Origin of the sequence: Enterobacter sp. 118C5, assembly GCF_034107645.1 — a bacterium.
GTDB classification, from domain to species: Bacteria; Pseudomonadota; Gammaproteobacteria; order Enterobacterales; family Enterobacteriaceae; genus Enterobacter; species Enterobacter nematophilus.
On the sequence record NZ_JAWNEU010000005.1, the window covers coordinates 115344 to 230686 of the forward strand.

Sequence of the window (115343 nt, forward strand, 5' to 3'; positions counted from 1 at the left end):
CAGAGCCTGATCGATATTACCCCGCAGCGCGTTCTCGAAGAGCTCAACGAACTGCTGTTGAGCGAAGAAGGATAACGGATGCGGGTACTGATCGTTAAAACCTCCTCAATGGGCGATGTGCTGCATACTCTACCGTCGCTGACGGACGCCATGCGGGCCATTCCCGGCATCCGTTTTGACTGGGTAGTAGAAGAAGGCTTCGCGCAGATCCCCACCTGGCATGAAGCGGTTGACCATGTGATCCCGGTCGCGATTCGCCGCTGGCGCAAAGCGTGGTTCTCCGCGCCGATTAAAGCCGAGCGTAAAGCCTTCCGTGAAACGGTGCAGGCGCAGCGCTACGACGCAATCATCGACGCCCAGGGGCTGGTGAAAAGCGCCGCGCTGGTCACGCGTCTGGCGCATGGCGTAAAGCACGGCATGGACTGGCACACCGCCCGCGAACCGCTGGCGAGCCTGTTCTATAACCGCCGCCACCACATCGCAAAGCAGCAACACGCCGTAGAACGCACCCGCGAGCTGTTTGCGAAAAGCCTCGGCTATGCGAAACCGGAAGCGCAGGGCGACTACGCCATTGCGCAGCACTTTTTGCGCAATACAGATCCCTGTGCTCAGCCTTATCTTGTCTTCCTGCATGCCACAACGCGTGACGATAAGCACTGGCCGGAAACGCACTGGCGAAGGCTGATTGAACTAATGCAACCCTCCGGTATCCATATTAAACTCCCTTGGGGCGCTGAGCATGAGCGGCAGCGTGCGGAGCGTCTGGCAGCAGGCTTTACCCACGTTGAGGTTTTACCCAAACTCACGCTGGCGCAGGTTGCCGCAGAGCTGGCAGGTGCTAACGCCGTCGTTTCCGTGGATACGGGTTTAAGCCATTTAACCGCGGCGCTGGATCGTCCAAATATCACCCTTTTTGGCCCGACCGATCCCGGCCTGATCGGGGGCTATGGCAAAAACCAGCATCAGATGGCCAGCCCGACTCAGCAAACGAAGGATATCAGCGCAGATGAGATTTTTTCATTTTTACAGGGCAGCCGTTGGCTTTCCAACAGGGATATTTAACCCATGAGTTATGTATTTCTGCTGATTTTACTCTTTCCGGTGAAGCTTCTCCGGAAGCTGTTCCGCAAAGAGACAGGGAAAAACCTGGTCATTCAGACAGCCAAAATCGGCGATTTTGTTAATGCAACGCCTCTACTGGCCTGGCTGCAGAAAAGCGACGTGCTCATCAGCCGCAGCGTGGGTGCGCTGGCGAAGCATGACGAGACGATCGAAGAGATTTTTTTTATCGAGCAGCATAAGCGTAACCTGTGGCGAAAGCTTCGATTTGCCTGCAGGATCATGAACCGCTATGACAACGTCTATCTCCTGCAGCCTAACAGCGTGAATCTCTTTTTCGCCTCCGTTTGTAACGCCAAAAACAAACAATTTTTAAGCACTTACACGCGCAGGTGGTATCACGGGATTTTCTATCTCACCGCCGACGGTACCGTTGAGCACGGCAAAAAAACGCTATCAGTGACCAATTACCTGAAGCTGGCCGACCGTTCGTTGACGTGGCAGGACTCTCCCAAGCACGCCACAAAGCCCCTGTTTAAACCCGCGACTTACCCGGCAATCCTTGATAAACCCGGCGCGATCCGCATTGGCATTAGCGTGGCCGCGGGGAATAAAGCAAAAACCGTTCCGCCGGTCATCTGGAAGCAAATTGCCGATCGTCTCGCCGACCTGCCCTGCGAGTTTTATGTCTTTGGCGCACCGAATGAACAGTCGTGGATGGATGACATCACCCGCGCTTACGGTGAACTGCCCAACTTTATTAATCTGATTGGTAAGTTCTCGCTTGAAGAGCTTCCGTGGGCCATTTCTAAAATGGACTGCTATATCGCATCCGACTCCGGAAATGTCTACATCGCCGATGCAGTGGGAGTGCCGGTCGTCTTACTGTTCGGTCCGTGCTGTCACTATGAGCAGCGCCCGCTTGGCAACGTGCTGCTGATTGGCAACGATGACAATATTTGCTCGTATGTTTTTGAAACTCGTTATTATTTCTCACAAGGCCGGGAAGAACTCTTCGCGGTAACAGATGAATCGCTGGACGAACTCAAACATTTCATTTGCGAACTGCTAACAGCAAATTCTGCCTTTGATGCTCAAGGAAACTAATTACTATGGCTTTTCTCAGCATCATTATTGCCGCACATAATGCCGAAAACACGCTTCACGCCACGCTGGAAAGTCTGCAAAACGCGATCGAGAATACAGGCGATGATGTAGAAGTTATTATCGTTAACGACAGTTCCAATGATTCCACACAGGATATTATTGAGGCGTGGTTGCCAAAGCTTCCGCATGCGCAATCCCAATACGTTGAGTATCGTAACGTAGGACATGTTCGAAACGGTGCGGTCTCTCTCGCATCAGGCGAATACATTACGATGCTGGATAGCGATGACCTGTTGAAACCAGGCAGCATCCGGGACGCCGTCGCATTCCTGAAAGCAGAGCGGCCTGATATGCTGCTGACGCGCCTGCTGGAAATACGGGACATGCGGAAAATCACCTCCGACTGGCAGGGATTCACGCCTGCCATATTGTCGCAAAGCGATGCAATAAAGCGTTTCCTACAGCACAAAGATTTTCAGGCGCATCTCATCGGGCAATTCGTACACCGCAGGCTGTACGCAACTAACCCGATTCCTTCTATGGTCTGCTATGAAGATTTCGCGGTATTTCCCGGCATGCTGATGCAATCGAGTAAAATATTCTTTCAGCGTCAGGGACACTATTATTACATCAAACGCAGCGACAGTTTGTCGAGCCGTCTTGACGCCAGTAAAATCGCTACGCTGGTTGAATGCACATTACAGATGGAAAATACATTCCCGCAATCATTTAAGCATCTTATTAATTGCCACTGGTTTGATATCTACAGTAATCACCGACAATATCTGACCGACCCCCAGCTCAAACTGGTTAAGCAGCGGGTAAATGCACTTTATTCTTTCTCTTTTTTCTTCTCCAGAGATGTACGTTTCAGCTACAAAAAAAGGGTCATTGAGGCATTATGGAAAAAGTAAAACTGCGGCTCTATCAGTTGACGCTGATTTTGAGCCTCATTTCGTTTGCACTGGCGCTACTGAGCTCAGGAAAACAACGCGAATTTTTCTATATTGCGGTTTATGCCAGCATTATCGGCTTAGCTTGCGAATATAAAAAAATTACCCTGCGCCCCTTTTCAATCGCGCTTCCTATATTGCTGATAGGGCTGCTCAATTTTGTTTGGTATATGGTGTATGAATATCACAGCGAAGGTTTAAATGCTTACAGCGATTATCTGGGCGCCAGTAAGAAACTGATTTTAGCGAGCATTCTCGTTTTCTATCTTGACCGGTTTAAAACTTATGTCGATAAAAGCACTTTCCAGAAGTACTTCCTGTACGCGGCAGGTGCGGGGGTTGTCCTCGCCACGGGATATGGCTTGTGGCAGGCGACGCAGGGTGTAGATCGTGTTGAGATGGCCATAAATCGCGCCACCGTGTCTGCCTATGTTTACTCTGTACTGTCACTGGCGCTGGTATACAGCCTTTATCTTCAAAAAAACAGAACATTATATGTAGTCGCGGGTCTTACCATCTTAATATCTTACTTCGTTATTCTTTTAACGGGGACTCGTGCTGCAATGGGATTATATTTGCTCCTTGCGATTGTACTCACGCTCTACCACTTCAGAAGAATTCACCTAAAATCAACGCTGATTTTTTTATGTGTTGTGGCGGGCATTTTTATCGTTAGCTACAAGCCGTTGATCTCGCCAAAGATAACTCAAACGCACATGGAACTGGAAAGCTACCAGCAGGGGCATGACGCGACGTCGCTCGGCGCGCGTTTTTCCATGTGGACAATTGGTATTCAGAACGGACTTGCACACCCGCTGGGGCAGTCAGTCGAAGACCGCGAAGTGTGGACACAGCAGTATGTAAAAAATGGGCATCCGCATCTCGCGGCCGCGCTAGAGTTTATCAGGGTGCACTTACACAATGAGTTTATTGAAAAATACTCCCTGCAGGGGATCCCGGGCCTGGCAATATTACTCTTTTTCTTCGTCTCGATGATCGCGTACGCGCTGAAGAACAGAAATGGCCTGCTGCTGACGACCATGCTTCTTTTATTACTTTATGGCCTGACGGACGTCATACTATTGAGTTCAGAAGCCTTAATCTTCTTTGTTACCGTGTTTGCCCTGAGCACACCGTTCTCGCAAACCAGACAACGTTAATAAGCGATAATGCCCGCCATGCGGGCATTATTTTTTCTTGTACTGATAAAACTCCGCCAGCGTCATCCCAACCGTCTTGTCGGATAACCAGCTAAAGAGCACTTCCAGATCCTGATACAACCCTTCGATCGCCGCCTCATCTTTAAACGTAGGACTTCCACCCGGCATAAATTCCGAGGAATGCAGCATAAACTCCACGTAATCCTGCCCCTGCGACAGGCATTGCTGCGCCACCTGAATCATCTGCGAGGCATTGCCACCGGTCGGTCGTAGCCAGTTCACGGAGGGCGAACGATATTTACCGCGAAGCCGATCGTATCCCTGTTTGATCGTATTCAGCCAGGCCGGATGTTTATACTGAATGCTCATCGGCACTTCGAGTAAGGGGCTATTGCCCGCCCGGGAAATAGTATCTAAATCCATAAAATAGGCATGGTCGGGGAAATGCTGATAATCCGTTCCGCCATTCCCCTGCGGGGCGCCTTTCGCGTTGCGCCAGTTCACGCGCGGCGTCACGGAGCAATCAACCTGGTAGCCCAGCTCAACGAGCAATTTTGCATAGCGGCTATCAAATGCCCAGCGACCGGCGCGGTGGCTCAGCATTTTGGTCTGGAATGTCTCTTCCAGCAGGCGGGTCATGAACAGCACTTTCTCACGCATCACCTCGTCTGAAAATTCAATCAGATACGGCTGCCATCGCCAGTCATCTCCCGTGAGATCGTGCTCAGGGGGGCTATTCCATGCGTGAAGGTGCATTCCCACCTCCCCCTGTCCGCGAGCAATCACGTCCCTGGCGAATTCAATGAAAACGGGCTCGATTGCCATCTCATAGTTTGTCAGCCATACGGGCTTAAACCCAAAACGCTCACAAAGGGCCTGGAACCGGGCCAGGTAGCGCGCGTTTTCCGTTTTAATGACGCGGTGATTCTGCCAGAGATTATCGCCCTCAGTATCAATCGTGATGATAAACGCTGGTTTTTTCATAATGAGTCCGCATGACAGGGAAGTTAGCGCTATGTTACGCACTCTCCAAAGCCTGAGTAAACCCTTCCTGGGAAATTCCTGAGATTATGGAGAAAGAGTGCAAGTCGCTACCAGGTCTATTAGAATTGCCAACAGTACAACGCCGATAAGATGATGATGAATAACTTACCTGACACGCCTGATTTGCGCATTTTACTGATCAAACTCCGCCATCATGGCGATATGTTATTGACCACTCCCGTCATTGATTCGTTACGTCAAAAATGGCCACACGCGCAAATTGACGTGCTGTTGTATGAAGAAACGCGCGATATGCTCGCCGCACATCCGGCAATTGGCACCATTTATGGCATCGATCGTAAATGGAAGCAGCTGGGCACGCTAAAGCATCTCCAAAAGGAGTGGCAGCTGCTCTGCGCGTTACGAAAGCAACATTATCATCTGGTGATTAATCTTGCCGATCAGTGGCGTAGCGCTATCGTCACCCGCTTCACCGGTGCGCCGGTTCGCCTCGGATTCGCCTTTAACAAACGCAACAATCCATTCTGGCGTTTCTGTCATAGCGATTTAGTCTCTGTTGCAAATCACAAATCCCTGCACACCGTCGAACAAAATCTCTCCATTCTGTCGCCATTACAGGTCGCGCCTGAGCCAGCTGTTACCATGGCCTACAGCGCAGAAGACTGGCACCACGCCCGCCAGCAGCTGGTGCAAAAAGGAGTGAGCGATAACTACATCGTCATTCAGCCAACGTCACGCTGGTTCTTCAAATGCTGGGATGAGAGCAAAATGGCGGAAACTATCACCGCGCTGCAGCAGGATGGGCATACCGTCGTCCTCACGGCCGGGCCGGATAAAAAAGAGCTGGCGATGATCGATCGCATTCTCGGCGCCTCACCGAAGACGGGAGTCGTCTCGCTGGCGGGCCAGCTCACGTTGCGTCAGCTGGCCTCACTCATCGATCACGCGTGTCTTTTTATTGGCGTTGACTCCGTTCCGATGCATATGGCCGCCGCGCTGCAGACGCCATGCGTGGCGCTGTTTGGCCCTTCCAAACTGACGTTTTGGTCTCCATGGCAGGTCAACGGGGAAGTTATCTGGGCTGGCGACTACGGTCCCCTTCCCGATCCCGACGCTATTGATACCAAAACGAAAGAACGCTATCTCGACGCCATTCCTGTTGATGCTGTCGTCTCCGCTGCAAGGAGATATCTGTCATGAAACACCATCGTCTGGCGATTGTTCGCCAAAAGTATCGCCCTGATGGCGGGGCGGAGCGCTTCGTTTCACGTGCTCTCACCGCGCTGAGCAACCAGAATCTTGAACTCAACGTCATTACGCGTGAATGGCAGGGCGAAAAGCAGGACGACTGGCATATCCATATTTGCGACCCGCGCAAATGGGGCCGCATCAGCCGCGAGCGTGGTTTTGCCCATGCCGCCCGGGCGCTGTGGCAACAGCAGCAATTTGATATTGTGCAAAGCCACGAGCGTATTCCGGGCTGTGATATCTACCGCGCAGGCGATGGCGTCCATCGCCGCTGGCTGCTGCAGCGTGCGCGCATTCTGCCCGCCTGGCGCGCGCAGATGCTGATGGTCGATCGCTATCACCGCTACGTGATGCGCGCCGAGCGTGAAATGTATGAGGCGCCAGAGCTGAAAGCGGTTATCTGTAATGCGGAGATGATTAAACGCGAAATCGTTGAAGACTTTGATATTGACGCAAAAAAAATACATGTGATTTATAATTCAATTGATTCCAGCCGCTTCGTTCCGGCCCAGGAAGCACAGCGTGCCGCGCTGCGTCAGCAATTTGGTTTGCCAGCCGATGCCGTGGTGTTCTGTTTTGTAGGATCGGGATTTGAACGAAAAGGATTGGCCAGCGCCATACGCGCTATCGCAGGAACTTCAGCCTGGCTGATTGTGGTTGGACAGGATAAAGCAGAACATCGTTATCGTGACCTCGCCCGTTCATTAGGCTGCGAAGGGCAAATCCGTTTCCTGGGGATGCAGAAAGAAACGCTGCCTTTTTATCAGCTATCCGATGGTTTACTGTTGCCAACGCTGTATGATCCCTTTCCAAACGTCATTCTTGAAGCGATGGCCTGCGGCTTGCCCGTCATTACTTCAGAGAGCTGCGGAGGCGCTGAATTTATTCAGCAAGGCCAGAACGGATTTTATTGTGACGCCTTAGATATCAGCACATTGAAGGAGGCAATTGCAGCCACCCCTTCTCTGGGAAAAAATAACACGATGGGGCAGGCGGCACGTGAACGGGTAAAAGACGCCACCCCCGAAAAACTGTCAAGTCAGCTTATTTCGCTTTATCAAAAATTACTGGATTAAAAATGCGCATCCTAATGATTATTGATGGTTTACCCGGTGGGGGAGCTGAAAAAACAGTTCTTACACTTTCCAGCGGATTAACGGAAATGGGGCATCAGGTCTCCCTTTTCTCTCTGCGGAAAGTGTGTGATTACGCCATCCCGGAAGGCATTGATTATCAGGTGGTTCAGGATACCTGCAAAAAACCGTGGCGCAAGCTGACGGAGATCCCACGCCGGGCCCGCCTGCTGGATCGGGCAATTGAGCGGGCTGAGCGCAGCGGAAAATTTGACGTTGTGTTCTCTCATCTGCACAAAACGGACCGCATTGTGGCGCACTGCCGCGCGCTGGAACGCGATAAGGTCTGGTTCTGCGTGCATGGCATGTTCTCGTTCTCTTATCTTCGCCATCGCAGCGGGCTTTCGCGCTGGTTTAAACATCTTAAAATTCGTCATACCTACGAAAACCGAAACGTTGTCGCCGTCTCAGGCGCCGTGTTGAAAGATCTTTCCGAGACGCTGGCTCTCAAACTCCGGCGTAAAGCGGTTATCCACAATCCTTTTGATATCCCTGAAATTCAGCGTCTGGCGGATGCCCCCTTCGAGATGCAAGGGAAGGATTACATCATCCACGTCGGCCGCTTCCATGAACACAAACGCCACGACCGCCTTTTGCGCGCGTTCGCGCAGAGCCAGCTTGACACTACGCTTGTCATGATGGGCAATGGCTCCGAAGCCAAAATTCAAAAGCTCAAACAGCTTGCCCGCGACTTGGGTATTGAAAACAAAACGGTTTTCCGTCCCTTCGACTCCAACCCTTACCCCTGGATAAAAGGGGCACGCCTCTTAGTGTTAAGTTCTGACTGCGAAGGTTTTGGTAATGTGCTGGTGGAATCCATTATCTGCCAGACGCCACCGGTCAGTACCAATTGTCCGGGTGGCCCCGCAGAAATCCTCACCGGCGACTTAGCGCGCGGGCTGGCAGAGCTAAATGACGCGTCACTGGCAAAAACCCTGGTAGATATTTATACCGCCCCGCCGGTCGTTGGCGATGCAACGATTGCGTCGTTCGGTATCAATGCCATTTGCCAGCAGTACATTGCTTTGGTCGACAATCAAAAATAATCAGGTTTCTTATGCAAAATTCAGCGCCATTATTAAGCGTGGTGGTTGCCGTTTATAACGGCGAAGCTTTTCTGGATCAGTTCTTTACCTGCCTTGTGAATCAACGCATCGACAGCATGGAAGTCATCATTGTCAATGACGGCTCGACCGATCGCTCAATGCAGATCGTCGAAAGCTGGCGTGAAAAACTGCCGCAGATGCAGGTGATTGAACAGCAAAACCAGGGCGTTTCCATCGCGCGGAATACCGGCCTGGCCGTTGCAACCGGTCAGTATCTCTCTTTCCCGGATATTGATGACGTCTTCAAACCTGGCATGTACCAGCGTCTGCTGGATATGGCCGTTACGCAGGATCTGGACGTCGCCACCTGCAACGGCAACTACGTCTGGGAAAATGATAAGAAACCGTCTCGTCCTATCTTCCCTGAGGATAAACTCGCCTCGACGGGCGTCATGACGGGCCCGGCATGGCTAAAGATGGCGCTGGATTCACGTAAGTTCCTGCACGTGACCTGGCTTAATATCTATCGCCACGATTTTATTCGTAAACACAGTTTCCATTTCGAACCCGGCCTGCGTCATCAGGATATCCCGTGGACCACCGAGGTGTTGCTTGCCGCAGAGCGCGTTCAGTACACCAGCGAACGCTTTTATGACTATTACATTCACTCTGCCTCGGTATCACATACGCCGGATAACGACGACACGCTGATTCGCTCCGCGCGCCACTACATGAAAATCCTGCAGATGCTTGATGCCATTAACCAGCGTTATCCGGATAAAGTGAAAAATATCCCCGCCTGCCACTGGCAAATCGCCAAAGAGGGGCTCGGGATCATTCATACCTTCGACAACATGAAGGATGAGACGAAGAAAACAATGATTATCAAAGAATTCTTCGACACCGGGATCTGGAAGCTTATCTGGAAAAGTGCCAAAAGCCCGCGTTTGCGCTGGCGCCTGGGCCGACGCTACTTCCGTTTAAAACGGTATCTGGCATAAGAGATAGCTTTACCTGGCTTAAATGCTTAGAATTTGCCCGCCGAAACTAAAAAGACGGATAATCGCTTGGAATTGTTGTATACCGCCCTGCTCTATATCATTCAGCCACTGGTGTGGCTGAGACTGTTGCTTCGTAGCCGTAAAGCGCCTGCGTATCGTAAACGCTGGGCTGAACGCTATGGTTTTTGCCGCAATAAAGTCGCCCCGGACGGTATTTTGCTGCATTCCGTTTCTGTCGGTGAAACGCTGGCGGCGATCCCGCTGGTTCGCGCTCTGCGCCACCGCTACCCGTCTCTGCCGATTACCGTTACTACCATGACGCCAACCGGCTCGGAGCGCGCGTTATCCGCGTTTGGCAAAGACGTTCATCACGTCTACCTCCCATACGATCTGCCCTGCGCTATGAATCGTTTCCTGAATACCGTTCGCCCGAAGCTGGTGATCGTGATGGAAACCGAGCTGTGGCCGAACATGATTTCCGCGCTGCATGCCCGTAAAATTCCGCTGGTGATCGCCAACGCGCGCCTGTCTGAGCGCTCGGCGAAAGGCTACGGCAAGCTGGGCAAATTTATGCGCCGCCTGCTGAGCAAAATCACGCTGATTGCCGCGCAGAATGAAGAAGACGCGGCGCGCTTTATCTCTCTGGGCCTGAAGCGCAACCAGCTTGCCGTGACCGGTAGCCTGAAATTCGATATTTCCGTTACCCCTGAACTGGCCGCTCGCGCCATCACGCTGCGCCGCCAGTGGGCTCCGCGTCGGCAGGTCTGGATCGCGACCAGTACTCACGAGGGCGAAGAGGCGATTATCCTGCAGGCGCACCGCAAGCTGCTGGAAACCTTCCCGGACCTATTGCTGATTCTGGTGCCTCGTCACCCTGAACGCTTTAAAGACGCCCGCGAAATGGTGCAGAAAGGCGGCTTCAGCTTCACCCTGCGCAGCAGCGGAGAGATCCCTTCCGGCAGTACCCAGGTGGTGATTGGCGATACGATGGGCGAACTGATGTTGCTCTACGGCATTGCTGATCTCGCCTTTGTTGGCGGCAGCCTGGTGGAGCGCGGAGGCCATAACCCGCTGGAGCCGGCAGCCCACGCCATTCCTGTGCTGATGGGTCCACATACGTTTAACTTCAAAGATATCTGCGCTAAATTGCAGCAGGCCGATGGTTTAATTACCGTGACCGATGCGGACTCGGTCGTCAAAGAAGTATCGACCCTGCTGACGGACGAAGATTACCGCCTGTGGTACGGTCGCCACGCCGTCGAAGTGCTGCACCAGAATCAGGGCGCACTCACCCGTTTGCTGCAGCTTCTGCAACCTTATCTGCCTCAGCGGAGCCACTAATGTCTACGCGTCTGTCGGTCGTCATGATCGCCAAAAACGCCGCCGACCTGCTTCCGGATTGCCTGGCCTCCGTCGCCTGGGCTGACGAAATTGTTATTCTCGACTCCGGAAGCACGGACAACACGGTGGACATCGCCCGGGCTGCGGGCGCAAAAGTTTTTACCGATACTGACTGGCAAGGCTATGGCATCCAGCGCCAGCGCGCGCAGGGGTATGCCACCGGTGATTATGTGCTGATGCTCGATACCGACGAACGCATCACGCCGGAGCTTCAGCAGGCTATTCAGGCGGTGCTTTCCTCACCCCAGCCAGGCGCCGTATACAGCATCGCGCGTCGCAACTACTTCCTTGGCCGCTTCATGCGCCACAGCGGCTGGTATCCAGATCGCGTAATGCGCCTCTACGAGCGCGAGCGCTATCAGTACAACGACAACCTTGTCCATGAGTCACTGGCCTGCGACGGCGCCAAGGTCATCCCCCTGACGGGTGATTTGCTGCATCTGACCTGCCGTGATTTCGCCAGCTTCCAGCAAAAGCAGCTCAACTATGCCACCGCATGGGCGCAGGAGCGTCACCAGAGGGGCAAGAAGGCTTCGCTGACGGGAATCTTCACCCACACGCTGGGCGCGTTTCTGAAAACGCTGCTGCTGCGCGGTGGCGTGCTGGATGGTAAGCAGGGCTGGTTACTGGCGGTAGTGAATGCCCAGTATACTTTCAACAAATACACCGAGCTGTGGGCGCTCTGCCGCGGCTACTCAGAGAAAACGTGAGCCATGAGCACAAAAGCGATTTATCCGGGTACCTTCGATCCGATCACTAACGGTCATCTTGACATCATTACCCGTGCGGCGGGCATGTTCGACAAGGTGATCCTGGCGATTGCCGCCAGCCCAAGCAAAAAGCCGATGTTTGATCTCAACGAGCGCGTGCAGCTTGCCACTGACGCCATTTCTCACCTGCCGAATGTTGAAGTCGTCGGGTTCAGCGACCTGATGGCCAATTTCGCCCGCGCCCAGCAGGCCAATATTCTGATTCGCGGCCTGCGCGCGGTGGCAGACTTCGAGTATGAGATGCAGCTGGCGCATATGAACCGCCACCTGATGCCGGAGCTGGAAAGCGTATTCCTGATGCCGTCAAAAGAGTGGTCGTTTATCTCGTCCACACTGGTGAAAGAGGTGGCGCGCCATCACGGGGACGTTACCCATTTCCTGCCGGATAACGTCCACCTGGCGCTGATGGAAAAGCTAAAGTAGCGCTATTTCTGACAGTGGCGGCAGTAGAACGTGGCGCGCTGGGCGTGCTTTGCGGCAACGATCGGCGTCCCGCATACCCGGCATGGCTCACCTTTACGGCCATACACCTGCAGCTCCTGGGCAAAATAGCCCGGTTTACCGTCGCTTTGCAGGAAGTCTTTCAGCGTGGTCCCGCCCTGCTCAATCGAGCGCAGCAGCACGGCTTTAATGACCCGAACCAGCAGCTCACACTCCTGCGCGGACAGCGACGAAGCCAGCCGATCGGGATGGATCCCGGCCGCGAACAGCGATTCGCTGGCGTAAATATTCCCCACGCCGACCACCAGCTTGTTATCCATCAGCCAGGGCTTGATCGGGGTCTTTTTCTTCGCGCACTTCTCTTTCAGGTAGTCCGCGTTAAACGCGTCTGAAAGCGGCTCAGGGCCCAGATGCGCCAGCACGTTGTGACCTTCCAGCTCCTTTGTCCACAGCCACGCGCCAAAGCGCCTTGGATCGGTGTAGCGCAGCACTTTGCCGTTGCTCATTACCAGATCAACATGGTCGTGCTTTTCCGCAGGCAGTTCTTCGGTCAGGATGCGCAGGCTCCCGGACATTCCCAGATGGATAATAATCCAGCCGTCAGGCAGCTCCAGCAGCAGGTATTTCGCGCGGCGCTGCACGCTAAGGACGGGTTTGTCGCTTAACGCGTGGATCTCATCGGACACCGGCCAGCGCAGTCGTCCATTGCGAACGACAGCATGAAGAATAGTCGCGCCGACCAGATGGGGCTCAATGCCGCGACGGCTGGTCTCTACCTCAGGTAATTCAGGCATGGTTCCTCCGTTGAGATGCAGAATGCAAAAAACCCCGCAGTTGCGGGGTTTTTCAATACAAGGAGGCTAAAATTATTTGATTTTAGCTTCTTTGTACAGTACGTGCTGGCGTACAACTGGATCGAATTTTTTCAGTTCCAGTTTTTCCGGCTTAGTACGTTTGTTCTTCGTGGTGGTGTAGAAGTGACCTGTACCAGCAGAAGAAACCAGCTTGATTTTCTCGCGAATACCTTTAGCCATGATTTATTTCCTCTTTAAGTACTTAGTACTTTTCGCCACGGGCACGCAGTTCAGACAGAACTGTATCGATGCCTTTCTTATCGATTACACGCATACCTTTAGCAGATACACGCAGGGTGACAAAACGCTTCTCGCTCTCAACCCAGAAACGGTGAGAGTGCAGGTTCGGCAGGAAACGGCGTTTAGTCGCGTTCAGTGCGTGGGAACGGTTGTTACCGGTCACCGGACGCTTGCCAGTAACTTGGCAGACTCGGGACATGTCTATTCTCCAAAAATCAAATTAGCTCGAGCTTCGTATGGGGTATCGGCGCCTCGTCAGGCTTTACAGCCCGGTCATCGCGTAGTTCTAAGTGAACTCTCGATTGCCAGGCCCAAATGCCAAACCCGAGATTCTCAAAGGTGGCGTAGTATACGCTGACTCGGCGGTGTGCTCAAGTCCCGAACAGACAAAGATCCCGATGGATCGCGAGAAATAGCCTAAATCCAGCCATGTTCTGCAAAAGAAATGTACTCTCCGCGGCCAATTATCAGATGGTCCAGCACACGAATGTCCATGAATTGACAGCATTTGATAATGCGTTCGGTGATTTCTTTGTCAGCTCTGCTCGGTTCTGCACAGCCAGAGGGGTGATTATGCGCGAGGATCACGCCCGCTGCATTCACTTTTATCGCTTCACGCACAATTTCACGCGGATGTACCTCAACGTGGCTCAGTGTACCCGAAAACAGGCGGCTGTGCTTCAGTACCCGGTTCCTGTTGTCGAGAAAGATCACCATAAAGATCTCCCGCTCCAGACCGGATAGCTGGCTTTGCAAAAATTCACGGGTCATGTCAGGGGTAAGGATCGGATCTTGCTCCTCCATCTGCACGTTATAAAATCGCCGGGCAAGTTCAGCAATACCCCGTAACTGGGCATACTTCGCGACGCCAATGCCTTCTACGTGCGTAAATTCCTCCAGTTCGGCTGTCAGCAGACCATGTAGTGAACCAAAATGGTCTATCAGATTTCTCGCCAGCGTAAATACCGTTTTTCCCTTCGTACCTGTACGTAAAAAGAGCGCCAGCAGTTCGTCGTCTTTTAATAACGTGACGCCATGACGCAGCAATTTTTCGCGTGGTAGCAGCAGTTCAGTCTCTTCCATGCCCGGCCTCCTTCTGTTTGCCATTATGCTGCCACAGGCAAATCCGGGGCTCGACGCTGAGGTTTCGTTCTTGCGTAGCGCCTCGCAAAGTGAATAAAGGACTTCATCACCCCCTATATGGGATTGTGATAAAATGCCCGCTCTCTGGTGAAACCCAACAGGAAAGAATCATGATGAGCCTGGCCGGTAAAAAAATCGTTCTTGGCGTGAGCGGCGGCATTGCTGCCTATAAAGCGCCGGAGCTGGTGCGTCGTCTGCGCGAGCGCGGGGCGGACGTGCGGGTAGCGATAACCGAAGGCGGTAAAGCCTTTATCACCCCTCTGAGCCTGCAGGCGGTTTCAGGATACCCGGTATCTGACAGCCTGCTCGACCCGGCCGCCGAAGCCGCGATGGGGCATATTGAGCTTGGTAAATGGGCCGATCTGGTGATTCTTGCCCCTGCCACGGCAGATTTAATTGCCCGCGTGGCGGCCGGTATGGCGAACGATCTGGTTTCGACCATTTGCCTCGCGACGCCTGCGCCCGTCGCCGTTGTGCCCGCCATGAACCAGCAGATGTACCGCAATGCCGCGACTCAGCATAATCTGGAGACGCTGGCCTCGCGCGGCCTGCTTATCTGGGGCCCGGACAGCGGCAGCCAGGCCTGCGGCGACGTTGGCCCAGGGCGTATGCTCGACCCGTTGACGATTGTCGATATGGCCGCCGCCCATTTCTCGCCTGTCAACGACCTGCAACATCTCAACATCATGATTACCGCGGGCCCGACGCGCGAGCCGCTGGATCCGGTGCGCTACATCACCAACCACAGCTCCGGCAAAATGGGCTTTGCAATTGCTGCCGCAGCGGCAAAACGCGGTGCTAACGTCACGCTGGTCAGCGGCCCGGTCTCGCTACCTACGCCACCTTTTGTGCAGCGCATTAATGTCACCACCGCGCTGGAGATGGAAGCCGCCGTGCAGGCTCATGCGCAACGCCAGCAGATTTTTATCGGCTGTGCAGCCGTGGCAGACTATCGTGCCGAGACCATCGCCGAGTCTAAAATCAAAAAGCAAGGCGATGAATTAACACTGAAAATGGTGAAAAACCCGGACATTGTTGCCGGTGTCGCCGCATTAAAAAGCCATCGTCCTTACGTTGTTGGATTTGCCGCAGAAACGAATAATGTGGAAGAATATGCCCGGCAAAAACGTACCCGCAAAAACCTCGATTTAATTTGCGCGAACGACGTATCGCTGGCCACGCAAGGATTTAATAGCGACAGCAACGCACTGCACCTTTTCTGGCAGGATGGAGATAAAATCTTACCGCTTGAGCGCAAGGAACTCCTGGGCCAACAATTACTGGACGAGATCGTTACCCGTTATGATGAAAAAAATCGACGTTAAGATTCTGGACCCGCGTGTTGGCGAGCAATTCCCGCTGCCAACCTATGCCACCTCCGGCTCTGCCGGACTTGACCTGCGCGCCTGTCTCGATGACGCCGTAGAACTGGCGCCCGGTGCCACCACCCTGATCCCGACGGGCCTGGCGATCCACATTGCTGACCCGTCTCTGGCGGCAGTCATCCTGCCGCGCTCTGGTCTGGGCCATAAGCACGGCGTTGTGCTGGGTAACCTGGTCGGCCTGATCGACTCCGATTACCAGGGTCAGCTGATGGTGTCCGTCTGGAACCGTGGCCAGGATAGCTTCACCATTGAACCGGGCGAGCGTATCGCGCAGATGGTTTTTGTACCGGTGGTACAGGCAGAATTTAACCTGGTGGCAGACTTTGATGCCACCGACCGTGGCGAAGGCGGCTTCGGCCATTCCGGGCGCAAATAACCGCCCGACACACACGTATCTCGCAGCGCCATAACGCAATAACAAACCGCAAACGTCAGTTTGCGGTCGCTGTGTGGATGCCAGCCTGGCAAGTGCTTATTTTTCAGGGGTATTTTGTAACATGGCAGAAAAACAAACCGCGAAAAGGAATCGTCGCGAAGAAATACTTCAATCTCTGGCTCTGATGCTTGAATCCAGCGATGGCAGTCAACGCATCACCACCGCCAAACTGGCCGCCTCTGTGGGCGTGTCTGAGGCGGCGCTGTATCGTCATTTCCCCAGCAAAACAAAAATGTTCGACAGCCTGATCGAGTTTATTGAAGACAGTCTGATTACGCGCATTAACCTGATTCTGAAGGACGAAAAAGACACCACCGCGCGTCTGCGTCTGATTGTGCTGCTAATTCTGGGCTTTGGGGAACGCAATCCGGGTTTAACCCGTATCCTGACCGGCCACGCGCTGATGTTTGAGCAGGACAGGCTGCAGGGCCGCATCAATCAGCTTTTCGAGCGTATTGAAGCACAGCTGCGCCAGGTGCTGCGCGAGAAGAAAATGCGTGAAGGCGAAGGATACAATACGGATGAGACATTGCTGGCAAGCCAGATCCTGGCGTTTTGTGAAGGCATGCTCTCCCGCTTTGTGCGCAGCGAATTTAAATACCGACCAACGGACGATTTTGACGCCCGCTGGCCGTTAGTGGCAGCGCAGCTGCAGTAGCACCGCAGGCCCGGTAAGCGTCGCGCCGCCGGGCAATTCAATTACACGCCAAACTCTTCGCGATACGCCCGAACCGCCGCCAGATGATCCGCCATCTCTGGCTTCTCTTCCAGATACGCAATCAGGTCTTTCAGGGTGATGATAGAGGTCACTTTGCAGCTGTAATCACGCTCTACTTCCTGGATAGCAGAGATATCGCCGCGACCACGCTCCTGACGATCCAGAGAAATCAGCACGCCAGCCAGCGTCGCACCGTTGGCCTGGATAATCTCCATAGATTCACGGATCGCGGTGCCTGCGGTAATCACGTCGTCGACCAGCATCACGCGGCCCTGCAGCGCGCTGCCCACAAGATTACCGCCTTCGCCGTGGGTTTTGGCCTCTTTGCGGTTAAAGCAGTACGGCACGTCACGGTCATGGTGTTCTGCCAGCGCGACTGCAGTGGTCGTCGCAATTGGAATGCCTTTGTAGGCCGGGCCAAACAGCAGGTCAAAATCAATTCCGGAATCCACCAGCGCTTCGGCATAGAAACGGCCTAACAGTGCCAGATCGCGCCCGGTATTAAACAGCCCGGCGTTGAAGAAATAGGGGCTCTTACGCCCGGATTTCAGCGTAAATTCGCCAAACTTAAGTACCTGTTTATTAATCGCAAACTCAATAAACTGGCGCTGATACGATTTCATGGATTCGCTCCTTTGGTTTTTTCTGTCTTACAGGCAAAAAAAAGGCGACTCACTGGTCGCCTTTAAAATCAATTTTCTAACGCCGCTTTTTGCGTCGTTACAATGGATTCGATTCCCCCTCGGGCCAACGCCAGCAGGGAGAGAAGTTCTTCGTGAGTGAACGGCTCGCCTTCCGCCGTGCCCTGCACTTCAATGATGCGGCCATCTTCGGTCATCACCACGTTCATGTCGGTCTCGGCGGCGGAATCTTCAACGTATTCCAGATCGCAAAGCGCTTCACCGTTAACGATCCCCACGGAAACCGCCGCGACCATCCCTTTCATAGGGTTGGTTTTCAGCTTACCGACTGCAACCAGCTTGTTCAGGGCATCGGCCAGCGCCACGCAGGCACCGGTAATGGACGCGGTACGCGTGCCGCCATCTGCCTGAATCACGTCGCAGTCCAGAGTAATCGTGAATTCACCGAGAGTTTTCAGGTCAACGGCGGCGCGCAGCGCACGCGCGATAAGACGCTGAATTTCCATAGTACGGCCACCCTGCTTACCCTTTGCCGCTTCACGGGCGTTACGGGTATGGGTCGCGCGCGGCAGCATGCCGTACTCGGCGGTGATCCAGCCCTGGCCCTGACCTTTCAGAAAGCGCGGAACGCCCTCTTCGATGGACGCGGTGCACAGCACTTTGGTGTCACCAAACTCAACCAGCACGGAGCCTTCAGCGTGTTTTGTATAGTTACGGGTCAGGGTGACGGGACGCACCTGATTGGCGCTACGACCTGATGGACGCATGATGGATTCTCCGGCTTGAAACGAATGTGGCTGCGCATTATACGGATAAAGGACGCTTATTCCTATCCTGAGAAGCCCCCGAAAGCTATAATCCCCCCATCTCTCCTTTAAAAACGGGAATGTCTATGATCCGCAGTATGACCGCCTACGCCCGGCGTGAAATCAAGGGTAGCTGGGGTAGCGCTACCTGGGAAATGCGTTCGGTAAACCAGCGCTATCTGGAAACATATTTCCGTATGCCGGAACAGTTCCGCAGCCTTGAACCTGTGGTGCGCGAGCGTATCCGTACGCGTCTGACCCGCGGGAAAGTGGAATGCAACCTGCGCTTTGAGCCAGATGCCAGCGCGCAGGGCGAACTGATCCTCAACGAAAAGCTGGCGAAACAGCTTGTGAATGCGGCGAACTGGGTCAAAATGCAGAGCGATGAAGGCGAAATCAACCCGGTTGATATTCTGCGCTGGCCTGGGGTCATGGCCGCCGGTGAGCAGGATCTGGATGCCATTGCCGCTGAAATCCTGGCAGCCCTCGACGGCACGCTGGACGATTTTATCGTTGCCCGCGAAACCGAAGGCCAGGCGCTGAAAGCGATGATTGAGCAGCGTCTTGAAGGCGTCAGCGCTGAAGTAGCCAAAGTCCGCACCCACATGCCGGAAGTGCTGCAATGGCAGCGCGAGCGTCTGGTCGCCAAGCTGGAAGAAGCGGAAGTTCAGCTGGAAAACACCCGTCTGGAACAAGAGCTGGTGCTGATGGCGCAGCGCGTTGACGTGGCCGAAGAGCTGGATCGTCTGGAAGCGCACGTGAAAGAGACCTATAACATCCTGAAGAAGAAGGAAGCTGTAGGCCGCCGCCTGGACTTTATGATGCAGGAGTTCAACCGCGAGTCGAACACTCTGGCGTCTAAGTCTATCAATGCTGAAGTGACCAACTCAGCGATTGAACTTAAGGTTCTGATTGAGCAGATGCGCGAGCAGATCCAGAATATTGAGTAATCGCTTTTTGGGTGGTGTCGGCTGACGCCACCCATTATTATTTCTAATCCGAATTTCCCTCTCTTTTCTAATTCACCAGCCAAGTATCAAAGATATTCAACGTGTATTGATTAAATTTTATAGGTGAAATCCCATCACCTTAGAAAATCTCAATCGTGATCTTGCGCACAAATCGCTAACCTTTCCGCGTTCACACCGGAGGGTATATGCTGCTTCACATTCTTTATCTCATTGGTATCACCGCAGAAGCCATGACTGGCGCTCTCGCCGCCGGGCGTCGCCGGATGGACACCTTCGGCGTGATCATTATTGCCACTGCAACCGCGCTGGGCGGTGGTTCCGTGCGCGACATCCTGCTTGGCCATTACCCGCTCGGCTGGGTGAAGCATCCTGAGTATGTGATTATCGTCGCAACGGCTGCCGTATTAACCACCATAGTGGCACCCGTTATGCCTCATCTTCGCCGTCTGTTCCTGGTGCTTGATGCGCTGGGGCTGATCGTCTTTTCCATCATCGGCGCGCAAATCGCGCTCGATATGGGGGAAGGCCCGGTTATCGCCACCATTGCTGCCGTGGTAACGGGCGTTTTCGGCGGCGTGCTGCGCGATATGTTCTGCAAACGCATTCCCTTGGTCTTCCAAAAAGAGCTGTACGCCGGCATCTCCTTCGCCGCAGCGGTACTCTACATTGCCCTGCAGCATTACGTTTCAAACCACGACGTGGTGGTCATCTCCACGCTGCTGTTTGGCTTTACGGCCCGCATGCTGGCGCTGCGTCTGAAGCTCGGGCTGCCCGTCTTTCACTACAAGCACGGCGCTCACTAATCTCAGAATCCGTTGATGTGCTGCCGGGCAAGCCACCTGACCAGCACATCAATCTCTGGCGCGTGCAGCCAGCTAACGATTTGCCGCGCCTTCTCCTCTCCCGTCCCCGGTAAGGTCTGCCATGCCTTTGCGCTACGTTCGCTCATCTTCTGCCAGGACACCTCCCCCAACGCCTTCAGCGACGCCTGCGGTAGCGGAACACCCAGCGCCATAATCCAGCGGGTAAAAGGCTGCTCACGCACCTGATTAAAGCGATGCCAGAGCGCTAGCCCGCGCGCTGCGGAGAACCCCGGCGTCGACTGCAGCTGCTCCTGCGTTAACAGCAGCCACGAAAAGAGATGTTCAAAATGATGCGCCTGCCAGAGCATCCGCCAGCCTGACTCACCTAACCCTTCAATGTTGAATACCTGCTTAGAACTGAGCCACGTCAGCCGGGCAAAAAACTGTTCCATACACTCCTGCGAGGCATAAAAGCAGCTCAGGGAGTGATAACGCGAGGCCGGAGGCTCTGGTTTTTGTCTGTCCGCTCCTCGCCAGACCACCTTATCAAACCGGGGGATACCCTGCCCGGCCAGGCTGACCAGGATCTGATCGCCCGGGGCAATATCCAGCCTCTGCCAGCGCCCAACCGACCCCAGGCTCACTCGCTGCACCTGTTTATCGTCCAGCTGCACAGGCTCAAGTGCCGCCACGACAGAAATTTTGCCCGTGCGCCCCACGGAAAAACGAATATCCCTGATCTCTGCGACCTGCGCCGCAGGCGAATATTTCCATGCGATGACCCAGTTGCCTTCGCCGGGCAGCCAACCCTCCCCTGAAGGAGACTCCGCAGACCGAACCACTATGCCATCCGTGGCAAAGGGTAATGCCGTGTTTTGCCAGGCCAAACGCTGCTTTTCAACAGCATCAATAGTTTGTACGGGTAGCGTATAGCGTGCCGTCAGGGAAAAGCCTGCGCTGGACAGCTCAGAAAGCCTGTTTTCCATTCCCTTCGGTCCATCCGGCCAGGCCCAGATAAATATTCCAGTCTGGCTCAGAAGCCCGTTGTCCTTTTGTCGCATCATCGCACCCGCGACTTTTGCGCGTGCATTCATTCCACCCATCTGCCGCTGGACGTGGTTTTCGCGTAGCCAGAAAAGCTCCCCCTGTAAGACGCTATTTGCCAGCGCGCCAGATACCTCCTTAGGCACGGACGGGATCAAACGCACGCGGGCCGTCCAGTCCTCGCCTTTTAGCCCATTACCACGGCTAATGGCCCGCGCTAGCTTTCCGTTGCGATACACCAGCGTCACCGCCACGCCGTCGACTTTTGGCTGCATCCAGAGGTTTTTTCGACCGTGCATCCAGTGACCCAGCGCTTCTTTGCTGGCTGCTTTACGTACCCCCGTATGGGCAACAGGATGTTTTACGTTTCCCTCCAGCGCAGGAAGGGTGCTCTCAACAAAATCGTTGCCAAAACAACGCTGCCACTGGTTTAAACGTCCGTTGAGCTGGTCATACACTTCATCACTGACCTCGCTCACCCCCTGCTTCCAGTAAGCCTCATCCCAGCGTTTGATTTGTGCGCTTAATGACGCAATCTCTTTTTCCGCTTTTGCCTGTGACCACACCGGACACACCGCCGCCCCGTAACCACACCACAACAGCATTAACCCGCTTATCCATCGCCACATCGCTACCCCTCCTTTGCAATGCAGGAGATATAACCTGGCGTGAGAAACGACGCTAATAGCAACCTTTCACGCTGCGAGGCGCTATCCAGCGTTAATTTTTATTGCTGCAAACCGCAGGTAAAACCTGAAAACGGTACGCAAAATTCAATAATCCAGGGTAAAAAGTGTGACAAAGGCTACGTCACACTGCGGCGACGTGTATAATAAGCCCGTATGTAGGACTTCTTCGTTAACACATACAAAAGACTCTCATGGCTCAAGGCACGCTTTATATTGTTTCTGCCCCTAGTGGCGCGGGTAAATCCAGCCTTATTCAGGCACTGTTAAAAACCCAACCGTTGTACGACACACAGGTTTCTGTTTCTCACACCACGCGAGCGCCGCGCCCGGGTGAAGTGCACGGTGAACACTATTTCTTTGTGGATCACGACGAGTTCAGAGCAATGATCGGCAGAGACGCGTTTCTTGAACACGCTGAAGTGTTCGGTAACTACTACGGCACCTCGCGTGAAACCATTGAGCAGGTACTGGCGACGGGCGTGAATGTGTTCCTCGACATCGACTGGCAGGGCGCACAGCAAATTCGCAAGAAAATGCCTGACTCGCGCAGTATCTTTATTTTACCGCCGTCGAAAGATGAGCTGGATCGCCGCCTGCGTGGCCGCGGTCAGGACAGTGAAGAAGTCATCGCAAAGCGTATGGAACAGGCAGTTGCAGAAATGAGCCATTACGCGGAATATGATTACCTTATTGTGAATGATGATTTTGATGCCGCGCTGAGCGATCTCAAAACCATTCTTCGCGCAGAACGACTGCGTATGAGCCGCCAGAAGCAGCGACATGACGCATTAATCACCAAACTGTTGGCAGACTGAACCCACTTTCAGTATCATGCCCAGTCATTTCTTCACCTGTGGAGCATTTTAAGTATGGCACGCGTAACTGTTCAGGACGCTGTAGAGAAAATTGGTAACCGTTTTGACCTGGTGCTGGTCGCCGCGCGTCGCGCTCGTCAGATGCAGGTAGGCGGTAAAGATCCGCTGGTACCGGAAGAAAACGATAAAACCACCGTTATTGCACTTCGCGAAATCGAAGAAGGTCTGATCAACAACCAGATCCTCGACGTGCGTGAGCGCCAGGAGCAGCAAGAGCAGGAAGCCGCAGAACTGCAGGCCGTAACCGCCATTGCTGAAGGTCGTCGTTAATTAAACCTGCGGGTCGCCCTTGTATCTGTTTGAAAGCCTGAATCAACTGATTCAAACCTACCTGCCTGAAGACCAGATTAAGCGTCTTCAGCAGGCGTATCTCGTTGCACGTGACGCTCACGAGGGCCAGACACGTTCAAGCGGTGAACCCTACATCACGCACCCGGTTGCGGTAGCCTGTATTCTGGCCGAGATGAAACTCGACTACGAAACGCTGATGGCCGCCCTGCTGCACGACGTGATCGAAGATACCCCTGCCACCTACCAGGATATGGAACAGCTGTTTGGCAAAAGCGTTGCCGAGCTGGTGGAAGGGGTCTCTAAGCTTGATAAGCTGAAATTCCGCGATAAGAAAGAGGCGCAAGCCGAAAACTTCCGCAAGATGATTATGGCGATGGTGCAGGATATCCGCGTCATTCTCATCAAACTCGCTGACCGTACCCATAATATGCGCACGCTGGGCTCACTTCGCCCGGATAAACGTCGCCGCATTGCCCGTGAAACCCTCGAAATTTACAGTCCGCTGGCGCACCGTTTAGGTATCCACCACATTAAAACCGAGCTGGAAGAGCTGGGCTTTGAAGCGTTGTACCCGAACCGCTATCGCGTGATTAAAGAGGTGGTGAAAGCCGCACGCGGTAACCGTAAAGAGATGATTCAAAAGATCCTCTCTGAAATTGAAGGGCGTTTGCAGGAAGCGGGAATCCCGTGCCGCGTCAGCGGTCGCGAAAAACATCTGTACTCCATCTACTGCAAAATGGTGCTCAAAGAGCAGCGTTTTCACTCGATCATGGATATTTACGCGTTCCGCGTGATCGTCCATGACTCGGACACCTGTTATCGCGTGCTGGGGCAGATGCATAGCCTCTACAAACCGCGTCCGGGGCGCATGAAAGATTACATCGCCATTCCGAAAGCGAACGGCTATCAATCATTGCATACCTCGATGATCGGTCCGCACGGCGTGCCTGTTGAAGTGCAGATCCGCACCGAAGACATGGACCAGATGGCAGAGATGGGTGTAGCCGCACACTGGGCTTACAAAGAGCACGGTGGAGAAAGCAGCACGACCGCACAAATCCGCGCCCAGCGCTGGATGCAGAGCCTGCTGGAGCTTCAGCAGAGTGCGGGTAGCTCGTTCGAATTTATCGAGAGCGTTAAATCCGATCTCTTCCCGGATGAGATTTACGTTTTCACCCCAGAAGGCCGCATTGTCGAACTGCCTGCGGGCGCAACGCCGGTCGACTTCGCTTACGCCGTGCATACCGATATCGGGCACGCCTGCGTGGGCGCACGCGTCGACAGACAGCCTTATCCGCTGTCACAGCCGCTCTCCAGCGGCCAGACGGTCGAAATTATTACCGCACCGGGCGCACGTCCGAACGCGGCCTGGCTGAACTTTGTCGTGAGCTCCAAAGCGCGCGCCAAAATTCGTCAGCTGTTGAAAAACCTCAAGCGCGATGACTCCGTCAGCCTGGGGCGTCGTCTGCTCAACCACGCGCTGGGCGGCAGCCGCAAGCTGGCTGAGATCCCACCGGAGCATATCCAGCGTGAACTCGACCGTATGAAGCTCACGTCTCTGGACGATCTGCTGGCGGAAATTGGTCTGGGTAACGCGATGAGCGTTGTAGTAGCGAAAAACCTACAGCAGGGTGAAGCGACGCCTTCTGCTCCAGGCGCATCCGGCCATGCCCATCTGCCGATCAAAGGCGCGGACGGGGTGCTGATCACCTTCGCAAAATGTTGCCGTCCAATTCCTGGCGACCCGATTATTGCGCACGTCAGCCCGGGCAAAGGGCTGGTTATCCACCATGAATCCTGTCGTAACATTCGCGGCTACCAGAAAGAAGCCGAGAAGTTTATGGCGGTCGAGTGGGATAAAGAGACAGCGCAGGAGTTTATCACCGAAATTAAGGTGGATATGTTCAACCACCAGGGTGCCCTGGCGAACCTGACGGCAGCAATCAACACGGCCTCGTCCAACATTCAGAGCCTGAATACGGAAGAAAAAGACGGCCGCGTCTATAGCGCCTTTATTCGTCTGACCGCTCGTGACCGCGTGCATCTGGCGAACATTATGCGCAAGATCCGCGTCATGCCGGACGTGATTAAAGTCACCCGAAACCGAAACTAGGTTTATGAATTCACAACGTTATGCCCGTATCTGCGAAATGCTCGCCAGACGTCAGCCTGACCTGACGGTCTGCATGGAGCAGGTGCATAAACCTCATAACGTCTCTGCCATCGTCCGTACCGCAGATGCCGTCGGCGTGCATGAAGTGCACTCCGTCTGGCCGGGTCACCGGATGCGAACCATGGTCTCTGCTGCCGCAGGCAGTAACAGTTGGGTATCCGTCAAATCTCACCAGACGATTGGCGATGCCGTATCGCATCTGAAAGGACGCGGGATGCAGATCCTGGCGACAAACCTGTCCGTTAAGGCCGTGGATTTCCGCGAGATCGACTACACCCGCCCGACCTGCATTTTGATGGGTCAGGAGAAAACCGGGATCTCCCAGGAAGCGCTGGATCTGGCGGATCGGGACATCATCATTCCGATGATCGGCATGGTCCAGTCCCTTAACGTCTCCGTGGCGTCCGCGCTCATTCTGTATGAAGCGCAGCGCCAGCGTCAGAATGCCGGGATGTACGAGCGCAGCAACAGCATGCTGCCGGAAGAGGAACAGCAGCGCCTGCTGTTTGAAGGAGGTTATCCGGTGCTGGCACGCGTTGCGAAGCAGAAAAAATTGCCTTACCCCCACGTCAACGCGCAGGGCGAGATTGAAGCCGATGCCGAGTGGTGGGCCACCATGCAATACGCCGGGTAACCGATGAAAGGCCGCCTGCTGGATGCTATCCCGCTCAACAGCCTGACGGGCGTGGGCGCGGCGCAAAGCAATAAGCTGGCAAAAATTGGCCTGCACACCGTGCAGGATCTCCTGCTTCACCTTCCCCTGCGTTACGAAGACCGCACCCAGCTCTACAAGATTGGCGATCTGCTTCCCGCCATTTACGCCACCGTTGAAGGCGAAGTCCTGAACTGCAATATCACTTTCGGCGGACGCCGGATGATGACCTGTCAGATCAGCGACGGCACCGGCATCCTCACCATGCGTTTTTTCAACTTCAGCGCGGCGATGAAAAACAGCCTGGCGACGGGCCGCAGGGTGCTGGCCTATGGCGAAGCCAAGCGCGGGAAATACGGCGCGGAGATGATCCACCCGGAGTACCGCGTGCAGGGCGATCTCAGCACGCCGGAGCTGCAGGAGACGCTCACGCCGGTTTACCCGACGACCGAAGGCATTAAGCAGGCGACGCTGCGTAAGCTCACCGATCAGGCCCTTGAACTGCTCGATACTTGCGCCATTACCGAGCTGCTGCCGCCAGAACTGGCTCAAGGGATGATGAGCCTGCCAGAAGCGCTGCGCACCCTGCACCGCCCGCCGCCAACGCTGCTGCTCAGCGATTTAGAAAGCGGCAAACATCCCGCCCAACGGCGTCTTATCCTTGAGGAATTACTGGCGCATAACCTGAGCATGCTGGCGCTTCGCGCCGGCGCACAGCGTTTCCACGCTCAGCCGTTAAGCCCGAATGATGTGCTCAAAGATAAGCTGCTGGCCTCTCTGCCCTTTAAGCCCACCGGCGCGCAGACGCGCGTCACCGCCGAGATTGAACGCGATATGGCGCTCGACGTGCCGATGATGCGCCTGGTGCAGGGCGACGTAGGCTCCGGTAAAACGCTGGTTGCCGCCCTGGCCGCGTTACGCGCCATCGCCCACGGCAAACAGGTCGCCCTGATGGCGCCGACAGAACTGCTGGCCGAGCAGCACGCCAATAATTTCCGCGCCTGGTTCGCGCCGCTCGGGATTGAGGTGGGCTGGCTTGCCGGGAAGCAAAAAGGCAAAGCGCGACTTGCGCAGCAGGAAGCCATCGCCAGCGGCCAGGTGCAGATGATTGTCGGCACGCACGCTATCTTCCAGGAGCAGGTGCAGTTTAACGGCCTTGCGCTGGTGATTATCGACGAACAGCACCGCTTTGGCGTGCATCAGCGTCTGGCGCTGTGGGAAAAAGGGCTGCAGCAGGGCTTCCACCCGCATCAGCTGATCATGACCGCCACGCCGATCCCGCGTACCCTGGCGATGACCGCCTATGCCGATCTGGATACCTCCACCATCGACGAGCTGCCGCCGGGCCGAACGCCGGTGACGACGGTTGCGATACCGGATACGCGCCGCAGCGATATCATCGACCGCGTGCGCAACGCCTGTACCCATGAAGGGCGCCAGGCCTACTGGGTCTGTACCCTGATTGAAGAGTCTGAGCTGCTGGAAGCGCAGGCCGCCGAAGCGACGTGGGAAGAGCTCAAGCTGGCGCTGCCCGAGCTGAAGGTTGGCCTGGTTCACGGCCGCATGAAGCCTGCCGAGAAGCAGGCGGTGATGCAGTCCTTCAAACAGGGGGAGCTGCATTTGCTGGTCGCGACGACGGTCATCGAAGTGGGCGTTGACGTGCCCAACTCCAGCCTGATGATTATCGAAAACCCGGAGCGTCTGGGGCTTGCTCAGCTCCACCAGCTGCGCGGGCGCGTCGGCCGCGGCGCGGTAGCGTCGCACTGCGTGCTGCTTTACAAAGCACCGCTTTCAAAAACCGCCCAGATGCGGCTGCAGGTGCTGCGCGACAGCAACGACGGCTTTGTGATTGCGCAAAAAGACCTGGAGATACGCGGCCCGGGCGAACTGCTGGGCACGCGCCAGACGGGAAATGCGGAATTCAAAGTGGCGGACTTACTGCGCGATCAGGCCATGATCCCCGAAGTTCAGCGCCTTGCGCGCCATATTCATGAACGCTACCCCGAACAGGCGGCAGCGTTAATTGAGCGCTGGATGCCGGAAACCGAACGCTATTCCAACGCCTGATCTCAGGCAAATATCGGCAGCATCAGGTACAGCTTGATCACCAGCGCGTTGACGATATCAATGAAGAATGCGCCAACCATTGGGACCACCAGAAACGCCATATGCGATGGCCCGAACCGTTCGGTGATCGCCTGCATGTTGGCGATAGCCGTTGGGGTAGCCCCCAGACCAAACCCGCAGTGACCCGCCGCCAGCACCGCCGCATCATAGTTTTTCCCCATCATGCGCCAGGTCACGAACATGGCGTACAGCGCCATAAACAGCGCCTGCACCGCCAGAATCGCCACCATCGGCAGCGCCAGCGAGGCCAGCTCCCACAGTTTCAGGCTCATCAGCGCCATCGCCAGGAACAGCGACAGGCAGACGTTGCCGAGCACCGATACCGCGCGGTCAAACACGCGGTAAAAGCCCATCAGCGCCAGACCGTTGCTCAGGATCACCCCGATAAACAGCACGCAGACGAACGTTGGCAGTTCAAATGCAGTGCCCGCCAGCCATTGCGCAACCACTTTGCCTACGGTCAGGCAGATGGCAATCATCGCGATGGTTTCAATCATCACCAGCGAGGTAATACTGCGGCCAACGTCCGGCTTTTCGAACGCGGTCGGCACCATTTCATCGTCCGGTCTGCCGTTCGGCGTGGTGGAGTGCTTCACCAGATAGCGCGCTACCGGGCCGCCAATCAGGCCGCCCAGCACCAGGCCAAAGGTCGCGCAGGCCATCGCCACTTCCGTCGCGTTTTCAAACCCGTAGCGTTCGATGAAAAGCTTACTCCACGCGGCCCCGGTACCGTGACCGCCCGAAAGGGTAATCGACCCCGCCAGCAGCCCCATGAGCGGATCCAGCCCCAGCAGCGTTGCCATACCGATGCCAATGGCGTTTTGCATCAGCAGTAGCCCCACCACCACAATCAGAAACACGCCGAGCACCTTACCGCCCGAGCGCAGGCTTGCCAGGTTGGCGTTCAGGCCGATGGTGGCAAAGAAAGCCAGCATCAGCGGGTCTTTCAGGGACATATCAAAATCAATTTCCCAGCCCATGCTTTTTTTCAGTATCAGCAGGGCCAGCGCCACCAGCAGACCGCCGGCGACAGGTTCAGGAATAGTGTATTTTTTCAGAAAGGAAACGCTGTGGACCAGCTTGCGACCAAGCAGAAGAACCAGCGTTGCGGCAACAAGGGTCGACAACGTATCGAGATGAATCATAAAAGGCTCCTGTTATGCGCGTGTTCCATACACACGCGGCGTTATCCTGGGCCGGGTTGCGCTCGTCATGAGCCCCCGGCGCAAAAAGTGTAATTTTTTTTTCCGATGGGTTGTAAAAAACCTGCTCACATCGGCAGATTTTCTTCCTTTTTTTTGTTGGCAATCGTTTGCTTTTACCAGATGGTCAGATAAAATGCCCGCTTTTCCACCGTGGGATTGCCGCCGATGTCCGTTAACAGCATAGAGTCGCCCGATGCGCAACCGATTGCGCAGAAGCAAAATAGCGAACTGATTTACCGCCTTGAAGACCGCCCGCCGCTGCCGCAGACGCTTTTCGCCGCCTGCCAGCATCTTCTCGCAATGTTTGTCGCGGTAATCACCCCGGCGCTGCTGATTTGCCAGGCGCTCGGCTTACCGGCTCAGGACACGCAGCACATTATCAGTATGTCTCTGTTCGCCTCCGGCGTGGCCTCCATTATTCAAATTAAAGCCTGGGGTCCGGTGGGCTCTGGATTATTGTCAATTCAGGGCACCAGCTTTAACTTCGTGGCGCCGCTGATCATGGGCGGTACGGCGCTGAAAACCGGCGGCGCAGATGTCCCGACGATGATGGCAGCGCTGTTCGGCACGCTGATGCTGGCCAGCTGCACGGAGATGGTCATCTCCCGCGTGCTGCACCTGGCTCGCCGCGTGATCACCCCACTGGTTTCCGGCGTCGTCGTTATGATTATCGGCCTGTCGCTGATTCAGGTGGGCCTCACCTCCATCGGCGGCGGCTACGCGGCAATGAGCGACCACACCTTCGGCGCGCCGAAAAACCTGCTGCTGGCGGGCGTGGTGCTGGCGATTATCATTCTGCTTAACCGTCAGCGTAACCCTTACCTGCGCGTGGCCTCACTGGTGATCGCCATGGCGGCGGGCTATCTGCTGGCGTGGGCGCTGGGCATGCTGCCGGAAAACACCGCGCCGACCAACAGCGCGCTGATCACCGTCCCAACGCCGCTTTACTACGGCCTGGGCATTGACTGGGGCCTGCTCCTGCCGCTGATGCTGGTCTTTATGATCACCTCTCTGGAAACCATCGGTGATATCACCGCCACCTCCGACGTCTCCGAGCAGCCGGTGTCCGGCCCGCTGTACATGAAGCGCCTGAAAGGCGGCGTGCTGGCGAACGGCCTGAACTCGTTTGTCTCTGCGGTATTCAACACCTTCCCGAACTCCTGCTTCGGCCAGAACAACGGCGTGATCCAGCTGACCGGCGTGGCCAGCCGCTACGTTGGTTTCGTGGTGGCGCTGATGCTGATCGTCCTCGGCCTGTTCCCGGCGGTGAGCGGCTTTGTGCAGCACATCCCTGAGCCGGTGCTGGGCGGCGCAACGCTGGTGATGTTCGGGACTATCGCGGCCTCCGGCGTGCGTATCGTCTCCCGCGAGCCGCTGAACCGCCGCGCGATCATGATTATCGCGCTGTCGCTGGCCGTTGGTCTGGGCGTTTCCCAGCAGCCGCTGATCCTGCAGTTTGCGCCTGACTGGGTGAAAAACCTGCTCTCGTCCGGCATCGCCGCCGGTGGCATCACCGCTATCGTGCTGAACCTCGTTTTCCCGCCTGAGAAGAACTGATCTCCCTCACGGCAGGCAGTCAATGCCTGCCGTGACATCTAATTACACCATTCCCGCCTTGAGCATTGCGCATAAATCGTGCATAACTCCCTTATGTTCGTTTCGCGGGATGGAAGACCATGAAATTTATTGGAAAGCTACTCGTCTATCTTCTGGTAGCCCTGCTTATTGTGCTGCTGGCGTTCTATATTTTGCTCCAGACCCGCTGGGGCGCGGCTCAGGTCAGCAGCTGGATAACGGTGAATACCGACTACGAACTCAGTTTCGATAAGATGAATCACCGCTTTTCGTCCCCTTCCCACCTCATTCTGGAAAATGTCACCTTTGGACGGGACGGTAAACCCGCCACATTAGTTGCCAAAAAAGTCGATATTGGCCTGAGCAGCCGTCAGATCACCGATCCGCTGCATATGGGCACCATCACCCTGTTCGACGGTACGCTGAATCTCTCGCCTCAAACGGCGCCGCTGCCCTTCCAGGCCGATCGTCTGCAGCTGAACAACATGGCCTTTAACAGCCCGAATACCGAATGGGACCTGAGCGCGCAGAAGGTCACGGGCGGCGTCAGCCCGTGGCAGCCGGAAGCAGGCAACGTGCTGGGTAAAAACGCGCACATCCAGATGAGCGCAGGCTCGCTCACCCTGAACGGCGTACCGGCCACCAACGTGCTGATCGAAGGCCGGCTGAACGGCAAGGAGGTGGTGCTGAACACCATTGGTGCCGATATGGCCCGTGGCTCGCTCACCGGCTCCGCCCTGCGCAACGCCGACGGAAGCTGGATTATCGACACCATGCGCCTGAACGAGATCCGCCTGCAGAGCGACAAAACGCTGAAGGCGTTCTTCGCGCCGCTGGCCACCATTCCCTCTTTACAGATTGGCCGTCTGGAAGTCACCGACGCCCGCCTGCAGGGCCCGGACTGGGCGGTGACCGATCTCGACTTAAGCCTGCGCAACCTGACGCTGAGCAAAGGCGACTGGCAGAGCCAGGAAGGCCGCCTGTCCATGAACGCCAGCGAGTTTATCTACGGCTCGCTGCATCTGTTTGACCCGATCCTGAATGCGGAGTTTTCCCCGCAGGGCATAGCGCTGCGTCAGTTCACCTCCCGCTGGGAGGGCGGCATGGTGCGCACGTCCGGCAACTGGCTGCGCGACGGCAAAGCGCTGGTGCTGGACGATGTTGCCATCGCCGGGCTGGAATACACCCTGCCGCAGAACTGGAAAACGCTGTGGATGGAACCGCTGCCGGAGTGGCTGAACAGCGTCACGCTGCAAAAATTCGGCCTGAGCCGCAACCTGGTGATCGACATCGATCCCGCTTTCCCGTGGCAGATCACCTCCCTGGACGGCTATGGCGCAAACCTGCAGCTGGCGAAAGATCGCCAGTGGGGCGTCTGGGGCGGCAGCGCAACATTAAACGGCGCGGCGGCGACCTTTAACCGCGTGGACGTGCGCCGGCCGTCGCTGGCGCTGAATGCTAACGCCGCCACGGTGAACATTACCGACCTGAGCGCCTTTACCGAGAAAGGGATTCTGGAAGCCACGGCGACGGTTTCACAGCTGCCACAGCGGCAGACCACGGTGAGCCTGAACGGGCGCGGCGTACCGCTCAACGTGCTGCAGCAGTGGGGATGGCCTGCGTTACCGATTACGGGCGACGGCAATATTCAGATGACCGCCAGCGGCAGCGTGCAGGCGAATGCTCCGCTGAAGCCGACGGTGAACGGCAAGCTGAACGCGGTGAATATGGATAAACAGCAGGTGCAGCAGACGATGACGGGCGGCGTGGTGTCGACACCACCCTCACCCCAGCCCTCTCCCTGAAAGGGAGAGGGAGTAAACCGTTCCCTCGCCCCTTTGGGGAGAGGGTTAGGGTGAGGGGAATTAAAGGTGAACCACCACCTCATCCCCCTCGGCTTTCACCACTACGCCCCACTCGCTGCCCGCGTGCGAGCCGCCCTTGACGCCGCTCACCTTCTGCACGTTGCGCAAGCACACCGACCAGTTTTTCGCGTATCCCTCACCGGTAAAGGTCACGATGTCGCCCCGACGTGACGCCTTCAACGTAAACGCCACGGAGCCGTCCGCCGCAGGCACTTCGCTCGCCGCCGTTGCGCCGTCGTCCAGGTTAAACAGCTGGAAAGCCGTCCCCTCGTTCCACGCGTAGTCCGGCTTCTGGTTATTGTTGCCCAGCGCCAGCAGGGTGTTGTCGCGCACGTAGACCGGCAGGCTCATGAAATCATGCCGCTGCTTATGCCAGCGGCTGCCCTGAATTTCGTCGTTGTGCCACAGGTGCGTCCAGCGGCCTTCCGGCAGGTAGAACTGCACGTCCCCCGCCTCGGAGAACACCGGCGCGACCATAACCGCATCCCCCAGCATGTACTGGCGGTCGAGGTAATCGCACGCCGGATCGTCCGGGAACTCCAGCATCATCGCGCGCAGCATCGGCATGCCAAACTCGCGGGCCAGCGCCGCCTGACGGTACAGGTACGGCATCAGCTGACATTTGAGCTGCGTGAAGTGACGCACCACGTCGCAGGACTCGTCATCGTACGCCCACGGCACGCGGTAGGATTTGCTGCCGTGCAGGCGGCTGTGGCTGGAGAACAGCCCGAACGCGCACCAGCGTTTGTAGACATGCGCCGGGGCGGTGTTTTCAAACCCGCCGATATCGTGGCTCCAGAACCCGAAGCCGGACAGGCCAATCGAAAGCCCGCCGCGCAGGCTTTCGGCCATCGACTCATAGTTGGCGTAGCAGTCGCCGCCCCAGTGCACCGGGAACTGCTGCGCGCCGACGGACGCCGAACGGGCAAACAGCACCGCCTCTTCCTCACCCACCGTCTCTTTCAGCACGTTCCACACCAGCTCGTTATAGATGTAGGCGTAGTGGTTGTGCATCTTCTGCGGATCGGACCCGTCGAACCACTGCACGTCCGTCGGGATACGCTCGCCGAAGTCGGTCTTGAAGCAGTCGACGCCTATCGCCACCAGGCCTTTCAGCTTGTCGGCATACCACCGGCACGCGTCCAGATTGGTGAAGTCGTAAATCGCCAGACCCGGCTGCCATTTGTCCCACTGCCACAGGGAGCCATCCGGGCGCTTGAGCAGGTAGCCCTTCTCTTTTAGTTCACGGAAGACCGGCGACTTCTGGCCGATGTACGGGTTAATCCACACGCAGACTTTGAGCCCTTTCTCCTTCAGGCGGCGGATCATCCCTTCCGGGTCCGGGAAGGTCACCGGGTCCCACTCGAAGTCGCACCACTGGAAGGCCTTCATCCAGAAGCAGTCGAAGTGGAACACGTGCAGCGGCAGGTCGCGCTCGGCCATGCCGTCGATAAAGCTGTTTACCGTCGCTTCGTCATAGTTGGTGGTGAACGAGGTGGTAAGCCACAGGCCGAACGACCAGGCAGGCGGCAGCGCCGGACGCCCGGTGAACTGCGTATAGCGGTTGAGCACCTCTTTCGGCGTCGGGCCGTCGATCACGAAGTACTCGAGATACTCCCCTTCCACGCTGAACTGCACTTTGGAAACCTTCTCGGAGCCCACTTCAAACGAGACGTTTTCCGGGTGATTCACCAGCACGCCGTAGCCGCGGTTGGTCAGATAGAACGGGATATTTTTGTAGGACTGCTCGGTGCTGGTGCCCCCGTCGCGGTTCCAGGTCTCGACCGTCTGGCCGTTGCGCACCAGCGCGGTAAAGCGCTCGCCCAGGCCGTAGACCGTTTCCCCCACGCCGAGATCCAGCCGCTCGAATACGTAATTGCGATCGGTATTGCTGTCCTGTACGTAGCCGTTGTTTTTCAGCTGGCTGCCGGTAATGCGCTGGCCGTTGCGCAGGAAATCCAGCGCCCAGAACTCGCCTTTGGTGACGCGCACGCTGACGCTGCCGCTTTTCAGCTCGGCAAAATCGGCGTTGTTTTCAATCTCAACCTTTACATCCTTCAGAACGTTCAGCGGATAGTGCGGGCCGTTATTCAGCGCGCCCTGGAAGTGCTCGATGCGCACCCCAACTATGCCTTCCTGCGGGGAAAACAGGCGCACCGTGAACATCAACGTGTCGAGCTGCCAGGTGCGTTCGCGCACGTCGCGCGGCGCAACAAACACCACCAGATCGTTGCCCTGCTGCTCCACGTCGAACACCTGAACCGGATACATCACGTTCAGGCCCGGTTGAATGAGCCAGTTTCCATCACTGATTTTCATGCTTTCGTCCTCTTAGTTCTGCAATTCTTTGCTGACCGGCAGGTTTTCAAACTCCTGCTGATTGCGGCGCGCGCCCTGCGCCAGCTCGCCCAGGATTTTGGTCAGGAAGGGGGTTTTCAGCGTGTAGTAGCGTTTGGCGATAATGGCGCTCAGCACGTAGCAGACCGCCGGGGCCAGGGTAAACAGGCCGATGATGATGCTGATGGTCGCGCTGTTCTGGGTTTTGGCTGCCGCGTCGTAGCCGCCGCCTGCCAGCATCCAGCCGATCATCGCCCCGCCCAGCGCCAGGCCGAGCTTCAGCACGAACAGCGTGCCCGCAAAGCTGATGCCGGTCAGGCGCTTGCCGTTGGTCCATTCGCCGTAGTCGACGGTATCGGACATCATCACCCACTGAATCGGCGTCACCAGCTGGTGCAATACGCCGATGACGAAGATGAAGCCGAACATCAGCACCGTGGCATGCATCGGGACGAAGAACATCGCCACGCTGACCACCGCCAGCGCGGCGTTGGTCCACCAGAAGATGCTGACCTTGCACTTCCAGTCGGTGAGCGGTTTCGCCAGCGCGGAGCCAATCAGGTTGCCGACGCAGTAGGTGGTGAGGAAGGCGACGAACACCTCCGGCGAGCCCATGATCCAGGTGCAGTAGTACATCATCGCGCCGCCGCGCACGCAGACGGCGAGGATGTTGAGGATGGTGAGCACGCCGACGATGCGCCACTGGTCGTTTTGCCAGATATCACGCAGATCTTCCCGCATGGAGGTGGTGCTCGGCGGCACCTGGATGCGCTCTTTGGTGGTGAAGAAGCAGAACGCCAGCATCAGGAACGCGACCACCGACAGCACGGCGATCCCGCCCTGGAAGCCGAATGCCTTATCGTCGCCGCCAATCAGGTTCACCAGCGGCATCATCAGCACCGTGGAGAGCATGCCGCCCGCCGTCGCCAGCACGAAGCGCCAGGACTGAAGGGAGATACGCTGCGTCGGGTCGTTGGTGATCACGCCGCCCAGCGCGCAGTAGGGAATGTTGACCACGGTATAGAGCAGGGTCAGCAGCGTGTAGGTCACCGCGGCGTAAACCATTTTGCCGTTGAGGCTAAGGTCCGGCGTGGTGTAGGCCAGCACGCAGACGATGCCGAACGGGATGGCGCCGAACAAAATCCACGGACGGAACTTGCCCCAGCGGCTGCGGGTGCGGTCGGCAATCAGCCCCATGCACGGGTCGGAGATCGCATCCAGCGCGCGCGCCAGCAGGAACATGGTGCCGACAAACCCGGCGGGAATGCCGAAAATATCGGTGTAGAAAAACATCATGTATAACATGACGTTATCAAAAATGATGTGGCTGGCGGCGTCTCCCATGCCGTAGCCAATCTTCTCTTTTACTGACAATACTTCGCTCATCTTTTTTTATCCTTCACGCTGTAGGGGGCGCTGAGACCGGTTGCATTGGTTTTAAACCATTGTTTCAAAGGCGGGTATTGCGTTTTCTGGTTAGCAGATTACGTTTCTTGTTTTTTGTGATCGCGGTAAATGTCGGAGAGCACGAAAGGCTAACCTGAGGATTTTCTTAAGAATTAACTGAAACAGGGGTGTACAGGTCAAAAGAGAGGTGAAAAAAGTGTGCGGGGGGATGTGGTAAATGCCTGAAAGTAGCTATAATGCGCCCCGCCTCCATGTAGCAATGCAGGCGCGGAAGATCGTCATCTCCGGTGAGGTGGCTGGACTTCAAATCCAGTTGGGGGCGCCAGCGTTCCCGGGCAGGTTCGACTCCTGTGATCTTCCGCCAAAAATATACCCTACTCACGTAAATAAACATCGTCTATTATTCTCTTAAATTAATTTTTGACTAGAGAGAATAAAAAATGAATTTAGTTCTAGCTATCGCTACTGTCTTTGCTACCCTTTTTAGCCCATTAATAGCTGTTAGAGTACAAAAATATTTAGAGAAGAAATCAGAAAAACAAACAATAAAAGTTAAAATATTCTCGCAACTTATGGCTACTCGAGCTATTTCATCTCGTTTACTCCCTGAGCATGTTCAAGCATTAAATATGATTGACTTAGCCTTTTATGGAGATATAAATCGCGGAAAAGTAAAGCGTTCTGATTCAGAAAAAAAAGTCACATTAGCTTGGAAGGAATATTTCGCTCACCTTTGTTCAACCGTACCCCTAACGGAATCTGGGGCAGAATTATGGAATCAAAAAAGCAATCAACTTTTTTTGAACTTGCTTTATGAGATGGCAAATGATATTGGATATGACTTTGACAAGGTCCATTTGCAGAACGCCATATATTCTCCCACTGCGCATGGTGATATGAATCTTGATCAAATTAAAATAAGAAAAGGTTTAGCCTCTCTCCTTACAGGAGATAATCCCATTAAGGTCGAATTAACTGGCAAACAAGATAAAAATAAAAACTAAATATCATCACCTGAAAATGGCTTATGACCTAAACGAATTAGTTCTTGACGTCCTAGAGTTTTAAGCCAATTTACTAAACTCATTCCCTCAGCCTTCGCAGCAGCCTCAAACTGTGCCTTCAACTCCGGTGTAATTCGAATCTGAAAAGTTGGTGCTTTTTCGGATTTAGATTTATTAGGGTCGCGTTTAGCTGTTGACATGTACGTACCTTAACATACGAAAACCTCAAAATGAAACACTCTCGCCAGGTACTCGCAATACCAGACGAGAGCTAACCTTACCAACTATCAAGATGTTGATTATAGCTGATTCGCATTCTACCCCAGACACCGACCAATCCGGAACCGAGCATTCGTTAATTGTGGGGTACCGCCCGAATGTTTTCGACAAATCCACGCCGAAAATCATCCTTTCCGGCAAGTGGCTGCGCACGGCGGGTTTTGATACCGGACAGCAGGTCACGGTAAAGGTCATGAAAGAATGCATCGTTCTGGTGGCGTATAACGAGCAGGAGCAGCGGTTGCAGGATGATTATAAACGGGCGAAGGCAAAGCTCATCAAGATTGAGAATGCGCTTGCAGCGATCCAAACTCCACGTCCTGGAAAGCGCCTTGCAAAATCAAATACAAGCCACCTGGCTTAGCGGTTGATTCTGACATACTACAAGTGAGTTGGATTAATCTTTTAAAAAGAGGGAGGCGACATATGAGATGTCGCCCTACATGAAAGACTTTTTATTTTTCAATAATTTTTCACACATTCTTTCTATCTATTGATAGATAGAAAATATTCATTGCACTAATTGTTAATATTTTATCGCATTTATTGCTGGAGGTTTTGCAAGGCCAATCACAGTTTAATTTCACTTCGCATATTAAGCTTTTTAATGAGACCAACATAGACGGATAATTTTTATTTTGGAAAATTCACCATATAAAATACGAGGTAAAAATTATGAGAACATTTAAGATGGCCATACTAAAAGTGGACTGTAATGAATAGTATCAAGCTCTGGTTAAAAGAACAAATTCTCTTCATTCTTCGAGGCTTAGTACCATTATTATGTGTCATAATTTTTGCTTTGTTTGCCGTAACATGGCTACAAGAAAAAACCGCAATGAATTTAATATGGATTTTTGTTACAATCGTAGGCTTATACATTCTTTTATCAAAAAGAACATAACTGCTCTTTAGGATTATTAAGTTCAGTGCGCTAACTAAATCATTTAATCCCTCCCTATAGGGAGAGGGATCCAATCTTCAATAACGGCCTCCCTGAGGCACCTTATTCCAGTGATCCTCATATTTAATATGCCCTTCCAGATAAAACCACTCGATACCGCTGTAACGGATCCCGATACTTTCCATCATATTATGACCAGGCGCCCCTGGAACCCAGGTATGTGCAGCATCGACAGACATAATCACGATACTATCCAGCGTTATATGGTACACCTCGAATTCGAATCCTGCTTCGTTCACATCATAGTAATGGATAACAGCTTTATGTAGCCTTTTGCTTTGACACAAGGCATCAGCAAAGAAAGGGGACGTTTTGTCGATCTGCTTATGGATAGTAAATGCCCCATGTTCTCTGGCCCCCATAAGATTGCCCGTACTGGCGCTGCAAACCTGATGGATGTGGTAATTGCTGTTAAGAATCTCAATCGCGCCTTCTCTGCCCGAAACGTTGCAACTGCCTTTGATCGGGTTTCCATTTTCATCATAAAGAAACATGTATGCGGGTAATGACATTGATTTTCCTCTTAATGATAATTTATAACTCTGCCGTCATTATCCTTGAAAAATGGATAGTAATAATTTCGCTCATTCAAGGTATAAGACATTTCATAGGCATAGCCAGGTGGCAGGGCGATCTCAATACAACTATCTGGATAAGAACGACCTTGAAATTCGGCGGCAGCAATTTCTCTATAAACACCATGTTGCCTAGACGAAATTGAATACCCACTCAATATATCTTTTTCATCAACACTAAAACAAAAATGATTGCCATTTATCATGATAGTTCGCTGCTCAGGAATATTCAGGTTTTCACCCGGACAACCGGTCAACATTGAGATAATTGGAATGAATAGAATTTTTAGTTTCACTGTGGAAAGTCTCCTAAAACAGCTTCATACCGCCTGAGGAGATCCTGTTTTGGTTCCGATGGGTCGTAATCGATGAGTTTATACAGGTTACTGCGGGGGTCAAACCCATAGGTATTGAGCAGCCAGAAATCACTGACGATAGAGGCTTGTTGCTCGAGACCGTAATCAAGCAAGTGATGTTTATCTAAATGGTAAGAATAGTCGACAGCCCATGAGAATGCTCCACGAAGGCGTACCATCATACCGTGCTGATGCTGCCAGACATGCATCATTTCATGCAGAAAAAGATGTGCTCCGACGATACGAGACATTCTTTGATGGGACATGGAAAAGTCGTTTTCATACGTGCCTTCCATGAAGTAAATCTCACCATTTGGCGTCATTGCGGTTCTGAAGTTCTGCATATTGAAGGGCAAATAACTTCCCCGATGAATCCAAACTTCATTATAACGAATACTTAAACCATAAAGCGTTTTAGCAAGGTTAATTTCACCGAGCGTTAGCAGTCGCACTCCGCCAATTTTTATTCCATCGCTCATTTGCGCTCTCCTTTTGCGAGAGCTATATTAATATCACCGTAACTTAATACAATTATTTTTTTAATGAATGACAAGAGTGAAATTATATTTCTCAGAAATTACGCTAACGTTTAAATTTATCTACTGATTATTTATACTCACACAACCGCATATGCAGCAACGGAAACGGATTCCCCTGCCCGTCCAGTTCCGAGCGTCCGACCTGCTCAAACCCCATATGGCGATAAAACGCGACGCCCTGCGGATTCTGCTCATTCACATCCACCTCGTTCGCACCGAACGCTGCGATGGCGTGTTGCAGCAGCAATTTCCCGACACCCTTCCCCCGGCTCGCGTCGTCAACAAACAGCATTTCAATGCGATTTTCATCCACGCCTAAAAAGCCGTGAATAACGCCTGCGTCATCGCGAGCAATCACGACCTTAAGGTTAGGCAGATAGGCGTTAAGCAATAGCGGGCGCAGCGCCACAATATCGCTTTCCTGTAAAAAGTGATGGGTGGCGCGGACGGAGGATTCCCAGATCGCGACCAGACGTTCGAAGTGTTTGGGGTGTGCGGTTTCTATTTTCATGGGGGGATCATGTGCGGTTTAGAACGTTAATTCAAGTCACTCCTTGCGCTCTGTCCACCCTCACCCTAACCCTCTCCCACGGGGAGAGGGAACTGAACGTGCGGTTTTTCATACCCTACCCTAATCTCCATCACCGCGTACACCCCGTCCTTCGGCACTACCACGGTGACGTTTTCCACCGGCACGCCCGCCGCGAGGTGTATATCCTTCAGCTGCTGTAACGACCTCGGGTAAATATCCTCCCAGCCGATGCCCCGCAGCACAAAATCAATCTGCGGGCTGCTGTTGAGCATGTTCGACACAATCAACGCCCCACCTGGCTTGGCCAGCCGCAGCGCGCGCTGGAGAAAAATCACCGCGTCGGTGTCGTTGAAGTATTCGAAAATCCCCAGCGCGTCGACAAGTTCGGCCTGATGCTCGCCCAGCTCCAGCAGCAGGTCCTCGTTACGCACCAGCGTATGGAGCAGGTTGCGCCTGAGCAGGGTCAGCTGTTCGCCCACCACGATGCCCTCCTGCGCCGCCATGGTTTCGGCCCAACTGAGCGCCACCGGGTCTTTGTCCACCAGCGTAAGATACACCTTCTGGCCGTCGAGCTTTGCTTCGCGCAGCGCCTCCAGCACCGGGATGGCGGCACCGCTCGCGAGGCTGATCCAGTTGTTCTCGCTCTCATTATGAATGTACTTTTCCACCAGCGCGGCCAGCACGCGGGCGCGGGAGCGCACGCCGACCGCGTCATTAGCGTGGATAAACCACTGGCGGCTATCGCTGTCCATTTTAGTGCCGTCAGGCAGGCGATCTTCCAGCGGGTTTTGCACCACAAACAGCGCCAGCGCGGAGGGCACCAGCCGGGTGCGCCACGCGGCGAGCGCCGGACGGTTACGGAAGGCCTGTTCGGAATAGCGGTTCTGGGGGACAAGCACGGCCTGCCCCCCTTCGTCGTATCCCACCCGCGGGGGCCGGAGCGCTGGCTCGGCTTTCAGGGCGCGATCAAGGGTGGCGATTTCACGGGCAGCATCGTCTTTCATCGGCCACTGGTCGCTGACGTCGGGAAAGGACGCACTGAAAATCGTCATATTTTCCGGTACATCGCCGCGAAAAGGCTGCCAGTTCATATCGTCTTCCCTCCGTTAGGCTTTTAACGGAAGTCTATCCAGGCGAGCCAGTAACACCCTACGAAGAAAGCACGAAATCGGCACATCAGTTCTGCGACGTGCGCCATACTCCCGGCGTACAGCCATACTCGGCCTGAAAATGACGAATAAAGTGGGCGCAGTCGCTAAAACGCATCCGTCGCGCAATATCCGTGACGCTTTGCTGAGAGTTCTTTAGCAGCCAGCAGGCATAGCGCAGCCTGGCGCTGCGAATAAATTCCCGCGCCGTTTTGCCAAACTCGGCGTGAAACAGGCGGTTGAGCTGACGTTCGCTCAGCCTAACGTCCTGGGCGAGCCTGGCGGCGTTCAGCGGGTAAGTCAGATATTGTTCGATAATCATCACCGCCCTGCGCAGCCGTGAATCAGGGATCATGGCGATATTCGCAGGCCGTGGCGTGGCGGCGTCATGTGGAGGAAGTGAAAGACGCCGGGAGGTTATGGCCGCAATGTCGTCTCCCCCGTGGGCGCGGATCAGCGCCGTTGCCAGGGTGAGCGTTGAGATCCCACCCGGGCAGGTCAGCACATCACCTTCGTCGATAAAATCGAGGCCTTGCTCAGCATAAACCAGCGGGAACCGTTGCGTGAAAACGCCATGATGATGAGGATGGATCGAGGCGCGGCGCTCGTTCAGTAAGCCTTCCTCCGCCAGAATAAAGCTCCCGGTACCAATACCTATCAGAGGAACGTTGCTGTGATGAGCATCCGTGAGAAACGCTCTGTCGCCACGGTGTCCCTGGTGAAGATGCTCCAGACCTCCACCGATCGCCGCAATATAGTCAAAGTCACCGGGCGGCGCATGGGCGGCCTCTGGCCGCACGCTGAGCCCCGAACTGCTGACTACCGGTAAGTCGGAATAAGTGCTTATCAGGCTGAGTTTAAAGCGTATTTTCTGACTACGCTTCTGGACGCTGGATGCAATACGTAACGCCTCTATCAATCCTGAATATGCCAAAAGAGAGAAATGGGGCCACAGGAGTAAACCCATATGCAGGGATTTATTCCGTGCAGGCGTCATTCTGACGCTATCATCAATTAAAGTTTTCATTAACTTGCCGAAGAATTAATAATTACATTATCGCAACATTATTGTTGCTGTTATATTTTACTAAGATAGGTCCTGGCTGTTAAATCAAGCATAAATGATGCCCGCAAAAACTTAAAAACATTTCTCCCTGTCGCTATCCGTTTTTTGACGTGTGGCACACATAGGTCGGTAGCGTTCCCAGAATAAATAAATAATTCTCATTCTGCTGTTTCTTAATGCGCATATAAATATTCTTATTCGGATAGATAAAAAATAAGGGTTCGTACTTCTCCAGCCAGCTGTCGCTGATGTTGTCATCCGGAAATTTCATATTGCGTATGGACGTCAGATTATAGACGCTGTCTTTGCGCTCAATCTGAAAGAATACTTTGCGGTTCAACGTCTTCGCTGGGTCACTTTTCACCCGTCCATTCATACTGAGTATTCCGCTGTTACCCTCCACGGTGTAATTCAGCCACAGAGAGAGCGTCTCATCACGGTGATGCTGGATAAAGTTCACCTGACAGGCAAAAGGCTGGATGTAATAGCGATGCCAGAGGTAATACGCCGCCACGACAGCTCCCATTAACAGGCATAGACAGAGCGCAATAAACGTTTGGCGATAGCGAACCATACTAGCGATCCTCTATAAAATAATCAGACATACAGCGGTTGGGTTCCGTCATCGGCCTGTCACAACGAATGACCGACGCGCGAGGCAGCAGGATGTATCCGCTCACATATATCCAGGGATAGTTCGCGCACTGGTCCTTAAACGGGGTGGCATAGGACAAGGCTTTATCCCGATCGCGTTGCGTTTCTATATCGCGAGAAAAATAGAGCTGACACTCGCCCATCTTCATCGCGAAGCGGTATCCGTCTACGAAATAGCTGTCATGCAGCAGGCTATGGCTGATAACGCTCATACCAGCCAGTACCAGCAATACCACCAGCGCGCCCGGCAGCCAGAAGCGGCGTGCAGAGATAGTCGGGGCGACAGCCTCTTCGCAGACATCCGGAGCAGCACATCCTTCCTCTTCAGCCTGCGGCTGCGTCTCTTTAATGGTGATTTGCGTATCGCTTGCGAGCGTCAGTCCAATGCGCGGGATAGTGACAATCGGATCGGTTTCAAACCCCACCTTCTTCAGCCCTTTACGCAGAATAGAAATGTTCTGGTAATAGGTATTAGGCGAAACCAGCATCCCCCGGCGCTGCCAGACAATATCCATGCACTCCTGTTGGGTCACAATACTTCCGACTCTCTCAATTAATAACAACAAGCAGCGGCCCGCCGGGGAATTTAATACCACCACCTGGTCAGGATTGTTGAGATTGCGTAATGTGCTGGCGGCTGGGTGAAACTCTACCAGGCCATTAATAATGTAATGCTTATGCATAGAATGGGCTAAATACCTCCGGTCAACGCCTGTTGCTCCAGTTGATTCCCTTCATGGTTAACCTGCGTATCCCTCGCCTGTGTAAGGATTAATGTGACGGATAAATGCGCAACTGTATATCCTGGCGCCTGGCGAAAAATCTTATTTTTCCTTTCTGTTTATCTGACTGGCCTGAAGTTTTCTTAACCGCCATTTAAAGCCCTCTTGACACTGACAAAACTCGACAAAGTCACCCGTTGAACGCTTTAGTCATCATTGTCTGAATTATTCAGCGTGCTTAATTTGTTTTTTTAACAAAAAGCAGAGAGGACGCGCTCTGTCAGCGGGTTTCGAAATTACGGCTCATTCGAAAGCTGTCGTCCTGATTAATAATTTCTGCACTAAACTGTTAGCCAGCGTCAGTAACCACCCGCCTCGCATGACGTCCTCAGACTATTTCCTTACAAAACATTTATTAAAGCTAACTTTTCAATAAAAACTATCGGTATGATTATTTACAGGCAGATAAGCAAAAGCCGGTTCAGCGAGGAGAAATTGACGCTACACCTAAACTGCACTTAAAACAAATTAAGATTAATTCAGGTTACCTCTTTTACGCCCTGGGTATAGTGGGCTCACACCGTGCAATGCTTAATTGCTTCGAAAATACAGGCATCGTTCTGCCCGGACGAGTCTCATTACAATTATAAATCGAGGGAATGACATGGCGAATAAGCTCAACAATACACGTCATTTAAATATCGCACTATTGGGTGGGGATCACTTTGCGCGCCAGGGGATCGCTGCGTTATTAAAAAACATTGCCCCGACTATGCAGATTACAGCATCGATCGATAATTACGCGGAGATCGAAACAATACTCGCGGCAAAACCGGTAGACGTGATTTTCTTATCCGGCACGGAGAAATATCACGCGGGATATGATTGCCTGAAATATATCAGGAAGATGAAAGTCCTCTATCCCGGCGTACTTATTTGCATGTATTCCGCACCGGCAAATTCCTGGCTGTGGATACGTGGCGATATAGACGCCTATATCTCGCTTCAGGACCCGCTTTATCACTGGCGAGCCAGCGTATTAAAAATGGTCGATAGCCGTTATCGCCCAACAAAGAAACCCACGGCGTTATCGCTGACGCCGGGTGAATGGAGGGTATTGAAGGAGCTCCGCAAGGGTCTGGATATGCGTTACATCGCCGAAACAGAGCAGCTTTCTTACCGTCGTGTCAGCGCGTTAAAAAGCTCAGCGATAAGAAAACTTGGGCTCAGGAACAAGACAGATTTGCTGGTCTTTTTAACCAGTTAGACCTGCTGCTTTCAGAGCAAATCTCGACATAACAACATAATGGAATCAGGACAATGAAAGCTCAATTCAATACTAAAACGCTGCTTGCGATCGCTATTGCTGCATTACTGCCAGCAGGCACGGCGCTGGCTGCCGGCACCAGCGGCGGCACGGTGAACTTTAGCGGCAAAGTGGTGACCTCCGCCTGCGCCATCAGCGCAGGAAGCGCCAACATTGACGTGGATATGGGTGAAGTGCGTACCGCGACGCTGGCGAGCCCAGGCAGTGAAGCCAGCACGGCAAAAGCCTTTGCCATCACCCTGGAAGATTGTGAAATCGCCGATACCTCGGCCTCAACGGAAGAGAACCCGATTGCCGCAACAACCGTAGCGGTCACCTTCAGCGGAACGCCGGACGGTTCCGACGTTAATAGCCTGTCCGTCGGGGCAAACGGCAGCGCCAGCTCTGCGCAAAACGTGGCCATTCGCCTTTATGACGAACAGGGCAACGTGGTGAAGCTGGGTGAACCTGCTGCGGCCATTCCTTTGCGTAAGGGTGCCAACACCCTGAACTTCAGCGCGAAATATTACTCGCCGAAGGGCAGCGCTACCGCAGGTGATGCCAGCGCCGTCGCGACCTACACCGTGACCTATTCGTAATTTACAGGCCCGGTCTGCGGGCCGGGCCTGGCTTAGCGTTAAGGAGACGCACTATGCGCGTAAATACATGGATTTGCCTGGCGGGCGCGTTATGTTCATCCGCCGTCTCTGCCGGTGGCGTGGGATTGGGCGCAACGCGAATGGTCTACTCCAGCGCCACCAATCAGGCCATGATGCAGGTGAGAAACACCCATCCCGACGCCACGTTCCTGATCCAGTCCTGGATGGAGAACGAGAAAGGCGAACGCACCAACGACTTCGTGATAACACCACCGCTGTACGTCATAAAACCGGCCAGCGAAAGCGCGGTGAAAATCATGTTTAACGGCAAAGCTCTGCCAGAGGATCGGGAGACGCTCTACTGGATGACGGTGAAAGCCATCCCACAGCAGGCTAAAAGCGGCGCCGGAAATACGCTGCAGTTTGCGTCGGCAAACCGCATCAAGGTCTTTTATCGCCCGGCGGGACTCAGTGAGAGCCCGGGAGAAGCGTGGAAAAAACTGGCCGGTGCCTACCGGGCCGGAAAGGTCACGCTCAGCAACCCCACGCCATACTACCTCACCACCATCAACGTGAAAATTGACGGGATGCCGGTGCAGCCGGTGATGGTGCCCCCGAAAAGCAGCGTGACGCTAGCCGAAACCTTCAGCCATGCGGGCAGCATGAGCTATCAGACCATTAACGATTACGGGGCATGGACGCCCGCCACGCGCGCGTCGTTATCCCACTAATAAAAACAGTAAGGCGTGACCACGTGAAAATAAAAATCCTGTGCGCCACGGCGATCGCCCTGGTGATTCGGCAAGCCGTGGCTGCTGAAAGCGAATTGCGCTTTAACCCCGCGTTCCTCAACGGCGAGAGCGCAAACAGCGCCGATCTCGCCTGGGTCAACGCCGGGAGCGCGCTGCCGCCGGGTGATTACAACCTCAACGTGTACATCAATACCAGCTACGCGTTCACAGGTAACGTCACGTTCCGCCTTGCTGAAGACGGCACGGGTGAAGCGCTGCCCTGCCTCACGCCAGAGCAATTCGACGCGCTGGGCATCGATAGTCATCAGGCGAAGGGCGGCGCGCTGGCGCTGGCGCAACGCTGCATCTTCTTAACGAAGGCGTTTGCGGATGCGCAGTTTGATCTGGACCAGAAGACGCTCACCCTGAGCTTCACCGTACCGCAAAGTGCGATGCGCAATTTGCCGCGCGGGTACATCAGCCCGGAAAGCTGGGAGACGGGCATTCCTGCCGCGTGGCTGAATTATGTGGTCAATGGCTCGAACAATGAGTATCGCGGCGAGACGCGCACGCGGGAACAGCAGCTGTTTGCGAGCCTTAACAGCGGCGTCAACCTGGGCGCGTGGCGTCTGCGTGATTTCACCACGTGGACCAAAGACAGCAATGAACTCACCCACGTGCAAACCTGGCTGCAGCGCGATATACGCGCCCTGCGCGCGCAGGTTTACGCCGGGGAAACGTATACCTCGGCGCAGGTGTTCGATTCCGTGGGCCTGCGCGGCATCGCCCTGAAAACCGATGACAACATGCTGCCCGCCAGCCTCAGCGGCTACGCGCCTGAAGTTCGCGGCATCGCGCGCAGCAACGCCACCGTGACGGTTCGCCAGAACGGCAACATCATCTATCAAACCTCCGTTCCGCCGGGGGCGTTTGTGCTGAAAGATCTCTACCCGACCTCCTCGGGCGGCGATCTGGCGGTCACCATTCAGGAGAACGACGGCAGCAAAACGCAATACACGCTTCCCTTTGCCAGCGTGCCGAACCTGGTGCGTAACGGACAGGTGAAATATGCCCTGGGGGCAGGGAAATACCGTCCGACGAGCAACCAGGATGCGCCCGCTTTCGCGCAGGGCGAGCTGTTCTACGGCTGGCGATACGGCCTCACGTTTTACGGCGGGGCGCAGTTTGCCGATCGCTATAACGGCCTGGCCTTCGGGTTTGGGCAGAACCTTGGCCGCTTTGGCGCCTACTCCATCGACATGACCCACGCCCGCAGCCAGCTGGCGGACGATCGGCACTATACCGGTGATTCGGTGCGCCTGCGCTACAGCAAGCTGCTGAACGATATCGGCACGCGGGTTAACTTCTTCTCGCTGCGCTACTCCACGAAAGGGTTTTATACCCTCAGCGATACCACCTACAAAGGGATGACGGGCGGAGCGCCAAAGCAGACTGTGGAAGACGATGGCACCGTGACCACCCATTACGACACCGTGTACAACCTGCATATGTCGCGCAAAGCAAAAAACCAGCTGCTGCTGTCGCAGCCGATGGGGCAATACGGCTCGCTGTCACTCTCCTGGGACCAGCAGACCTACTGGAACACGCCGAAAACCACGCAAAGCCTGCAGTTTGCATGGAACGCCACGTTTCGTAATGTGTCGCTTGGCGTCAGCGCCCAGCGGAGCTCGAGCCTGTATGACGACAAGAAAGATAACATCCTGTCGATGTCGATTTCGGTCCCGCTGGGCAACCCGGCGCTGTCGACCCGCGCGCGCTTTTCCACAACCCATGCGGACTCAACCGGCACAACCGCCAGTACGGGCGTGAGCGGCTACCTGCCGGGCCAGGAGAATTTGTTCTATAGCGTCAACCAGCGCTACAGCGCACAGCAGCACTACGGCGGCGATGCCAACCTGCAATACGAAGGCGCGTGGGGAGACTACAACCTGGGCTACAGCTACGCCAGCGACTCCCGCAACCTCAGCTACGGCATCAGCGGCGGCGCGGTACTGCATGAAGATGGCCTGACGCTGAGCCAGCCGCTCGGGAACACAAATATTCTGGTGAAAGCCCCGGGGGCCAGCAACGTCGCCGTACTTAACCACAAGGGCATCAAAACGGACAGCCGGGGCTACGCGGTGATCCCGTACGCCACGCCATACCGCGTCAACCAGGTCGCGCTGGACGTAACGACCGTCGGCAACGACGTGGAGCTGGAAAATGCCATCGCCAACAAAACGCCTACCGACGGCGCCCTGGTTCGCGCCACCTTCACCACGCACCGGGGGGCAAAAGCGATGTTTATCGTGCGTCACGGCAACGACGTGCTCCCCTTCGGCACGCTGGTCTCGCTCGATGATGACAAAACCAGCGGCATCGTTGGCGATGGCGGCAGCCTGTATCTCTCCGGTTTGCCCGCGAAGGGCACGCTGAACGCCGAGTGGGGTCGCGGCAGCGGCCAGCGCTGCGCCATTTCCTATGCGTTAAGCAAGCAAAACTATAACGCCCGCATCGGTCTCTATTCTCAGGAGGTGGTATGCCAGTAATGCTTCGAATCGGCTGCATCACGCTGCTGCTGGTTTGCACCCTTCCCGTTCGCGGCTATGACGTGCTGGTCTCCGTCACCGGCAATTTGATCGGCAATACCTGCGTGGTAGCGGAGGGCTCTGAGGAGCAAAACGTGCCGCTGGGGACCATCGGCATTAAGCAGTTCAGCCGGGCCGGGGCCGTAAGCAATATTAAAACGCCCTTTACGCTCAGGCTCGAAGCGTGCGGGCCGACTTTTGCAGGCGTAAAAATTCGCTTCAGCGGCACGCCGGATGACACTAATCCACAGCTGCTAAAAATTGCCGACGGCGGTGCCACCGGCGTGGCGGTGCAGCTCCTCGACAAAGAGAACGTGCTCGTTCCTCTCAACACGCAAACCACCGCGTATGGAACGGCGGGGGATGACAGCGTACAGATGACCTTCTACGCGCAGCTGGTGGCCACCGGCGCACCCGTGAGCGCCGGGGACGTGTCAGCCTTCGCCACCTGGACAACGGAGTATTTGTGATGCGTTTACTGTTTTTTATCAGCGGGTTATTTTTCTGCGCCAGCGTGCAGGCGCTGGACTGGAAATCGGACATTACGCTCTCCCCTCAGCCGATGACCTACAGCGGTCCGGCGGATTCGGTTGTGCCGGGCAGCATTATCGGCTCGACCTGGAGCGCCACCGCCAGCGTACAGCAGGTGTTCTGGTGCGGGCTTATTTTTACCTGCAACAAAGGCACGCTGCAGCCCAGCAGCAGCGCCATCACGAGCGGTGCAACGGTCACCGTCGACGGCGTGAACTACACCATTTTTGAGACCGGCGTACCGGGCGTGGGATATATCATCGGACTGAAGGATTTTAAGAGTACAACATACATCCCCCTGCAAACCGGTATCACGCAAAGCTATCCGGCAGAGGGCACCAGTGGGTTTGCCCAGGATCTGGGCTGGTCGGCAAAGGTCACTTTCATTAAAACCGGTGCCGCCCTGAAATCCGGCGTCTATCAAATCCCCACCATCGAAGCCGCGGTATTAACCGCCTATAACAACGAGACGAAAACGGCGCGGGTGATTATCAGCCCGACCACCATCACGGTGACCGCCAGCGGGTGCACGGTCGGCAGTAAAAACGCCAGCGTGGCGCTGGGCACCATTGATATTCGTACCCTGCCCACGGTGGGAAGCACGTCGCCATCGGGGACGTTTACCGTCGGCCTGACCTGCGACGCGAACGTGGCGGTTCACGCGGTGATGACCGATCAGACCACGCCGTCAAATACGTCATCGGTGGTGACGCTGACCGGAGACTCCACGGCGTCCGGCGTTGGGGTGCAATTTTTCTACAACGGCACCGGCCCGCTGATGATGGGGCCGGACAGCTCGGCAGCGGGCGCGACAGGCCAGTTTTTTATCCAGAGCACTGCCGCAGCACAAACGCTCACCCTGCCGTTCCAGGCGCAGTACATCCGAACCGGAGAGCTGGTCCCCGGCTCGGCCAATGCGCTGGCCAGCATTACGTTTTCCTACCAGTAGGGGCTAGTGCTTCACCCACACCAGCTGGTCAACCCGGAAGCCCAGACTGCGCGCAGTGTTCAGGTAATCCTGCTTCACCGCATCCGGGATGGACGGCGTGCGCGACAGGATCCACAGGTAGTCGCGGTTCGGGCCGCTCACCAGCGCATACTGATACTTATCGTCCAGCTTGATCACGTTATACCCACCGTAGAACGGGCCGAAGAACGACACCTTCAGCGCGGCGGTGGTCGGCTCGCCGGTAAAGTACGCTTTCCCCTCGCTCTCGTTCCACTTGTTCTTCACCGGATCAAAACCCCGATTCAGCACGCTGATGCCACCGTCGCTGCGCTCGCTGTAGGTCGCCGTCACCTGCTCCAGACCGCGTTCAAAGCGGTTTTCCAGACGAGCGACTTCGTACCATTTGCCGAGATAGCGGCTGGCTTCAAAGTTGGTAATAGGCTGCACGCCTTTCGGCGGCGTGGGGGATTTACAGGCGACCAGCGTCAGGGCAATAGCAACACCGGTCACAACAGGCCATAGCTTCATGAGAATTCCTTTCATTTGCACGGTTGGAAGTTAAGTGTAGTGCACCCTTTCGGCGCTTCATCCCGTTCGGGAAAATTCGTAGTATATTGAGAGTATTCCTCCACTCTGGACACGGACATGGCTTACTCCATCGGCGAATTCGCCAGACTCAGCGGCATCACCGCCACCACCCTGCGGGCGTGGCAGCGTCGCTACGGTTTACTCAAGCCCCAGCGCACGGAAGGCGGCCACCGCCAGTACAGCGATGAGGACGTCCAGCAGGCGCTCAAAATCCTCGACTGGGTAAAAAAAGGCGTCCCGATTGGCCAGGTGAAACCGCTGCTGGAACGTCCGACGCTGGGGCGGACCAACAACTGGCAAACCCTGCAGCAGAGCATGCTGCAACGGCTGCAGGACGGCAAAGTCGAGTCCCTGCGCCAGATGATTTACGACGCCGGACGCGAATACCCAAGACCCGAACTGGTCGCGAACGTACTGCGTCCATTGCGCAGCCAGGTCTCGGCCAACGTCGCCGCCGCCATGACCCTGCGCGCGATCCTCGACGGCATCATCATCGCCTACACCTCGTTTTGCCTCGAAGGCGATAAAAAAGCGCCGGGCGATAACATTCTGCTCAGCGGCTGGCACCTGAACGACCCGTGCGAGATCTGGCTCGAAGCCTTAACGCGCACCGGCCAGGGCCACCGGATCGACATCCTGCCGGTTCCCCCTGATGCGCTGGCACCGGAGATTTTCCCGGAGCGGAAATGGCTGCTGGTCACCAGCGGCAAGCTCACCGCCGGGCGGAAAAAGCAGGTGGAACAGTGGCAGCAGCAGGTATCGCTTGAAGTGATTATCCTCTGATAATTTTCTCCTGCGGGAATATTCACGAAAAGTTGAATATTTTACCGCGCCGCAGATGCTAACGTTTTCCTGTGACGACTAACTCAACAGGAAAACACCATGAAAAAAACTGCCCCTCTGCTGATCCTGGCCTCGATGGCCTTTGCCCCTGCCGCCTTTAGCGCCCCTGCCGGCACGCTAAGCGTCCACATTCTTGACCAGCAAACCGGAATGCCGCCATCAGACGTGACCGTTACGCTGGAAAAGCAGCAGCAGGATAAATGGACTCAGGTCGCCAGCGGCAAAACCGACCACGATGGCCGTATCAAATCACTCTATCCGCAGGATCAGGACATGCAGCCCGGCGTGTATAAAGTGACCTTCAAAACCGCAGAGTACTTCCACGGCAAAAAGCTGGACACCTTCTTCCCGGAGATCCCGGTGCTGTTTACCGTGACCCGCACCAACGAGAAGCTGCACATCCCGCTTCTGCTGAGCCAGTACGGTTACTCGACCTACAAGGGCAGTTAAGACGCATTGATTTTAAAGGATTATAAAAAATAGTTCCGCGAATACTTGGACAAATTAGTCATGTTGTGTAAGTTTTAGTTATATGAACGGGAGGACTACACCATGACAACGAAACCTGTGCTCGGTATTAGCGGATGTTTGACCGGATCCGCCGTTCGCTTTGACGGCGGACATAAACGCATGGGCTTCGTCATGGATGAGCTGGCCCAGTGGGTGAACTTCAGGCCCGTCTGCCCGGAGATGGCCATCGGCCTGCCGACGCCTCGCCCGGCGCTGCGTCTGATCGTCACGACAGACGGTGAAACGCAGATGCGCTTCAGCCACGCCCCTCACGACGACGTTACGCAGAAAATGGCTGACTTTGCGGCAGATTATTTGCCGAAAATCGGCGATCTCGCAGGCTTTGTTGTCTGCGCAAAATCCCCAAGCTGCGGCATGGAACGCGTGCGGCTGTACGATGAAAACGGCAACCGGGGCCGCAAGGAGGGGGTCGGGCTGTTCACCGCCGCCCTCCTTGAAACCTTGCCGTGGCTGCCCGTGGAAGAAGACGGACGCCTGCACGATCCGGTGCTGCGGGAAAACTTCGTCGAGCGCGTTTTTGCGCTGCACGAACTGAACACGCTGCGTAAAAATGGCCTCACGCGCCGCGCGTTGCTGGACTTCCACAGCCGCTATAAGCTTCAGCTGCTGGCGCACCACCAGGCGGGTTACCGTGAAATCGGTCCGTTCGTTGCCTCGCTGCACGAGTGGGAAGACCTGGACGCCTTTTTCGTGGCGTACCGGGAAAAGCTGATGACCATCCTGAAAAAACCTGCTTCACGGAAGAATCACACCAACGTGCTGATGCATATTCAGGGGTATTTCCGTAACCAGCTGAACAGCCGCCAGCGCGGCGAGCTGCGCGACGTGATCCTGCACTATCGCAACGGACAGTTGCCTATCCTCGCGCCGATCACGCTGCTGAAGCACTACCTGGCAGAATACCCCGACCGGTATCTGATGACGCAAAACTACTTTGATCCCTATCCTGATGATTTGGGTCTGCGTCTGGCAGTCAAGTGATCATAAAAATGCGAAGGCCCCATTGACCCGTAGAGGCCCAAAGCAGTACCCCGTTTAGACGACATCCTCACTGTCGTCTCTTTTTTGCATTTCATCTCAAAGACTGTGATTATATACAGGCTTATTCTGCAAAAGGGGCCTGCCTGTGATCAACACCCTGCACATTCAAAACTACCGCTCCATCCGCGAGATGTCGCTGGAGCTGGAGCAGCTCAACATCGTCTTCGGGCCGAACGGTACCGGAAAATCCAATATTTACAAGGCGATATACCTGATGCACAGCGCCGCCCAGGGGCAGTTTTCCCAGGCGCTGGCGAACGAGGGCGGCATTCTGAAGGTGTTCTGGGCGGGCAAAACCCGCAGCGACCAGCTGCGGCGGATGAATCTGGCGGTGGAAACCGAATCCTACGAATACGAGCTGCAGGTCGGGTTTGTGGAGAAGCTGCCGTATCCCTCGCAGTTTCAACTCGACCCGGTGATCAAAGAGGAGTCCATCTGGCTGAGCGGCCAGCACCGTCGGCCTTCGTCACAGCTGATGAAGCGCAGGAATCAGGCCGTGTTTCTGAACAACGTGCATCACGAGAAAGTGACCCACAGCGGCACGCTGTACGAGAACGAATCGGTATTCGGGCAGCTCGGCGAACCGCATCTTTATCCGGAAGTGTCGCAGATGCGCGAGTCCCTGCGTAACTGGCGCTTTTATCATGAGTTTTCCGTCTCATCCGGCTCGGCGATGCGCGCCCCGCAGGTTGGCTTCCGCTCTCCGGTACTGGCCAGCGACGGCGCTAACCTGGCGGCCGCGTTTCAGACCATCGTCGAGATTGGCGACGAACTGCTGCTGATGCGCATTCTCGACCAGGCCTTCCCCGGCTGCGTGTTTTACAGCGACAACACCGGCGGACGTTTTCGCATGATGATGCAGCGCGAGGGGCTAAGCAGGCCGCTGGAACCGGCGGAGTTCTCCGACGGCACCCTGCGCTTTCTGTGCCTGGCGGTGGCGCTGTTAAGCCCGCGCCCACCGGCGTTTATCGCGTTGAACGAACCGGAAAACAGCCTGCACCCGCAGATGCTGCCCGCGCTGGCGAGCTTAATCGCCGAGGCCAGCCGCTACTCGCAGATCTGGCTCACCAGCCACTCGCCGGAGCTGGCGAAGCTGATTGAGAAGCAGAGATCGTTCTCGTTGTATCAGCTGTCGATGGCGGAGGGGGAGACGAGGGTGGAGAGGCTGGGGTAGTCGGTAAGAAAAAATCGTCAGGAAGATCTCGTTTGTAGCGAAGTTATGCCTGGAAAGAACGTTTCCCAGGCATATCAAATGTCCATACAACCCGGATGGGCCTGTCAATTAGTGGCGATCTATTGAAGATGATTTTCTGGCTTTGCGTTCATCTACCTTTGCAAAGAGCCATACTCTGGCACCTGCGGCGACGCCAACAATAGCGCTCACCACAGACAAATAACTTAATGATTTTGATGAAAAATCAATCTTTCCAGAGCTTATAAACTCGATCAGCACATTGTTTACAATAAAAATAAGCGCAAAAAAACATACGCCGTAATAAAGGGTACTAAGCAGAAAAACCAAAAACGTAGCCCGATGAAACGTCTTTTTATTTGCCATTAACTTTATCCTTAACTTTATCGCCGATTAACTCCCCTCCCAAACCACCAATCAGATCATTAACTTCCCCAGGGAAAGGTGCCAGCTCACCGAATTTACCGCCAGCCCATGAACCTAATGCTGAACCAATAAGCGATCCCGTATCTGGGCCATCAGTAAAGAATGCCCCGCCCATAGCTATGCCGACGTTTTGCCAGGTATTCCTTCCCGGAGCAAGCATTCCTCCTACGCCAGCACTAATGCTGCTTTTATAATCCCATGATTTATTTTCATTGCCAGGCTGACTAAGACTAAACCACTGGTACCCTCCGTTAGCGATTTCCGCAATCACTCCCCCGCCAACAACTTTACCCACGGACGCTGCAGGTCCTAAATACCAGGCAGCTCCGATCATTACCCCATCCTGGTAACCTTCGACAATCACTTTTGTGATGTTAGCGCCCTCAGGTAAGTCGCCTTTCGCCAGTTTATCCAGACCGGCCTGTTTTTCTTCTACAGATAAGCCCTGGCTTTCAGCATATTGATTCCATGACCCCACGGCATTCATGTAGTTATCAAGGCCGGAGGGGAGCGGAATGGAGGTTGCATTATTCTCAGCCGCGTTCTTTCCCCCTTGCGCTCCAGCAGTTGCCGAAGCCGTACTACCTCCCGCCAATCCACCCGCCATCCCCGCCGATACTGAAGCAAGCGTAATGACCGTCTGCTTTTGATCTTCGCTCAGTTTCGACAGGTCTTTCACTTCCGGATAGAGCACGCTGGCTATAGCATGCGCAGCCAGCTCCCCTGACGCGGCCCCCGCAGCTCCCGCGGCAGCGCTGTTCCCCTGGAGAGCCGCCACAGCGCCGCCCAGAATAGCGTGCGCAACGGTATTGACGGTCGGATCGCCTTCGGTAGATTTAAGCATATGCGCCAGCTCCGGTGCCGATGCCCCCGCCAGCGCACCGGCAATATTGCCACCCGCCAGACCCTGCAGCGCTGCCGTGGCCGCCTGGATGCCGCGCTGCAGATCGCTGCCGGTTCCGTACGTCACCATCACATCTTTGTATGTCTGGGTATCACGCAGCTTCGCAAGATAGTTCTGGCGCTGTTCCTCTGTCGCATTTTCGGGAAGTGTCTCACCGGATGCTTTCTGTGCCGCCTTAAGCGCGTTCAGGTCACCCTGGGTTTTGGCAATATCCGCCACCTGGCTGCCAATATCGCTGATCATCCCAACTGCGTTCAGGCGGTTCTGCTCTTTCTCCTTGTCGAAGATCGGGCTGATGCTGTCGTTGGCATGTTCGGTGTCGCGGCTCAGATCGGCCACGTCCTGCTTCTGGTTTGCCTTGTCGCGGATGGTGAGGGAGCCCTCCGCCACAGCGGCCTGCGTGGTGCCCTCCTTATGGCCTTTATTACCCGCAGCGGAGATCATGCCGCCCGGCAGGTTGCCCTGGAATTTATCCCCGAAGCTGCCGCCGCCGCTCAGGCTGATACCGGAGTGCGAGGTTTTAAAGTCCGCCTCGTTGTGGATATCGCTGAAGCCCAGCGTCCCGGTGTCGAGGCTGTTTTTGTCCGGCGTGGCGGTAGAGGCGATAACCGCGCCATCAAGCTGGGTATGATGCCCCACGGTGATGTCGAATCCGCCGTCCCCGGCATACAGCCCGGTCTGTTCGGCCACCGAATCAAAGCGGCTCTTCATCTTGTCCTGGCTGGCGTTGATATAGCCTGAACCGGACATGGTGCCGAAGGTGAAGCTGCCCCCCGCCGCAACGCTGGTCTGCTTGCTGTCGTAGTCGCTGTTGTCCTGCTGGCTGCGCATCAGCAGATCGTGACCAACATCTGCCACGATTTTATCGCCGTTAACCTGGGCCCCGTTGAGCACGGTGTCGTGCCCGCTTTTAAGGGTGACGGTTTTGCCGCTGTCGATGGTGGTTTCGGTCCAGTCGGTACCGTTGCCTTTATCCTTGCCGTGCGCGGCGTTGACGTTGGCAAACACGCTGATACCCGCGCCGCTACCTCCGGCACCGATGCTCACGCCGATACCGCCACCGCTGCTGCTGTTCTTGCCGCTGGTTTTTTGGGTGTTCGCCGCGCCGGACAGCAGAATATCGTTCTGTGCATCCAGCGTGGTGTCGCCCCCGGCTTTCAGCTGGCTGCCCGCAATCACGATGTCACCGCTGTTCACGCCGTTGTTTTTGCCGTTCGCGGTGATGGTGAGATTATTGCCTGCGTTCAGCGTGCTGCCTGCCACCGCATCACTCTCAGCATGCTGCTGTGATTTCGACTTCTGGGTCGTCAGCGAGAGGCTCACCCCCATTGCGTTCGGGTCGCCGGTGGTTGCCGCCATATCCGCTGCCTGCCCGGCCTGCACGCCGGACAGCACCGTTTTGGTGGCCTGAAGGGCTTTCAGACGGCCGTCACTCTGCGCTTTGGTCTCCTGCGCCGCGCTCACGGCATTGTTAATAGCGCTGCCGACGGTGCCGGAGAGCGCCACGGTAAGCCCGCTTTTCTTCTGCTCGAAGGTCTCATCCCGGGTGCGCTTGTCGTGCCCCGGCTCGATGATGACGCTGTCGCCGCTGAGGCTTAAATCCTTCCCGGCGATAAGATCCGCACCGCCGACATGGGCCTGGTTTCCGGCAGAAATCGCGACGTTACCGCCCGTCGAGCCCACCGTACTGAAGCTCTGGCTCTGGGTGGTGCCCTTCTCACGGAGATCGTGCGTGCTTTTGCTGCTGCCGATGGTGAAGCCAATCCCGCCCGAGCCCATCAGGCCGGATTTTTTCTCTTCCTTAAAGCGCCAGGAGGTGTCGGTGTTCGTGGCCGCCACGATATCAACGTTGTTGCCCGCCTTAAGCTGCACGTCGCCATCGCCCGCCACGGCGGAGCCTGACACCCGCAGGTTATTGCCCGCCACCACCTGCACGTTGTCGCCGCTCAGCAAGGAGCCGGATTCACGCGTCGCGCTGTTCTCCTCGATGGTGTGGGTGGTTTTCTTGCTCAGGAAACCTTTCTTGGTTTTGGTCTCCTCTTTGTAGTGATAATCGCTTTCGGTTGCGGTATCGAGGCTGACGTCGCGGCCTGCTGCCACGCCAATATCGCCCTTCGCCGTCACCTGCGCGGCTTCAGTGGTGACATCGCGTCCGGCGAGGATCTGCGTATTCGCCCCGCTGGCGATCTCCGTTCCCTGCTGACGCACCGACTCGTTAATAACGGTTTTCTTGCCTGACCTGTAGCTGTCGCCCTGCGTGGTCTCTTCCGCAGCCAGATTCACGTCGCGCCCCGCCTGCAGCCCGGCGCTTTTCTCCGCCGCCAGCGCGGCGGCCTGCGCGTTGATATCCTGCCCGGCCTTCAGCACCAGGTTATCGCCTGCGGAAATCGTGGTGCGGTCGATCCCGGTACTGTGGGATTCGCTTTTCCCTTTCCGGCTATTTTCGCTGGTCTGCGCCGCGTTCAGGTTGAGATCGTTGCCCGCGCTCAGTCCCGCGCTGCCGCCCGCCTTCAGGTCGCTGGCGGTCACGTCAAGGTTGTGCCCGGCATTCACCAGCATGTTGCCGCCCGCGGTGACGCTACTGCCCTGATACGTGACGGACGAGCGGCCGGTTTTCTCCCGGCTGGAGCTGTACGCGTCGTTGATCTGATTCGCGTTGACGGCAATATCGCCCCACGCGTTCAGCAGCATGTCGCCGCCGGAGGCCAGGTTCGCCCCGGTCACGGTGATGTTTTTCCCCGCCTCAAGCGACAGGCCATCCTGCGCGGTAATGGACGCCGTGTTGCCCAGAAGCGTGTCTTTCAGGCCGATGTTGCTGTATTTCCCTTTGGCGTTGATATCAATCTGCTCAACCTGGGTCAGGTTGTTGATGCTGCCGTCCAGGCTCTCCAGCGCGACCGTTTTACCGCTGATGGTGGAGCTGATGTTATTGATATCGCCGATGGCGCTCAGGTTCAGGTCGCCGCCCGCTTTCATCAGGCCGTTGTTGAGGTTGCTGATGCTGTTCTGGCTGTCGAGCGTCAGGCTGTTATTCGCCAGCAGCGAACTGCCGCTGTTGGTGATGCTGCCGCCCTTCAGGGTGACGTTATTGCCCGCGATCACGCTGCCGTTATTAACGGTGACGTCCTTCGGCGACAGGTAGAGTTTCGGCACCATCACCGTTTCGCCGTTGACGGTGGCTTTCTCCCACCAGAGAAGGCTGCGGTCGAGCGCGGCAATCTGATCCGCAGTCAGCGAAACGCCAAACTGCAGGCCCAGCGACTGCTGCGCCGCCGCGGCGTTATCCATCAGATAGCGCATCTGATCCAGATCGGAGCCGATGCCGTTCAGGTAGCGGTTGCCGGTCTGGTTGAGCAACACGTTGGAAACATAGCGAGTATCGAACGCCGCATCGCCGAGGAAGCGGTAATCGTAGTCCGGGTTCAGGTTGAGGCGGCCCAGCATGTAAGACGAGCCGAGGAACTGCTTCTCGTCGGTAAACGCCAGCCGCGTCTCCTGCGGCGCAGTGGACGACGGCTTGACCCCGAGCATGGCGTTCAGGTCGGCAAACAGGGCGGGATCGAGCTGCCCGAGATCGTTCAGTTTCGGGTTGATGTTGATCAGGTACGGACTTTTCGGATTGTCGTTGAAGACAAAATAGCCGCTGTTGCCCGACGGCAGCGGGTAAGCGCTGGTATCGACGCGCTGGCCCTGATAATGCCCAACGGCACCGCCCTGAGCGGTGTTGAGATCGGCGGTGGTGGCCCCGGCGTTAGCCAGTGCGCCCAGTTGGCCGAGGCTGGCGTTGCCTTTCTGCGTAGTGGCAATGTTGCTGAGAGAGGTGCCAGACGCGCCGCTGTTTTCCAGCGCGCCACCGCCGTTAAGCTGCTGCAGTGCCCCCTGGAGCCGATCGTTCCACTGCAGCGAGTTCACCGCCACGGTGCCGGTATTGCTCAGCCCCTGTTTTTGCACCCCGCTGCCGATGGTCTGGTTGCTGAGGCTGTTCAAGGACGGCGTGGAGATAACAGTGCTAACGCCGCCGGCGTTGGCGGTGGTATTGGTGTTGCTGATATTGCTGGTGAAGTTTGCGGTGACGTTGCCGCCAGCCTGGATGACGGCGCGAACAATAGCCCCTCCTTCATCCTGAACCCGCTCTTGACCCGTCAGCGCGTAAAGAGCACCTCCAGCACCGACATAAGAGGATGAATAGATCAGATAATCGGTATAACCACCTGACTGATAACTATTGTTATTAAGAACGTTTCCGCTTAACGAGACGTTATCATTAGCCAGAATATTACTTGCATTGTTATCAAGCGTAGCGGCGTTTATGTTCAGGTTTTTACCTGAAGCAATACGAGCCGCCGCGCTATTTCCTGAAATGTCCATCGTTGTACGGGAGATGGCAAAACGCTGAGTTTTTCCTGCTTCTGTGAGTTTGTAGGACTTCCTGTAAAATGGTTCATCCGATGTACATGCTCCTGTAGGCCCACAACTCCCCACCCAAACGTCTGTACGGGTATAAACGATGTCGTAATTGTCTTTTGGCATGTCATCCAGAGATACCTGATATGATGCCGTGCCCACGTAAGCTGGATTGGTTAAAGTCTGAGTATTACCGCTTGACTCCATATCATCTCGTTCATTCAGCAAATGCCCTGTTCTGATCCCAATATCACCATTCTGCGTCTCAATATTCCCCGACGTATTCACCACCTGACTGTTCGCATTCCCCGCTGCATCCCGCTGCATCCACAGGTTGTTCCCCGCCATGATGTCGCCGCGCTGGTTGGTGATGCTGTCGGCAAACAGCGCCAGGTTATTCGCCGCGTACAGCAGCGCGGTATTAACGATGGAGCCCGGCGCGCTGAGGGTCAGCGAGCCGCGCGTGCCGGTGAAGCCGTCGACGGTAATATTGCCCCGGCTGGCAACAGTAATGTCGCCCCCGCCCTGCACCGAGCCCGCGGCGTTTAGCGCCACATTGCTGCCGGAGAGCGTACTGGCACCGCCGCCGGTGGTGATTTGTCCGTTATTGCTGAGCTGCCCACCTGCATTGAGGTTGACCGCCTGCCCCTGCAGCACGCTGCGGTTATCGATGTCGCCACCGCTATTGATGGTCAGGATTCTGCCCGCCGCCACGGCGGTTTTGCTGGTAAACGCGTTCGTCAGCTGCAGCGTTAAATCACCGAGAGACACCAGCTGACCAACGACGTCCAGCCCCTTGCTCTGCAGCCACAGGTTGCCGCCGCTCAGGAGCTTGCCGCCCGCGCTCTGGGTCACCTGGTCGGCATTAATATTCAGCTGCGCGTTGCCGAGCAGCGTGCCGCTGTTGTTCAGTTGGCCGTAGTTGACCGTCAGCTCGCCCGCCTGGGTCGTGCCCTGGCTGGCAAGCGTGGTACCGGTCAGCGTGGCGCGATCGGCCACCCACGTGCCGCCGTTAGTGGCGTTCGCCGCATTGAGGATCAGGTCGGTGGCCTGCAGCCAGCCGGTGCCGGTGAACTGCGGCGTGCCGAGCGTCAGGCGCGCGCCGGAAAGCAGCCTGCCGTCATTACGCGCCTGCGAGGAGGCGGTCACCCGCGTCTCGCCGCCGCCCTGGATCAGGCCGTAGTTAAATAATGTGGGCGTGGTCAGCGTCAGGCCATCGCGGCTGACGATTTCGCCCCCGCCGTTGTTGGTCAGCGTACCGCTGAGGGCCAGCGTCGCGCCGTTATCGCCCTGCAGACGTCCGCCGTTGGTGAGCGCCCCGGTGGTGATACCGAGCGTGCTCCCCTGAATCTTCCCGTCACTGGTAACGGACGCCGCCGTGACGTTCAGCGCCCCGCCGGAGAGCAGGGTCCCGGTTGACTGCTGGCTCACCGCGCCGGTCTGGCTGAGGGTCAGACCATTCACGCCGCTGATGGCGCCGCTGTTGCTGAGCGTGCCGCTTTTCAGCGTCAGGTTTTTCGCCGCCCACTGCCCCTGGTTCACCAGCGTGGCAGCCTGCAGCGTCGCGCTGCCCAGCGCGGTGATCTTGCTGCCTGCGGTCCCGTTGAGCGTATCGGCCAGCGTCATCTGCAGCGCGTCGGCGCTCTGCACCGCACCGCTGTTGGTGAGCGACTGGGCGTTAAGCAGAATGTTTTGTGCCTGCCAGCTTCCGGCGTTGGTCACCGCACCGGACGTTATCGTCAGGGTGCCCTGGGTGAGCAGCTTGCCGCCTGCGCCGTTAATGAGTTCCTGCTGCGGCGCGGCCATCGCCATGCGCGCCATCAGCCGCTGCTGCCCCTGCAGGGTCAAGCTCTGCAGGCCGGTTAAGGTGCCCTGGTTGTTGATGCTGCTCTGACCCAGCGTGAGGCTGTTCCCCTGCACGGTGCCGCTGTTTTTGAGCGTGCTGCCGCCGAGCGTGACGTTATCCTCGCTGAGAAGCTGCCCGCGGTTATCCAGCGTCCGGGCGGTGATATCCGCTCCGCCCTGGCTCATCAGCGAGCCGGTTGACGTCAGCGTGCCGCCTGCATTTGCCGTCAGCGTTCCCTGGCTGAGCAGTGACCCGCCGTGCGACCAGTCGGTAGCGCCGATCTCTGCGCCGTTCCCCTGCAGCGTGCCCTGGGTGGTCAGCTGGCCTGCATCCAGCGTCAGCATGCCGCCGGAAAGCGTGCGCGAATTCGTGCCCGTGGTCAGCGTGGTGCCGGTGAGCGCCAGGCCGTTCGTTCCCTGCATCAGCCCGCCGTTGTTGAGATCGCGAGCATTGAGGGACAGCGTGCCGCCCATGATGCGCCCCGGGTTCGCCAGGGTGTCCGCGGTGAAGCTCGTTGTTCCGCCGCTCTGCAGCAGCCCGGTATTCGTTAACACCCCGCTAAGGGTACCGCTGAGTCCCGTCAGCCCGTTCACCGTGCCGCTGTTGGTCAGGGTGCTGCCCGTCATGCCCAGCGTCGCGCCCTGCAGCGTACCGGCGTTCGTCACCTGCCCGCCCTTCAGCGTGAAGCCGCCGCCGGAGAGCCATTTGCCGTTCAGATCGTTAATAAAGCGATCGGCGGTGGCGTTAACGGCGTTGCTGCCCTGCATCAGGCCGCTGTTGCGTAGCTCCGCTGCGCCTGCGGTCAGCGTTTTGCCCGCCGCCGTGCCGCTGTTGTTCAGCGTCGTTGCGTTAAGCGCGGCATCGTCAGTGGCAACAAGGTTCCCCGTATTTGTCAGGGTGTTGCTCAGGCCAAGATCCAGGTTCTGCGCCTGAATGTCACCCTGGTTAGTCAGGTCAGTTCCCCGAAGGGTGAACCCGCCGTTCACCAGCAGCAGACCGGCGTTATCAAGCGTATCGAGGGACACGTTCAGGCCGCTTCCGCTCACCAGCTGTCCGGTGGCGCCGTTGCTCAGCGTGCGGGTGGTCAGCGCCAGCGCGTCGTTACCCTGCAGAATGCCGGAGTTGGTCAGCTGCGCGGCGTTCACCGCCAGCGCTTTCCCGGCCAGCTGGCCGTCGTTAAACAGCTGCGCCGCCGTCAGCGTAAACAGGTTCTGGCTGAGCAGAGCCCCTTTGTTGTCCAGCCTGCCGGTCGTGGAAAGCGTCAGGGCATCCAGCGTCTGAACGCTGCCCTGGTTGCTCAGGTTTTCTGCGCCAAGCGTCGCGCTGCGCCCTTGCAGGCTGCCCGCATTGCTGAGGTTTTTTCCGCTCAGGGTCAGGGTCTCGCCACCCGTCACCTGCCCCTGAGTCTGGTTCGCGAAGGTATCGCCGGACCAGGCCAGCGTGCTGCTGCCCTGAAGCAGGCCGCTGTTCTGCAGATCGCCCCGCAGGGTCAGCACTTTCGCCAGCAGCTGGCCCCGGTTATCAGTGCTGCCGGCCTGCACGTCCAGCGCCTGCTGGCTGAGCACCTTGCCGCTGTTGGTCAGCGCGCCGGTTACCGCCGCCGTCACGCCCGCTTCCCCCAGCGCGTTACCGGTGTTGGTCCACTCGCCGGTGGCCAGGTTTAGCGTTTTGCCCTGCAGCAGCCCGGCGTTGTTTAACGTGGTGTGGTGCAGTTCGAGCGCGCCACCGGAGAGCAGCATGCCCGCCTGCTGGTTGCTGAGCTGCGCCCCCGTCGCCGTCAGGGAATGGGTTCCCTGCAGCGTGCCGCCGTTGGTGACCGCCGCGCTGTTGATCTGCGCGTCGGTACCGGCCATCAGCCCGCCGTTCGTCAGGCTGGCGGCGGTCAGGGTCAGGCCGTCCCGGGCAATCACCCGGCCATCGGCATCGTTTGCGGCCTGGCGGGTCAGGTTCAGCAGCAGCGCGGTGGCGCTGAGTTCGCCGCTGTTGGCAAGCGTGTCGCCGTTAAGCGTCAGCGTTCCGCTGCTGCGCAGCGCGCCACGGTTAGTGATGTCTGCCACGCCGAGCGTCAGGGTATCTTCCCCCTGAACGGTGCCCTGGTTGTGCAGGCTGTTCGCCGTCACGTGCAGGTCGCTGGCCGCAATATTGCCCGCGTTAACCAGCGTGGTGCCGTTCAGCGCGATCCGCTCGTCCGCCAGCAGGCGTCCGCTGTTGCTCAGGTTGAGATAATCGCTGCTCAGACTGACGCCGTTGATTTCACCCTGGTTTGTCAGCGCATCGCCTTTGACGCGCAGCGTGCCGTCGGTGGTGATAAGCCCGCTGTTAGCCAGCACGGGTATGTTCAGCGTTAAATCCTGCGCGCTGTAGACCGAGCCTCCGGTCAGGTTCGCGAGCGATTCGGTCTTCAGATTGAGCAGGGTGGTTCCCTGCAGCAAACCGCCGTTCTCTACCGACGCACCGTCCAGCGACAGGCTATCGGCTACCAGCGAACCGCGGGTGGTGATGCGGTCAGCAGCCGTCAGGGTCATGCGGTCCGCTTTTGCGACGCCGGAGTGGAGGATGTTCTCTCCACTGAGGCCGATCGTACCGGCGGAAAGTTCTCCGCTGCTGGTCAGGTCGTTGGTCGCGTTAAAACTCAGGGTGTTAGCAGTGGATTTCCCGGCATGCGCCAGCGTGCCCGCCGTCACCGACAGCGCCCCTTTCGCCGCCTGGGTGCCGTTCAGCGTCGCATTCTGCGCCTGGAGGGTGAGCGCCTGCCCGCTCTGCAGGCGGGCATCCCGATCGGTGATCAGATCGCGGGTGGAAACGGTTAATGCCCCCGCAGCGTCCGTCTGCCCGTTCAGGCTGGCGCTACGGTTGGCGGTAAGCTGGACGTTGCCCTGGCTGGTGGTGCGGGATGCCTGGCCGCTGGTCAAGGTATCGGCCTGCGCCGTCAGCGCCGTCGTGCCGGACAGGGTACCATTCTGTTCAAGGGTGCCTGCGGTCACGTTCATCGCGCCGTCAGCCAGCAGGCTGCCGCCGTTACGCAGGGTTTGCCGCGCCGTGACTTTCGCATCCCCTTTCGCGCTCAGCGTGCCCTGCTGCTCCAGGGTATCGGCGTTTAACGCCAGCGTTCCCGCGCTCTGCAAAGTACCGCTATTGGTGACCGTCTGCCCCCGTAAAGTAACGTCGTTACCCTGCAACGTGCCGCCGTTCGTCAGGTCTCCGGCGTTCACATCCAGATGGCCTTTCGCCGCCAGCTGGCCGCCGTTTGACACCCTGTCGCCGGAGAGCGCAGCGTCGCGCCCCGCATTTACCTGACCCTGGTTACTGACGGTGCTGCCCGTCAGGCGAATATCGCCCGAGGCGTCGGCCCGGCTCTGGCCGTCCAGCACCAGCTGCCCGCCGCTCAGCGTCAGGTTCTCGCCTGCCGAGATCGCACTGTCCGTGGCTGACAGCGTGTCGCCGCCGGTCAGCGTGGTGCGGGTATCGCTTCCGATGCGAGTATTGGTCAGCGCGATATCCTTTTCGGCCGTCACGCTGAGCGCGCCTTTGCTGGTCACGCTGCCGCCCGCGATCTGCACTTTCCCCTCACCGGAAAGGCGCATGTCGCCGCTGCTGGCGAGCGTGCTGTTATTGAGTTCCACATCCTGCGAGCTGGTCACGTTCAGCGCGCCATCGGCCTGATGGCTGCCGTTGAGGGTCACCCCCGCGCCATTCGCGGCGATCGATCCGCTGGCCACGCTGTTCGTGACCGTCAGTTTCCCGCCCGCATCAAGCTGAATATCCCCCTGGCGCGCGGTGAGGTTGCCGAGGTTTACCCCAACACCCTTCTCGCTGGAGACCAGGCGGATACGGTTGGCATACATCCCGCCGAGCGCGCCGGTATCCACGGCCACCACGGGCGCAGCGCCCTCACCGGCAATCGGCTTAACGCTTCCATCTGCGCCAACGCGGTTCGCTCCTGCCGTCACCTTCAGGTCGTTCGCGTGAATCGCGGCGTTCACTTCCGTTGCGCGCGCAATAATCGACAGCGCGTCGCTCCTGCTGGCGTCCAGCCCCTGGCCTTCAACCGTAATGGCGCCTTTCGTCACGTCCAGCGCCAGCAGGTTACCGTTAGCGTCAAACTGCGGTTTACCCGTGGTCAGCGTGGCGTTGGGGGTGTTGATAAACCCGCATCCGTTACAGGTGATACCGTACGGGTTGGCCACCATGACGTTTGCCGCCTTACCGGCGACTTCCGTGTAGCCCTGCAGCTGGGAGCGGTTAGCTCCCGTGACTTCGTTGATGATGCCTTTCGCTTCCCGCCCGGCCTGCAGGTTGGGGTTGTTCTGGATAAGCCCGCCCAGCTGGGTCTGGGTTAAACGGTCCGTGCCGTTGTTGAGGATAAGCCCCTCTTTGCCGACGTTGTAATCCTGGAACTGGTTATGCGAAATGCCCGCCCCGTTCGGCGTGGCAATATTGATGACCGGAACTCCGTTCCCCGCCTGGTCCACCGTGGTCTGCCCGGTCGGCGTGAGCGCCGCCGCGACGGCGGGTGCCATCGGCTGCCAGACCATTAAGCCGCAGACAATCCAGCTGATCAGACGCTGCGAGAAACGAACGGGTGGGTGGCGGGTATCCATAGTCGTAGAGTCTCTTAAAGCATGAAGGCAATGCGCCAGTTAACGCTTACATGATCCGGGCCGAGCCAGTCGGGATAGTGCAGCGGCGTGCCGACTGAAACCTGGCTGCTGTACCAGCGCCCTGCGCTGCTCAGCCCCACAGAGGCCCCCCATAACGTGCCGGAGGCAAAGCGGTCCTGGCTGTCTTTTTCCAGCCAGCCGCCGTCAACGGCGACCGTGGCGCTCACCGCGCCAATCACCGGGAGGGTGAAGAGGGAATACCCCAGCTCGTTACGCCAGTAGCCGCCGTTATCCCCGGACAGATACTGCTCTTTAAAACCGCGCACGGAGCTTTCCCCGCCGAGCGTCAGGCGCTCGGAGCCGTACAGCCTGTCAGGCGACCACTGGCCGTAGGCGCTGGTCAGCCACCAGGCGTTACGGGCGACAGGACGCTGGAAGCTGGCGTTCAGGCTCCATTTGCGGAACTCTGCCCGCGGCATATCGCCGGATTTATCTTCGTCGGTTTCGGCATTGAACCACGGCATGCCGTGGCTCCAGGTCGGGTTGAAGGTCGCCACGCCGCCCAGCATTTTTTGCGTGTGGGTAATCCCGAGGATCAGGCTGGAGAGATTGCGCGTGCTGCTCTGAAGCGGCGCGTCGTTAAGCCAGTTGCGGCTTGAACGCTGAACCACGCCTGCCGCGATGCCGGTTTTCACATCCCCGTTGCGGAAAACCACCCACGACGCGTTGACGCGGTGGGTTTTGGTATCGCCCGTGGAGAGCCAGTTGAACCCCTGATTATTGATGGTGGTTCGGTAATTGCTCCAGGCGTAGCTGTAGTCCAGCAGGCCATAGCCGAACGGCACGCTGACGCCCGCCTGGAAATTCTGCGCATCGTACGCGCTGGCAAAATCGCTGCTGCGCCCGCCGCTGATAAACCATTTATCCGCCAGCCCCAGCATATTATTGGCGGTGAGTACGCCGTTAAGCTGGTTTTCACCGGTGCTCTTCTGCCCGCTATTATCCAGGCTTACGGATGCACTTAAGGGAAATTCCGGTTTTGCCGTGAGATTAACAATCGAATATCCGGCCTGCGTCCCCGGCAGAATTTCAATCTGAACCGGCTCGGCGCGCAAACGGTTTATTTGCTCCATGCCCTGTTCGATGTCGCGTAAATTAAGGATGCGCCCCACCCGTCCCGGAAACGCCATTTTCAGCATCCGCGGCGTTTCACCTTCCAGGCGAATCGCTTCCAGCCGGCCTTCCAGCACAACTATATTCAGCTGACCGCCGGAGAGATCCTGCTCGGTAAGAAAGGCGCGGCTGGTGATATATCCCCGGCTGATATACCAGTCAGAAATATGGGCCAGAAGCTCCGTTATTTTCGCCATATCCAGACACTGGCCCTGCCACCGAGCAACAAGGCTATGCTGGGTTTTTGCGGAGATTAAGGTCGCGCCGGAAAGCGTAATGTTGTTAATGGTGAAACAAGGCCCGGAGCCGGTAACAGGCCGCGGTCTGGCGGGTTCGGGAAGGGGAATACTCCGCTCCAGCTCTTCGCGCTGCTGCTGGTTCTGGAGTAAAAGCTGCTGCTGTTGCTGTTGAATAGCATCGCGATCGGCTGGCGATAGCGGCGCTGCGTGAGCGCTCGCTGAAAAAAGCGCAACCAATAAGATAGCAACGGCATAATTTACAAACGAAATTATTCTAATTTTTATTTCTGAGCTATTCATCCATGCCACAAGGTTATTTCGAAATTATTATTGCCGCAATATAAGAGCATTCTTAATGCGAGTATATGTAATTTACGTTATGGCACATTAAAAAGAATATTATTTCAGAAAATTGAGGGCTCGATTAAGAAAATATGAGAGATGTTTAACTTACCCTTCAATCAAGAGTTAGCCGTAATAAATTACATATGCAGACGGAACGTTTTACGCCATTCAGCAGGGCTCACCCCAAAGCGCGCCTTAAACTGCTGTCGCCAGGTGACGGCGGAATTAAATCCTACCAGCTCCGCCACGCTCTCAACGGGCATATTTCCGGCTTCAAGTAATATCTGGCTGCGCCGCAGGCGTTCGGCGGTAAGCCAGTCGGCAACGCTCATCCCCGTGGCTTTAATAAAATGGCGGGTCAGCGTGCGGCGGCTCATCGAAACCACCTCCGCCAGCGAGTCCAGACTATGCGGTTCGGTGATGTGCTGCTGCAGGTAGTCGATCAGGCTGTTAATACGTGCGTCACGGGTATCTTTTGGAACCGGCTGGGCGATGAACTGCGCCTGCCCACCCTCACGGTGCGGCGGCACAATCATCCGACGGGCAATCTGGTTGGCGACCACGCTGCCAAAGCGCTGGCGAATGATGTACAGACAGCAGTCCAGCGCAGCCGCGGTACCGGCAGAGGTGATGATATTGCCGTCATCCACGTAGAGGGCATTGATATCCAGCCGGACGTTCGGAAAGAGCGACTGGAACTGATGTTCAAACTCCCAGTGGGTGGCCGCGCGTTTACCGTCGAGGATCCCCGCATAGGCCAGCACAAACGACCCCAGACACAGCCCGACGATTTCCGCGCCGTTGCCTCTCGCCTGGACCAGGCTGTCGAGCAGCGCCTGAGGCGGCCGTTCAAGGACGTGCTGCCAGTAGGGAACGACAACAATATCGGCCTGCCCGATGGCGGTATAATCCTGCGTGGCGTTGAGGGCAAACCCGTCTTTTGAGGTAAGAAACCCCGGTGTTTCGGCGCAGATCGTTACGTTAAAGCGCTTTTCGCCGGAGACGGAATCACCAAACAGAATGCAGGGAACGGAGTAGTGGAACGGGCTGAACCCGTCTACCGCGACGATCGCGACGTTGATTAGCGACATCTGTCTCTCCTTTCCCTTTAACGCACTCAGAATATAACTGTTTCTCCATCCTGGGGAATGCTCACCGCATCGCTCACCTGGTTGGCCTCAACGTACTCGCGCAGCGCGCTGCGGGTCAACAGGCAGTGGTTAATCGCCTCCATGTGGCTCGCGACGATTTTAGCCTGCGGCAGCAGGAAGTGGACGTTGAGCACATCCTCCTGCCCCATAATAATGGGCCCAAAGCCGATGACGTGGGCATACCCGGCGTTCAGTACCACCACATCCGGCTGGTGCTTTTGCAGATCGGCTGCCACCTCTTCGCGCCAGATGGTATCCCCGGCAAGATAGAGCGTCTTCTCATCAGGATGACGCAGCACCACGCCACAGGCCTCGCCCAGCCGCTCCGCCAGCTCCGGCACGGCGTAAGCGCGGTCGGTACCGTGCTGGCCGCCGTGGGTTTTCGCAATCTGAATCTCGCCGAAGGTAGTCTCTTCGGCCACGATCGTCAGGTTGGTAAATCCCTGGCCGCGCAGCAGCGCGGCGTCACGATCGTTTTGCACGTAGATCGGTTTGTCTTTGGCGATCAGCTCCGCCGCGGTGCGATCCCAGTGATCGTCATGGGTATGGGTGACGATCACCGCGTCAGCGTCCAGCAGCGTGTTGACGTCAACGGGGAGTTCGACCGTCGGGTTGCGGATATCGGCATGCGCCGTGCCGGGAAAGCCCGGATAAGCGCCTTTCGGGGCCAGCATCGGGTCGATTAAAAGACGTTTTCCGGCGTAGGTAATCAGCTGGGTGGCGTTGCGAATGTGGGTAATGTTCATGGGCTATCCTCCGGTTGGTGTGATAAGGAGGATAGCCAGCCGCCGCGGGCAACGCTGTGGGTTAAAGGGCGATTACCGATGAAATCGGGCCAATTTCATCACCGCGTTTTCTGCCGATGCCTTTACCAGCCCGGTACCGCCCCGCCGTTAAAGATCGTCTCCGCCGCTTTCGCCACTTCCGGTGACTGATAGGACTGGATAAACGCCTTCACGTTCTCCGCGTCTTTGTTGTCTTCGCGCGTCACCACGATGTTCACGTACGGCGAGTTTTTATCTTCAATAAAGACGCTGTCATGCACTGGCGATAGCCCGGTTTGCTGAATATAGGTGGTGCTGATGATGGCGACATCCACTTTCGGGTCGTCCAGCACGCGCGGCAGCTGCGCCCCTTCCAGCTCCATGATTTTCAGCTGCTTAGGGTTGGCGGTAATATCCAGCGCCGTCGGCAGCAGCCCGGTGTCCGGCTTCAGGGTGATGAGCTTCTCTTTTTGCAGCAGCAGCAGCGCGCGGCCAAGGTTGGTCGGATCGTTTGGAATGGCGATAGTCGCCCCGTCCTTCAGGTCAGACACGGATTTGATTTTGCGGGAATAGCCGGCCATCGGGAAAACAAAGGTGTTCGCCACGGCCACCAGCTTGTAGCCATGCGCCTTGTTATCTTCTGCAAGGAACGGGCGGTGCTGGAAGACGTTGGCATCCAGTTCCCCCTGATTGGTAGCATCGTTAGGCAACAGCGAGCCGCTGAACCCCACCAGCTCCACGTCCAGGCCATATTTTTCTTTTGCCACCTTTTTGGCGACTTCCGCCACGTCCTGTTCAGCGCCGTTGATGACGCCCACTTTTATGTGTTTGGCATCGCTGCCACTTTGATCGCACCCTGCCAGCAGCAGGCCAGCGAGTACCAGAGCACCCAATCGACGTTTCACGAGACAGTTCCTTTTGCTGAATGTTGTAGTGACTATATCGACAACGAGGAGGCGAATAAAAAACGAAAAAGAATCAATAAGAAGGATAAGTTATATGCGGGTATTGCCGGGTGGCGCTGCGCTTACCCGGCATCAGGGATCACGACGTTGTCGTCCAGTCCTCAACGGCAAGTTCCTGCACCATTCTGAATGCACGATCGTTAGTCACAATCGTTGTCCCCCGGCTGATAGCATGCGCGGCGATCAGCTGGTCGAGATCGCCCATCACTTTGCCTTTTTTCTCCATTGCGGCACGGAGTTCACCGTACGTTGCAGCGGCGTCACTGTCCCAGTCGCAAATCGTGATGGTTTTAAGAAATTCCAGTATGGTTTTTTGTAAAGTGTCGTTTTGCTTTTTGGCTATCCCATAGAGCAATTCAGCCTCCGTCACGCTTGAAATACACATTTTTTCGGTCGGGGTGCGAGAATATTGTTCCAACACCCCAGGATGCTGCCTAACGAGATGGCTTACCATGTTTGTATCCAGCATATGCAGCATATTCTAGAGCCCTTCAAATGGATCTCTTGTTGTATAGCTCTGATTACGTTCTTCTTTGCTCAGGAATGAATCTGGAACATGGGTCTGCTTCAGTAAACGTAAAAAGTTATCTCTATGACGCTCTTTCTCCGATCTCGCAGTTAAAACGACATTCCCCTCCTCATCCCGCCGGATGTAGACGCTCTCCGTATCAAACGCGAAATCATCAGGCAGCATCACGGCCTGATTCCGCCCCTTTTTGAAGAGTTTTGCTGTCCGTTCCATTGACATCTCCATGCTTTATTTGACCAGGCCAAAGCATGCGCCAGGGCCTGAAAAGAAGACAAGCAGCATGCTTCAAATTAGGAAAGCGACTCGCAATAAATAGCAGAATCCATAATCACCGCAGCGGACTTAAAGCGCTTTCGCCAGATAATGTCGCTGCATACCCGGATAAGGATAATCCTGCAAAGACATCTGCAGCTGGTACCCCTGTTTTTCATAGAACGGGCGCGCCTGGAAGCTAGCGGTATCGACCAGCGCGTGCTTGCAGCCTTTGCGTCGGGCTTCCTCTTCTGCCGTTTTGATGAGCTTGCTGCCCACGCCGGTTCCCCGCACGGTGTCGCTCACCCAGAGATAGTCGATATTCAGCCAGTCGCCTTTACGCACGCCGATTAACCCGCCCAGCATTGCGCCATTATCGTCACGCACGTAAACGCCAATATCGCCGCTAAAGTTAGTCAGATCGAGAAACTGTCCGTTAAAAGCCCTCAGACCCGTCAGTAACTCCTCTTTCTCCTGCATCGTGACATTATCAGTAATGCTCAGGTGCATATTTTTCTCCTTATTTTTTCTGCCGTTTCACTATCGCATACCCACACTCTGGAGAAAATTCATACTTTCGACTGGCGTCGCGACACTCAGTGTAACGATATATTTCATGGGAAGCCTGTGACTTCTCAAGGGGATTTTGATGAAAGCTGCGCACCTGGTCTGCCTGCTGGTTTGTCTGCTCTTCGCCGCGTTTGTCCATGCACAGGAAAAGGACGCCCCAGCGAAAGAGGCGCAAATAAAACAGCAGGTTCTGAAAGATATTAAGAAAGCCTGTACGCCGCAGAAAAAGCAGAGCGACAAGGCATGGCAGGAGATGATTTTGTCGTCCGAGGCCAACCAGCTGCTGATCAAAAATGCCGTTACCGCCGTGAAGCGCGACAACCTGGACGCCTACTGGGATGCAGTAAGTCAGGTGGATTGTATGGAGGATTATTGAGTTCTCGCCGGGCGGCGCTGCGCTCACCCGGCCTGGAAAACATTTTTAACGCTTCCGCACGTCCGGAATGATGAGATCCCCGCGCAGAACGTAGGACCCGAGCATCTGCGTTTTCTCCGTCAGCCAGCTCACGATGCGTGCCGCCATGGCATCCATGGAATATTCGATTGCCGGGATCACCGGAATCCCCGGCAGGTGCAGCGATCCGGCCAGGCTGAAGACCATGATGTCTTCCGGCACGGATTTATTAAACGCCTGCAGCTGCGGGATCACCCGCTGGGCTTCCTGCTCGTCCGCCACCAGCAGCGCGTTGAAATTCAGAGTGCTGGCGTTGTTGAGCAGCTCCTGCAGCGCAACGGACGAGGAGGTCGCGTCCATAAAGACGAGGTTGCGATTAAAGGGCAGGAAGTTTTTCTCCAGCGCGTGCTTGTAGCCGAGCAGCACCTGGTCGGCAAACCCGCTGCCGTGGGGGTGGATCAGGGCAATCTGGCGTCGCCCCTGGCTGGTGAGGTAGTTACAGGCGGTTTCGGCGGCAAAGGCGTGGTCAAACTGGATGCTGTTGGAATTATCCGCCTCCATGCAGTCCACCAGGATGACGTTTTCCATATCCACGTCCAGCGGGAAACGGGCGCCAATCACCAGGATGTCGTCACACAGGCCGCAGGAGAGTTCTTCGAGCGCGTTCATCACTTCCGCTTTGCTATGGGCGAAGCGCAGCAGCAGATGTTTTTGATGCTGGCTGAGCTGTTTTTCCAGCGCGTACAGATACCCGGTGGTCTGGTTAATGTTTTCCTGCGCGCAAATCACTCCAATGCAGCCCGTCGACTGGCTCAGCAGCGACTGGGCAATCACGTTGGGACGGTAGTTAAGCTCATCCACCGCCTTCAGCACGGCCTGACGGCTGGCTTCCTTAACGCCACGTGACCCACTCAACACTCGCGATACCGTGGCTTTAGACACCCCGGCCAGACGTGATACATCATTGATTGTCGACATCTCTTTCCCCTGGCAGGCTAACCTCGCGCCTGCAAATTCCATAACCGCTACGGCTCACATTATAGCCAGAACGGAGTATATCCGTTTCCGTTTTTCATGGAAACCGATTTTCCGTTTCCACTCAAAATGACGCAAATACTGCCAAATTATGTGACCCACATCCGGTTAATTAGCCTCATAAGCAAGGGATCTTGATGGTTGTCACACTTCTGTCTTTTATGAATGGAAACCGGTTTCCGTATCATGTCCAATCATCCTCGCAATAACTTTTTACATTTAGAGGATGGTTGTCGATGTTCAAGATTATGCTGTGCTGTTCTGCCGGGATGTCCACCAGCCTGTTGGTCAGCAAAATGGTCGATGTCGCGAAAGAACGTGGTGTGCCGGTGAAGATTGATGCGTACGGTGTTTCCGAATTTGATACGCAGTTTCCGCAATACCAGGTGGTACTTCTCGGACCGCAAGTGAAATACATGTTAAAGACACTCTCAGACAAGGCGGCTACGAAAGGCATTCCGGTGCAGCCCATCGACATGATGGACTACGGCATGCAGCGTGGCGATAAAGTACTGGACTATGCTCTGTCGCTCATCGAAGCGGCACACTAAAAGGTGTTCACATGAGTTCGTTATATCAATCCATGGTCGCGGTGATTGAGCAGTCAATTACCCCGCTGGCCGCAAAGCTGGGTCAGCAAAAGTATGTGATTGCCATCCGCGACGGCTTTACCGCCGCGCTGCCGTTCATGATCATCGGCTCGTTTATGCTGGTGTTCATCTTCCCGCCGTTCTCGGCGGATACCACCAACAGCTTCGCCCGCGGCTGGCTGGATTTTTCCGAGACCTATCGCGAACAGCTGATGCTGCCGTTTAACCTCAGCATGGGCGTGATGACTTTCTTCATCTCGGTGGGGATTGGAGCAAGCCTGGGGCGTCAGTTTAACCTCGACCCGGTGATGTCCGGCCTGCTGGCCTTTATGGCCTTCCTGCTGGTCGCCGCGCCGTATGCCGACGGCAAAATCTCGACCCAGTATCTCTCCGGCCAGGGCATTTTTACCGCGCTGATCACCGCAATCTACTCCACTCGCGTCTATGCGTGGCTGAAGCAGAACAACGTGACCATCCGCCTGCCGAAGGAAGTGCCAACCGGCGTGGCGCGCTCGTTCGAGATCCTGATCCCGGTGATGGTGGTGATCGGTACGCTGCACCCGCTGAACCTGTTCATTGAAGCGCAGACCGGAATGATTATCCCGCAGGCGATTATGCACCTGCTGGAGCCGCTGGTGTCCGCGTCTGACTCCCTGCCCGCGATTCTGCTCTCCGTGCTGCTGTGCCAGATCTTCTGGTTTGCCGGTATTCACGGCTCGCTGATTGTCACCGGCATCATGAACCCGTTCTGGATGGCGAACCTCTCGGCAAACCAGGCGGCGCTGGCCGCAGGCGCGGCGCTGCCGCACGTTTACCTGCAGGGCTTCTGGGATCACTACCTGCTGATTGGCGGCGTAGGCTCCACGCTGCCGCTGGCGTTCCTGCTGCTGCGCAGCCGCGCCACGCACCTGCGCACCATCGGCAAAATGGGCATTGTGCCGAGCTTCTTTAACATCAATGAGCCGATTTTGTTCGGCGCGCCGATCATCATGAACCCAATGCTGTTTATCCCGTTCGTGTTCGTTCCGCTGGTCAACGCCTGTCTGGCGTACGGCGCAACGAAGCTCGGCTGGCTGGCTCAGGTGGTGTCATTAACGCCGTGGACCACCCCGGCGCCGATTGGTGCCTCATGGGCGGCAAACTGGGCGCTCAGTCCGGTGATCATGTGCCTGGTCTGCATGGTGATGTCCGCGCTGATGTACCTGCCGTTCCTGCGCGCCTATGAGCGTACGCTGATGAAAAACGAAGAGCAGAAAGCCCAGGCAACCGTCGGTACCGCTGAAGCTGCAAGCAATTAAGTCAAAGAGGAATGGTCATGAAATACGCATTTCCCGATAACTTCTGGTGGGGCAGCGCAAGCTCCGCTCTCCAGACCGAAGGGGCAAGAGAAGGGGAAACCACGTGGGATTACTGGTTTGCCCGCGAGCCGAACCGTTTTCACAACGGCGTGGGGCCGCAGCACACCTCCACGTTTTATCAGCACTGGAAAACGGACATTCAGCTGTTAAAGCAGCTGAACCACAACAGCTTTCGTACCTCGATTAGCTGGGCGCGCCTGATCCCCGACGGTATCGGTGAAGTGAACCCGGAAGCGGTCGATTTTTACAATCAGGTCATTGATGAGCTGAATGAACAGGGCATCACGCCGTTTATGACCCTGTTCCACTTCGACATGCCGATGGCGATGCAGGAGATAGGCGGCTGGGAAAACCGCGACGTGGTGGAAGCTTACGCCCGCTATGCGCAGATCTGCTTCGAGCTGTTCGGCGATCGCGTGCTGCACTGGTTTACCTTCAACGAGCCGATTGTCCCGGTGGAAGGCGGCTATCTGTACGACTTCCACTACCCGAACGTGGTGGATTTTCGTCGGGCAGCCACCGTGGCGTATCACACCGTGCTGGCCCACGCGAAGGCGGTTCAGGCCTACCGCGCCGGGCATTACGCCGGGGAAATCGGCATCGTGCTGAACCTGACGCCGTCCTACCCGCGTTCGCAGAACCCGGCGGACGTGAAGGCGGCGCACATCGCGGACCTGATGTTCAACCGCAGCTTCCTCGACCCGGTGCTGCGCGGCGAATACCCGGCGGACCTGGTGGCACTGCTGAAGGCGTACGATCAGCTGCCTGCCTGCAGGCCGGAAGACAGCGCCCTGATTGCGGAAGGGAAAATCGACCTGCTCGGCGTGAACTACTATCAGCCGCGTCGCGTGAAGTGTCGCGACAGCGCGGTGAACCCGCAGGCGCCGTTTATGCCGGAGTGGTTCTTTGATAGCTACGAGATGCCGGGCCGCAAGATGAACCCGTACCGCGGCTGGGAAATCTACGAGCCGGGTATTTACGATATTCTGGTTAACCTGCGCGACAATTACGGCAACCCACGCTGCTTTATTTCGGAAAACGGCATGGGCGTCGAAAATGAGCAGCGCTTTATTGAAAATGGTCAGATTAACGATCAATACCGCATTGAATTTATTTCGGAGCATTTAACGTGGCTGCATAAAGGGATTAGCGAAGGGTGCAATTGTCTTGGCTACCATATGTGGACGTTTATTGATAACTGGTCGTGGTGCAATGCCTATAAAAATCGCTACGGATTTATTCAGCTCGATTTAGAGACGCAGCAGCGCACCATTAAGAAAAGCGGAGAGTGGTTTGCCGCCACCGCCTTAAATAATAGTTTTGAAAAAGAGTAATAATGATGATCGCATTAGAAGAAGCCGTAATGGAAATTATCGTCAATGCCGGGCAGTCCCGCAGCCTGTGCTTTGAAGCGCTGCACGCGGCGCGTCAGGGCAACTTTGACGAGGCCAAAAGCCTGCTGCGCGAAGCCGACGGCTACTCGCGCCAGGCGCACAAGATGCAGACCAAACTGATCGAGCAGGATGCAGGCGAAGGCCGCCAGCCGATGACGTTAATCATGGTGCACGCGCAGGATCATTTAATGAATTCTTTATTAGCGCGTGAATTGTCTGAAGAAATTATTCATTTATATCAGAGATAGTCTATGGCGAAATAAAGTTAATGTGATACCTCTTTACCCTAAATAGAGATCCACTTGTTCTGATGATAGCGACATACTCTGTCAAATCGGAGCGGGATGGTTATTGTCTGAATAAAATTAAACTATATTGAGATAACCATGAATACGATTAAAAAACTTCCATTAACCATGGCGGTTATCGCCGCGCTTTGCCCAATTTCCGTACTCGCACAAGAATTTACCCAGGAGCAAATCGACGCCATTGTGGCGAAAGCGGTAGATAAAGCTCTGGCCGAGCGTCAGGCCAAAATGGATGCGGCGGTTGCGAAAAAAGCAGACGTGGTGACCGAGCCGCAAAGCGCGGCGCAATCCCCGGATATGGCGATCCCGTTCGGGGTTAAATTTACCGGCTACGCCCGCTACGGCGCGCACTTCCAGGCCGCCGATCAGAAATACGTGGCGGTGGACGGCTCCTACAACGGCGCGTCCGCGATTGGTCGTCTGGGTAACGAAGGCAACGGCGGGGAATTCCAGCTCTCCAAGGCCTTCAAGGGTGACAACGGCGCCATCTGGGACATCAACGTGATGATCGACCACTGGGGCGACGAAGTTAACCTGAAAAAAGCCTACGCCGGGGTGACCAATATTATGGCCTCCAACCCGAACGCCTACTTCTGGGCCGGTCGTGACTTCCACCAGCGTCCGCAGCAGGGCATCAACGATTACTTCTGGATGAACCACGACGGCCAGGGCGCCGGGGTGAAGAACTTCGACATTGGCGGCGTGCAGTTTGACGTCGCTGCCGTGGCGGCGGTGGAATCCTGTAGCCCGGAAGTGATGGAAGATGAAGCCAACCCGTCTCGCATCACCTGTACCGGCGGTTCCGGCACGGGCGACAAGGGCAACTACGCCGCGACATCAAAAATCCACGGCATGAAGCTCGGCCCGATCGACATGGAGCTGTACGCCAACTACGGCTTTGATTCGAAAGCGGTTGAAAGCGACGAACGCCTGAACGCCTGGCAGGGCGGCGTAGTGCTGAGCCACACCAACGACAGCGGCGTGAACAAGGTAATTGCACGCTACTCCGATAACGCGGACAACAGCGTGTTCAACAAAACCGAGGACCTGACCACGGTCTACGCCAGCTTCGAAGGGCTGTATAAATTCACCCAGGCCACGCAGGTGGAGTACATCCTCGCCTTCCACGACTACGACAACAGCCGCGATAAGACCGACAACCGCAAGAACTACAACGCCATCGTGCGTCCGATGCACTGGTGGAACGACGTTCACTCCACCTGGCTGGAAGCGGGCTGGCAGCACGTTGATTACGACAACGGCGGCGACAACAAGGGCTGGAAGCTGACCCTGTCGCAGAACATGTCTATCGCCATGGGGCCGGAGTTCCGTCCGATGCTGCGCTTCTACGTGACCGGCGGCAAGGTAGACAACGAACGCACCGCGCGTGTGAACAACACCAAAGACGAAACGCTCGACGACTTCAACGTCGGCGCGATGTGGGAGGCGTGGTTCTAAGCAAGGTAAAAGCAAAACGGCAACGCGCGTTGCCGTTTTTAGTGTTTGCTCCCTCTCCCCGTGGGAGAGGGCCGGGGAGAGGGCATCAGGCCGCACACAACCATGTTATGCTGTTGACCGAATTAACGACAACATAACAGGGGAGAACATGGGTTCCACACGCAAAGGGATGCTGAACGTCCTGATCGCCGCCGTTTTATGGGGCAGCTCGGGGGTTTGCGCGCAGTACATCATGGAGAAAAGCCACATTTCTTCGCCTTACCTGACCATGGTTCGCCTGCTGTTTACCGGCGTGATCCTCCTGACGCTCTCCTTCGTTCACGGCGACAAGATTTTCTCGGTCATCAAGCATCGCAAAGACGTCCTCAGCCTGCTGTTTTTCTCGCTGGTCGGCGCGCTCACCGTGCAGCTCACCTTCCTGCTGACGATTGAAAAATCCAACGCCGCCACCGCTACCGTGCTGCAGTTCCTGTCGCCGACCATTATCGTGGCGTGGTTCGCCCTGGCGAGGAAAAAGCGTCCCGGCGTGTTTGTCCTGTCAGCGATTTTTACGTCGTTGATCGGCACCTTCCTGCTGGTGACCCACGGCGACCCGACCTCGCTCTCCATCTCCCCTGCGGCGCTGTTCTTCGGCATCGCCTCGGCGTTTGCCGCCGCGTTTTATACCACCTATCCGTCGACGCTGATCGCCCGCTACGGTACGCTGCCGATTGTCGGCTGGAGCATGTTGATTGCCGGGTTAATGCTGACGCCGTTCTATGCCGGGCGCGGCACCACCTTTGTGATTGACGGCGGCCTGCTGCTGGCGTTTTTCTACCTGGTGGTGATTGGCACGGCGCTGACGTTCAGCCTGTACCTGAAAGGCGCGCAGATGATTGGCGGGCCGAAGGCGAGCATTCTGAGCTGCGCCGAGCCGCTGAGCAGCGCGCTGCTGTCGGTGGCGTTGCTGGGCGTGGCGTTCACCCTGCCGGACTGGCTGGGGACGCTGCTGATTGTTTCGTCGGTGGTGCTGATTTCGATGGATTCGCGCAGAAGGGTTAAGGCATCGGCGTAGTTTGATTGCCCCCCTCACCCTAACCCTCTCCCCAAAGGGGAGAGGGGACGGCTCGGTGCGGTCTTTTCACCCTCGCCCCTTTGGGGAGAGGGCCGGGGTGAGGGGTGGGAAAATTTACTACTTCGCCTTAACCTTCCCCGCCACCAGCAGCGCGGTCAGCAGCATCAGCGTACCGGAAATCACCAGCGGTGACGTCAGCCCCAGGTGGTCAAGCGCCACGCCGCCAATGGCCGCGCCGCAGGTGTTCGCCAGCTGGATCACCGCCACCTGAATCGACCCGGCTTTTTCCGCCTGATCGGCAAGCGTTCGGGTGATCCACGTCGACCAGCCCACCGGCACCAGCGCAAAGGCAAAGCCCCAGATAATCGCAATCGCCGAGGCAACCCACTTGTCGCTGCCCCACAGCACCAGCACCGCGGCACTCACCGCCAGCACCAGCGGCGCGCCCGCCAGCGCCACCTTCAGGGAGCGCTTCAGAAACTGGGACGACAGCGACGTGCCGACAAAGCTGGCGATACCGAAGCTCAGCAGCACCAGCGTCAGGCCGTCGACGTCAAAGCCCGCCATGGTCATATACACCGGGCGGATATAGGTGAAGAAGGCAAACTGCCCGGCGAAAGCCATGAAGATCGCGGTCATTCCCGCCAGCACGCCCGGGCGCTTCAGCAGCGCGAACATGTTCTGCTTATGATGCGCCGCTTCGCCCGGCAGGGACGGCAGCGCCTTCCACACCCAGATAATGCAGAGCACGCCCATCACCGCCGCCGCGTTAAACACGTTACGCCAGCCGATAATCCCGCCGAGGAAGCTGCCGAGCGGCGCGGCAATCACCAGCGCGATAGAGACCGCACCGAAGATAACGGACAGCGCTTTTGGCACCGTGCGCGCGGGCACCAGGCGCATGGTGAGCGAGGCCGACATCGCCCAAAATCCGCCGAGCCCAAGACCCAGACAGGCGCGCCCCAGCAGCAGCAGGGTGAAGCTTTCCGCGAAGGAGACCAGCAGGCAGGAGAGCGTCAGCAGCACGCTGAACAGAATGACCACTTTACGGCGGTCAATCGAGCCAATCACCTGAGTGATGAACAGGCTCGCAAACATCGCCACAAAGGCGGTGACGGTAACGGATTGCCCCGCCACGCCTTCGGAAATGCCCAGATCCTGAGCCATCGGCGTCAGCAGGCTCACCGGCAGAAACTCAACGGTAATCAGGCAGGCGACGCAGAACGCCACGGAAAAAACCGCCGACCAGTTGGGGCGCGAAACCTCTTTGGTCTGCGGTCTGGTCGTGGGCTGGATATGTTCTGTCATGGCGTCACCTGAAGATAAAAACGTGCGGAAAAGTCGCGCAGTTTATCATCAAAAGTGTGACGAATTTAACGTTTGGACAACTTTTGTCGTTTTAAATGATTCGGAAGGCAGATCGGCGGTGACTGATACCTTTTCAGCATAACGAAAATGAAAATTCAGTATCCACAATTGAGGTGAAACAATCATAGCGTCTGAAAAGGAGAAACTATGAAAACACGTACTTTATCTCAAAATCTTACCGTCAGTGCCATCGGCTACGGTGCCATGGGTCTGAGTGAATTTTATGGCCAGACTGATGACAAAGGCTCACTGCAGGTATTGCATAACCTCATCGATCTGAACGTGACGTTTATTGATACCGCGAATTTATATGGCCGTGGCCATAATGAAAGGCTAATCGGTCACTTTCTTGCCGGGCTGGATAAAAACACTCGCGACCAGTTCAAAATCGCCACGAAGTGCGGCATCGATCGCTCTCCTGACGATTCCTACGCCCGCACCATCAACAATACGCCGGACTATATCATCCGCTGCTGTAACGAATCCCTTAAGCGGCTTGGCGTGGAGCGAATCGACCTCTTTTATCTTCACAGAGTGAGTAACGCAACCCCGATCGAAGAGAGTATGGATTGTCTGCGCACCCTTGTTAAAGAGGGCAAGATCAACCACATCGGCCTTTGCGAAGTGTCGGCTTCAACGCTGCAACGGGCTCATGCGGTGCATCCGGTCACCGCGTTGCAAACAGAATATTCTCTGTGGACACGAGACATCGAGGAAAGCATTTTGCCGGTCGTGAAAGCGCTAGGTATTGGTCTGGTGCCCTACTCACCTCTTGGCAGAGGCTTCCTGACGGGAAAATACCTGAACAACAACGATTTTGCAGAAGGTGATTTCCGCAAGAATAACGAACGATTTGTTCAGTCCAGCCTCGATCACAATCGCCAGTTGCTCGATATTATCACCCCGCTGGCGACAAAATACGGCTGTACTGCAGGTCAGATTGCGCTTGCCTGGCTGTTAGCACAATACGATCGGCTGGTTCCCATTCCGGGTACTAAGCACGTCAGCTATCTGGCCGAGAACGCGCGCGCTGCCGATATTGTGCTTGAGAAGAGCGATATCGAATCGTTGAACAACCTTCATCGCCGGGTAGCGATTAAAGGCGATCGTTATTCTGCCGAAGGTATGAAGGGCGTGAATGCCTGATACAGCATCTTGAAAATAAAAAAACCGGGTTTCCCCGGTTTTTTTATATCCACAGATACGCCGTTAGCGATAAACGCTCAACGCGACGCCTTCCCCGCCGCCAACGCACAGTGCGGCAACGCCACGCCTGGCTTCATTACGGATCAGGGAATGAACCAGCGTCACCAAAATTCGGCAGCCGGATGCACCTATCGCATGCCCAAGCGCGATTGCCCCGCCGTATGGATTGATACGATCCGGGGAAATCCCGGCCTGCTGAATCACGGCCAGCGCCTGGGCGGCAAACGCTTCGTTGGATTCAAGATGATCGACATCCTCAGGCTTCCATCCCGAGCGGGAAAGACAGTCGGCAATGGCCTGAATCGGGGCTGCACCCATTAATGCCGGCTGGATACCGGAATTGGAAAATACGCCCAGCGATGCCAGAACCGGCAAGCCACGCGCTTCGGCAGTCTCACGCGTACAAAGCAGGACCGCAGCGGCGCCGTCATTCAACGATGAAGCATTTCCCGCCGTCACCGTACCCTCTTTTCGGAAGACAGGCTTCAGTTTCGTCAATTTTTCGATACTGGTTGCGCGGGGTCCTTCATCCCTCTCCACGCTTATCGTTTCACCTTTTCGCGTCTGCCACTCAACCGGAACAATTTCACGCTCAAAAATGCCACGCGCCTGCGCTTCAAGCGCATTGTGGTGCGAGACGAGGGCATATTCATCCTGCATTTCGCGGCTGATACCAAACTCCGTCGCAACATTCTCTGCGGTGATACCCATGTGATAATCGTTGAAGGCATCCCAGAGCCCGTCAGAAACCAGGCTATCTTTAAGAGTAATATCACCCAGCCGCGTTCCGCTACGCGACGTCGTGGCGATATGCGGCGCGTTGGACATACTCTCCTGACCGCCGGCGATAACAAACTCAGCCTCACCCGTCTGTAGCGCCTGCATGCCAAGATGGACCGCCTTAAGCCCGGATCCGCACACTTTGTTTACCGTCAGACATTGAGTTTCTACGGGCAATCCAGCATTCAGTGCCGACTGTCGGGCCGGGTTCTGGCCGCACCCCGCAGTAAGAACCTGTCCCATAATGACCTGAGAGATATCACTGGCTTCTACGCCAGATTCTTTAAGGAGCGCCTGAATGACGCGGCTTCCCAGGTCAGAGGCTGAATGCTCCGCAAGCGCGCCCTGAAATGCGCCCGTCGCCGTGCGGCGGGCTGCAATGATAACAATCTCGCTCATGCGTCACTTCCCTTCAGTCCTGGCAAAGTATGGCCCGTCGCGGCCATTGCCGCGCGGTATGCAGTAAGACCATTCATGCAGGCAGGAACGCCGGCATATACCGCCATCTGTATTACAATTTCAAGCAGCTCTTCCGGCGTCACGCCGGTATTTAGCGCGCCTCGCATATGCAGTTCCAGCTGCGGCATGGCATTACCCAGCGTCACAAGCGAGGCGACGGTCAACATTTCGCGCGTTTTGAGATCCAGTCCCGGACGACCCACCACATCCCCGAACGCATAGTCAGTAATCAGGGCGGGCAACCCCGGGTCCAGCTCGCTCAGGCGGCGGGTGACTTTATCCGCGAGCCCCTCTTCAAGACGGTCCATAATCTCTCTGCCATAGCGCGTGCGGTCATTAATTTGACTCATAAGATTTCTCCATACGGGATTGTTTTGCGGTCAACGTTGACGGAATAACCGCGACAAGCAGAACGGACAGACCGATGGCCGTACCGGCGACGATATACAGGAGCGGCATTGAAAATGATGAAACCATCCAGGCACCGACTGACGCACCGATACCAATGGCGGTATTGAAAAACGAAACGTAGATTGCCGAGGCCGGGAAAGCTTTATCTTCTGCCATACGTAAAACCCACGTCTGGAAGCCGACAAATATTCCTGATACGGCGACACCCCAGACAACCATACTGGTAAATATCAACGCAGCAGAGAGCGAAGAACCAGACAGGCCCAGGAACAGCAGAACTGCACAGATCAGCAGTACAGACAAAGAGACCGTCAGCTTAAGATACTTATCAATCAACACGCCGGTCAGGAAATTACCTGCCAGACCCGCGATGCCGTAAACAAAAAGCACAGCAGGAATAATGGTGGTGGACAGTAAACTCTGCGTGTGTAGCCAGGGTTCAATGTACGTAAAGGCGGCAAAGTGAGCCGTCACAGCCAGCAAGGTTGCTGAGTAAATTTTCCATAATGTTGACGATTTCAGCACGCCTTTAAGCGCATCCAGCCCGAGCGCGCTTTTGCTGGTAATCTTGGGAACGAGAACGCTAATACCCACAAAGGCAATTACGCTCAGCGCGGCCATTAGCCAAAATGCCTGCCGCCAGCCGAAGTGAATACCAATATAGTTGGAAACCGGTACGCCAAAAACGCTTGCTGCGGAAACACCACCAAATACGATTGACGTCGCCGCCCCTATATATCTGGCAGGGACCATAGCCACCGCCGTTGCGCCGATCATCGCCCAGAATGCGCCGTGAGCAAGCGCACCCAGTACGCGAGCGCTAAGCAGCATGCTATAGACGTTTACCGTCGCAGCCATGACGTTAGAGACCAGAAGCACCACGGTGAGCACAAGTAAAAGCCGCTTCTTGGCCACATTCCCTAAAAAGACGGAGGCAAACAGCGCACTCAACGCCCCCACCCAGGCATAAAGCGACACGGTCATGCCCACCGCAGATTCCGAAGACTGTAGCCCCTCTGCGATTGGCGTTAATAATCCGACTGGCGCCAGTTCGGTGGTGACAATAGTAAAGGTTGAAATAGCCAGAATGAATAAAGCAAGCCATGACCTTAACGTCATATTTTGCGGAGAGAGTTCTGAAGTCATACTACTTACCTCAATAAGGGTTTAAATAATGTGCCAATTTTTTTCAGTTGCATATCTGGTAAGCGCGGAATGCTCTCCCACACAGACGGGATGGCCAGTGGCTTCAAGCATTGGAATATCTGAAAGATCGTCGCCGTAGGCATAACAATCCGCCGGGTTAATCTCTTTATCATCGCAAAAGGCTATAAGCGCGTCTTTTTTACCTGTTCCAATTGTTTGAGGCAGGCCGATTTCACCCGTCAACTCACCTTCGTCATTTATTATCACCGGCGCACAGAGTATATCCGTTACCCCAAGATATTTTGCAATGGGTGAAAGAATCGGAAGCATAGAGCCCGATATAAATACGGTATACGTGTTCTGGTTCTGATGTTTTTTAAGGGCTGAAACAGCACTCTCAATAAAAAACTCGCTTTCCAGCTTACACCTGAACCACTTCTCACCCATTTCTTCCAGATAACGACAGGACACACCTTTAAATTGACGATAATAATCTCTGTTCAGAGTTTCCCTTGGCACACCGTTTTTCACATCGGTGCGAAAACGAGACATATAGCGTTGAAGACGATCGTTTTGATTATTTTCCCTGCACCAGAAATCATAGAAATCAAACATGCTTTTAATATTTATAAGCGTTTCATCAACATCAAAAAAAGCGGCATGTTTACGCAAGCTTTATTCCTCGTAGTTTTTTCTTCGACTCTTAACCGGAAAATCTTTATCCGTACCAGACACGCCTGCATCCGCCCAGCGGGAAGGCGCAATTTCAGAAACCACCACGGAAATTTTATCCAGCGGCGCACCCGTGTTTTTGTGAACGGCAAATGTAATATCTTCCTGGAGTCTGATGATTTGATTTTCATCTTTCGCAGGCCAGGTCATAACATGAACAAATGGCATACTTTTCTCACTCTATAGTTGTAAATTCATCGAAGGAACGGCCTTTGAGTTTTAAATGGGCATGGATATCGCCTCCAAGACCGTAAAAGCCAATTGCACCGCCGTAGCTCTGACGCGAGCTCATATAAAGTACGACTACGTTAATAATTCTGTTTCCTTTCCTCGCCGGAGCCGGGAAAGGATCGGTTAACTCTGCCCAATATTCGGCATTACCTTCGCTATCGGTTACAAATACGTTGGGTATTCCCAGCGGACCTGGCCTGCTCGGCTCCTCCGAGGCTAGATCGTTTTCCCTGAGGCTCATCACGGTGTAAACGCTATCGGGAACAAGGCTCCGGAACGAAAACGTGAACCGGGCTCGTTTCTTATCTTCGGACAATGTGACCTCAAAGGTTCCCTCTGCCTCGAGCCAGGCAGCGAGGGTCACTGGCTCGATCTCTCGCTTTCCATCGCTGCTGCGATAATCCGCGATATAGCCTTCATGAAGTGGCAGGCCAGGCCTTATTTCATTATTGGCCTGCGGCCGCTGCTCTGGTGCGAAAATCATCCGATAGTTGTTCATCGGAATGGGTAAAGGAAGAGTATGAAGAATGATGTCCTTCAACGCGTCCTGAGGCATCTTTTCCAGATCGCACAGAATGTTATAGGGTGCGACTTCCCCAAATGCCGGAAGCGGGCTGTCCGGAGAGACAATGACGCTTCGCCACTGCAGTCCGTTATCCCCTGGCACCATGCCAACCACGACAAAATTACCCTTCCCGTCCATGACCTCCGCAGGGGGGTAAAGAGGCCCCTGCGTGGTCGCAGCCAGACGGTATTTCTGGCTACGTAATTCAGGCATGCGTTACCCCCTGAGTCACCCCTTGCTGCTCAACAATGGTCGCCTGCATGGCAACCTCAGCCAGAGATTTCTCTTTCTCTGCAATCAGGGCGGAAGGATAGACGGTGAACGAGACATCCATTGTCGCGCAAAGCGTTTGGTGCTGGGTGACGCGAACCTGAGCCTTGAAACGCCCCCGGCGGTCGTTAATATCTTTTTCAAGAAATTCAAAGTGGACCAGCGCTGGTAAAGGGAACAGGAAACTGGCGAAATTGATTGCCATGCTATTAATGACGTAATAGCGTCCACTTTCCTGCTGGTAAATAAATTCTTCGGTGACGCCGATAAAGGCCTGTCGGCTGGCTTCAACCAGCAGCATTCCCTGAATATGCTGCCCCGTCTGATGATCCGCCATCAATTCGCAACGCTCATCGATTAACAGCGGCATCGCATAAAGATCGTGGTTATGCTCAGCTTGTTCCGCAGGTCCTATAAGTACATTCTGTTCCAGTCTTTTATGGCAATAAGCATTTTTTTTGTCGCTAACCAGTTTTTCCAGAGAGCACATTTTCAACTTATTGCCATGAATCGCATTTCTTGCCTGGTTTGAAATTACCTTTCCGGCAAAATCCTTGCGCACGCCTTGCCCGACAATAATTTCGTGTTCTTTATCAATGATATTCGCAGGGATTTGAGTCAATAATTCTAGCTGAGATATAGTCAGTACATCTTTACCATTGGCAAATTCATTAAATTTATCGCCAACAACTACCAACTTTTTACAGTTCATTCATTGTCCCTCAACAACAGCAAGCACGATAGATACGTGTATAAAGGCCGTCATTACCGCCAGTAATAAAGTTATCGCCGGCCTGCTGAATGATTTCCTGATAACGCGCATTGGTAAATGCTTCTTTATATTCTGCTTTATCACCGTTAAATGAGGAGATAAACATTACACCCGGAACGCCGCTGATCAGTGAATGAAACGCTTCGAAACTTTCAATCTTATCTTTGTTATCTCTTACAACATTGAAAATGGTTTCATCGCGCCACTGACGGTACTGCTGATAGTTATGCGCAGGCACTTCGACGTGTCGGAGTTGGATATAATTTGATTCTGGCAAGCTATTTTTATTATCAATTGGGGATTCAACAAACTTAAGCAGCTCGCGACGGATATCGGCAGAAAGAACCTCAGAGAAACGATGGAACATGGATTCCATTTCACTCTCAACCCATGCAATTTCTTTAATATCGTTGAATGCGCGTAATTCCAGCAATTCATTTACGCCGTTTTCTTCACAGGTATAGTAGCGAACGTTTTCATTGCTTTTTAGGGAAGTAAATTCTTTTTCAGAAAAAGTATTTTTTAATGGGAAGCGTGATACCAGTACATATTTAGACGACATAATTACTCCGAGCATTGATTAAGTGAGGATTCGGATAGAAATTTATCAATACAGGAAACTATTGGAATTGTTAAATTTGTAATATATTTTTTGTATTACTGTTAAAACGGGTTTTGCTGCCAGCATTTAGCGTGTAATATCGAAATGGAAAAAAGACGAAATACCTTTTCGCATTCAGGACCCACGTATGGCTACAGCAGAACATTTAATCAGCAATAACCTGCCCAGTATCAAACAATTACAATGCTTTCTCGCTGTTGCACATGAACTGAACTTTCGTAAGGCTGCCGAACGTCTGCGCATGACTCAACCGCCTCTGACGCGTCAGATAAAATGCCTTGAAGCGGTGTTGAAACGTCAGTTGTTCAGTCGCAGCACGCATGACGTTAGCCTCACTGAAGCAGGCCGAGCGCTGGTCGTTCAGGCAGAAAAAATACTCAAAGACATCAGCAGCTTAAAAGAAGATCCTCACTCTTCAGAAACGAGTCTGCGCATCGGTCTCACGCGCACGCTTAATTTTGAATATATTGAACCAGTAAATACGCAGCTTCAAAAAATGAACGCCGGAGATGACGTTGAAACGCCCGACCTGACGTCAGCACAGCTGCTGCAAAGCTTGTCTAAAAATATGCTGGATCTGGTGCTGACCGGGGAAAAAGGAACGGGTCATGAAGACATTGTTCAATACCGCTGGGTCTGCCAGGAACCGTTGCTCATCGCAATGCCTTCTTTACATCCTGCCAGTCTGAAAGAGAAAGTCTCGCTGGGAGACATTAGCGATCTTCCACTTTTTTGGTTTTCGAGAAGCGCTAATCCGTCATTCTATGACAAATGCGAAAGCTACTTTGACACGCTGAAAACGCCGCTGAAGCGTATTAAAGAGCCGGATGATTCCCTCGTGATGCTAAGCCGTATCGCAAGAGGGAAAGGGTTTGCGCTGCTGCCTCAGTCAAAATGCACCTTTAATCAGGAGGGGCTATGCTACCGCGAGCTAACGGACGATGAGGCAAAGAGATTAAATATTGATATCTATGCCGCAACTCGCCTCAATGAAAACAGAGAGGAGATCCTGAACGCTCAGAATATCTTGTGCGGCAAAAAGGCTTAATGCAGATAAAACACACCTTCTTCCGGAAGAAATAGCTGGTTATAGCGCAGCTGGAAGACGTTCAGCTCCTGCGGATCGGGCTCCATTTCGCGCATAAAGCCAAGTGCCAGACGAATTTGCGCATCGGTAATGGGTGCGGCAAGGCGAGCTTTACGCAGCATGCGGTACCAGGTATGCAGATTCTCTTCGCTACCGTCGACAATACAAACCTGCCAGATGAGCAGCACCTGCGCGGCGTTTTGCAGATGCGCCTCGTCAGGCCGCTCAAGGTAGCGGATAAACTCATTGCCCGGCGTTTTACCGAACTGGTCAATCATCGATTCTACCGGCATCGGGGTGATGCCCAGCCGTTCGCTTAAACGTTTGATGGCGCGGCGGGAATCTGAGGTCAGGACGCGAAATCCCACCACAAACACCACGGCAAGCGTTGCCAGCATTATCCAGACCATGCGTTCTCCTTAGACTAGCCGCTCATCATAGCGGGAAACGCACCGTGTCGACAGCGGGTACGGCCAGAATAGTGAACCGAAAAAAGCTAGATAAATGCGATGAAAGCAATCCCGCGCAGGGGTGGCTGCGCGGGCTGTTGCTGGAGACCAGTCAGCGCGCCTGAAGCCCCTTCAGCAGCGCCTCGTGGAAGCGTACGGGGTCCTGCATCTGCGGCGCGTGGCCCATGTCGTTAAATTCCACCAGCGTCGCGTGCGGAATGCGTTTCGCCGTCTCTTTACCCAGCACCGCATAGTTGCCGAGCGTCTTGCGGATCTCCGGCGGGGCGAGATCTTTCCCGATGGCGGTGTTGTCCTTCGTGCCGATCATCAATAATACCGGCATCTTCAGATCGCTAAATTCGTAGATCACCGGCTGGGTGTAGATCATGTCGTAGAGCAGCGCCGAGTTCCAGGCCACGCGTTCTTTACCCGGCCCGTTGTTCAGCCCGGCAAGCATGGTCACCCAGCGCTCGTATTCCGGCTTCCACTCCCCGGCGTAGTAGGTGTTTTTCTCGTACTGGCGAATGCCGTCGGCGCTGACCTTCAGCTCGCGCTGGTACCACTGGTCGACCGTAATATGCGGCACGCCGCGCGCTTTCCAGTCCTCCAGGCCTATCGGATTGACCATCACCAGCTGTTCCACCTGCTGCGGCCACATCAGCGCGTAGCGGGTCGCCAGCATGCCGCCGGTCGAGTGGCCAATGACCGTCACGCGATCGACGCCGAGCGATTTCAGCAGCGCGTGGGTGTTATCCGCCAGCTGCTGGAAGGTGTACTGATAACGTTCCGGCTTGGTGGATTTACAGAAGCCGATCTGGTCGGGGGCAATCACCCGATACCCGCTGGCTGAAAGCGCGCGGATCGTACCGTCCCATGTACCGGCGCAGAAGTTTTTGCCGTGCATCAGCACCACGGAGCGGCCGTTGGGGTTTTCCGGCTTAACGTCCAGATAGGCCATATCCAGAGGCTGGTTTTGCGAGGTAAAGATAAAGTGTTTTACCGGCCAGCCGTAGTCAAAACCTTCCAGCTTCTCGCCGTAGGTGGGGGCATCCGCAGCCATTGCGGGGGAGGCCAGCGCCATCAGCAGCGCCAGGCAGGACAATCGTCGGGTCAACATGCAGGTTCTCCGTTCTAAGGCTGCACGAAAGGCGGCAGCAAAAAAACTGTAGAGCATGGAGAGGGGCGGGTGTGTAAAGCGGGGTAAAGGCGTAACGTACAAAACAAAAAAGCCCGGCATCACACCGGGCAAAGAAGTTACCTGCACACTCAGGCCGCTTTTAATTTCTGCTTCTGCGCACGATTCTCACGGCGGATCTTACGTTCTTCCAGCACCGCCACCATCGCCATCAGGACGATACAGCCGATCGCCGCGGCATCCAGCGCTGCGAAGGTGCCCGCCCAGCCGGTGAGGCCGAAAATCGGCGTGCCGTCGGCGATCATCCCCAGACCCAGCTTGGCGAAGCTGTCGCCGATCAGGTAGGCGAAGGTACCTTTAATCCCATCGGCGGCGCCGATCGCTTTTTTCGGCACGAAGCCAACCGCCGCCACGCCGATCAGCAGCTGCGGACCAAACACCAGGAAGCCGAGCGCGAACAGGGATGCCAGGTAAACGTACTGGTTGCTGGCGTGCTGGTATATGCCGAGCGTGGCGATAATCAGCGCCAGCGCGACGCAGGCCACCAGCGCGCGACGACCGTTGGCGAGATCGGAGAGCCAGCCCCACAGCAGCGTGCCGACCAGCGCGCCCACTTCGAACAGGGTGAAGCCCTGAATCGCCACTTCTTTCGAGAGCTTCAGCTCCTGGAAGGCATACACCGTTGACCACTGGTCGATGCCGATGCGCACCACGTACAGGAAGATGTTTGAGAAGCACAGCAGCCAGATCACTTTGTTTTTCAGCACGTACTCAACAAAGATCTGCCATTTGGACATCTCGTTCTCTTCGGTCTCTTTGTCCTCTTCGCTGATCTCCTCGCCGAACAGCTCTTCGGCTTTACCGAGGCCGTAGGACTCCGGGGAGTCGCTGCCGAAGCGCAGGCCGATAAAGCCGACGATCAGGGCGATAATCGACGGGAAGATAAACATGCCGATCACGTGGCCGTCGAACAGGTAGTTCGCGCCAAACAGCGCCACGCCTGCCGCACCCGCCCCACCGAGGTTGTGGGAAATGTTCCACATGCCGAGGTACGAACCACGCTTGCGGCGCGGGGTCCATTTGGTGATGGTGGAGTAGCTGCACGACCCGCCGGTACTCTGGAAGAAACCGCTCAGGGCGTAGAAGGCAATCATCAGGAACAGGCTGACGGAGCCCGCGCCCATGCTGGCGCTGAAGCCGAGCATACAGATGGCGGAGAGGATCAGCATAAACGGCAGGAACTGCTTGGTGTTTTTGCCGTCCGCGTAGTAGGACACAACGGTTTTCCCCACGCCGTAGGTGATGGAAAAGCCCAGGCCAATCATCCCCAGCTGCGTCATGCTCAGCCCGTAGGTTGAGATCATGTCGTTCTGCGCGATGTTAAAGTTTTTGCGGATCAGGTACATGGTCAGGTAGCCGATGAAGACCACCAGATAGGACTGCATGAACGGTTTGAACCACATCTTGCGCCGCACGTCGAGCGGCAGATCCAGAGTCGGCTTGCGCACCTGGTTTAAGAAGGCCAGCATGGTTGGTTTACTCCTGAGCTGATTTTTGCAGCATTGTAAAAATCAGCCGGGAGAGATGCCTGAGACAGCGTCCAGGTAAAACCGGGAAAATTTCCTAGTTTTGCGCCACTCGGCAACAAAAGGTGAGGCGCGTCACGCTTCCCGCGGCGCCTGGGCATGCAAAAACGGCAGCAGCAGCAGGGCCGAGATGCCCGCCGCGATGGCGATCACCGCGAAGAAACCGCTCCAGTGCCAGACGTCGATCACCCGCGCCAGCGGCCAGCCGGAGAGCGATGCGCCGAGATAGGCAAACAGCCCGACAAAGCCCGTCGCCGCGCCTGCCGCCTCTTTGTGGGAACACTCCGCCGCCGCCATGCCGATCAGCATCTGCGGGCCAAACACGAAAAAGCCGATGGTGAAGAAGCACGCCGCCTGCATCACGTAGCTGGCGAACGGCATCAGCCACAGCGAGCCGACGGAGAGCAAAATCCCGGCGGCGAAAATCAGGTTCATCGGACCGCGGTTGCCGTTAAACAGCTTATCCGAGCCCCAGCCCGCCACCAGCGCGCCGATAAACCCGCCCAGCTCGAACATGGTCACCGCGGAGTTAGCGGTCACCAGGTCCACGCCGAGCGTCTCGGACATGTACAGGTTGCCCCAGTCGTTGATCGCCGCGCGCACCACGTAGACCAGCACGTAGCAGAGCGACAGCAGCCAGATGTAAGGGTTTTTCAGCACGTATCGGGTGAGGATCTCCCTGCGGGTCAGCCCCGCGCCCTCCTGCTGCTGGGCAATTTCCATCTCGTCGTGCCGCCAGTCGCCCACCGCAGGCAGGCCGACGGTTTGCGGCCTGTCCCGCAGGCGCCAGCAGAGGAACAGCCCGGCGACAATCGCCAGGCCACCGGCAATCATCATCCCCGCGCGCCAGCCGTAGTGCAGCGCTGCGGCCCCCACCACCATCGGGATCAGCGCCCCGCCGACGTTATGCGCGGTGTTCCAGATTGCCCACCAGCCGCCGCGCTCGTTGCGCGAGTACCAGGCAGTGAGCAGGCGGGCGCAGACCGGCGCGCCCCAGCCCTGGAAAAAGGCGTTCAGCGCCCACAGCAGGGCGAAGGCCCACAGCGACGTGGAGAAGCCGAACAGGATGTTCACCACGCCGGTGGCGATCAGCCCAACGCCCATAAAGTAGCGCGCGTTGGAGCGATCGCTGGCGATGCCCGAGAAGAACTTCGACAGGCCGTAGGTGATGTAAAACAGCGTTGCCAGCAGGCCGATATCGGTGCGCGTCATCACGCCGCTGGCGAGGATTTCCGGCGCGGCGGCGTTGAAGCTTTTGCGGGTGAAGTAGAACAGCGCGTAACCGAGCCAGATGGTGATCAGGATATGGCGACGCCAGTAGCGGTAGCGGGCGTCGATTTCCGCTTTGTCGCGCAACGGAGCCGCGCTGGTTGGGGTTTTAAACATGAGACGTCCTTAACGGCAAACTAACGCTGACGCGCGTCCCGTGAGTGCAGGAGAGGGTCAGCGTGCCGCCCAGCGCCTTCACGCGCTCGCGCATGCCCGCCAGGCCAAAACCCTGCTGGCCGGAGCCCGGCGGCAGGCCGCAGCCGTCGTCTTCAATCACCAGCATCAGGCGCTCGTCCTGCTGCCAGCCCTGGATCGTGACCGCGCTGGCGCTGGCGTGTTTGACGATGTTGTTCAGCCCCTCCTGACAGACGCGGAACAGCGTCACGCGCTGGCCTTCGCTGAGCGAAGATTCGTTAATGCGCCAGTCGAGATGGCTGACAATGCCGCGGCTCTCCAGCTCCATCTCGCGCATCAGGGAACGCACCGCCTGCTCGAGCGAGAGATCGTCGAGCTGGCGAGGGCGTAGCCGTCCTAACAGGCGGCGAACGGAATCATAGACGCCCAGCGAAAGCTGTTCGATATGCGCCCCGCCCTGCTTCACCACCGCGTTTTCCGCCGCAAGGCGCTGGACAATGCCCGCCTGGGTGCGGATAGCGGTGATGGTCTGGCCGATATCGTCGTGCAGCTCGCGGGCCACCTCCTGCCGCACGCTCTCTTCCGTCTCCAGCAGACGCTCCGCCAGACGGCGGTTGCGGGCCAGTTCGGTTTGCAGGGACTGGTTCAGCTCGCGCAGGCGCTGAATGCCCGCGCCGAGCAGCAGCCCGGTCAGGCTCTGGGCCAGCAGGGAGAGCAGTAAATCAACAGGATGATCGTGCCAGGTCTGGCTGGCAATCAGCGCGATGGCGTTCATCAGCGTGGCGATCAGCGCCCCCTGCCAGCCGTAGTGCCAGGCCAGGGCGATAATCGGCAGCGCCAGGCAAAACGGCGTGAAGCGTGAAAGCTCGGCGGGCAGGCCAAGCTGCAGCCACAGGCTCACCACAAACAGCAGCAGATACCAGATGAGGTGCCGGGCGCGCCAGTTCACCGGTTGGGAAACCAGTGCGGGGCCGAGCGGCTGCCAGACGGTGCTGGTGAGGTAGTGCCAGATCACGAGGCAGGTCGGCGCCAGCGTCAGACCGCCGGTAAGGGTCAGAAGCAGGGCGTTAAGCATCTCCTTCTCGCCGATCCACGGCAGGGATTGTAACAACGCGGCGGCAATCAGCGCCGCCCCCTGACGCAGCAGCGTGCGCCAGTCGCGCTGGTGGCGGTAGCGGGAAATGAGCGCAACCGGGAGAAGCGTGAGCAGGCTTCCGGTCATCAATAATGGCAGGTGCGCGAGGGCGACTTCCTGCGCCAGCCAGACCAGCATGAGCCATTCTGCGCCGAGCAAAACCAGCCAGTAGCCGCGCGGGCACTGGAGCATTAGCCCCAGACGCAGGCCGAAGGGAAACAGCAGCACCGCCAGTTCAGGGCGCTCGACAAGATGCAGGCTGATGCTCCACAGGCAAAACCACGCGGCGGAGAAGATAAAAAAGCTGGCGACAACGGCGATCAGCCGTGAAAAAGCGGAACTCATTGCCAGCTGTCGAACATACGGCGCGCCAGCTCGACGTCGTTGCTGACGTTGAGTTTTTCCATCAGGTTGGCGCGGTGGACGTGCACGGTTTTCGGGGACAGTTCCAGCTCGGCGGCAATCTCTTTCACCGACATGCCCTGCGCAAGCTTCTCGGCCACCTGACGCTCGCGTCTGGTGAGCGGATCCTGCCTTCCGGCCGCCAGCTTGATGGCGATATCCGGCGTCAGGTAGCAGCCGCCGGTGGAGACGGTGCGCACGGCGGCGATCAGTTCGTCCGGGCTACAGCGTTTGGAGAGGAAGCCGCGCGCGCCCGCGTTGAGCGCCTGCTCGACCAGCGCTGGGCTGTCGTGAACCGACAGCATAATCGTCGCCATGCCCTTCGGCAGCTGGCTCAACAGCTCCAGCCCGGAGAGATCCGGCATCGAAATATCGCAGATACAGACCTGCACCCCGCGCCCCGGCAGGCCCGCCAGCGCCTCGCGACCGGAGCCAAACTCGGCCACGACCTGAAAATCCGGTTCGAGGTTAAGAAGCTGGGCAAAGCCGGAGCGGACGATAAGATGGTCGTCGATGAGAGCGATGGTGGTCATGTGTGTTCCTGCGGTCTGAAAAAGCCGGATGGCGCTACGCTTATCCGGCCTACAAGAGCGAAAGACGCTTACCTTAAGCGATTTACTCGAAAAACACCGCAATTTTGTTAAACATGGTGGGATCGGACTGGTTGCGCGCCACTTTGGTGACGTCTTCCAGCTTATCGATCTGCGCCATCATCTGCTCCAGACGCTGATCGTCGTTGACCAGCAGCCAGATGCGGCTGTGCTCGCTGCCCTGAATCGGCAGGCAGAGAATGCCTTCCACGTTAAACGCCCGGCGGGCAAAGAGCCCGCAGACGTGGGTCATAACGCCTGGGTGGTTGCGGACGGTGAGTTCCAGAATGACGTTATCATGTTGTTTCTGCATGGCTTATTCTCCCACCATCTCAGTATTTGCCGCACCCGGCGGCACCATCGGATACACTTTTTGTTCAGGGTCAATACGCACGTGGATCAGCGCCGGGCCGGGGCGAGAAATCGCCGCCTGCAGCGCCGCGTGGGCGTCTTCTTCCGCGTTCAGATCGCAGGTGTGCAGGCCAAAGCCGGCGGCAATCTGCATAAAGTTAATCATCCCTGGATAGGTCGCCGCAAACACGCCCTGCTTGTAGAACAGGCTCTGCTGCTGGTGCACTAAGCCCAGCGCCTCGTTGTTCATCAGGATGATTTTCACGTCTAACTGGTTTTCGGCCGCGGTCGCCATTTCCTGAATGTTCATCATCAGGCTGCCGTCGCCGGAGAAGCAGATCACCTTGCGGTCCGGGTTGGCGAGCGCAGCGCCTACTGCCGCTGGCAGGCCGAAGCCCATGGTGCCGAGGCCGCCGGAGGTCAGCCATTGGCGCGGACGGTTCAGCGGATACGCCTGCGCGGTCCACATCTGATGCTGGCCCACGTCAGTGGTGATAATCGCGCTGTCGTCCACGCAGGCGGCCACGGCGTTGATCAGGCCATAGTGGCTCAGCGGGTCGCCCTCGGTTGGGATGGCGCCCGGGAACTCGCGCTGCAGATCCGCCACCAGCTGGCGCCAGTCGGCGCGGTCGGCTGCATCCGTCTGCGGGATCAACTGCGCCAGCACTTCGGCCACGTCGCCCTGAATCGCCACGTGCGGCTGCTTGATTTTGCCCAGCTCGGCGCGGTCGATATCCACGTGAATGATTTTCGCGTTCGGGCAGAACTCCTCGGTTTTGCCAATCGCCCGGTCATCAAAACGCGCGCCCATAACAATCAGCAAATCAGCCTCTTGCAGGATGTAGTTGGTACTGCGCGCGCCGTGCATGCCCAGCATACCCAATGACAGCGGATGCGCTTTAGGCAGCATCCCCAGCGCCATCAGGGTCATCGTGGTAGGCAGGTTGGCTTTTTCCGCGAACTGACGGATTTCATCCGCGGCGTTGATTGCCCCGCCGCCCAGATAGAGCACCGGGCGTTTGGCTGCGTTAATCATGGCGGCGGCGTCGCGCACGCTCTCAGCGCTGAATTCCGGCGCGGGGGCGCGCTCGCCCGGCTCCGGCAGGACGTCGATCTCGATCTCTGCGGTCTGGACATCCTTAGGAATGTCTATCCACACCGGGCCCGGGCGGCCAGACTGCGCAATGCGGAACGCATCGCTGATAACCTGAGGCAGCTCGCTGATATCGCGAACTAAATAGTTATGTTTGGTGATGGGGATAGAGATGCCGTAGGTGTCCACTTCCTGGAACGCATCGGTGCCGATCATCGAGGACGGTACCTGGCCGGTAATGCAGATCAGCGGAATGGAGTCGAGGCGCGCGTCGGCGATGGCGGTCACCAGGTTGGTGGCCCCCGGGCCGCTGCAGGCCATGCAGACTGCCGGTTTGCCCTGCGTACGCGCCATGCCCTGAGCGATAAAGCCTGCCCCCTGCTCGTGGCGCGCCAGCACGTGGCGGATCTGCGTGCTTTGGCTTAACGCATCGTACAGCGGCAGCACCGTGCCGCCCGGGATGCCCGCAACCGTGGTGATGCCCTGCCGTTCCAGCAAATGAACGATCAGCTGCGCGCCGGTGAAACGCGTCTTGGTGGATGTTGTGCCCGAAATTGCCATGCTCCAGTCCTTTTATGGGCCGACTTTCCGGGGAGGGGTCCTAAACGAAAAACCCCGCCCGGTTTGCGCCGGCGGGGTTTTGGATTCGTGTGTTGATCCAGTCCCTACGGCGCATTGCCGACGACCACCACCACACGCACGACGACCACTGCGGCAGGTTGCGCAGTTTTTAGTAGGGTCGTAGTGAAGATGGATGAAGTCATTAGGGACCTGTGTTTGGAATCATTGATTGAATTTATACAAACACAGGTTTTCGGGCGTGACAATGGAAATATTTTCATCTGAGTAAAAATGCGTCAGGGATCACGTTTCGTTTGTTGAGTTTACTCTTCATTTTCACGTCCCAGATTTGCCCTAAATGCTATTAGGTTCAGTTACATACTAATTCCTTATGAAAATCTGAAAATAGCGGTTCAATGATGTTATGACATGCTTTGTGTGGTTATTATTTCTTCGAGCCTAAGTACAACTACAAAATACTAAAGCGTGCCGAGGGATACAGACAGGTGTTAAGGAAAACAGCATGAATAAGTTCTACACAATGCTTTTCACGGCTTTGCTTTTACTGACGGGGTGCGACCAGCCCGTAAAAACGGAACCAGCCCCGCCCGGTGGGGGTGGAACCATTGAAGCTATTAACCACACCAGCTGGGCCATCAACCGCTTCAGCGTGAACGGGCAGTCCGGCTTCGACATTATCGGCCCGTATTCGGGTGGCGGTGGGGGTTGCTGCTTTGGCGTGAGCGGGCCGTGGACGCCCGGAATGACGGTGCAGGTTGACTGGGAAACGGGCGTCGCGTTTGCCAGCGATGTGCCGGAGATCCCGCAGCCTGAGCGGCCAAATACCAAAGGAATGGATGAGCAAGACTATTACAAGGCATGGCAGGCTTATTCGGATAAAAAGGAGGAGTGGTACCAAAAAATCAAGGCACTAAATAAAAAACATACTCAAACCATTCCGCTCCCCGATTACACCGGCCAGAAAACCTGCGGTATCACCGTTCACTTCCTGCCCTGTGACCAGGTGAAGGTCACTACTAGCTGTGCCGACTATGGCAACCCTGATTATCCCGTCAAAGACCCCGTGCATATGGAGAAGCCGACAGTATGTCCCCAGTGATTGCAGCATGTCGTACCCGCATTTTGCTGGCCGCAGCCCTGCTGCTGGCCGGGTGCGATCAGCCCATTAAAACGGAATCTGCCCCGCCCGGCGGGGGCGGAACGATTGAAGCCATTAACCATACCAACTGGGCCATCAACCGCTTCAGCGTGAACGGGCAGTCCGGCCTCGATATTATCGGCCCGTATTCGGGTGGCGGTGGGGGCTGCTGCTTTGGCGTGAGCGGGCCGTGGACGCCAGGAATGACGGTGCAGGTTGACTGGGAAACGGGCGTCGCGTTTGCCAGCGATGTGCCGGAGATCCCTGAACCCAAAAGGCCAAATTTAAGTAATTTAAGTGAAGAAGATGCGAATTTAAGAGCTGAGCGGTATGACGAGATGTACCACGAATGGTTCAGCAAAATTAAAGCCATCAGTAAAACACATTCCCTAACGGTGCCTGTCCCCGATTACACCGGCCAGAAAACCTGCGGTATTACCGTTCACTTCCTGCCCTGTGACCAGGTGAAGGTCACTACCAGCTGTGCCGACTACGGCAGCCCTGATTATCCCGTCAAAGACCCCGTGCATATGGAGAAGCCGACAGTATGTCCCCAGTGATTGCAGCATGGCGTACCCGCATTTTGCTGGCCGCAGCCCTGCTGCTGGCCGGGTGCGACCAGCCCATTAAAACGGAATCTGCCCCGCCCGGCGGGGGCGGAACCATTGAAGCCATTAACCACACCAGCTGGGCCATCAACCGCTTCAGCGTGAACGGGCAGTCCGGCCTCGACATTATCGGCCCGTATTCGGGTGGCGGTGGAGGCTGCTGCTTTGGCGTGAGCGGGCCATGGAAGCCAGGAATGACGGTGCAGGTTGACTGGGAAACGGGCGTCGCATTTGCCAGCGATGTGCCGGAGATCCCGCAGCCTGAGCGGCCAAATACCAAAGGAATGGATGAGCAGGATTATTACAAAGCATGGCAGGCTTACTCAGATAAATATCACGACTGGTACGAAAAAATTAAAGCCATCAGTAAAACACATTCCCGAACGGTGCCTGTCCCCGATTATACCGGACAAAAAACCTGCGGTATCACCGTTCACTTTCTGCCCTGTGACCAGGTGAAGGTCACTACCAGCTGCGCCGACTATGGCAGCCCTAATTATCCCATCAAGTACCCCGTGCATATGGAGAAGCCGAAAGTATGTCCAAAATAAATCCTGATAGAGTCTGGTTTCCACCGATATTTCCTGGTGAAGGGAGACTTCCAACCGAAAAATCGCATTTTGGGCAAAACTGCAGGCCACAAAGCAGTCTGGAAACGAAATATCACAACCAGCTTTGCACGGCTGCCAACCGACGCGTCTTACCTCCCTGCTGTAAGACGCTGCATATCAGCCTTTTCTTTGACGGTACGGGCAACAACCTGAATCATGATCTCTATGAGTCGACCCCGCCTCATCCAACCAATATCGCTCGCCTGTTCCGTGCCACCATAGGACAAGGCTATGCCGGGGGAACCGGCGCGCATAACGCAGAACTGGTCGATCAGGACGGCGTCGCGCACAACCAGTATTACAAATACTATATTCCCGGCGTGGGAACACCTTTTCCGGAAGTGCTGGATCTCGACTTCAGCGATGCAGGGCTAAAATATGCTGCTTATGGCGAGGAGCGCATCAACTGGGGTCTGCTTCGGCTGGTTGATGCCCTGCAGCGTACGCTTGGGCTTGGGAAACTAGGCGATGATGAAAACTGGCACTCCATTCAGGCGATGAACTCCAGCTATTCTCAATCCAACGCTCATGGAGAATACCTCCGTTGTACAGAGCTTTTCCGGCTGTTAAACGGGTTGGGGAAAACACTGGAAACCGCGTTAACGCAGCCAACGCCGGGCACCTCTAAGCTGCTGGGAATCAAACTCTATGTTTACGGTTTCTCTCGCGGAGCGGCCTCCGCCCGGGCCTTTGTTAACTGGCTTAACGCCATGCTTTCTCCTTCCCGGGAAGGGGCCTTACAACCTTTTTGCCTGGCGACAAAGCAGGGTGAAATTCCGATTAGCATTGAATTTCTGGGTCTGCTGGATACGGTCGCTTCCGTAGGGATTGCCCATATAGCCCCGGTAGCGGAAGGTCATATGGGCTGGGCCGACGGAACGATGGAATTGCCGGACAATGCGCTGATTAAGCGCTGCGTGCATCTGGTTTCAGCTCACGATCAGCGGTTGTGCTTCCCACTCGATTCAATCTGTCGTGCTGACGGGCGGTATCCTGAATACGCCGTAGAGGTGGTTTATCCTGGGATGCATTCTGATATTGGGGGCGGGTATCCACCAGGGGATCAGGGTAAAGCGACCGGTTATGATGATCGTTTTTTACTGTCGCAATTACCATTAAATGAGATGTTTTCAGCGGCTTTTAATGCAGGCGCACCATTAAAAATACTTGAAGAATCCCTCCCAGATGAGATGAAAAAAGATGTATGGCGCATCATGCCTACCAGTTTAAGAGATGAATTTTATGTTGAAACCTCAATAGTCCAACGCTTCAATGCCTGGCGCCAACTCACTCTTGATTTACCTCTTTCCGAAACTGGCATTCCCGATGAACAGGCAACCCACTACTCCCCCGTTCGCGCTCGAGTCAATATCATCGAAGCGCTTGAAAACCAGATCGGCTGGATAACCGCCTGGCGCATCAATCGCTACGCCCAGGAAACATTCCGGAGCCAGCGCTTTTATCTCGACGCCGCAGCCAATAATCAAAATCAGGATAACGATCCTGGTAAAAGGGCGGAACGGGAAAGAGAACGCGAAAAACTACAAAAAGATGCAGAAAGAGAGCGAATTAAACAGCTCGGTAGCCACCCGCAGGGTCAGTTTGTCATGTTTAAGACAGGCCCAAAAGACTTTGATGCGTTGCTCGGGCAGACGCAGCTTTTACAGGCAGCATTAGAGTTTAAAGAAGACTATCAGGGCGTTTCTCGTTCTCAGGCAAAAAGCACCACCTACGCCGTACTGGATTACTTCAAAGGCTTTGTTTTCGCCTTTAACCAGGATGATATTCCCGTTGAGTTTAAAAAGATCAAAGAGGCGGGGAAACAACATCTGGAAACACTGTTTCCACCACAAGGCGAACAGAGCAATGCCAATGACCCCTCAGGGCTGACAAGAGCGCTTTTTGATGACCAAATCCATGATTCCCGCGCCTGGTTTATGCACAGCGCGTTGGGCTCGCGCGAACCCTGGGGCAGTTATTTTATCTACCGTATGATCTATTTCGGCGAAGCGACGAGTAAACAGGTTAAGCCACTCTCCATGATGGGCTATGTTGCAGGTCTGGGTTACCCCATCTCAACGCACGAGGTCCAGTTTCTTATTGAATTGCAAAATACCGGGCAGGGGCCATCAGCCCCCGTCGAACAACGCATTTCTATCCTTGATGCCAGCACGGGATATCCGCTAGGGATATTGCAGGATAAAACCCGGCAGATCCCCTGCGTTCACTACCCTGCCGCAGCCCTGGCAGAGTGTCAAAAAGCGGAGGAAATGGCTTTTGAACAAAAGAGAGCCGCAATACGGTCTTACATTGAAAATATGAATTATTCAGACTGACAGAAAACAAAAAACCCCGCCTAAGCGAGGTTTTTATCAGGGTTTTGCGGTTGGTTGCCGCAGAACACACTGTGTTACGTCAACGCAAAAAGTATACGCGATCGAACACGAACGCGCAATTCCGGCACGGATTTTGACGTTTTTGAGTATGGATCACCTTCCGATTTTTGTCCAAAAAATACTGTTCATGCATACAGTATTTATCTATACTGAGGGTGTTCGCAGTGAGCGAGGGGGCCGCAGTTCTACCGGCGCAACGAAGTCCTGGCTGAAACGGGTGGTGCCGTCAGTGCCTTAACCCCTGAAGTGAGCACACTGTGTTACGTCAATCCAGGTGCTGGCAACAGGCGGCGGAAAGGTACGCCAGCATCGTGCTCCTTTTAACCAAAAGGAGACGCGTATGAGCGTAGTGGATATGGTGATACTTATCCTCAAACTCATTGTTGCAGTACTGCAACTGCTTGATGCTGTCCTGAAATACGTTCGGTAATTCAGGTTCAAGTCGCACCTGAGAGGGGCGGGCAACCGCCCCTCTTTAATAACGAGGGAATGCTATGTCGCGTCTGTTAATTGAGCCTGTCACACCGGATGAGCCGGGGTATATCGCCCTGAAGGCCGAAAGTATCGCGCTGAATTTCAACATGCTGCGCAGGCTGGAAGAAAACTGGCAGCGTGGCGAGAACCGCTTTAACGCGCCGGGTGAAAAGCTGCTGGGCGCATTTCTTAACGGCAGGCTGGTGGGCGTGTGCGGCCTCAACCGCGATCCGTTCAGCCAGCAGCCGCGTGCCGGGCGCATTCGCCATCTCTACGTCAGCGAGAAGTGTCGCGGGCTGGGCATTGGCAAACAGCTTTTAACCGTGGTGATGGCCGATGCCAGCATCTGGTTTGATTTTCTCAATACCCACGCGCCGGACAGCGCGTACGGATTTTACAATCGAGCCGGTTTTACGCTGGTTTCAGACGAACCGCGGGTGACGCACCGCCTTTTTTGTGCGGTGTAACCGGCTGGCGGCATCAGTATGTGAATGTTACAGTTGAGTGACAATTCATCACCCGATACGCCATGACCATCACCGTTTTCTGCATTTTGCTTTTCGCCGCACTGCTGCATGCCAGCTGGAACGCCATCGTTAAAGCCGGAACGGATAAGCTCTACTCTGCGATCGGCGTTAGCGGCTCAGCCGCGATTATGGCCCTGATTTTATTGCCCTTCTCACCACAGCCTTCTGCGGCAAGCTGGCCGTTTTTGATCGTCTCCTGCGCCTTACAGGTGGTCTACACCGTGCTGGTGGCAAAGACCTATCAGGTCTCGGACATGAGCCAGACCTATCCGCTGATGCGCGGCACCGCTCCGCTGCTGGTGGCGACGATCAGCGTGCTGGCGCTCGGCGACCATCTCTCCTGGCTCGCCTGGTCCGGCATCGGGGTAATTTGCCTGTCGATTCTGGCGATGGCGGTGAACGGCCGCATGCAGTCACGCAGGGGGATTTGGCTGGCGCTGCTGAACGCCTGTTTTATCGCCGGATATACGCTGGTGGACGGCACCGGCGTGCGGCTGTCGGACACCGCGCTGGGCTACACGCTCTGGACCTTCTTTATGAACGGCTTCTGCCTGCTAAGCTGGGCGATGGTGGCGCGTCGGCGCGAGGCGTCCAGCTACCTGCGTCTGCACTGGAAAAAGGGGCTGCTCGGCGGCGTGGGGACCATGGGATCTTACGGTCTGGCGCTGTGGGCAATGACGCAGGCACCGCTGGCGGTGGTCGCGGCGCTGCGTGAAACCTCGATTCTCTTTGGCGCGCTGATCGCGTTTGTCCTTTTAAAAGAGAAGGTTGCGGGCCTGCGCATCGCGGCGGCGCTGGGTATTGCTGCCGGCGCTATTCTGCTGCGCCTGGCGTAAATTACTGGCAACATTAGTTGCCGTTCTTGTTTACAAATCCTGCCTTTCCCGATTTTTTCATTCACCACGGCAATGCTTAAATTGTCATCTGTCTGTGGTAGATTCCTCGCGCATTTATGGGAATGCGTAGTCACTTATTCTTCATTTTTCTCTTTTGGCAAAAGTATTCAGCGACATGAAAAAACAAAGGAACGTTAACTTATTGTTGATGCTGGTGTTACTGGTGGCCGTCGGTCAGATGGCGCAGACCATCTACATTCCGGCGATCGCCGACATGGCAAAGGAACTGAACGTCCGCGAGGGCGCGGTGCAAAGCGTGATGGCAGCCTACCTGCTGACCTACGGCGTTTCGCAGCTCTTTTACGGCCCGCTGTCCGACCGCGTCGGGCGTCGTCCGGTGATCCTGGTGGGCATGAGCATTTTCATGGTGGCGACGGTGATTGCCATTACCACCCACAGCCTGACCGTACTGATTGCCGCCAGCGCCCTGCAGGGCGTTGGGACGGGTGTCGGCGGGGTAATGGCGCGAACTTTACCGCGCGATATGTATCAGGGCACCCAGCTCCGCCACGCCAACAGCCTGTTAAATATGGGCATTCTGGTCAGCCCGCTTCTCGCTCCGCTGATTGGCGGCCTGCTGGATACGATGTGGTCCTGGCGCGCCTGCTACGCCTTCCTGCTGGTGCTCTGCGTGATTGTCACCTTCAGCATGGCGCGCTGGATGCCGGAAACCCGCCCAAAAGACGCGCCGCGTACGAAGCTTATCGCCAGCTACAAAACGCTGTTCGGCAACGGGGCGTTTACCTGCTACCTGCTGATGCTGATCGGCGGCCTGGCGGGCATTGCGGTGTTCGAAGCCTGTTCCGGCGTGCTGCTGGGCGCGGGTCTTGGCCTGAGCAGCATGGTGGTGAGCATTCTGTTTATTCTGCCGATCCCGGCGGCGTTTTTCGGCGCGTGGTTTGCCGGGCGTCAGAACAAGCGCTTTTCAACCCTGATGTGGCAGGCCGTGATTAGCTGTCTGCTGGCGGGTCTGATGATGTGGATCCCGGGGCTGTTTGGCGTGATGACCGTCTGGACGCTGCTCATCCCGGCGGCGCTGTTCTTCTTCGGCGCGGGAATGCTGTTCCCGCTCGCCACCAGCGGCGCGATGGAGCCGTTCCCGTTCCTCGCAGGCACGGCGGGCGCGCTGGTGGGCGGTTTGCAGAACATCGGTTCCGGCGCGCTGGCCTGGCTCTCGGCCATGATGCCGCAGACCGGGCAGGCTAGTTTGGGCCTGCTGATGACGCTGATGGGGCTGCTGATTTTACTGTGCTGGCTGCCGCTGGCGTCGCGCGTTCCGCATCACGAGCAGCCTGTTTAACAGCATGATGGCCCGGCTTCTGGCCGGGCTTTTCACAGACGGGCGCAATCATCGCCTGCAATAGCGGCTCCGGCGCTGGCCGCCAGGCTCCCTCTTCCCCGTCGTAAAACTGGAAATCCGCGTTCAGCGCGTACGGAATTTTCGCCTTTTGCAGCTCGCAGGCCATAAAGGTGGCGAAGGCCATTTGCGAGGCGGTGGGCGTAAGACGGCTTGATTCCCCTACGCCCCAGCCCCCGACCCAGCTGACGTGCCCGGTTTTTTGCTGCCAGCGCAGCGCGGTATTGATTCGGTTACGGATAGCCGCCTTCTCCGCCGCCGTGCCGGACGTCCAAGGGTATTTACCGCTATTTTTCAGCGGCCCCCACGGGAAAATATGCCACTCCGCCAGCAGGTAGTTTTGACTGTGCGCGGGCAGCTTCAGGCTGGATAAATCCTCCGGCGCGGCGCGCAGGCGCGGCGCGATGAAAATCATGCGCTGCGGATCGATATCGTGGATCGCTTTAATGGTTTTTTCATACACGCGGTTTAGCGACGCGAGGTTGTGGTTAAGCTTGTCGGCGGGCTCATAAATGAGATCAAAACCCAGCAGCGGGTAGCTCTGGCCGAAATAGTGCGCCACGGCAATCCACCAGTTGATTGTCTCTTTCTCGTTATCGGCCTTCGGGTCGTTTTTATATTCATCAGCCTGATAAGAAATAATGGGGATGACGCCATACTGCTCGCAGGCCTCCACCAGCTTGCGCAGGTGGATCAGCCGCGCTTCCGTCGGCTCATCGGCCACGCGGATGCGCACGTGGGTAATGCCTTTTGCGCGAAAATCGCGTACCACCAGCGGGTCGAACTCGCGAATGCCGCGCTCGGTGCGCGCCCAGTCCACATCCATCCCGACGCCCAGCTGCTGCGCATAATGGGCAGCCGTCAGCGGCGGCTCGGCGGCAATCGCCCAGCCGGAAGAGATCAGTAACGCGGTAGCAATAAGAGGCTTTAACACGGTTTACCCTGGATAAATCAAAAGCATTACCTGTATTTAGCACGCTTTTTCGCATTTGGTGTAGAGTCAAAGCGTAATAATTCTTCAACCCGCTAGCTCTCTCAGCCAGCCGATAAAGGCGTCTATTTTCGGCCACTGGCGGCCAGGAAGCGTTGAAATGTAATAGTGCTGATGGCACCTCAGGGTCTTTTCCCCAAACGGGGCGATCAGCTCGCCCCGTTCGAGCCGTTTCTGCACCAGCCGCTTTCTGCCCATCGCAACGCCCACGTGGTTGATGGCTGCAATAATCGCTAAATCGGAACGATCGAAACCGATACCCGACGATGGCGGCATATTCACCGCAAAATGCTGCGCCCAGCTCAGCCACTCATCCGTACCGGAATCGTTGCTCCAGGCCTGACGGTCGTGCAGTAACGTGCAGTGGCTGAGGTTATGGGAGTTTTTCAGCAATTCATGCTCGCGGGCATATTGCGATGAGCAGACGGGCAAAATTTCCTCGTCCATCAGGAAGTGATGAGATAGGTGCTTTGGCGGCGTATCGTCGAAATAGAGCGCCAGATCGACCCCCGTTCGCTGCATATTGACGTAATCATTGCCGGTCAGAATGGTAAGTGAAATCGACGGATAGCGGCGGGTAAAGTCCCCCAGCATAGGCACCAGCCAGCACTGGGCGATCGACGGGCGGGAGTAAACCGTCAGCGTGCCGGAGAGCGCCTGGTTTTTGATGTCCAGGATCTCCTGATTCAGGGTATCGAGGGACGATTTTAGCGTCCAGTAAACGCGCTTTCCTTCCTGCGTCAGCTCGACTTTACGGTGCGAGCGAACAAACAGCTGAATACCCAGTTCCTCTTCGAGCAGGTTGATGCGGTGGCTCACCGCGCTGGGGCTGAGCGACAGCTCCTCCGCCGCCAGTGCGAAGGACTCATGCCGGGCGGCCACTTCAAAGGTATACATTTTCGACAGCTGCCAGCCGTTTAAAAGCCGGTTTCTGGCTTCATTCGCATCGGTCATCACAATTCTCACGCGTGGTTTCTGCGCTCAGCATACCGCTCAAGAGTGAATTTATGTGAACCTAATACGGATTAAGTGCACTTTTTAGAGCGCAGTCACTCAGTTGATCCAATCTGGCTCATCTGAACGCCAATTTTTATCGTTTGTCAGCTCACGCCGTTTTTTCGTCCAATACCCCCAGATGACATAAGGGTGAGGTGAAATATGGGATCGCCGGTCTGGGTTGTGATAACGCTGCTGGTCAGCATTGTGTTGATTGTTTTAACCATCGTTAAGCTGAAGTTTCACCCGTTCCTCGCGCTGCTGCTGGCGAGCTTTTTCGTTGGTGCGATGATGGGTATGAGCCCGCTGGATATGGTGAACGCCATCGAGACCGGAATTGGCGGCACGCTGGGCTTCCTGGCGGCGGTGATTGGTCTTGGCACCATTCTCGGCAAAATGATGGAAGTCTCCGGCGCGGCCGAGCGCATCGGGATCGCACTGCAGCGCTGCCGCTGGCTGTCGGCGGACGTGATTATGGTTCTGGTAGGACTTATCTGCGGCATTACGCTGTTCGTGGAAGTGGGCGTGGTACTGCTGATCCCGCTGGCGTTTTCCATCGCCAAAAAGACCAACACGTCGCTGCTCAAGCTGGCCATTCCGCTCTGTACCGCACTGATGGCGGTGCACTGTGTGGTGCCGCCGCATCCGGCCGCGCTGTTTGTGACCAATAAATTAGGCGCGGACGTCGGTACGGTCATTGTCTATGGTTTGATGGTGGGCCTGATGGCGTCTCTGGTCGGTGGCCCGCTGTTCCTGAAGCTGCTCGGCAATCGCCTGCCGTTTAAACCGGTTCCGGCGGAATTTTCAGACCTGAAGGTGCGAGAAGAACACACCCTGCCATCGTTGGGCGCCACGCTGTTCACGGTGCTCCTGCCGATTGCCCTGATGCTGGTAAAAACCATCGCCGAGCTGAATATGTCGAAAGAAGGCATGCTGTATACGCTGCTGGAGTTTATCGGCAACCCGATCACCGCCATGTTTATCGCCGTGTTTGTCGCCTACTACCTGCTGGGGATCCGCCAGCATATGGGCATGGGCACGATGCTGACGCACACCGAGCACGGCTTCGGCTCTATCGCCAACATTTTGCTGATTATCGGCGCGGGCGGCGCGTTTAACGCCATCCTGAAAACAAGCGGGCTGGCGGACTCGTTGGCGCATATTCTCTCGAACCTGCACATGCACCCTATCCTGCTCGCCTGGCTGGTGGCGCTGGTGCTGCATGCCGCCGTCGGCTCCGCAACGGTGGCGATGATGGGCGCCACGGCGATCGTCGCGCCGATGCTGCCGCTCTACCCGAACGTGAGCCCGGAGATTATCACCATTGCCATCGGTTCCGGCGCTATTGGCTGCACGATCGTCACCGATTCCCTCTTCTGGCTGGTGAAGCAATACTGCGGCGCGACCCTGAATGAGACCTTCAAATACTATACGACGGCGACGTTTATCGCCTCGGTGCTTGCACTTGGCGGCACATTCCTGCTTTCCTTCATTATCTGAGCGCGAAGAGACGTATTATGGAAAACGCAACTATCACTACTTTAACCGCACAGTTTCCTCTGATTGAGGATCTGATTGCCCTGAAAGAAACCACCTGGCTTAACCCGCGCACCGCGACGCTTGCAGAAGGGTTGCCGTACGTCGGGCTGACCAAAGCCGACGTTGACGACGCCCACGCGCGACTCAACCGCTTCGCGCCGTATCTGGCGAAAGCCTTCCCGGAGACGGCGGCAACGGGCGGGATTATTGAATCTGAACTGGTCGCCATTCCGGCAATGCAGGCGCGGCTGGAGAAAGAATCTGGCAAATCCATTCCCGGCACGCTGCTGCTGAAAAAAGACAGCCATCTGCCGATTTCCGGCTCGATTAAAGCGCGCGGCGGCATCTATGAAGTGCTGACCCACGCGGAGAAGCTGGCGCTGGAAGCCGGGTTGCTGACCACCGAAGACGACTACAGCATTCTGCTGGAGCCGCGCTTTAAGGCCTTCTTCAGCCAGTACAGCATTGCCGTGGGCTCAACCGGCAACCTGGGGTTGTCCATCGGCATTATGAGCGCACGCATCGGCTTTAAGGTGACGGTCCATATGTCCGCCGACGCCCGCGAGTGGAAGAAGGCCAAACTGCGCAGCCACGGCGTCATCGTCGTGGAATATGAGCAGGATTACGGCGTGGCGGTGGAGCAGGGGCGCAAAGCGGCGGAAAGCGATCCGAACTGCTTCTTCATTGACGATGAGAACTCCCGCACCCTGTTCCTGGGCTACGCCGTTGCTGGCGAGCGGCTGAAGGCGCAGTTTGCCGAACAGGGCCGCGTGGTGGATGCCGATCACCCGCTGTACGTCTACCTGCCGTGCGGCGTCGGCGGCGGACCCGGCGGGGTGGCGTTTGGCCTGAAGCTGGCCTTTGGCGACAACGTTCACTGCTTCTTTGCGGAGCCAACGCACTCGCCGTGCATGCTGCTGGGCGTTTACACCGGCCTGCACGATGAGATTGCGGTGCAGGATCTGGGCATTGATAACGTGACGGCGGCGGACGGTCTGGCGGTAGGACGCGCGTCCGGCTTCGTGGGCCGCGCGATGGAGCGCCTGCTCGACGGGTTCTATACGCTTTCCGACCAGAGCATGTATGACATGCTCGGCTGGCTGGCGCAGGAGGAAGGGATCCGCCTGGAGCCGTCGGCGCTGGCGGGGATGGCCGGGCCGGTGCGCGTTCATTCGGATGCCAGCGTTACCCACCTTGTGTGGGCAACCGGAGGCGGTATGGTGCCGAAAGACGAGATGGCGAAGTATCTGGCTAAAGGGAAGTAATTAAGCCGCCACCCGGCTTACAGGCTCAAAATTTGCTGAATATGGGTTACCGCAAACAGCAGCGACAGCGAGAGAACAGCGAGTGCGATCAGGAACTTATCCCGCACCGCTTTCGGCTGCACAAAGTCGTCCTGCGCCACGTCCATCAGGTTACGGCTGCGGGTATAGCGCCATAAAATGATGGCCACCAGCGCCAGCACAACCACTGAGATCCAGAATGGCACCCCGGTTCGGTGCCAGTTGTGCTTAATCGCCAGGGCAATCAGCGCGCCATACCCCAGCAGCGTGCGCAGCCAGGCCAGCGACGTCCGCTCCGGCTGCAGGCCGGGGTCCGCTTCGCGTCGCGCTTTGCGGCTATCCGCCATAGAACACCAGCACCATCACTACGCCCGCCACCGTCAGCAGAATCGCGCTGATGATAAGTAACCCGCGCGTATAGGGGAGATCCTGCTTCAGGCGCATCGCCTTTTCATTGCGCAGCCAGCGCAGGTAGCCGTAAATCGCCAGCACGCCCGCGAACAGGCACAGCAGCAGCGCCAGCACTTCGCGGATCAGCGGCGTGGCGAAATCAGGCGCGAGCTGATCGAGACCGACCCCTGCGGCAAGAAAGCCCAGCGCGGTGCGGATCCACGCTAAAAAAGTGCGTTCATTAGCCAGAGAGAAGCGGTAGTCCGGTGCTTCGCCGAGGCGGGAAATTTTCATGAAGGTTCCTTGTCGTGCTACGGGCAGGCTTCAGCATAGCGTAAAACGACAGGGACAAGGAGACCGACATCGGGCGATGCCGGTCAGGACGATTAGTGCAACTCTGGCCAGTACTCCTTGTTGGCCTCGATCAGGTCATCCAGAATCGCCTTCGCGACGGACGCGCTCGGTACGGTTTTCGACAGGGTAATGGCCTGCCAGAGCTTCTGGTACGAGCGCTGCTCCCAGGCGTCCACCACCAGTTTTTCCACCGCCACCTGCTGGCTCATCAGCCCTTTCTGAAAGTGCGGGATATCGCCTACCGTAAGCGGCTCCGGCCCGTTATGGCCCACCAGGCACGGGATCTCTACCATCGCATCGGCGTCAAAGTTATGGATGGCACCGTTGTTTGGCACAATCAGCAGCATCCGTTCCTGGGTGTTGAAGGCAATCGCGGTTGCCAGATCGACGATGTACGACGCATGTTCGTCGATTTCCAGCTCACCGGCGGCGGAGTTGCCGGCTTCGATAATCGCCCGGCAGGAACTGAACACATGCTTCTCACGGTGATCCATCACTTCATTGGCGCGGGTACGTTCCGGGTTGGAATGCGCGACCACGTAGTCCGGGAACAGGTAATACTTCAGGTAGGTGTTCGGCATGGTGTCCGGATCCAGCGCCTGCACGTCTTTTGCTTTGGCAAAGGTATCGTTCCAGCTCGCTTCGGTATGCGCGTCTTCTGAAGGCGGGACATAGCCGTTTTTCGCCACGTATTCGCGCAGTTTTGGCATCAGATCGTTGCCGTTCAGATCTTCAATCGACGTCCACCAGCCGAAGTGGTTCAGGCCGTAGTAGCGCACGCGCATCTCTTTGCGGTCCTTGAGCCCGACAATCTGCGCCATGCGCCCTTCAATGCCGATCGGCATATCGCAGATGTTGAGGATTTTAGCGTTCGGACGCAGGCGGCGCGTGGCTTCCGCTACAATCGCCGCCGGGTTGGAGTAGTTCAGCATCCACGCGTTCGGGGAGTACTGCTCCATGTAATCCACCAGTTCCAGCACGCCGCCGATAGAGCGCATGCCGTAAGAGATGCCGCCCGGTCCGCAGGTTTCCTGGCCCAGCACGCCGTGGCGCAGCGGGATTTTTTCATCTTTCTCGCGCATCGGGTATTTGCCCACGCGGATATGCGCCATTACGAAATCCACATCGGTAAATGCCGCTTTAGGATCGGTGGTGTAGCTGAATTCAATCTCCGGGGCCTGCTCCTTAAGGATGATTCTGCACGCTTCGGCGATGGTCTCCTGGCGTGCGCCGTCGTTGTCATAGAACTTCAGAGCGCGCAGCGGGAAGCGGTCACGGTTGGCTAACAGCATCAGGACGATACCAGGCGTAAAGGTGCTGCCGCCGCCTGCAATAACAACTGAGAATTTTTTCATGATATAGCCTCTGTCAGGGTGGTTTGTTCATTCGTTAAAGGGGTTTTCATCAGCGATTCCAGCTGGTCGCGCACCTGAGGAACGTGCAGGCCGACAATCACCTGAATGCCGTTGCCGCGTCGCACCACGCCGTGTGCGCCCAGGGCTTTGAAGACGTCGTCGCTTTGGGTTTTCGCCATATCCACCAGCGCGATACGCAGGCGGGTGGCGCAGTTATTGATGCTTGCGATATTTGCTGCGCCGCCGAGCGCCTGCAGGAATCCGGCGGCTTGCCCAACCTGCTGGCTGGCCGCCGCCGGGGCGGTGGTTTGCCCGCGCGCCGCCTTATAGTCGGCCTTGCTGTAGAGTTTGATTTCGCTCTCTTCCCGGCCCGGCGTTTTCAGGTTCAGCCGCTCAATCAGCGTCCTGAAGACCACGAAGTAGATGCCGGTGAAGCAGACGCCAATGCCGATCTGGGTGAGTACCGTCGAGGCGTGGTTATGGAACATCGGGATCCAGTTTTGCGGCAGGAACTGGTCCAGCAGGCCGCCGCCCATATTCCCGACCACGCCGAAGGTGTACATCACCGTCGCCATGGTGGCCGCCAGCACGGCGTGCACGGCAAACAGCAGCGGCGAGATAAACAGGAAGGTGAACTCAAGCGGTTCGGTAATACCCACCAGCACTGCGGTGAGCGTGGCCGGAACCAGCAGGCCCGCCACTTTGACGCGGTTTTCTGGCGACGCGGTGTACCAGATAGCGAAGGCAATCCCGACCGAGCCAAACACTTTTGAGTTGCCGTGCAGCGCGAACCCGCCTTCCGGGAAGAGGGTTTTCAGCGGCAGGGTGCTCTGGCTGAATTCCTGCAGATGCTGCGCCCAGTACACCTGAATGCCGCCCTCCACCGCCGCCGGGCCGAAGATGAACGGACCGTAGACAAAGTGGTGCAATCCGGTTGGGATCAGAATGCGTTCCAGGAAGGTATACACCCACACGCCCAGCGCGCCGGCAGAG

General features: G+C 56.2%; 110 protein-coding genes and 1 tRNA gene (2 of these 111 cut by a window edge). 56 read left to right on the forward strand and 55 right to left on the reverse strand.

The genetic code is table 11. From position 1 onward, the window contains the following. The 5 genes in view from rfaF to UTO39_RS11675 are tightly spaced (at most 5 nt apart) and all read left to right on the forward strand, a layout consistent with a single transcriptional unit that may run on beyond the window. Window positions 1-75 carry the end of an ADP-heptose--LPS heptosyltransferase RfaF gene (gene rfaF / locus UTO39_RS11655; protein ID WP_320727211.1) on the forward strand. The gene continues 972 nt to the left of window position 1, outside the view, so only the last 75 of its 1047 coding nucleotides appear in the window; the start codon falls outside the window, past its left edge; the stop codon is at window positions 73-75. 3 nt (window positions 76-78) lie between these two features. Next, a complete protein-coding gene (rfaC, locus tag UTO39_RS11660) occupies window positions 79-1062 on the forward strand; it encodes a lipopolysaccharide heptosyltransferase RfaC (protein WP_061096626.1) in 984 nt (327 codons plus the stop codon). Between the two features lie 3 nt (window positions 1063-1065). Continuing rightward, window positions 1066-2166, forward strand: coding sequence for a glycosyltransferase family 9 protein (locus UTO39_RS11665; protein WP_320727212.1), 1101 nt, complete (start codon window positions 1066-1068; stop codon window positions 2164-2166). Between the two features lie 5 nt (window positions 2167-2171). Continuing rightward, on the forward strand, window positions 2172-3080 hold the full coding sequence (locus tag UTO39_RS11670) for a glycosyltransferase family 2 protein (RefSeq protein WP_320727213.1): 909 nt from the start codon (window positions 2172-2174) through the stop codon (window positions 3078-3080). Continuing rightward, window positions 3068-4279, forward strand: a complete 1212-nt coding sequence (locus UTO39_RS11675; protein WP_320727214.1) for an O-antigen ligase family protein — start codon at window positions 3068-3070, stop codon at window positions 4277-4279. The genes UTO39_RS11670 and UTO39_RS11675 overlap by 13 nt, the downstream gene beginning before the upstream one ends. 27 nt (window positions 4280-4306) lie before the next feature. Here the strand turns inward: UTO39_RS11675 and UTO39_RS11680 are convergent, their stop codons facing one another. Beyond that, window positions 4307-5263, reverse strand: a complete 957-nt coding sequence (locus tag UTO39_RS11680; RefSeq protein ID WP_320727215.1) for a polysaccharide deacetylase family protein — start codon at window positions 5261-5263, stop codon at window positions 4307-4309. A gap of 150 nt (window positions 5264-5413) precedes the next feature. On the opposite strand from UTO39_RS11680, the gene rfaQ reads away from it, so the two are divergent. From rfaQ to coaD, 7 genes are all read left to right on the forward strand, one after another. Then, window positions 5414-6484, forward strand: coding sequence for a putative lipopolysaccharide heptosyltransferase III (gene rfaQ / locus UTO39_RS11685; RefSeq protein ID WP_320727216.1), 1071 nt, complete (start codon window positions 5414-5416; stop codon window positions 6482-6484). Further along, on the forward strand, window positions 6481-7608 hold the full coding sequence (locus UTO39_RS11690; RefSeq protein WP_320727217.1) for a glycosyltransferase family 4 protein: 1128 nt from the start codon (window positions 6481-6483) through the stop codon (window positions 7606-7608). The genes rfaQ and UTO39_RS11690 overlap by 4 nt, the downstream gene beginning before the upstream one ends. A 2-nt stretch (window positions 7609-7610) precedes the next feature. Beyond that, entirely contained in the window at window positions 7611-8711 is a 1101-nt protein-coding gene (locus UTO39_RS11695; RefSeq protein WP_061096632.1) for a glycosyltransferase, read from the forward strand. An 11-nt stretch (window positions 8712-8722) separates the two neighbouring features. Then, complete coding sequence (locus tag UTO39_RS11700) at window positions 8723-9712, forward strand: glycosyltransferase (RefSeq protein ID WP_028015021.1); 990 nt, start codon at window positions 8723-8725, stop codon at window positions 9710-9712. Between the two features lie 66 nt (window positions 9713-9778). Beyond that, window positions 9779-11053 carry a lipid IV(A) 3-deoxy-D-manno-octulosonic acid transferase gene (gene waaA, locus UTO39_RS11705; protein WP_028015020.1) on the forward strand — a complete coding sequence of 425 codons (1275 nt, stop codon included), beginning with the start codon at window positions 9779-9781 and terminating at the stop codon, window positions 11051-11053. Then, on the forward strand, window positions 11053-11823 hold the full coding sequence (locus UTO39_RS11710; protein WP_266179490.1) for a glycosyltransferase family 2 protein: 771 nt from the start codon (window positions 11053-11055) through the stop codon (window positions 11821-11823). Before waaA ends, UTO39_RS11710 begins: the two co-directional genes overlap by 1 nt. 3 nt (window positions 11824-11826) lie before the next feature. Then, window positions 11827-12306 carry a pantetheine-phosphate adenylyltransferase gene (gene coaD, locus UTO39_RS11715; protein ID WP_320727218.1) on the forward strand — a complete coding sequence of 160 codons (480 nt, stop codon included), beginning with the start codon at window positions 11827-11829 and terminating at the stop codon, window positions 12304-12306. A gap of 2 nt (window positions 12307-12308) precedes the next feature. On the opposite strand, the gene mutM is transcribed toward coaD, so the two are convergent. The 4 genes from mutM to radC form a co-directional block, all read right to left on the reverse strand. Next, window positions 12309-13118 (reverse strand): bifunctional DNA-formamidopyrimidine glycosylase/DNA-(apurinic or apyrimidinic site) lyase, encoded by an 810-nt coding sequence (mutM, locus tag UTO39_RS11720; RefSeq protein WP_320727219.1) that lies wholly within the window; start codon window positions 13116-13118, stop codon window positions 12309-12311. Window positions 13119-13190: 72 nt separating this feature from the next. After that, window positions 13191-13358, reverse strand: coding sequence for a 50S ribosomal protein L33 (rpmG, locus tag UTO39_RS11725; RefSeq protein ID WP_003024094.1), 168 nt, complete (start codon window positions 13356-13358; stop codon window positions 13191-13193). 22 nt (window positions 13359-13380) lie between these two features. After that, window positions 13381-13617 carry a 50S ribosomal protein L28 gene (gene rpmB, locus UTO39_RS11730; protein WP_002436699.1) on the reverse strand — a complete coding sequence of 79 codons (237 nt, stop codon included), beginning with the start codon at window positions 13615-13617 and terminating at the stop codon, window positions 13381-13383. Window positions 13618-13835: 218 nt separating this feature from the next. Continuing rightward, window positions 13836-14501, reverse strand: a complete 666-nt coding sequence (gene radC, locus UTO39_RS11735) for a DNA repair protein RadC (RefSeq protein ID WP_151412662.1) — start codon at window positions 14499-14501, stop codon at window positions 13836-13838. A gap of 173 nt (window positions 14502-14674) precedes the next feature. Here radC and coaBC point away from each other — a divergent pair, with 173 nt between their 5' ends. The 3 genes from coaBC to slmA all read left to right on the forward strand — a co-directional run bounded on the left by coaBC (window position 14675) and on the right by slmA (window position 17040). Beyond that, a complete protein-coding gene (gene coaBC / locus UTO39_RS11740; protein WP_151412695.1) occupies window positions 14675-15886 on the forward strand; it encodes a bifunctional phosphopantothenoylcysteine decarboxylase/phosphopantothenate--cysteine ligase CoaBC in 1212 nt (403 codons plus the stop codon). Continuing rightward, window positions 15864-16322 carry a dUTP diphosphatase gene (dut, locus tag UTO39_RS11745; protein WP_015570042.1) on the forward strand — a complete coding sequence of 153 codons (459 nt, stop codon included), beginning with the start codon at window positions 15864-15866 and terminating at the stop codon, window positions 16320-16322. Before coaBC ends, dut begins: the two co-directional genes overlap by 23 nt. 121 nt (window positions 16323-16443) lie before the next feature. Next, window positions 16444-17040, forward strand: a complete 597-nt coding sequence (slmA, locus tag UTO39_RS11750; protein WP_028015015.1) for a nucleoid occlusion factor SlmA — start codon at window positions 16444-16446, stop codon at window positions 17038-17040. Between the two features lie 41 nt (window positions 17041-17081). On the opposite strand, the gene pyrE is transcribed toward slmA, so the two are convergent. Both pyrE and rph read right to left on the reverse strand, forming a co-directional pair. After that, complete coding sequence (pyrE, locus tag UTO39_RS11755) at window positions 17082-17723, reverse strand: orotate phosphoribosyltransferase (protein ID WP_041911672.1); 642 nt, start codon at window positions 17721-17723, stop codon at window positions 17082-17084. Between the two features lie 68 nt (window positions 17724-17791). Continuing rightward, window positions 17792-18508 carry a ribonuclease PH gene (gene rph / locus UTO39_RS11760; protein ID WP_008502688.1) on the reverse strand — a complete coding sequence of 239 codons (717 nt, stop codon included), beginning with the start codon at window positions 18506-18508 and terminating at the stop codon, window positions 17792-17794. 125 nt (window positions 18509-18633) lie between these two features. Here rph and UTO39_RS11765 point away from each other — a divergent pair, with 125 nt between their 5' ends. Beyond that, window positions 18634-19497: a YicC/YloC family endoribonuclease gene (locus UTO39_RS11765; protein ID WP_061096640.1), complete on the forward strand. Its 864-nt coding sequence runs from the start codon at window positions 18634-18636 to the stop codon at window positions 19495-19497. A gap of 206 nt (window positions 19498-19703) precedes the next feature. Then, the gene (locus tag UTO39_RS11770) at window positions 19704-20321 is read left to right on the forward strand and encodes a trimeric intracellular cation channel family protein (RefSeq protein ID WP_061096641.1); all 618 of its coding nucleotides are present in this window, start codon (window positions 19704-19706) and stop codon (window positions 20319-20321) included. 2 nt (window positions 20322-20323) lie between these two features. On the opposite strand, the gene ligB is transcribed toward UTO39_RS11770, so the two are convergent. Continuing rightward, a complete protein-coding gene (ligB, locus tag UTO39_RS11775; RefSeq protein WP_320727220.1) occupies window positions 20324-21994 on the reverse strand; it encodes an NAD-dependent DNA ligase LigB in 1671 nt (556 codons plus the stop codon). A gap of 251 nt (window positions 21995-22245) precedes the next feature. On the opposite strand from ligB, the gene gmk reads away from it, so the two are divergent. The 5 genes from gmk to recG are packed head-to-tail and all read left to right on the forward strand — an operon-like array spanning window position 22246 to window position 28112. Next, on the forward strand, window positions 22246-22869 hold the full coding sequence (gene gmk, locus UTO39_RS11780; protein WP_010426438.1) for a guanylate kinase: 624 nt from the start codon (window positions 22246-22248) through the stop codon (window positions 22867-22869). Window positions 22870-22923: 54 nt separating this feature from the next. Next, entirely contained in the window at window positions 22924-23199 is a 276-nt protein-coding gene (gene rpoZ / locus UTO39_RS11785; protein WP_000135058.1) for a DNA-directed RNA polymerase subunit omega, read from the forward strand. Window positions 23200-23218: 19 nt separating this feature from the next. Continuing rightward, window positions 23219-25333 (forward strand): bifunctional GTP diphosphokinase/guanosine-3',5'-bis pyrophosphate 3'-pyrophosphohydrolase, encoded by a 2115-nt coding sequence (gene spoT / locus UTO39_RS11790; RefSeq protein ID WP_028015011.1) that lies wholly within the window; start codon window positions 23219-23221, stop codon window positions 25331-25333. A gap of 4 nt (window positions 25334-25337) precedes the next feature. Then, window positions 25338-26027, forward strand: a complete 690-nt coding sequence (gene trmH / locus UTO39_RS11795) for a tRNA (guanosine(18)-2'-O)-methyltransferase TrmH (RefSeq protein WP_320727221.1) — start codon at window positions 25338-25340, stop codon at window positions 26025-26027. 3 nt (window positions 26028-26030) lie between these two features. Next, on the forward strand, window positions 26031-28112 hold the full coding sequence (gene recG / locus UTO39_RS11800) for an ATP-dependent DNA helicase RecG (RefSeq protein ID WP_320727222.1): 2082 nt from the start codon (window positions 26031-26033) through the stop codon (window positions 28110-28112). 2 nt (window positions 28113-28114) lie between these two features. Here recG and gltS read toward each other — a convergent pair whose 3' ends face one another. Beyond that, window positions 28115-29317, reverse strand: coding sequence for a sodium/glutamate symporter (gene gltS, locus UTO39_RS11805; protein WP_028015008.1), 1203 nt, complete (start codon window positions 29315-29317; stop codon window positions 28115-28117). Window positions 29318-29542: 225 nt separating this feature from the next. Here gltS and xanP point away from each other — a divergent pair, with 225 nt between their 5' ends. Both xanP and UTO39_RS11815 read left to right on the forward strand, forming a co-directional pair. Next, window positions 29543-30934, forward strand: coding sequence for a xanthine/proton symporter XanP (gene xanP, locus UTO39_RS11810; protein ID WP_014830139.1), 1392 nt, complete (start codon window positions 29543-29545; stop codon window positions 30932-30934). A gap of 119 nt (window positions 30935-31053) precedes the next feature. Beyond that, window positions 31054-32757, forward strand: coding sequence for an AsmA family protein (locus tag UTO39_RS11815; RefSeq protein WP_320727223.1), 1704 nt, complete (start codon window positions 31054-31056; stop codon window positions 32755-32757). A gap of 60 nt (window positions 32758-32817) precedes the next feature. On the opposite strand, the gene yicI is transcribed toward UTO39_RS11815, so the two are convergent. Together yicI and UTO39_RS11825 are read right to left on the reverse strand one after the other, a co-directional pair. Then, complete coding sequence (gene yicI / locus UTO39_RS11820) at window positions 32818-35136, reverse strand: alpha-xylosidase (RefSeq protein ID WP_320727224.1); 2319 nt, start codon at window positions 35134-35136, stop codon at window positions 32818-32820. 12 nt (window positions 35137-35148) lie between these two features. Then, window positions 35149-36540: a glycoside-pentoside-hexuronide family transporter gene (locus tag UTO39_RS11825; protein ID WP_006812442.1), complete on the reverse strand. Its 1392-nt coding sequence runs from the start codon at window positions 36538-36540 to the stop codon at window positions 35149-35151. Between the two features lie 290 nt (window positions 36541-36830). Here UTO39_RS11825 and UTO39_RS11830 point away from each other — a divergent pair. Both UTO39_RS11830 and UTO39_RS11835 read left to right on the forward strand, forming a co-directional pair. Next, a tRNA-Sec gene (locus tag UTO39_RS11830) sits at window positions 36831-36925 on the forward strand. Between the two features lie 76 nt (window positions 36926-37001). After that, the gene (locus UTO39_RS11835) at window positions 37002-37565 is read left to right on the forward strand and encodes a DUF6680 family protein (RefSeq protein ID WP_320727225.1); all 564 of its coding nucleotides are present in this window, start codon (window positions 37002-37004) and stop codon (window positions 37563-37565) included. On the opposite strand, the gene UTO39_RS11840 is transcribed toward UTO39_RS11835, so the two are convergent. Next, window positions 37562-37765: a toxin-antitoxin system HicB family antitoxin gene (locus UTO39_RS11840; protein ID WP_320727226.1), complete on the reverse strand. Its 204-nt coding sequence runs from the start codon at window positions 37763-37765 to the stop codon at window positions 37562-37564. The two genes, UTO39_RS11835 and UTO39_RS11840, sit on opposite strands and share 4 nt — an antisense overlap. A 101-nt stretch (window positions 37766-37866) precedes the next feature. Between UTO39_RS11840 and UTO39_RS11845 the strand changes: the two genes are divergently transcribed. Then, complete coding sequence (locus UTO39_RS11845; protein ID WP_320727288.1) at window positions 37867-38208, forward strand: SymE family type I addiction module toxin; 342 nt, start codon at window positions 37867-37869, stop codon at window positions 38206-38208. Window positions 38209-38825: 617 nt separating this feature from the next. Here UTO39_RS11845 and UTO39_RS11850 read toward each other — a convergent pair. From UTO39_RS11850 to UTO39_RS11885, 8 genes are all read right to left on the reverse strand, one after another. Continuing rightward, the gene (locus tag UTO39_RS11850) at window positions 38826-39320 is read right to left on the reverse strand and encodes a type VI secretion system tube protein TssD (protein WP_320727227.1); all 495 of its coding nucleotides are present in this window, start codon (window positions 39318-39320) and stop codon (window positions 38826-38828) included. Window positions 39321-39331: 11 nt separating this feature from the next. Further along, the gene (locus UTO39_RS11855; protein WP_320727228.1) at window positions 39332-39679 is read right to left on the reverse strand and encodes a putative T6SS immunity periplasmic lipoprotein; all 348 of its coding nucleotides are present in this window, start codon (window positions 39677-39679) and stop codon (window positions 39332-39334) included. Next, window positions 39676-40218: a type IV secretion protein Rhs gene (locus UTO39_RS11860; RefSeq protein WP_320727229.1), complete on the reverse strand. Its 543-nt coding sequence runs from the start codon at window positions 40216-40218 to the stop codon at window positions 39676-39678. Before UTO39_RS11860 ends, UTO39_RS11855 begins: the two co-directional genes overlap by 4 nt. A gap of 127 nt (window positions 40219-40345) precedes the next feature. Beyond that, the gene (locus UTO39_RS11865) at window positions 40346-40789 is read right to left on the reverse strand and encodes an acetyltransferase (protein ID WP_320727230.1); all 444 of its coding nucleotides are present in this window, start codon (window positions 40787-40789) and stop codon (window positions 40346-40348) included. 65 nt (window positions 40790-40854) lie between these two features. Continuing rightward, window positions 40855-41901, reverse strand: a complete 1047-nt coding sequence (locus UTO39_RS11870; RefSeq protein ID WP_320727231.1) for a class I SAM-dependent methyltransferase — start codon at window positions 41899-41901, stop codon at window positions 40855-40857. An 85-nt stretch (window positions 41902-41986) separates the two neighbouring features. After that, the gene (locus UTO39_RS11875) at window positions 41987-42925 is read right to left on the reverse strand and encodes a helix-turn-helix domain-containing protein (protein WP_320727289.1); all 939 of its coding nucleotides are present in this window, start codon (window positions 42923-42925) and stop codon (window positions 41987-41989) included. Window positions 42926-43118: 193 nt separating this feature from the next. After that, the gene (locus UTO39_RS11880; RefSeq protein WP_320727232.1) at window positions 43119-43598 is read right to left on the reverse strand and encodes a hypothetical protein; all 480 of its coding nucleotides are present in this window, start codon (window positions 43596-43598) and stop codon (window positions 43119-43121) included. A 1-nt stretch (window position 43599) separates the two neighbouring features. Continuing rightward, window positions 43600-44361 carry a winged helix-turn-helix domain-containing protein gene (locus UTO39_RS11885; RefSeq protein ID WP_061096654.1) on the reverse strand — a complete coding sequence of 254 codons (762 nt, stop codon included), beginning with the start codon at window positions 44359-44361 and terminating at the stop codon, window positions 43600-43602. Window positions 44362-45064: 703 nt separating this feature from the next. Here UTO39_RS11885 and UTO39_RS11890 point away from each other — a divergent pair. From UTO39_RS11890 to UTO39_RS11915, 6 genes are read left to right on the forward strand one after another with little or no spacing between them, the layout of a single operon-like run. Next, entirely contained in the window at window positions 45065-45667 is a 603-nt protein-coding gene (locus UTO39_RS11890) for a LuxR C-terminal-related transcriptional regulator (protein ID WP_151412324.1), read from the forward strand. Window positions 45668-45720: 53 nt separating this feature from the next. Continuing rightward, window positions 45721-46305 carry a fimbrial protein gene (locus tag UTO39_RS11895; protein WP_061096656.1) on the forward strand — a complete coding sequence of 195 codons (585 nt, stop codon included), beginning with the start codon at window positions 45721-45723 and terminating at the stop codon, window positions 46303-46305. Window positions 46306-46358: 53 nt separating this feature from the next. Further along, window positions 46359-47036 (forward strand): fimbria/pilus periplasmic chaperone, encoded by a 678-nt coding sequence (locus UTO39_RS11900; protein WP_151412322.1) that lies wholly within the window; start codon window positions 46359-46361, stop codon window positions 47034-47036. Between the two features lie 23 nt (window positions 47037-47059). Further along, window positions 47060-49585 (forward strand): fimbria/pilus outer membrane usher protein, encoded by a 2526-nt coding sequence (locus UTO39_RS11905; RefSeq protein ID WP_320727233.1) that lies wholly within the window; start codon window positions 47060-47062, stop codon window positions 49583-49585. Further along, window positions 49576-50094, forward strand: coding sequence for a fimbrial protein (locus tag UTO39_RS11910; RefSeq protein ID WP_320727234.1), 519 nt, complete (start codon window positions 49576-49578; stop codon window positions 50092-50094). Before UTO39_RS11905 ends, UTO39_RS11910 begins: the two co-directional genes overlap by 10 nt. After that, window positions 50094-51104 (forward strand): fimbrial protein, encoded by a 1011-nt coding sequence (locus UTO39_RS11915; protein WP_320727235.1) that lies wholly within the window; start codon window positions 50094-50096, stop codon window positions 51102-51104. Before UTO39_RS11910 ends, UTO39_RS11915 begins: the two co-directional genes overlap by 1 nt. Window positions 51105-51107: 3 nt before the next feature. Here the strand turns inward: UTO39_RS11915 and UTO39_RS11920 are convergent, their stop codons facing one another. After that, entirely contained in the window at window positions 51108-51632 is a 525-nt protein-coding gene (locus tag UTO39_RS11920; protein ID WP_320727236.1) for a lipocalin family protein, read from the reverse strand. A gap of 117 nt (window positions 51633-51749) precedes the next feature. Between UTO39_RS11920 and UTO39_RS11925 the strand changes: the two genes are divergently transcribed. The 4 genes from UTO39_RS11925 to UTO39_RS11940 all read left to right on the forward strand — a co-directional run bounded on the left by UTO39_RS11925 (window position 51750) and on the right by UTO39_RS11940 (window position 55281). Further along, complete coding sequence (locus UTO39_RS11925) at window positions 51750-52475, forward strand: MerR family transcriptional regulator (protein WP_061096662.1); 726 nt, start codon at window positions 51750-51752, stop codon at window positions 52473-52475. Between the two features lie 99 nt (window positions 52476-52574). Further along, window positions 52575-52985, forward strand: a complete 411-nt coding sequence (gene uraH / locus UTO39_RS11930; protein ID WP_047366896.1) for a hydroxyisourate hydrolase — start codon at window positions 52575-52577, stop codon at window positions 52983-52985. Between the two features lie 102 nt (window positions 52986-53087). Further along, window positions 53088-54047, forward strand: coding sequence for a DUF523 and DUF1722 domain-containing protein (locus UTO39_RS11935; RefSeq protein ID WP_061096664.1), 960 nt, complete (start codon window positions 53088-53090; stop codon window positions 54045-54047). A 145-nt stretch (window positions 54048-54192) separates the two neighbouring features. Beyond that, window positions 54193-55281: an AAA family ATPase gene (locus UTO39_RS11940; RefSeq protein WP_061096665.1), complete on the forward strand. Its 1089-nt coding sequence runs from the start codon at window positions 54193-54195 to the stop codon at window positions 55279-55281. A gap of 108 nt (window positions 55282-55389) precedes the next feature. On the opposite strand, the gene UTO39_RS11945 is transcribed toward UTO39_RS11940, so the two are convergent. The 9 genes from UTO39_RS11945 to UTO39_RS11985 form a co-directional block, all read right to left on the reverse strand. Then, window positions 55390-55665: a hypothetical protein gene (locus UTO39_RS11945; RefSeq protein WP_266179469.1), complete on the reverse strand. Its 276-nt coding sequence runs from the start codon at window positions 55663-55665 to the stop codon at window positions 55390-55392. Continuing rightward, window positions 55655-67480, reverse strand: coding sequence for a hemagglutinin repeat-containing protein (locus UTO39_RS11950; RefSeq protein ID WP_320727237.1), 11826 nt, complete (start codon window positions 67478-67480; stop codon window positions 55655-55657). Before UTO39_RS11950 ends, UTO39_RS11945 begins: the two co-directional genes overlap by 11 nt. Before the next feature lie 14 nt (window positions 67481-67494). Then, window positions 67495-69192: a ShlB/FhaC/HecB family hemolysin secretion/activation protein gene (locus UTO39_RS11955; protein ID WP_320727238.1), complete on the reverse strand. Its 1698-nt coding sequence runs from the start codon at window positions 69190-69192 to the stop codon at window positions 67495-67497. Window positions 69193-69374: 182 nt separating this feature from the next. Next, on the reverse strand, window positions 69375-70328 hold the full coding sequence (locus UTO39_RS11960; protein WP_320727239.1) for a helix-turn-helix domain-containing protein: 954 nt from the start codon (window positions 70326-70328) through the stop codon (window positions 69375-69377). A 26-nt stretch (window positions 70329-70354) separates the two neighbouring features. Continuing rightward, a complete protein-coding gene (locus UTO39_RS11965) occupies window positions 70355-71134 on the reverse strand; it encodes an MBL fold metallo-hydrolase (RefSeq protein ID WP_320727240.1) in 780 nt (259 codons plus the stop codon). Window positions 71135-71256: 122 nt separating this feature from the next. Continuing rightward, window positions 71257-72057: a lipoprotein NlpA gene (nlpA, locus tag UTO39_RS11970; protein ID WP_028014989.1), complete on the reverse strand. Its 801-nt coding sequence runs from the start codon at window positions 72055-72057 to the stop codon at window positions 71257-71259. Between the two features lie 139 nt (window positions 72058-72196). Further along, entirely contained in the window at window positions 72197-72595 is a 399-nt protein-coding gene (locus UTO39_RS11975) for a type II toxin-antitoxin system VapC family toxin (RefSeq protein ID WP_253540185.1), read from the reverse strand. Window positions 72596-72598: 3 nt separating this feature from the next. Further along, window positions 72599-72859: an antitoxin gene (locus UTO39_RS11980; RefSeq protein WP_061096672.1), complete on the reverse strand. Its 261-nt coding sequence runs from the start codon at window positions 72857-72859 to the stop codon at window positions 72599-72601. 129 nt (window positions 72860-72988) lie between these two features. Further along, window positions 72989-73408: a GNAT family N-acetyltransferase gene (locus tag UTO39_RS11985; RefSeq protein ID WP_320727241.1), complete on the reverse strand. Its 420-nt coding sequence runs from the start codon at window positions 73406-73408 to the stop codon at window positions 72989-72991. Window positions 73409-73547: 139 nt separating this feature from the next. Between UTO39_RS11985 and UTO39_RS11990 the strand changes: the two genes are divergently transcribed. Beyond that, entirely contained in the window at window positions 73548-73844 is a 297-nt protein-coding gene (locus UTO39_RS11990) for a YicS family protein (RefSeq protein WP_151412304.1), read from the forward strand. A 45-nt stretch (window positions 73845-73889) separates the two neighbouring features. Here the strand turns inward: UTO39_RS11990 and UTO39_RS11995 are convergent, their stop codons facing one another. Further along, window positions 73890-74840 carry a LacI family DNA-binding transcriptional regulator gene (locus UTO39_RS11995; protein ID WP_061096675.1) on the reverse strand — a complete coding sequence of 317 codons (951 nt, stop codon included), beginning with the start codon at window positions 74838-74840 and terminating at the stop codon, window positions 73890-73892. 293 nt (window positions 74841-75133) lie between these two features. On the opposite strand from UTO39_RS11995, the gene UTO39_RS12000 reads away from it, so the two are divergent. The 6 genes from UTO39_RS12000 (at window position 75134) to UTO39_RS12025 (ending at window position 81059) form a co-directional block, all read left to right on the forward strand. Then, complete coding sequence (locus UTO39_RS12000) at window positions 75134-75448, forward strand: PTS sugar transporter subunit IIB (RefSeq protein WP_061096676.1); 315 nt, start codon at window positions 75134-75136, stop codon at window positions 75446-75448. Window positions 75449-75459: 11 nt separating this feature from the next. Next, the gene (locus UTO39_RS12005) at window positions 75460-76785 is read left to right on the forward strand and encodes a PTS sugar transporter subunit IIC (protein WP_061096677.1); all 1326 of its coding nucleotides are present in this window, start codon (window positions 75460-75462) and stop codon (window positions 76783-76785) included. A gap of 17 nt (window positions 76786-76802) precedes the next feature. Next, window positions 76803-78179: a glycoside hydrolase family 1 protein gene (locus UTO39_RS12010; RefSeq protein WP_320727242.1), complete on the forward strand. Its 1377-nt coding sequence runs from the start codon at window positions 76803-76805 to the stop codon at window positions 78177-78179. A 5-nt stretch (window positions 78180-78184) separates the two neighbouring features. Next, the gene (locus UTO39_RS12015) at window positions 78185-78487 is read left to right on the forward strand and encodes a PTS lactose/cellobiose transporter subunit IIA (RefSeq protein WP_192845932.1); all 303 of its coding nucleotides are present in this window, start codon (window positions 78185-78187) and stop codon (window positions 78485-78487) included. 138 nt (window positions 78488-78625) lie between these two features. Then, window positions 78626-80005, forward strand: coding sequence for a carbohydrate porin (locus UTO39_RS12020; RefSeq protein ID WP_014881942.1), 1380 nt, complete (start codon window positions 78626-78628; stop codon window positions 80003-80005). Between the two features lie 148 nt (window positions 80006-80153). Next, complete coding sequence (locus UTO39_RS12025) at window positions 80154-81059, forward strand: EamA family transporter (RefSeq protein WP_320727243.1); 906 nt, start codon at window positions 80154-80156, stop codon at window positions 81057-81059. Between the two features lie 117 nt (window positions 81060-81176). On the opposite strand, the gene nepI is transcribed toward UTO39_RS12025, so the two are convergent. Then, window positions 81177-82367 (reverse strand): purine ribonucleoside efflux pump NepI, encoded by a 1191-nt coding sequence (gene nepI / locus UTO39_RS12030; protein WP_320727244.1) that lies wholly within the window; start codon window positions 82365-82367, stop codon window positions 81177-81179. 207 nt (window positions 82368-82574) lie between these two features. Between nepI and UTO39_RS12035 the strand changes: the two genes are divergently transcribed. Continuing rightward, window positions 82575-83573: an aldo/keto reductase gene (locus tag UTO39_RS12035; RefSeq protein ID WP_320727245.1), complete on the forward strand. Its 999-nt coding sequence runs from the start codon at window positions 82575-82577 to the stop codon at window positions 83571-83573. A gap of 63 nt (window positions 83574-83636) precedes the next feature. Here the strand turns inward: UTO39_RS12035 and UTO39_RS12040 are convergent, their stop codons facing one another. The 8 genes from UTO39_RS12040 to UTO39_RS12075 are packed head-to-tail and all read right to left on the reverse strand — an operon-like array spanning window position 83637 to window position 89561. Then, window positions 83637-84812, reverse strand: a complete 1176-nt coding sequence (locus UTO39_RS12040; protein WP_320727246.1) for an acetyl-CoA C-acetyltransferase — start codon at window positions 84810-84812, stop codon at window positions 83637-83639. Next, a complete protein-coding gene (locus UTO39_RS12045) occupies window positions 84809-85222 on the reverse strand; it encodes a carboxymuconolactone decarboxylase family protein (RefSeq protein WP_320727247.1) in 414 nt (137 codons plus the stop codon). Before UTO39_RS12045 ends, UTO39_RS12040 begins: the two co-directional genes overlap by 4 nt. Next, a complete protein-coding gene (locus tag UTO39_RS12050; protein WP_320727248.1) occupies window positions 85209-86429 on the reverse strand; it encodes an MFS transporter in 1221 nt (406 codons plus the stop codon). The genes UTO39_RS12045 and UTO39_RS12050 overlap by 14 nt, the downstream gene beginning before the upstream one ends. 21 nt (window positions 86430-86450) lie before the next feature. Next, on the reverse strand, window positions 86451-87101 hold the full coding sequence (locus UTO39_RS12055; RefSeq protein ID WP_320727249.1) for an HAD-IB family hydrolase: 651 nt from the start codon (window positions 87099-87101) through the stop codon (window positions 86451-86453). A gap of 3 nt (window positions 87102-87104) precedes the next feature. After that, the gene (locus tag UTO39_RS12060; protein ID WP_032673481.1) at window positions 87105-87329 is read right to left on the reverse strand and encodes a 2-hydroxymuconate tautomerase; all 225 of its coding nucleotides are present in this window, start codon (window positions 87327-87329) and stop codon (window positions 87105-87107) included. Window positions 87330-87336: 7 nt separating this feature from the next. Further along, window positions 87337-88170: a hypothetical protein gene (locus UTO39_RS12065; protein ID WP_320727250.1), complete on the reverse strand. Its 834-nt coding sequence runs from the start codon at window positions 88168-88170 to the stop codon at window positions 87337-87339. Continuing rightward, window positions 88163-88939, reverse strand: coding sequence for an AfsA-related hotdog domain-containing protein (locus UTO39_RS12070; RefSeq protein WP_320727251.1), 777 nt, complete (start codon window positions 88937-88939; stop codon window positions 88163-88165). The genes UTO39_RS12065 and UTO39_RS12070 overlap by 8 nt, the downstream gene beginning before the upstream one ends. 10 nt (window positions 88940-88949) lie before the next feature. After that, on the reverse strand, window positions 88950-89561 hold the full coding sequence (locus tag UTO39_RS12075; RefSeq protein ID WP_320727252.1) for a hypothetical protein: 612 nt from the start codon (window positions 89559-89561) through the stop codon (window positions 88950-88952). Window positions 89562-89748: 187 nt separating this feature from the next. On the opposite strand from UTO39_RS12075, the gene UTO39_RS12080 reads away from it, so the two are divergent. Continuing rightward, entirely contained in the window at window positions 89749-90669 is a 921-nt protein-coding gene (locus UTO39_RS12080) for a LysR family transcriptional regulator (RefSeq protein WP_320727253.1), read from the forward strand. On the opposite strand, the gene UTO39_RS12085 is transcribed toward UTO39_RS12080, so the two are convergent. The 9 genes from UTO39_RS12085 to ivbL form a co-directional block, all read right to left on the reverse strand. After that, a complete protein-coding gene (locus tag UTO39_RS12085; RefSeq protein WP_213826941.1) occupies window positions 90666-91118 on the reverse strand; it encodes a DUF1198 domain-containing protein in 453 nt (150 codons plus the stop codon). The genes UTO39_RS12080 and UTO39_RS12085 overlap by 4 nt on opposite strands. A gap of 151 nt (window positions 91119-91269) precedes the next feature. Then, window positions 91270-92274, reverse strand: coding sequence for an alpha/beta hydrolase (locus UTO39_RS12090; RefSeq protein WP_320727254.1), 1005 nt, complete (start codon window positions 92272-92274; stop codon window positions 91270-91272). Between the two features lie 149 nt (window positions 92275-92423). Further along, window positions 92424-93821 (reverse strand): hexose-6-phosphate:phosphate antiporter, encoded by a 1398-nt coding sequence (gene uhpT, locus UTO39_RS12095; RefSeq protein WP_061096685.1) that lies wholly within the window; start codon window positions 93819-93821, stop codon window positions 92424-92426. A gap of 132 nt (window positions 93822-93953) precedes the next feature. Further along, window positions 93954-95264: an MFS transporter gene (locus UTO39_RS12100; RefSeq protein ID WP_061096686.1), complete on the reverse strand. Its 1311-nt coding sequence runs from the start codon at window positions 95262-95264 to the stop codon at window positions 93954-93956. Next, entirely contained in the window at window positions 95257-96762 is a 1506-nt protein-coding gene (gene uhpB, locus UTO39_RS12105) for a signal transduction histidine-protein kinase/phosphatase UhpB (RefSeq protein WP_266179445.1), read from the reverse strand. Before uhpB ends, UTO39_RS12100 begins: the two co-directional genes overlap by 8 nt. Then, window positions 96759-97352 (reverse strand): transcriptional regulator UhpA, encoded by a 594-nt coding sequence (uhpA, locus tag UTO39_RS12110; protein WP_032626676.1) that lies wholly within the window; start codon window positions 97350-97352, stop codon window positions 96759-96761. Before uhpA ends, uhpB begins: the two co-directional genes overlap by 4 nt. An 82-nt stretch (window positions 97353-97434) precedes the next feature. Beyond that, window positions 97435-97722, reverse strand: a complete 288-nt coding sequence (ilvN, locus tag UTO39_RS12115; protein WP_010426528.1) for an acetolactate synthase small subunit — start codon at window positions 97720-97722, stop codon at window positions 97435-97437. A 3-nt stretch (window positions 97723-97725) separates the two neighbouring features. Beyond that, window positions 97726-99414, reverse strand: a complete 1689-nt coding sequence (gene ilvB, locus UTO39_RS12120) for an acetolactate synthase large subunit (RefSeq protein WP_061096688.1) — start codon at window positions 99412-99414, stop codon at window positions 97726-97728. A 104-nt stretch (window positions 99415-99518) separates the two neighbouring features. Beyond that, entirely contained in the window at window positions 99519-99617 is a 99-nt protein-coding gene (gene ivbL, locus UTO39_RS12125) for an ilvB operon leader peptide IvbL (RefSeq protein WP_072251942.1), read from the reverse strand. Between the two features lie 320 nt (window positions 99618-99937). On the opposite strand from ivbL, the gene UTO39_RS12130 reads away from it, so the two are divergent. The 8 genes from UTO39_RS12130 (at window position 99938) to emrD (ending at window position 107385) form a co-directional block, all read left to right on the forward strand. After that, a complete protein-coding gene (locus tag UTO39_RS12130; protein ID WP_320727255.1) occupies window positions 99938-100534 on the forward strand; it encodes a DUF3304 domain-containing protein in 597 nt (198 codons plus the stop codon). After that, window positions 100522-101133, forward strand: coding sequence for a DUF3304 domain-containing protein (locus tag UTO39_RS12135; RefSeq protein WP_320727256.1), 612 nt, complete (start codon window positions 100522-100524; stop codon window positions 101131-101133). Before UTO39_RS12130 ends, UTO39_RS12135 begins: the two co-directional genes overlap by 13 nt. Beyond that, window positions 101121-101732, forward strand: a complete 612-nt coding sequence (locus tag UTO39_RS12140; protein WP_266179441.1) for a DUF3304 domain-containing protein — start codon at window positions 101121-101123, stop codon at window positions 101730-101732. The genes UTO39_RS12135 and UTO39_RS12140 overlap by 13 nt, the downstream gene beginning before the upstream one ends. Next, window positions 101720-104128, forward strand: coding sequence for a DUF2235 domain-containing protein (locus UTO39_RS12145; RefSeq protein ID WP_320727257.1), 2409 nt, complete (start codon window positions 101720-101722; stop codon window positions 104126-104128). Before UTO39_RS12140 ends, UTO39_RS12145 begins: the two co-directional genes overlap by 13 nt. 400 nt (window positions 104129-104528) lie before the next feature. Further along, a complete protein-coding gene (gene tisB / locus UTO39_RS12150) occupies window positions 104529-104618 on the forward strand; it encodes a type I toxin-antitoxin system toxin TisB (protein ID WP_045260836.1) in 90 nt (29 codons plus the stop codon). Window positions 104619-104682: 64 nt separating this feature from the next. After that, window positions 104683-105129 (forward strand): GNAT family N-acetyltransferase, encoded by a 447-nt coding sequence (locus UTO39_RS12155; RefSeq protein WP_064673032.1) that lies wholly within the window; start codon window positions 104683-104685, stop codon window positions 105127-105129. 62 nt (window positions 105130-105191) lie between these two features. After that, window positions 105192-106025 (forward strand): EamA family transporter, encoded by an 834-nt coding sequence (locus tag UTO39_RS12160; RefSeq protein ID WP_151412294.1) that lies wholly within the window; start codon window positions 105192-105194, stop codon window positions 106023-106025. Between the two features lie 175 nt (window positions 106026-106200). Continuing rightward, window positions 106201-107385 carry a multidrug efflux MFS transporter EmrD gene (emrD, locus tag UTO39_RS12165; RefSeq protein ID WP_061099605.1) on the forward strand — a complete coding sequence of 395 codons (1185 nt, stop codon included), beginning with the start codon at window positions 106201-106203 and terminating at the stop codon, window positions 107383-107385. Here the strand turns inward: emrD and UTO39_RS12170 are convergent. Together UTO39_RS12170 and dsdC are read right to left on the reverse strand one after the other, a co-directional pair. Beyond that, the gene (locus UTO39_RS12170) at window positions 107288-108376 is read right to left on the reverse strand and encodes a cellulase family glycosylhydrolase (RefSeq protein ID WP_320727258.1); all 1089 of its coding nucleotides are present in this window, start codon (window positions 108374-108376) and stop codon (window positions 107288-107290) included. The genes emrD and UTO39_RS12170 overlap by 98 nt on opposite strands. Before the next feature lie 84 nt (window positions 108377-108460). Continuing rightward, window positions 108461-109387 (reverse strand): DNA-binding transcriptional regulator DsdC, encoded by a 927-nt coding sequence (gene dsdC, locus UTO39_RS12175; RefSeq protein ID WP_320727290.1) that lies wholly within the window; start codon window positions 109385-109387, stop codon window positions 108461-108463. Between the two features lie 204 nt (window positions 109388-109591). Between dsdC and dsdX the strand changes: the two genes are divergently transcribed. Continuing rightward, window positions 109592-110929: a D-serine transporter DsdX gene (gene dsdX, locus UTO39_RS12180; protein ID WP_320727259.1), complete on the forward strand. Its 1338-nt coding sequence runs from the start codon at window positions 109592-109594 to the stop codon at window positions 110927-110929. A gap of 17 nt (window positions 110930-110946) precedes the next feature. Continuing rightward, window positions 110947-112233: a D-serine ammonia-lyase gene (dsdA, locus tag UTO39_RS12185; protein WP_320727260.1), complete on the forward strand. Its 1287-nt coding sequence runs from the start codon at window positions 110947-110949 to the stop codon at window positions 112231-112233. Window positions 112234-112250: 17 nt separating this feature from the next. Here dsdA and UTO39_RS12190 read toward each other — a convergent pair whose 3' ends face one another. The 4 genes from UTO39_RS12190 to UTO39_RS12205 all read right to left on the reverse strand — a co-directional run. Beyond that, complete coding sequence (locus UTO39_RS12190; protein ID WP_320727261.1) at window positions 112251-112598, reverse strand: DUF202 domain-containing protein; 348 nt, start codon at window positions 112596-112598, stop codon at window positions 112251-112253. Further along, window positions 112588-112935: a YidH family protein gene (locus UTO39_RS12195; RefSeq protein ID WP_014068263.1), complete on the reverse strand. Its 348-nt coding sequence runs from the start codon at window positions 112933-112935 to the stop codon at window positions 112588-112590. The genes UTO39_RS12190 and UTO39_RS12195 overlap by 11 nt, the downstream gene beginning before the upstream one ends. A gap of 92 nt (window positions 112936-113027) precedes the next feature. Then, a complete protein-coding gene (locus tag UTO39_RS12200) occupies window positions 113028-114350 on the reverse strand; it encodes a 6-phospho-alpha-glucosidase (RefSeq protein ID WP_045260840.1) in 1323 nt (440 codons plus the stop codon). After that, window positions 114347-115343, reverse strand: the 3' portion of a protein-coding gene (locus tag UTO39_RS12205) for an alpha-glucoside-specific PTS transporter subunit IIBC (RefSeq protein ID WP_320727262.1). 626 nt of this gene lie beyond the right edge of the window; the window shows 997 of its 1623 coding nt (coding positions 627-1623); its start codon lies off the right edge, out of view — the gene reads right to left on this strand; its stop codon occupies window positions 114347-114349. The genes UTO39_RS12200 and UTO39_RS12205 overlap by 4 nt, the downstream gene beginning before the upstream one ends.

Coding starts and splice junctions, on each gene's coding strand:
- UTO39_RS11860 (WP_320727229.1), bottom strand. CDS start 40,218: ATGAGCGATGGAATAAAAATTGGCGGAGTGCGACTGCTAACGCTCGGT.
- UTO39_RS11865 (WP_320727230.1), bottom strand. CDS start 40,789: ATGAAAATAGAAACCGCACACCCCAAACACTTCGAACGTCTGGTCGCG.
- trmH (WP_320727221.1), top strand. CDS start 25,338: ATGAATTCACAACGTTATGCCCGTATCTGCGAAATGCTCGCCAGACGT.
- UTO39_RS12085 (WP_213826941.1), bottom strand. CDS start 91,118: ATGGTCTGGATAATGCTGGCAACGCTTGCCGTGGTGTTTGTGGTGGGA.
- coaBC (WP_151412695.1), top strand. CDS start 14,675: ATGAGCCTGGCCGGTAAAAAAATCGTTCTTGGCGTGAGCGGCGGCATT.
- UTO39_RS11915 (WP_320727235.1), top strand. CDS start 50,094: ATGCGTTTACTGTTTTTTATCAGCGGGTTATTTTTCTGCGCCAGCGTG.
- tisB (WP_045260836.1), top strand. CDS start 104,529: ATGAGCGTAGTGGATATGGTGATACTTATCCTCAAACTCATTGTTGCA.
- UTO39_RS11925 (WP_061096662.1), top strand. CDS start 51,750: ATGGCTTACTCCATCGGCGAATTCGCCAGACTCAGCGGCATCACCGCC.
- gmk (WP_010426438.1), top strand. CDS start 22,246: ATGGCTCAAGGCACGCTTTATATTGTTTCTGCCCCTAGTGGCGCGGGT.
- UTO39_RS12025 (WP_320727243.1), top strand. CDS start 80,154: ATGGGTTCCACACGCAAAGGGATGCTGAACGTCCTGATCGCCGCCGTT.
- uhpA (WP_032626676.1), bottom strand. CDS start 97,352: ATGACCACCATCGCTCTCATCGACGACCATCTTATCGTCCGCTCCGGC.
- yicI (WP_320727224.1), bottom strand. CDS start 35,136: ATGAAAATCAGTGATGGAAACTGGCTCATTCAACCGGGCCTGAACGTG.
- UTO39_RS11815 (WP_320727223.1), top strand. CDS start 31,054: ATGAAATTTATTGGAAAGCTACTCGTCTATCTTCTGGTAGCCCTGCTT.
- ilvN (WP_010426528.1), bottom strand. CDS start 97,722: ATGCAGAAACAACATGATAACGTCATTCTGGAACTCACCGTCCGCAAC.
- recG (WP_320727222.1), top strand. CDS start 26,031: ATGAAAGGCCGCCTGCTGGATGCTATCCCGCTCAACAGCCTGACGGGC.
- UTO39_RS11950 (WP_320727237.1), bottom strand. CDS start 67,480: ATGGATACCCGCCACCCACCCGTTCGTTTCTCGCAGCGTCTGATCAGC.
- rfaQ (WP_320727216.1), top strand. CDS start 5,414: ATGATGATGAATAACTTACCTGACACGCCTGATTTGCGCATTTTACTG.
- mutM (WP_320727219.1), bottom strand. CDS start 13,118: ATGCCTGAATTACCTGAGGTAGAGACCAGCCGTCGCGGCATTGAGCCC.
- UTO39_RS11955 (WP_320727238.1), bottom strand. CDS start 69,192: ATGAATAGCTCAGAAATAAAAATTAGAATAATTTCGTTTGTAAATTAT.
- dut (WP_015570042.1), top strand. CDS start 15,864: ATGATGAAAAAAATCGACGTTAAGATTCTGGACCCGCGTGTTGGCGAG.
- UTO39_RS12010 (WP_320727242.1), top strand. CDS start 76,803: ATGAAATACGCATTTCCCGATAACTTCTGGTGGGGCAGCGCAAGCTCC.
- dsdX (WP_320727259.1), top strand. CDS start 109,592: ATGGGATCGCCGGTCTGGGTTGTGATAACGCTGCTGGTCAGCATTGTG.
- UTO39_RS12200 (WP_045260840.1), bottom strand. CDS start 114,350: ATGAAAAAATTCTCAGTTGTTATTGCAGGCGGCGGCAGCACCTTTACG.
- UTO39_RS11920 (WP_320727236.1), bottom strand. CDS start 51,632: ATGAAGCTATGGCCTGTTGTGACCGGTGTTGCTATTGCCCTGACGCTG.
- UTO39_RS11890 (WP_151412324.1), top strand. CDS start 45,065: ATGGCGAATAAGCTCAACAATACACGTCATTTAAATATCGCACTATTG.
- UTO39_RS11765 (WP_061096640.1), top strand. CDS start 18,634: ATGATCCGCAGTATGACCGCCTACGCCCGGCGTGAAATCAAGGGTAGC.
- rpmB (WP_002436699.1), bottom strand. CDS start 13,617: ATGTCCCGAGTCTGCCAAGTTACTGGCAAGCGTCCGGTGACCGGTAAC.
- UTO39_RS11870 (WP_320727231.1), bottom strand. CDS start 41,901: ATGAACTGGCAGCCTTTTCGCGGCGATGTACCGGAAAATATGACGATT.
- coaD (WP_320727218.1), top strand. CDS start 11,827: ATGAGCACAAAAGCGATTTATCCGGGTACCTTCGATCCGATCACTAAC.
- gltS (WP_028015008.1), bottom strand. CDS start 29,317: ATGATTCATCTCGATACGTTGTCGACCCTTGTTGCCGCAACGCTGGTT.
- nepI (WP_320727244.1), bottom strand. CDS start 82,367: ATGACAGAACATATCCAGCCCACGACCAGACCGCAGACCAAAGAGGTT.
- UTO39_RS11695 (WP_061096632.1), top strand. CDS start 7,611: ATGCGCATCCTAATGATTATTGATGGTTTACCCGGTGGGGGAGCTGAA.
- rph (WP_008502688.1), bottom strand. CDS start 18,508: ATGCGTCCATCAGGTCGTAGCGCCAATCAGGTGCGTCCCGTCACCCTG.
- UTO39_RS12140 (WP_266179441.1), top strand. CDS start 101,121: ATGTCCCCAGTGATTGCAGCATGGCGTACCCGCATTTTGCTGGCCGCA.
- uraH (WP_047366896.1), top strand. CDS start 52,575: ATGAAAAAAACTGCCCCTCTGCTGATCCTGGCCTCGATGGCCTTTGCC.
- UTO39_RS11675 (WP_320727214.1), top strand. CDS start 3,068: ATGGAAAAAGTAAAACTGCGGCTCTATCAGTTGACGCTGATTTTGAGC.
- UTO39_RS11835 (WP_320727225.1), top strand. CDS start 37,002: ATGAATTTAGTTCTAGCTATCGCTACTGTCTTTGCTACCCTTTTTAGC.
- slmA (WP_028015015.1), top strand. CDS start 16,444: ATGGCAGAAAAACAAACCGCGAAAAGGAATCGTCGCGAAGAAATACTT.
- UTO39_RS11990 (WP_151412304.1), top strand. CDS start 73,548: ATGAAAGCTGCGCACCTGGTCTGCCTGCTGGTTTGTCTGCTCTTCGCC.
- dsdC (WP_320727290.1), bottom strand. CDS start 109,387: ATGACCGATGCGAATGAAGCCAGAAACCGGCTTTTAAACGGCTGGCAG.
- UTO39_RS12145 (WP_320727257.1), top strand. CDS start 101,720: ATGTCCAAAATAAATCCTGATAGAGTCTGGTTTCCACCGATATTTCCT.
- pyrE (WP_041911672.1), bottom strand. CDS start 17,723: ATGAAATCGTATCAGCGCCAGTTTATTGAGTTTGCGATTAATAAACAG.
- UTO39_RS12190 (WP_320727261.1), bottom strand. CDS start 112,598: ATGGCGGATAGCCGCAAAGCGCGACGCGAAGCGGACCCCGGCCTGCAG.
- UTO39_RS12005 (WP_061096677.1), top strand. CDS start 75,460: ATGAGTTCGTTATATCAATCCATGGTCGCGGTGATTGAGCAGTCAATT.
- UTO39_RS11880 (WP_320727232.1), bottom strand. CDS start 43,598: ATGGTTCGCTATCGCCAAACGTTTATTGCGCTCTGTCTATGCCTGTTA.
- UTO39_RS11995 (WP_061096675.1), bottom strand. CDS start 74,840: ATGTCGACAATCAATGATGTATCACGTCTGGCCGGGGTGTCTAAAGCC.
- ligB (WP_320727220.1), bottom strand. CDS start 21,994: ATGTGGCGATGGATAAGCGGGTTAATGCTGTTGTGGTGTGGTTACGGG.
- UTO39_RS11975 (WP_253540185.1), bottom strand. CDS start 72,595: ATGCTGCATATGCTGGATACAAACATGGTAAGCCATCTCGTTAGGCAG.
- UTO39_RS11875 (WP_320727289.1), bottom strand. CDS start 42,925: ATGGGTTTACTCCTGTGGCCCCATTTCTCTCTTTTGGCATATTCAGGA.
- rfaC (WP_061096626.1), top strand. CDS start 79: ATGCGGGTACTGATCGTTAAAACCTCCTCAATGGGCGATGTGCTGCAT.
- UTO39_RS11895 (WP_061096656.1), top strand. CDS start 45,721: ATGAAAGCTCAATTCAATACTAAAACGCTGCTTGCGATCGCTATTGCT.
- UTO39_RS12135 (WP_320727256.1), top strand. CDS start 100,522: ATGTCCCCAGTGATTGCAGCATGTCGTACCCGCATTTTGCTGGCCGCA.
- UTO39_RS11945 (WP_266179469.1), bottom strand. CDS start 55,665: ATGGCAAATAAAAAGACGTTTCATCGGGCTACGTTTTTGGTTTTTCTG.
- uhpT (WP_061096685.1), bottom strand. CDS start 93,821: ATGCTGGCCTTCTTAAACCAGGTGCGCAAGCCGACTCTGGATCTGCCG.
- UTO39_RS11965 (WP_320727240.1), bottom strand. CDS start 71,134: ATGAACATTACCCACATTCGCAACGCCACCCAGCTGATTACCTACGCC.
- UTO39_RS11840 (WP_320727226.1), bottom strand. CDS start 37,765: ATGTCAACAGCTAAACGCGACCCTAATAAATCTAAATCCGAAAAAGCA.
- UTO39_RS11885 (WP_061096654.1), bottom strand. CDS start 44,361: ATGCATAAGCATTACATTATTAATGGCCTGGTAGAGTTTCACCCAGCC.
- UTO39_RS11910 (WP_320727234.1), top strand. CDS start 49,576: ATGCCAGTAATGCTTCGAATCGGCTGCATCACGCTGCTGCTGGTTTGC.
- UTO39_RS11900 (WP_151412322.1), top strand. CDS start 46,359: ATGCGCGTAAATACATGGATTTGCCTGGCGGGCGCGTTATGTTCATCC.
- xanP (WP_014830139.1), top strand. CDS start 29,543: ATGTCCGTTAACAGCATAGAGTCGCCCGATGCGCAACCGATTGCGCAG.
- ivbL (WP_072251942.1), bottom strand. CDS start 99,617: ATGACTTCATCCATCTTCACTACGACCCTACTAAAAACTGCGCAACCT.
- UTO39_RS11770 (WP_061096641.1), top strand. CDS start 19,704: ATGCTGCTTCACATTCTTTATCTCATTGGTATCACCGCAGAAGCCATG.
- UTO39_RS11710 (WP_266179490.1), top strand. CDS start 11,053: ATGTCTACGCGTCTGTCGGTCGTCATGATCGCCAAAAACGCCGCCGAC.
- UTO39_RS12075 (WP_320727252.1), bottom strand. CDS start 89,561: ATGTCGTCTAAATATGTACTGGTATCACGCTTCCCATTAAAAAATACT.
- UTO39_RS12065 (WP_320727250.1), bottom strand. CDS start 88,170: ATGCCTGAATTACGTAGCCAGAAATACCGTCTGGCTGCGACCACGCAG.
- UTO39_RS12060 (WP_032673481.1), bottom strand. CDS start 87,329: ATGCCATTTGTTCATGTTATGACCTGGCCTGCGAAAGATGAAAATCAA.
- radC (WP_151412662.1), bottom strand. CDS start 14,501: ATGGAAGAGACTGAACTGCTGCTACCACGCGAAAAATTGCTGCGTCAT.
- UTO39_RS12080 (WP_320727253.1), top strand. CDS start 89,749: ATGGCTACAGCAGAACATTTAATCAGCAATAACCTGCCCAGTATCAAA.
- UTO39_RS12035 (WP_320727245.1), top strand. CDS start 82,575: ATGAAAACACGTACTTTATCTCAAAATCTTACCGTCAGTGCCATCGGC.
- UTO39_RS11850 (WP_320727227.1), bottom strand. CDS start 39,320: ATGTCATTACCCGCATACATGTTTCTTTATGATGAAAATGGAAACCCG.
- UTO39_RS12100 (WP_061096686.1), bottom strand. CDS start 95,264: ATGTTTAAAACCCCAACCAGCGCGGCTCCGTTGCGCGACAAAGCGGAA.
- UTO39_RS12000 (WP_061096676.1), top strand. CDS start 75,134: ATGTTCAAGATTATGCTGTGCTGTTCTGCCGGGATGTCCACCAGCCTG.
- UTO39_RS12090 (WP_320727254.1), bottom strand. CDS start 92,274: ATGTTGACCCGACGATTGTCCTGCCTGGCGCTGCTGATGGCGCTGGCC.
- UTO39_RS12195 (WP_014068263.1), bottom strand. CDS start 112,935: ATGAAAATTTCCCGCCTCGGCGAAGCACCGGACTACCGCTTCTCTCTG.
- UTO39_RS12045 (WP_320727247.1), bottom strand. CDS start 85,222: ATGAGTCAAATTAATGACCGCACGCGCTATGGCAGAGAGATTATGGAC.
- uhpB (WP_266179445.1), bottom strand. CDS start 96,762: ATGAGTTCCGCTTTTTCACGGCTGATCGCCGTTGTCGCCAGCTTTTTT.
- UTO39_RS12070 (WP_320727251.1), bottom strand. CDS start 88,939: ATGAACTGTAAAAAGTTGGTAGTTGTTGGCGATAAATTTAATGAATTT.
- UTO39_RS12160 (WP_151412294.1), top strand. CDS start 105,192: ATGACCATCACCGTTTTCTGCATTTTGCTTTTCGCCGCACTGCTGCAT.
- UTO39_RS11680 (WP_320727215.1), bottom strand. CDS start 5,263: ATGAAAAAACCAGCGTTTATCATCACGATTGATACTGAGGGCGATAAT.
- UTO39_RS11690 (WP_320727217.1), top strand. CDS start 6,481: ATGAAACACCATCGTCTGGCGATTGTTCGCCAAAAGTATCGCCCTGAT.
- UTO39_RS11665 (WP_320727212.1), top strand. CDS start 1,066: ATGAGTTATGTATTTCTGCTGATTTTACTCTTTCCGGTGAAGCTTCTC.
- UTO39_RS12050 (WP_320727248.1), bottom strand. CDS start 86,429: ATGACTTCAGAACTCTCTCCGCAAAATATGACGTTAAGGTCATGGCTT.
- UTO39_RS11985 (WP_320727241.1), bottom strand. CDS start 73,408: ATGCACCTGAGCATTACTGATAATGTCACGATGCAGGAGAAAGAGGAG.
- UTO39_RS12130 (WP_320727255.1), top strand. CDS start 99,938: ATGAATAAGTTCTACACAATGCTTTTCACGGCTTTGCTTTTACTGACG.
- UTO39_RS11700 (WP_028015021.1), top strand. CDS start 8,723: ATGCAAAATTCAGCGCCATTATTAAGCGTGGTGGTTGCCGTTTATAAC.
- UTO39_RS11980 (WP_061096672.1), bottom strand. CDS start 72,859: ATGGAACGGACAGCAAAACTCTTCAAAAAGGGGCGGAATCAGGCCGTG.
- UTO39_RS11960 (WP_320727239.1), bottom strand. CDS start 70,328: ATGTCGCTAATCAACGTCGCGATCGTCGCGGTAGACGGGTTCAGCCCG.
- UTO39_RS11935 (WP_061096664.1), top strand. CDS start 53,088: ATGACAACGAAACCTGTGCTCGGTATTAGCGGATGTTTGACCGGATCC.
- rpoZ (WP_000135058.1), top strand. CDS start 22,924: ATGGCACGCGTAACTGTTCAGGACGCTGTAGAGAAAATTGGTAACCGT.
- UTO39_RS11825 (WP_006812442.1), bottom strand. CDS start 36,540: ATGAGCGAAGTATTGTCAGTAAAAGAGAAGATTGGCTACGGCATGGGA.
- UTO39_RS12155 (WP_064673032.1), top strand. CDS start 104,683: ATGTCGCGTCTGTTAATTGAGCCTGTCACACCGGATGAGCCGGGGTAT.
- UTO39_RS11670 (WP_320727213.1), top strand. CDS start 2,172: ATGGCTTTTCTCAGCATCATTATTGCCGCACATAATGCCGAAAACACG.
- rpmG (WP_003024094.1), bottom strand. CDS start 13,358: ATGGCTAAAGGTATTCGCGAGAAAATCAAGCTGGTTTCTTCTGCTGGT.
- emrD (WP_061099605.1), top strand. CDS start 106,201: ATGAAAAAACAAAGGAACGTTAACTTATTGTTGATGCTGGTGTTACTG.
- UTO39_RS12040 (WP_320727246.1), bottom strand. CDS start 84,812: ATGAGCGAGATTGTTATCATTGCAGCCCGCCGCACGGCGACGGGCGCA.
- ilvB (WP_061096688.1), bottom strand. CDS start 99,414: ATGGCAATTTCGGGCACAACATCCACCAAGACGCGTTTCACCGGCGCG.
- UTO39_RS12015 (WP_192845932.1), top strand. CDS start 78,185: ATGATCGCATTAGAAGAAGCCGTAATGGAAATTATCGTCAATGCCGGG.
- dsdA (WP_320727260.1), top strand. CDS start 110,947: ATGGAAAACGCAACTATCACTACTTTAACCGCACAGTTTCCTCTGATT.
- UTO39_RS12020 (WP_014881942.1), top strand. CDS start 78,626: ATGAATACGATTAAAAAACTTCCATTAACCATGGCGGTTATCGCCGCG.